A 115,343-nucleotide genomic window follows, 5' to 3' on the forward strand; every position below is an offset into this window, starting at 1 on the left:
ATCATCCCAAGCTTTTGTCACAGTGACACTTGTTTTACCTGGCGTATAGCTATTTGTAATTGTTGTACCGTTAATACTAGTTGAATAGTCTGGAATAGTATTTTCGGTGACTGTGTAAACTATTTCGTGTCCTTCTTTATACTTAGCCAGATTAGTAAACTGGTAGGTCCAGTTCTCTTTTTCAGTCACTACTTTTGAATCTATTTTACTTCCATCCGCTAAAAGATTCACAGTAATAGAATTCGGACGCTTTCCATCTTGGTTATTACTATCATTCCAAACTTTTTTACCATCAATTTTTGTTAACTCAGGTGTATGGGCATTCGTAATGATAATATTACCCTTATCATGGTCATTGACGCTAACATCATATCCATCCAATTTGTCTACTTCTTTAACTGTATATTCAATTGTTTTTCCTGCTTCTTTTTCAGGTAAGTCATCCCATGTAGTTGTCCAATTATTGGAATCATTCAGTAGTACAGGCGATTTTAACTTCTCCCCATCTGCATATAATTGCACTTTAATGCCCTCGGGGCGAAGACCATCTTGATTATTACGATCATCCCAAGCTTTTGTCACAGTGACACTTGTTTTACCTGGCGTATAGCTATTTGTAATTGTTGTACCGTTAATACTAGTTGAATAGTCTGGAATCGTATTTTCGGTGACTGTGTAAACTATTTCGTGTCCTTCTTTATACTTAGCCAGATTAGTAAACTGGTAGGTCCAGTTTTCTTTTTCAGTCACTACTTTTGAATCTATTTTACTTCCATCTGCTAAAAGATTTACAGTAATAGCATTTGGACGCTTTCCATCTTGGTTATTACTATCATTCCAAACTTTTTTACCATCAATTTTTGTTAACTCAGGTGTATGGGCATTCGTAATTGTGTTGCCATCTATACTTGTGGTATACCCAGGCACATCCTGTTCCTCAACAGTATAGACAATTTCTTTTCCATTTTTAAATTTCGGTAAATCAGTAAATTCATATGACCATCCTAAATTTTCATTAGTAGTCGTAGTTTGAATAGCTTCCCCGTCGGCCAACAAATTGATTGATATATTATTTGGGCGAATGCCATCTTGATTATTAGCATCGTCCCATTTTTTTATTCCGGCTAAATTAATTTGTTCAGGATCATTTGAATTGGTTAGAAGAATAGCATTGCCATTATCTGTATCTTTTATCGTGAGATCATAACCAGAATTTTCATTTAATTCTTCTCTAGCAGTATAATATAATTTTTCTCCTTGATCGTTCTCTGCTGGTAAATTTGCCCAAATATATTCCCATCCATTCTCTTGGTTTAATAATTGTGTATCACCAAATTTGTTTTCCTTACCAGACGTAGTGGCCTCTGTATTTGTATATTCATAGGGTGTATCACTCTGATACAATTGCACTTTTAAGCCTTCAGGCCTTTTTCCATCTTGATTATTATTATCATCCCAGTGTTTTAGGACTGAAAATGATTTGTTGGAGGTGTTTAAATCAATACTAGCTCTTGTGGTTAGTATTTTTTTAATAGGTTGATATCCTCCAATAGGTTGTACAAACCCTGTGGTCCCAAATACCAAATAATAAGGTTGTCTCGTCACAAGAGCAGAATCTATATTAAAATAAAGACTAGCATCTTCTGAAGGATTATCATCAATAAGTGTTTTTGGGATATTTATTAAAATAGTACGATCTTGATAATTATTTTCAATTGTCACATCTTTGGTAATATTTTCTATAGTAGAATTTTTGTATAATTGAACATTAATATTGGTCTCGTTACTATCAATTTTAAATAGTTTTTCCGTTTCCGAGTCTAAATTATCTTCAAATTGAAGTTTGTAAAGATAATTATCGCCATCTTCCCCATGAGGAGTTATCTCACTGGCATTTATTTCGACATTGTTCAATCTATCAATCATTTCTTGATAAGAGTGGTCATCAGTTGGTTTTGCTTTTGCTTCATTATATAGTTCATTAACTATCGGATTCGATGTGAGTAACTTGTCACTAAATTTTCCTCCAGTAAATTTCCATATAACAATTTGAGTAGCAGCATATCTGGTCAATTCATTTGCATCTTTGTAGGCAGGGATATTTTTAACTTCTTCATTTTTTCCTTGATTTTGATAAAAATTTTCCATTAACCATAAAACAGAACTAGGTAGTTTTTCATTTAAATCCGCCCGATAATCATTTCCAGTAGGATAATATTTACTTTCATCTAAACAAAAATATAAATTTTTTTCATTGTCCACTAAGGTATAAAGTCTAGAATTAAGCATATCTAAGTTATCCAACTTTACTTCTGCATTATTTTTTAAATTTGCATCAATTCGAACATTGGTTATAGGATTAGGAGGTAGTATAGTAGTTTCTGCATGTACTGTCTTTGTAACAGTTATAAAACTAAAGAGTAGCGCCAGTATAAAAATTAATTTCTTCATAGTTATCCTCTTTCTTTTTTGATTATTTTATTGTAGCTAAATTTAAATGTAACTAGTGTAGTTTATCAACAAAAATATGGAGCAGACATACTACAAGTGTTATTTAAATAAATTATAATATTCAATTTAAAATCAATGAGAGGCACTTATATAGCGAAAATAAAGAGGATGGAAACATGAAATTAACTACTCTTATAATGTACTGATGTCTTGATCTCTTAAATAATCATTATTTTATATTTAATATATTTAGTGAACTTCTAACATCCATAATTGACTGGGAGATAAGTTTAATGCCCACAAATCATAAAGGGAACGTAACATAAGTCATAGTTGTTATTTTGAAAAAGTTGGCTCCTGGAAACTGTAAATGATTTCTGGGAGCCAACTTATTTACGTACTCAAAATGTTGATATATTTTCTTGCAGCTAGAGTGCTCATATTTAATGCCCTAATAGGAGGATTGGTTCTTTCTTCACCTCTCCCATCCCTCCATACAACGCAGCCCTCATTCACGCAAAGACTGGTTCTAGATCAATTTTTCTTATTGCGCAGATTTTTCCATTTTTAAGTTCTGAAAGTAAAGCTCATTGTTTACATTAAAATAATCCGTCAAAGGACTAACCTTAATGATGTACGTATTGCCACCTTGGATTAACGCTTCTTGAATTGTTTCTTTTTTAGTATATTTTTCTGTTTGTACTCTTTGATATCTCGAGCATAGCTATAGATTTTTTGCGTATTTGTTCGGTACGGATTGAAATTGAGGGGAAAAGAACTAGCTTTAATCTTCCCGCACAGATCATAATTTCGAGGACGCCAAAAAAGATCAAGCTCATTGATTTCAAGGGATTCGACGCGTTCATTGATAAACTAAGTGGTATTATCTTCTTTTGGGTAATAGCAAGTTGAGATATCCAAAGTGAGCATATTTACTTTAATTCCTTTCGGAGATTGAATGATTGAGAGTACGATTACCACTGCTATTTTACAAAAAAACTCCAGAAATGGACGGTTTTCCGCCATTTCTGGAGTTTTTTCGGAGACTTATGTTATAGACTCAAGGAATTAAAGACTTTCTATTACAATACAATTCCCGCAGTATCTTTTATCTTCTTTCCCATTTCTTTAACTTTTTCTCGACTAGTTTTAACGTTTTTAATGATTTGATTAAGTGAGTCTAGCTCGCTATCAGATAAATCATCAACAATATCTAATAATTTTTCGTTACCATTAAATTTATCTTTAACAACTTTTTTAGTTTTGTAGCGAGTTACCTCACGTTCAAACTTACCTAGTATTTTTTCTGAACAGTTAATTGTAGCGTATGCACCAGCAATAGTTAGTACACCAATTCCAATTTTAGTACATGTTTTCATAGCATTCATTCCTTCTTTAAAAGATATATTTTTGTATCTTCATTTTACTCAATACTAGGCTTAAATACGTTTTATGTCTAATCATAACTAAGATTCAATTAACTTCCATGCTAAAGTAACACTTACAATTTACAGCATTTTAATTAAGATAGATGAATATTGAATATAATTACTCTATGATTTCTTTATTAGTATGGAAAAGAACTTCTTTAATAACTATGTTTCTCTTACACAAGAATAAAAGGTATGACAGACTAGAAAAACCATATAAAGACCACGTGAACCAAGCCTGTGATCCTTTCTGAAAATCTTGTAATCTATATATAGAAAATAAATCCTCAAGTAGTTCCCCATAAAGTGCTGAATTTAATTGAACCTTACTGGCTGTAAAAATTACTTGGATTACCACTTGAATCACAAAAATGGTAATCCAACCGATCAAATAATGTAGACCACCTTTCACGGCCACTTGATTTTTATATATATTCTTTTTTTCACCATTATCGTCAAAGTAAACATACATCGGGATTAAGTGCTGCCTGATCATTGCATATTTTGCTTGATAATAGCCTACTGAGGAACCAATAAAAATACATAAAAGTAAAATGATTAAATTATTTTGACTGTAATGAAATTGAAAGATCACTTGTAGCAAGGAAAAAGAGGGCAAAAAATAATAAGTTAATTTACTAACGGATTCATACGAGAATTGCTTTCTTATAAAATAAAGCAACATTAGGATTATTAAAAATGAAATCAAATTAGAACCTCTTTCCTATTAATAGGTTTTTTCTTCCATATTAAAAGCATTTGTCATGTCTTTATCAGCACTTAATACAGGTACTATTTGCTGTAACTCTCCTTGAACAATTACTCTGTTTATTCCACTCACATCTCCACATGTAACTAAAGTAACTAATGATTTATCAGGTACTTCATCTAGCCATTGGACTGCTGTGGGATCCACCTTTTCTTTTGAAGTGACTTTGTACTCATAAATATTTTCTAAGTCAGTTAAGTAGATAGTTGCGCCCAAATTAACTTTTCCTAAAGGTGAAAATAATAAATCATCCTCATAAGCATGGTGACTTGCTAATCCATAGTTACCCACTCCCATTTGCTGATTCTCTTTAGTCGTACCAGCACCCCACAACAATGCTTCGTTGGATAATCCCTTAAATATGGGTAAATTGATAGCTACGCTAGGTATCGCTACTCCGCCAATAACTGGTAAGCGTTTGTTAGATAATTTAGCTTTTAATACAGCTTCACTACTGATGGGTTGCACTCCATCAAAATCAAAAGTTTCTTTCTTTTTTTTATTTTCTTGTATTTCTTTTTTTGTTACATTGGAGACTTGATACTGTTCACTTGTTTTACTAATGATAAAATTTTTTATCTGATTGTTAAAAATTAAAGCTAATCCAATTAATAATAAAAGAATCAAAGGGATTGTTTTAACTATTTTTTTCATACATACCCCTCTTTATTTAATATTTCCAGTAACATAGTCCAACGTACAACCCTTTTCTAGATTGTAGATAATACGCTGTAAATAATCGTGCTGCCTTCGATACTTTGCGCCTCCGCTTGAACCCCAAGGCAAAGTAACTCATTATTTTTTCAAATAAGATATCATACATAATTTTTCATCTGTCTCAGATAGTCTGCTACTTAATTGGCATATTGTACCATTGTTCCTTAGTTCCCTATAACTAATGAAATCCAATCATTATTGTACCAACGAATATAGTTATCAATTCCAATTATTGCTCCACCTATTTGCATAAACGCTTGGAAGTTTATATGTCCACGCTTCTAATTCAAGTGAAAACACTCAATTCTAGCATTATCTTCTGAGCATCTATTACGAGAATGTGTATGCTTTATCTGATTATTTTTTCATAGATTTCTATATGGAATCAAAAATATACTAAGCCAGAAAAAATAATACTATTGATTAAACCATAAAAAAATCCTACATACAACAAAGACGCGGCTAGGCAAAAGAACACCTATCCGCGTGAATTACTCTATTGATTTTCTTTCAATAGTTGGCAATTAGCTCAAGTATGAAATGAATTTTTTATCTAATTTTTTTTTGTCTTGAAATAAATATACCTATTCCAATGACTAGAATTACTCCACCAAGTAATGTGAATAATATAGTCTTTGATTCACCAGTTTGAGGAAGAAATTTCATTATTGGTTTTGAATTAATAGGTATATTACTATCTGTGGGAATTACAGAAGAGACCTGATTATTCGTATAAACGTAGGTAACCGTTTGTGGATCAGTTGTAAATGTTCCTGACGCAGCTCCTTTAACTTCTTTAAACGTATAACCATCAATAGTTAGTTTCTCTGATGTATAAGGTTCCCCAACATTACCGGATTTAACCACATTAGGTGCAATAGTATTACCTTTAGTATCTTGATATTGAATAGTTACCTCAGCTTTTTTATCAGGATCCTTTGTATAAACGTAGGTAACCGTTTGTGGATTAGTTGTAAATGTTCCTGAAGCTTGTCCTTTAACTTCTTTATACGTATAACCATCGATAGTTAGTTTCTCTGATGTATAAGGTTCCCCAACATTACCGGATTTAACATCGTTAGGTGCAATAGTATTGCCTTCGGTGTCTTGGTATTGAATAGTTACTCCACCACCTTTATCAGGATCCTTTGTATAAACGTAGGTAACCGTTTGTGGATCAGTAGTAAATGTTCCTGAAGCATTACCTTTAACTTCTTTAAACGTATAACCATCAATAGTTAGTTCTTCTGATGTATAAGTATCACCAATATTTCCGGATTTAACATCGTTAGGTACCAGGGTATTACCTTCTGTATCTTGATATTGAATAGTTACCTCCGCTTTTTTAACAGGATCCTTTGTATAAACGTAGGTAACCGTTTGTGGATCAGTAGTAAATGTTCCTGAAGCATTACCTTTAACTTCTTTAAACGTATAACCATCAATAGTTAGTTCTTCTGATGTATAAGTATCACCAATATTTCCGGATTTAACATCGTTAGGTACCAGGGTATTACCTTCTGTATCTTGATATTGAATAGTTACCTCCGCTTTTTTAACAGGATCCTTTGTATAAACGTAGGTAACCGTTTGTGGATCAGTAGTAAATGTTCCTGAAGCATTACCTTTAACTTCTTTAAATGTATAACCATCAATAGTTAGTTCCTCTGATGTATAAGGATCCCCAACATTACCAGATTTAACCTCGTTAGGTGCAAGGGTATTACCTTCTGTATCTTGATATTGAATAGTTACATTCTCTCCTATTTCTATAGGTTTTTTCAAATATATATCTGTGTTTAATTGTGTACTAAAACGATAATTACCTAATAAGCTTCTAGTAGGTATTAACATATGATATAACGATAAACTAGTACTTAAAGGTTCATCTAAATCAATATCTGATAAATCGATATCACCTTTCTTTAATTTAAAAACCAAATTATCATTTTCTAGATATATAGCATAAACTAACTTTATGTTTTCTTGAGAAACATATACATAATCCAAAAAATTTAACGGGTTTTCTGCCTCTTCTGTTGTATCAAAATCATTGTCCCATACCGCTTCTAATGGATCTATGGACAAGATTGCACCACTATATGATTCCGAAAATGGTGTTCCTTTTTGATAAAAATTAGAAATAGGTAGGACTATATTTCTGTAGTCATCGATAGTTGTTTCTAAACGTAAATTAGTTGTTCGATTTATTGACTGACTGTCAGCTAAAGAAAAAGATGAATAAGTATTATCACCATTTAAATAATCCCAAAATAGAGAAAAATTTGTGAATTCCGAGTTATAATTTTCATTAAAAATCGTATGATTTCTTTTTGCATTATTTTTGATATCTAAAAAGTAGGATTGATCTATACTCATAAATGTATTAGTTGTATGATACAAGCTAATATCTACATTTAACATTCCTGAAATAAATTCTAAACCTTTCAAATTTTCTACATAGTAACGTCCGCTATCACTGGCTGTGTTAAGATCATCTGTTAGCATAAGGTCCACATAGGATTCTTGATTGTTTTCTAATATTTCTTTTGTTAAATGATCAACATCAACATTATACTTCTCAGCCACCGCTTTTTGTAAATTTTTATCGGGCATCCAGGTATCAATTGCTTCACTATAACTTGTAGTTGTTTCAGCAGCAGCAGAAATCGGCAAAATTAATTGACCTAACATTATTATGATTATACATAATAAACTATATGATTTTTTCATTTTGTTCTCCTATAAATTATTTATTTAAAATATTTTGGATATCGCGTGATTGTGAGATTATATCGGTTAATTTACAGTCTTTTTTTTATTTTAAATTTACTATATATTATAAAAACACCGATGATTAGAATTTCCCCGCTAAGTATTGCGAATAGTATAGTTTGTGGATCAGTAGTAAATGTTCCTGAAAACAGTATGACTGTTTAAACAAAATTAATACTTAGTTTTTCTGATGTATAGCACCCCCAACATTACCGGACTTAATCACATTAGATGAAATAGTGTCACCTTCGATATTCTGATATTGAATGGTGCAATTAATAGTAAACATAATTCAGAACTCACTATTAAAAATATTAATAAAATACCAGTCAATATTTTATATTTTAACCAAAACCAATAATTATTTCAACTTTTATTCCAATAAACGAAATAAATTCATTTTATTTAACAATAAAATGAATTTAATAATTTTTTAACTGTTAATTGATTTTTCCAAAAAATAGATATTTTATAAGAACTAAATTCATTTAGAGTACATTAAGAATTATTTATAAATAGAAAATCTATTTTTTTATGTTAATTGAATAATTTTTTTAGTTGACATAATAAAATCATAAAAAGTTAACCTGATGCAGGCGTAATTTAATTGGTAATTTTAAATAACTTTATATATCTATAAATTGAAACATACAATAATTAGAGATGACTGCTACTTAATAAGTTCATATGGTATAATTAATTTCCAAAATATTTCAAAATTTTATTACACAAGGAGGAGTTATATGAAAAAAGTATTTTTAGGTATAGGTTTATTGGCATCTATGGGGTTAGGTGGATTGTTTGATACAAGCGCAAATGCTGATGTATCGGAAGTTTATAATACGTCAATTCCAAGCGTAAATTTTTTATGGAGAGAATATAATCCAAATACGGGTGAGCACTTTTTAACTGAAAGTTTTGAAGAAACCGAATGGTTAGAAGAACAAGGATGGATAACAGAGGGACTTGCATGGATGACACCCACTAGCGGAGAAGAAGTATACCGTCTTTATAATCCTAATGCAGGAGATCATTTTTACACTAAAAGTATCGTCGAATATAACTGGTTAAAGCAACAAGGATGGCTACAAGAAGGAAGATCTTTCTTTAGTTCTGAGGGTAAAGACACAGCCGTATATCGTAGCTATAATAAAAATGCTGTAGCAGCTGGATCCCATATGTTCACCATTAATAAAGACGAACACGATGGTTTATTGCGTTCTGGATGGCTTAATGAAGATGTACAATTTTATGCAGTTTCAATGTATACTCATTTGGAAACTCTAACTTTAGTAGCTGAGAGTATCACTGAAACAGAAGTCGGAAGTGCAGATTTCGCAAAATTACAACAAGTTATAGCACAATCACATACAGTGTTAAACAAGGCAAATATTTCTGATAACGAATTAAGAAATCAGTATCAAACACTATACGATACTATTAATACTTTGAATTATCTATAAACATATTTTAAATATGAGTCAATATTATTAAGAATGAAAGTGTTCCCTTATAACTCTAGGGAACACTTTTATATTCTAATTTTTATCATAATCATGAACTCTAGTATCAAGGGTCTGTTTCCAAAATTCTTCTCTAAGGTAAATCACACTATCAAAGTCTACTCGTGTATCAAAGATTTCTAAAATTGAATATTGAATATAATTTTGACTTTATTATTCCCTTTTTCTTTTACAACAATTATCAAATCAACATCTCCTCCGGCATGATCCCCTTTTGCGTATTGCATCCATCTTTACCACAATCCGTTGCTATTTCCAGAAGATGAACCTACATAATGCTTCCTTGTTGCTAAATCAGTTTGTAAACAGATAGCATTCACATTTGATAGTGGAGCAAGCTGTTTAAGCTGTGAAAAGTTACCTAAAATATTAGCATCAGCTGGAAAATCACTCATATTGCTTTCTACTGGAAGTTCATAAACACTTAATAAAGTTACAACAGTTTCGTATTTAAAGAAAACTATTCCTAATTTCAGAATCAGCTTTAAAAATCAATCTTCCAATAAATTGTTTACCCATACTTAGTTTCTCAAAGTCATTTTCTGTTGATTTTGCATGCTTATAGTACGTATTTCTCTTTTTATAAACGCCGGTGAAAAGATAGTAATTATTCCCATATCCAGGTTCTGTATAATGATTTAAGAATAATAAGTTTTCACATGAAACATCCGAGGTATCATAGCCTCCTTTGTTTTTACGCGAATAATATAAATAGTAACTTCTATCTCCCAGATTCGTTCTAAGTAGTGAAGTCTTCTATAAAATAAAAAAATCCCAAAAGCCGATGATTCAGCTTCTAGGATTTTATTTTTAAAATTGACAGATTGATAAGAACATCAAGACTGCCCCCAACATCACAAACAAATGCCAGATGACGTGGGTGAATTTTTTATCTTTCATGGTGTAAAATAATGAACCAACCGAATATGCGACACCGCCGAAGAATAGTAAAATCAACGCCTTTAATCCGATGGAATGATACAGTGTCGGCAAAGCAAAAACGATCGCCCAGCCCATCACATTATATAAAATCGTCGAGACCTTTGAAACTTTGTTCTGCCGTTTTAAAGTGACACTTTTATAAACAATACCGCTAATCGCTGCCACCCAAATCACTGTCAAAATAATGATACCTTTTGCTCCGGGAATTCGTAATAAGCAATATGGTGTGTACGTGCCAGCAATCAATAGATAGATCGAACAATGGTCAAAGACTTGAAAAACTTTTTTTGCCTTAGTAAAAATCAACGAATGAAATAATGTCGAGGCTAAAAATAGTAGAAACAACGAAAGACCATAAATAATAAAGGAAACATAACTCAACGTGGTATTGGCTTTTTGCAGCAAGACCACCAGCCCGACAATACTCAAAATCGCCGCCAAACCATGGGTCACTGCATTCAATACTTCGTTAGTTATCAAATATTTCTTACTAAATTCAACCATAATTTCACCTCGTTCATTTCTACAGACAATATATCATGATTTCAAAAATAATTCAATCTAGTTTTCAAAACTATTTAGGATTTTATCCTAACATAATTCCTGTATCTACTATTTTATAGCCAAAAATAACCTGATCATCTGCATATAAATAGGCTTCTTTCTTCCGATTCAAAACCCGCACAAAAGCACTCAAAGTCAAAGGCTTAACCCGCGGATTGGCTTTTAAAACGATCCGATCAGCTAAAACAATCATTTCTAAACGATTAATCGGATTTTTCGCAGGCAAATAAACAAAGGAAATCACAGGTACTTGATTGGGCTCACTACTAGCCACTTGTAAACTTACTAATAAATCTTTGGCTTTCATCTGGTTTCCTCATTTCTCTAACAGCTATTAAATGGCAGTTTACCACAAACTTTTTAAGCAAAAATAAAAATCTCCAAAAGTTAGGAAAACTATCTAACCTGTGAAGATTCTTTTAAATTAATTTAATCCTTTTATTTCTTCGACAAGCATTTTATTTTTTCAGTTGTAAATTACGCATTTGCCGCCATTCCTGCTAAATAATCTGCTCGATCATTGTATTTATCGCCAGAATGTCCTTTAACTTTGACAAATGAGACACTGATATTGCGGCTTACTTGATCAAATTCCTTTTTATAAAACTGAGATATCGGTTTATTGGTTTTCCAATCACCGACGGCCCAAGATTCGATGCCTTGATAATCGTAATGAATGATGATTTTGTCTAGCTGATGATCCACCGCCCATTTGACCGCTTCCAGTGAGGCGATCACTTCGCCAGCAATCTGAAAACTATCGAGAAAAGTTGCATCATTTCCAGGAATCGATAGTTCATCTACCACTTCACCATTATTCAAAATAACGACACCAGAGCCGTATTGTTGTTTGCCTTTATTGAAGGAGCCATCCACAAAAGCCGAATACCCACTGAAATCATCCGTTACTTTAGGAGCTTCTAAATAGTTTTGCGCCTCTGCTTTTGTAGGAAAAGATTTATATTTTGCGCCGGGATAACCTTTGACTAAGCGGCTGGTTTCTTCCCAAGTTGTAAAGATGCCGGTTTTTTTGCCGACCTTAATTGCATAAAATTTTGCCAAATCCTTGTTCACCTCATTAATTATTGTGCTTTATTTTAACATGTTTGCATTCAAAAACAAAAAATCCTCAAAAGTTAGAAAGAACCAACTTTTGAGAAAGTAATTAGTATAATTCTGGTCGGCGATCGTTGAAAACAGGAATATCTTTACGGGCTTCTTTTAATCGTGAAAAATCAATTTCCGTCTGAAGAACTGTTTCGTTTTCGCCCAATTCCATCACGATTTCCCCAAAAGGATCAGCCAACATGGAATGACCATTAAATTGATTGTTGGGATCACTCCCCACTCGATTAACCCCTAAAACATAGCATTGATTTTCAATTGCTCGCGCCTGTAATAGTTTTCGCCAGACTTGAATCCGTTGCTTCGGCCATTGTGCTGGTACAACAAACAGTTCGGTTCCTGTCGTCCCTTGTTTGCGAAACCATTCTGGAAAGCGCAAGTCATAACAAATCACTGTGGAAACTTGATGTCCTGCCCAATCAAAAGAAGTTGCTTGATCACCGGCAGCCAAATATTGATCTTCTGCCATCAAGCCAAACAAATGGACTTTGTCATAGTCACCCACGATTTCCCCTTTTGGATTGAAAGTGTAAGCCGTATTAAAAAATTCTGCACCCACTTTACGAGCAATTGAACCTGCCACGATATAAATCTGATGGGTTTGGGCTAATTCAGCAAAAAATACTTGGGTCTCCATCCCCTCTTCATCAGCAATCTCTGACAAACGAGTCAAATCATAAGCAGTATTCCACATTTCTGGTAAGACGACTAATTGATTAGGCTGAAAAGTTTGCTGGGAAAAAATTTCCTTAATATGGGCAAAGTTTTTTTCTGGTTCACCAAAGGCTAAATCGATTTGCATGACTGTGATCTTCATATTATTTGCTCCGATCTAATTGATTTGCGATGAGATTACCCACCGTTTGTACCAATTGTACCAAAATAATCAAGATCACGATGGTGGCATACATCACACTCGGTTCATTTCTCAAATAACCATATTGATAAGCAATACTCCCAAGTCCACCTGCCCCAACTAAACCAGCCATCGCTGTCGCACCGATTAAACCAATCAAAGCAATCGTCAAACCACGAATAATTCCGCCTCGCGATTCTCTTAACAATACTGTTTTAACAATATTAAAATTGCTAATCCCCATTGATTGGTAAGCTTCAATCACGCCAGGATCAACTTCTAACAACGAGGTTTCCACTAGACGAGCCAAATACGGCGTCGTATATAAAATCAGTGGAGGCAGCACGCCAGGAACCCCAATGGTTGTCCCCACTAAGAAACGTGTCACTGGTAAAATTAAAAATAGTAAAATAATAAATGGTAATGAGCGAAAAATATTGATCAACGTGTTGGCAATTGAATAAATCACTGTATTAGGAGTTAACCCTTCTGCTCGCGTCATCACCAGCAAAACCCCCAATGGAATCCCAAAAATAATCGCAAACGCCAAGGCGATTCCCACCATGATTAAGGTTTGACCAATCCCTTCATAAATCACACTACCCCATTCTGAAATCAATTGACTCATCTACTTAACCTCCTCAATAAAAACGCCTTGCGATGCAATATATGCTTTAGCTGCTTGAAACTCAGCCTCACTGCCACCCTCTAGCTGCACTAACAGATGTCCATGAGGTTTTTCCTTCAAATAACTGATATTGCCGCTTAAAATATTCGCCGCAATCGGATAATCCTTGGATACTTGTGACAAGATTGGTGTCGTCGCCTTTTCACCAATAAATTGCAGATTCAACAAACGACCCGTTGCTTTCGCTTCTGCCAAGACATCTTCAGGTACATTGTAACTTTCATTGGCACCAATAAATCGTTTGGTGGTCGGACTCTTTGGTCGCGTAAAGACATCGATCACTGGACCTTCTTCAATCACGGCACCCTCTTCCATCACCGCAACGCGATCACAGATTCGTGTCACTACATCAATTTCATGGGTAATCAAGAAAATTGTGATCCCTAATTCTTGATTAATTTTCAGCAATAATTCTAAAATTGATTCAGTCGTCTCCGGATCTAACGCACTTGTCGCTTCATCTGACAACAAAATCTCCGGTTCATGTGCCAATGCCCGTGCAATTGCCACCCGTTGTCTTTGTCCGCCAGAAAGTTGCGCCGGATAATTATCCTTGCGATCAGTCAAGCCTACCAAGGTTAAATACTTATCTACCCGTTCTTTAATCACATCGGCGGAAAGACCTTCTAATTTTAAAGGCTTCGCAATGTTGTCATAAACTGTCGCAGTCGATAACAAATTATAACCTTGAAAAATCATGCCGATTTTACGACGCGCCAATAGCAATTCTTTTTTTGACAACTGGTTTAGGTTTTTACCATTAACTAAAACATCGCCAGTCGTTGGTGGCTCCAAAAAGTTCACCATCCGAATCAAGGTGGATTTCCCAGCACCTGAATAACCTACCACTCCGAAAATTTCGCCTTTATTAATCGTTAAACTAACTGGCTTAACGGCTTCAATCTGACGCTTTTTTTGTACATAAGTTTTTGATACATTTTTCAACTCAATCATAAAATTTCCTCCACTTTAAAAACTCTAAAAAAAAACGATAAGACGAAGCCGCAGCTTCGCCTCAGATGGTTATTCAAACGCCGGAACGATTGCTCCTTTAAAGGTATCTTCGATGTATTTCACATTTTCAGCCGATTGGTAATATTTTTTGATTGTTTTAACGACTTCATCATCTTTATGACCTTTTTGTACAGCAAAAACGTTGTAATACTCGTTTCCTTCTGTTGGTTCACCGAAAATTGCATCGTCTTCCACACTTAAACCAGCATTTACAGCAAAGTTTCCGTTGACCACTGCAGCACTTAAATCATCTAATTGATTTACGATTTGAGAAGCTTCTAATTCTTGAATGTCCAAGTTTTTTGGATTTTCAGCGATGTCATTTTTAGTCGCTGATTCATTTAAGCCAGATTTTAATTTAATCAAACCAGCTGTCTCCAATAATTTCAATGCCCGATATTCATTACTTGGGTCATTGGGTACGCCAATTTTTGCACCATCAGGAATATCTTCTACGCTATCAACATTATTTGAATAAATTCCCATTAAAGCATAGATGGTTTTGAAAGCCGGTACGATGTCATAGCCACGATCTTCCACTTGCTGATCTAAAAACTGAATCGTTTGATAACTGTTACTATTCAAGTCACCATCATTTAAAGCTGTATTCGGTGTATTATAATCATCAAAAGTAGTTAATTTAATCGTTAAACCATCTTCTTTTGCTAACTTGGCTACATTTTCCATAATTTGTTCGTGAGGTCCCGCTGTCACCCCAACTGAAATTTCTTTTGTGCTTAACGCTTCATCTGAACCTGATTTCGATGCGCCGCACCCTGATAATAAAACCGCTGCTGCTAATGCTATCCCACCAAAAATTGTCGCTTTCTTAAATACTCCTGCTTTCATGAAAATGTCCCCCTAATTTTTTATTACTAAAAGAAAAAACTCGCCCTCTCTACCCAAATTTATTGAGCAAAAAGGACGAGCAAGTCGCGTTACCACCTTTAATTCGTAGCCGCCTCACAGCAAAAGCTACCTTGACTAGTACCATTGATACTAGAGCATTGTTAACGGAAGCTACTCCGTCACTGCCTACTTATCGACAATGCCGTTCAGAGACCATTTTTCAACCTCAGCTTCTTATCTCCTTTCACCAGGCGGAGACTCTCTACAAAGAAACATGAAACTTACTTTTCTCTTCCACACGTTTTCTTTCAGTTGTCTTGTTGAAGTTATAATACTCATTAACATCTCATTTGTCAACACAAATATTTATTGAAATCACATTTGACTTTAATAATTCAGAAGATTACAATAAACAAAATTTAAGAACTGGAGATGAATACATGAATATTGCCAACGAAGTCCGTCCTGGCGCCAATCGTTACGTCAGTGGACAAAATATTTTAGAAGAATTACCAGAATACTTGGCTTCTTTTGAAAAAATTGCTGTAATTACTGGAAAAAAATCTTACGAAGTTTTCACTAGCTACTATAAAGAAGAACTACCCTACCCGATTTATCGCTATGACGAAACAGCCAGTCGCGAAGATGCGCAGCGTTTAGCAGATGAAATCGGTCAAGTAGACGTTATTTTAGCTATCGGTGGCGGTCGTCTATTAGACGCTGCCAAAATGACAGCCGAAGTTTTAAATGTAGAATACATTTTGATTCCAACATTGATTTCAAACTGTGCGCCATTTACACCAATCGTAGCAGTTTACCATCCCGATCGAACTTTCCGTTCAATTGGCTATATCACTCGCGCACCATTTCTTTCATTAGTAGACTGGGACTTTTTATTAGAAGTGACACCGGTAGACTACTTTATCGCTGGAATCGGTGATACTTTAGCAAAATGGTACGAAATTGACGGCATTACTCGTCGCTTAAGTGAGGATAAAAAATCAGCTTATGTACGCCTTGGAATTGCTGCTGCTAAAGCAATCTTAGACATTTTACTACAAGATTCCGTCGCAGCGATTGACGATTTAAAAAATAAACGCCTATCTCCAGCCTTTGGACGCATCACAGACTGCATCATCGCACTCGCTGGTGAAACTGGTGGCTTTGCTGCAACTTATGGACGTAGCGCAGGTGCTCATGCTGTTCATGACGGCCTTTCTTATATTGAAGCAACTCATAATCAATTACATGGTAAAAAGGTCGCATACGGCATTCTAGTCCAATTGGCACACACTCAAGAGCATGACGAAATCCAAAAACTGATTCCCTTCTACCAAGCTACCGGTTTACCATTAAAATTAGCTGCATTAAATGTAGCCGATACTAGCCAAGAAAGTCTTATAAAAGTGGTCAACCACGCGGCTTCTGCCAATGAAACCTTCAACATGGTTGATCCTGATGTAACGGCTGAAGATGTCTTCGCAGCCATTCAAGTTATCGAAAGTCTTTAAAAAGTTTACTTCAAAACCAATTGAGTATACCTCAATTGGTTTTTTTGTGGTTTACTTTTATTTTCAAAGTAAACTCAATCATACTATTTTAAGGTAAACTTTTATAATTGCAGTTTACTTTTTATTCTCCTTACAATCACTGCAGTAATTAAAAAATTGTTTACCTGATATTTTTGAGGTTTACTTTTTTATTGAAGTTTACTTTATTAAATTAAATAAGGTATACTCTTTTAATTTAGAGTATACCTTATTTTTTATATTTCGTTTACCTTAAATATTTGAAGTGTACTTTAAATATCATAATTAAGTTTACTTCTTTTATTTGAAGTTTACCTTTTATACTGAATTAAAGTTTACCCACATATATTAGGTTTACTTTATTTCAATTGAAGTATACTCTTGATGTTTTATGATTAACTTTTTTAATTTAAAGTGTACTTTAAATTAAATTTTGAAGTATACTTTAAATGACTATTTTAGTTTACTTCATTTCTTTAATAGTTTACCTCTTTTATATAGAAGTTTACTTTATGATGATATAAAGTTATCCTAAAAGAATTTCAGTAAACTTTTCTATTTGATTGGGTAAACTTTTTAATAATTAAGTTAACCTCAAATAAAGCTTTTATATCAGTGTTTTAATTTAAAGTTTACCTTTTAGATATATATAAAGTTTACCTTTTGTTTAAATTATAGAGTATACTCTAAATATATAAAGTGTACTTAAAACGATTTATATAGGTTCACTTTTATATTCTAATAGAGTTTACCTATTTTATTTGAAGTATACTTTTTTATTGTCATAAAAGTTTACTACAATTGTTTAAAAGTTTACTCTTTTTAATTAAAGTTTACCCATGTATCAAAGAGTATTCCTTAAATCTTTTCAGTATACTTTTTTAACTTTATTAAGGTTACTTTTAATATCTATTACAGTTTACCACAAAAAAAAAGTTGAAGTAAACTTTTACAAACGAACTATTATATGGTAAACTTTATTTGAATATAAAATAGATTGGAGTTTACCTTATGGCAAATAAGAAAGCTGAAACATATGTCGTTGGTAATTTTAAAGGTGGGGTAGGTAAATCTACCACTGTACAAATGCTCTCATTCGAGAGCGCCTATCAGACTGAACGAAAAACCTTAGTTATCGATTTGGATCCTCAGGGCAATACCAGTGACGTTTTAAAGTTAACTGCTGAGAATTTTGGTACCCACGATTTACCTGATGAATTCGACAATACGATTTGGGAAGCAGTTAGGGGCGGGGACATTAATGATTCCATTTACAATATCATCCCCAATTTGGATCTGATTCCTGCAAATATCTCTTTTTCTGATTTTCCAGATTACATGATCGAAAAGTATCCCTCTGATAAATTGGCTCAATTTCAGTATATGGAAAAGCTATTTGCGCCATTAAAAGATATTTATGATGTCATTTACATTGATGTACCACCGACAATTAGTACTTATTCAAATGCTGCTATGTATGTGGCTGAATACGTTATTGTCATCTTGCAAACCCAAGTAAAATCTCTAAAAGGGGCACAAAACTATATTGATTACATGAACTTTTTCATTGAACAATACGATACTAGCCTAGAAGTGGTGGGTATTGTGCCTTTCATGATGCAAAAAAGAGACTCAGTTGACCAAGAAATCTATCATGCAGCCAGAGATTTATACGGTAATCATTTATTAGACACCGTTGTCTTAAATCAAAGCCGTTTGAAACGATACGATGGCTCTGGTATTACTTATGAAATCAACAAAAACGGCAAAGTAGAGCAATGGGACCGTCGAGCTCATGAAGTTTTCTTGTCAATTTTAGATGAAATCGATCAACATCGTCGCTTACTAAGCGGTGAAGAGTAGGGGAGGGGAGAGCTAAATGGCAAAAAAAATGAAGCTAGACTCCCTTTTAACTGCCAACAAGAAGAATAAAGGGATCGAAAAAATGTCCCAGTATTCCAATGAGGAAAAGAAAGCACCTGCACCAAAGCCAACTTCAAAGGAATTATTGTCAGCAAAGAATATAGAAAACACCAGTAGCTTACGGGAAACGCACTTGCTGAATCAGCAAAAAGCACTTGCCCAGGAACAAAGAGCCAATCGAGAAAAGGGCACGCCTGCTAAAAGGGGACGCAAGCGCCAATATAATGATCCTCGAAAAAAAGCACTCGAAATGCAAAAAATCTCTGCTCAAACAAAAATCCGACTACAAGGCTTGATTGATTCTAAATTTGACGGCTATACACCAGACAAAGTGATTGAATTTTTATACGATTATTACTTAGAAAAAGAGTTGCTGCAAGACGACCGAATCTTCTTAAAACAAGTCGAAGATGCCGCGATGGAAGAGTATAAAGAGAAGCCTAAATATCAGAAATTATTTGCTGAATTAGAAAATGATGAGAATTAATTACAAAAAAAGTAAACCGCAAAACCTTCTTTTAAGAGGTTTGCGGTTTACTTTTTTTATCTTTGCACTTTATTTTAAGTTTACTTTTATTACTTTTGAAACTTGATTTAAAGTTTACTTTTTGAATAAGGGGATTCTGCCTTGTCCTGTGGATAATTCAATTATAGATAGCGACTCACCAATATTTTTCCACAAAAGACCTTTTTAAAAAACTTTTTTTTCTTTTATTTAAGTTTACTTTATTGAAAGATTTAAAAGATTTTAGGGTTAACTTAAATTATCTTTAAACAATTAATAAAGTTTACTTCATTCATCTTTGAAACTTTTATAAAAGTTTACCCTAAAAAAAGATGTTCATAAATTGCTTTACAATAGGCTTTATTTCGATTATTCTAAATGCGTAAAGAAAAAAAGAGTTCAAAGATTTGGCGATCTTCAAACTCTTCGGTGAATGATGTTAATTTGGCGATTAACATATTCAGTAGTCAAAATAGATTGTTTAAATCCTAAAGATTAGTGAAAATTTGGCGTTCTCCTAATCTCTATTTAGTATACCACAAATTTACTCAAATCTCAATCACCTCAGACTATTGAACCACGAAGTTTCACCAACTTTTTCTTAAGTTTTCCTAGAGAAAGGTGAGTATTATGAATAGTCTTACATCAACATTTATGACCGCAGATAATCTGCCCAACAGCAATTTTTTACCAATTGATTTTAATTTTTTAAATAATCCACAATATGCCGATCTATCGATTGAGGCAATCTTTTTGCATGCTCTTTATACCCAGCGTATGACTTGCAGTATCCACAATAGTTTGCAAGATGGCAGCTGGCTGGATGAAGAAAAAATTCCCTTTATTTACTATAGTAATGCAGAAGTATCCGAGGTTTTAAGAATTTCTGAGCGAAAAGTGACAACTTTACGAAACCAATTGGCTGAACTTGGCTTAATTAAAGTGGTTCGTCATGGTTTAAAAAATTATCGGATTTATGTGGCGAATCCAAAAGCTCCTGCAGAAGGGACCGTCATGAAATTTACTTTCAAAAATTATCGCGCCCCGCAAACTGTGGATAAATCACGAGACGCAAAATCTGCTAGCACCAGTTCGCAAAATTTGCCGATAAGTACAAGTAAACAACTAGTAAAAACAACAAATAAAACAAGTGAAACAGACGTAGCGCCTAAAAAATTACAGCAACCTGTGGATAAAGAAGCCGCTTTGCTGGCTGGTTTACAGGCTCGTTATGCTCATTTAATCCCTGAGACAGCCTTTATGCGCTTTTTGCCTTTTTGTGATAATCGCTATCTCAAAGCCAAAAAATTCGTTGATTTAATCTTTAAAGCTAAATATGTAGCTAATCAACAATTTATTAAAGCTGGATTACCGCCAGAAGCAGAGGCTTTAACTTTTGAAAACAATCCTTATTTTAAAAACGGCTTACCTGATGCTATAGCAAAAGCCTGTGAACAAATCTATCGTTATGGCAATGTTTCTCAACCAGAAGCGTTCTTCTTTAGCTTTTTGAAAGGTTTCTTTGTGGAAAAAATCCGTCAGTTTCTAGTGGACAGTTATGAGGTGAATGACCACCTGGCTGCTACTTTGGAACGGGTAGAAAATTTTCAGAAAAGGAAAGTTTTAGTAAAATCCGCTTGATTTTCTGAAAAAAACCCGTAATTTAGCTACTAATCATGGCAAGCTTTGATATAATGTAACAGAGTCTATGTTGAAAGGTATTTATTTATGGATAATTTTAAGTTACGTTACTTTGCCTATAGTGGGCTATTTGGGCTGGCTTGTGGGGCAGTGATTGGACTATTTTTAAGTATTGTCACCTTGTGTCACAATTTTATTTGGGATTATATTCCCGGTCTAATCAATGATCCGGCGTTGTATCCTTTACTAATCTGTTTGATTGGTGGGGGACTGGTGGGAATGTTTGCCCAACGTTTTAAAGCCTACCCTCGTTCGATCAATGAAACATTGTCGGAGTTTTATAGTCGGGATCGAGTGGATTATAAACAAGGTCAGATTTGGAAGAATGCCGCTGCTGGCTTTTTGATTTTATTATTTGGAGCAAGTGTCGGACCAGAAGCTGCTTTGATTGCGATTGTGGCAGGCTTATTGACTTTTGCGGCTGACCGGATTGGTTTTGTTTCGGAATACCGAGAAGAGTTGCTAGAGTTCGGTGTTGGAACGACTTTGGGAATCATTTTCATGGCGCCTTTGTTTGGGATTGGCCGGACATTGGAGGCTGATGATTGGCGAAATTTAACTGAAAGTCGCTTGAAGCGCTATGTGATTTATATTTTCACGACCTTTGCCGGGTTTTTAGGTTATCTTCTGATGAATCAATTGCTGCCAGGACAAGAACAAGTTTTTGCGATCCGCAGCATGGATAATGGGATTACATGGCAAGGATTATTACTGATTGCGCCGATGATCGTTTTAGGCGCTTTATTCGGACAGTTTTTTATATTTGCGCAAGAAAAAGCGGAAAAATTTAACCGCCGGATCAAGAATCCGTTGCCGTTAGCTATTTTAGCTGGATTTATTTTCGGCTTAGTGGGCGTCTTTGCACCGAATTTATTATTTTCTGGTGAGCATACTTTATTATCTTTTACTCGTCAGGCTGAAAATTTAAGCTTTGTGATGCTGTTGATAATGGCATTAGGGAAAGTTACTTTGACTATGATGTCTTTGGCATTTAATTGGCGGGGTGGAACTATTTTCCCAATGATTTTTGCCAGTGTCGCTTTTGGATTAGCACTTACCAATCTTTTGCCCTACTCTGAAGGTCTGTTAGTGGCGATTTTTACTGCTGCAAGTTGTGCAATAATCTTGCGTCAACCCTTTGCGGTTGCGTGTTTGTTCCTCCTATTGTTTCCCGTGGAACTTTTTTTATGGATCTGGTTAGCTGGTTATGCAGCCACCGTTTTCATGCGTCATTTACCCTTTGGAAAAAAAGCACCAGTTAGCCGTCGAATTGCGGATAGTCAAACAAATGGCAATCGCAGACGTAGCCGCAGATAATTTTTTGAAACGATTTTCGCTTTTAGCGGGAGTCGTTTTTTTTGTAGATTAAAAAATTTACTTAAAAACTGTGGTGATTTTCTCAGAAAAATTTGATACGCTTATTTGTGGAAGCGTTTTTGTTTTCAAAAATAAAAGCAAAGAAGGTATGAAAATGAACGAGGAAAAGATTCGCGCGTATTTAGCTCAAGAAAAAATTGATGGCTTCTTTTTGGCCAAACGGGTGAACATTCGCTTTGCCAGCGGTTGGACTGGTGATGATTCCTACATGTTGATTACACAAGATGGATTGTATTTTTTAACTGATCCCCGTTACACAGAACAAGCAGCAAAAGAAGTGCCTAACTATGAAATTATTAACTGGCGCTTGCCTGGACGTACGGTAGGAGATACGGTAGCTGATTTGGCAGAAAAACACAATATTAAATCAATTGCCTTTGAAGCCGATCATTTAACTTATGACATGTATGCTGATTTTTCTAGTAAAGTTAAAAGTGAACTGGTGCAAGCAGGCGGCGTGATTGATCGGATGCGGGTGGTTAAATCACCAGAAGAAATCCAATATATGCGCAATGCTTGTGAAATCTCATGTCGGGCATTTTATCGTATTTTAGAAGATATCCAAGTTGGGGTAACGGAAAAAGAATTGGCAGCTAAACTTTCTATGTACATGGTGCAAGAAGGGGCCGACACACAACCTTACGGTAACATTTTAATTTCTGGCGCAAATACGTCATTGCTTCATGGCATTCCTTCTGAAAAAGCGATTGAATACGGCGATTTTGTTTTGATGGATTATGGTTGTCAGTTTAATGGCTACATGTCAGATATGACGCGGACAGTCGTTGTCGGCAAAGCTACAGAAAAACAGCGAGATGTCTATGAATATGAAAAACGCAGCTTAGAAGCGTCGTTAGAGGTCTTAAAAGCGGGTGTACCGGTGCGGGATGTTTATCGTGCGTCGTTAGAACCTTTGAAAGACACTGACTACATTCCATATACTTATGGCAACATCGGTCACTCGATTGGTTTGTTTGTTCATGAATTGCCTTATTTGGCAGAACAATATGATGATGTCTTAGATGAAAATTCTGTAATGACAGTTGAACCAGGAATTTATATTCCTGATTGGGGCGGCGTCCGGATTGAAGACCAAGTGCTAATCACTAAAGATGGTTACGAAAATATGATTAGCGTACCGCATGATTTGATTGAATTATAGGAACTAAATAAGCTATACTACAAGGGGCTAACTCAACACGAGGGAGCCCCTATCTTTATGCCAGTTCTACTTGGCGTATTTTGCCTTAGTAGAATGGTATGCGTACTGAAAATCAATTAAATTTTTGTAAAAAAATTATTCCTACGTATGAAATAGCTGCCAGTTCTACTTAGCGTATTTCGCCTTAGTAGAATGGTATGCGTACTGAAAATCTAGTAAAATTCTGGTAAAAACGAACCAGATTAAAAATACATAGAAACAATAAAGGAGGTTTGGTCATGGAAATGAGCGAGCAGGAGCGTTTTGATTTTGTTTATGATATTGGAGAAACGCTTTTGGAAAATGGTGCTGAGATTAAACGGATTGAAACCACCATTCGCCATGTGGCGGAGGCTTTAGAGCTGAAGGAATTTGATAGTTTTGTATTAATAAATGGCATTTTCATGACGGCCCGTTTAAAAGATCAAACGGTGCAGGCTAAGGTGCGGGATGTGCCGATATCGCCGATTAATTTAGGGCGGATTGAACAGATTAATACTTTGTCGCGACGGATTAAAGAAAATAAATTGACACCTTTTGAGGCGCGGGCGCGTTTAGAGGAAATCAAAGCGGAAAATTTTGCCTCGACACCTTTAAAGATAGCTGCTTATGGCATGGGCAGTGCCAGCTTTTGCTATATCTTTGGTGGGACAGTTTGGGGTTCATTGGGCGCCTTTTTCTTAGGGCTGGTCTTGGCTTGCTTCATGCTGTATTTGGTGCCGAAATTTCAGATGTCTAGCATTATCTCAAATATTACTGGTGGTTTTTTAGTGACGGTTTTGGCAGGGATTTTGGTGGCTGTTTTTCCTACCTTACGTTTAACGCCTTTAGTTTCTGGCGGGATCATTTCTTTGTTGCCTGGGGTAGCGGTCGTCAACGGAATTCGCTATTTATTTGATGGTGATTACAGTTCTGGCTGGGGTCAAATGATTAATGCAGTGATTACCGCTTTGTGTGTGTCGATGGGCGTTGGTCTGGTTTTATCAGTGCTTAATATTTTTTAAAAATTTTACGGAGGAGATGCCAGCATGAATCCTTTTTTTCAAATTTTAACTGGTTTTTTAGGGACTGTTTCTTTTGCTATTTTGTTTGAAGTGCCGAAAAAATATTATATTTGGTGCGGGACGATTGGGGCGATTGGCTGGGGGATTTATTTGGCCTTTATGCATTTTGTTAATGCGCCGATTGCTGCGACTTTTGTGGCTTCTTTGGCTTTAATCTACTTGTCGCGAGAAGCGTCTTTTGCTTTGCGGGCACCAGTGACTATCTTTTTAATCTGCGGAATTTTCTGTTTAGTGCCAGGATTGGGGATTTATAATTTTACTTACAATTTCTTTATTGGTGATTCGATCGAGGCTGCACAAATTGGTGTTCAAGTCTTGAAAATCGCTATCGCCATTTCGTTAGGAATCTCTGTTGGCTATGAACTATCGCCAAATTGTTTTTACTCTTATCATCGAAGAAAAAAATTAGCAGAATAAATTTTTGTAGTAGATGTTCTATAACAGTTCTTTTTTTAGAATAAAAATAATGAGAAAATGCAACCTTCAGGAAAAAAAAGTTCTGAAGGTTTTTTGTTATATATAAAGTTCAAAAAATGACAAAAAACCCTAAACAAGCTTACTGCGCTTGATAATGTAGGCGCTTTCATATGATTTAAAACTGCCATGACAGTGTTTTTAATAAAGTAAAAGACGAATGTTTCTCTGAATTTTTGGTGAAAAAATCAAAGAAAACGTTTAAAAATGTGAAAATATATAGTAAAATCGTCATAGCGATGAAGATAGAAAAACATTTTTTCCGAAAATAACTTGCATTTTTCTGTGCTTTATGGTTATTTTTATGTCGGGTTAGGTGAATTATTACACAAGCATATTATTTGACTCGGTAAATTGCAAACTGTTATACATCAAGTTTTTTTGGTAATCGTCGCTATAAAAAATGTCATGTAAAACAATCTGCGTATTGTTTTTATGAGCCATGTGAAGATGGCAAAATATAGCTAAGGGAGTGTTGATTTTGTTAAAAGAAAGTCGCGTTCAAAGAATCGTTGAGAAGATGAAAGAGGAAGACTACGGTCAGTTACTTGTTTCTGATCCAGTAGCAATCTTTTATTTGACTGGACGTTGGATCCATCCTGGTGAACGGTTATTAGTATTGGTGATTACACCAGAAGGTAAAAATACTTTAATCGTTAACAAACTATTCCCGATCGAAGAAGATTTAGGTGTGGACAAAGTCTTTATCGATGATACGGATGATGGTGTGGCTAAAGTTTTAGAATATGTTGACTCAAGCAAAAAATTTGGGATCGACAAAAACTGGCCAGCTCATTTCTTATTACGCTTAATGGAATTAGTGCCAGATGCAAAATTAGGCAACGGCTCAACGATCACTGACAGTGTGCGTGCAATCAAAGATGATGAAGAACAAGAATTGATGAGAGAAGCTTCTCGTTCTAATGACATGGCGATTGATCGCTTGAAGAAACTTCTTTCTAATGGCTGGACTGAACGTAAAATGACTGAAGAATTAGCGAAAATTTATGCTGAATTAGGCAATTCTGGTTATTCATTTGATCCAATCGTTGCTTATGGCGCAAACGGAGCTGACCCGCATCACGAAACAGATGATTCATTACCTAAACCAGGTGATAGCATCGTTGTTGATATCGGTGGCGTGAAAAACAACTACTGCTCAGATATGACAAGAACTTATTTCTACAAAGAAGTTCCTGAAAAGAGCCGAGAAGTTTTCGAAATCGTTAAAGAAGCTTGTCAAAGAGGAATCGATGCAGTGAAACCTGGCGTAACATTGGCATCAATTGATGCAGCTGCTCGTGACTACATTACTGAAAAAGGCTATGGCGAATACTTCACTCACCGTCTAGGTCACTTCATCGGTATTGAAGATCATGAAACTGGAGATGTTTCAGGTTCTAACCAAAACTTGACTGAAGTCGGCAACGTCTTTTCAATCGAACCAGGCATTTATATTCCTGGCGAAGTTGGTGTGCGGATTGAAGATTTAGTAATCGTAACAGAAGATGGCTGCGAAAACTTAAACAGCTATCCAAAAGATCTAGAAATCGTTGGCTAGGAGGAATAAGATGAAAATCACCGAAGGCTATATGCCCTTTAAAGATTACAAAACTTATTATCGGGTAGTCGGTGAGCAAGGTCAGGGGAAAACACCTCTGATCTTACTTCACGGCGGCCCAGGCTCTACCCATAATTATTTCGAAGTACTAGATGAGATGGCAGTCGATGGCCGTCAGTTGATTATGTATGATCAGCTTGGCTGCGGAAAATCAGCAGTTCCATCAAATCCAAGTCTTTGGACAAAAGAAACCTGGACAGAAGAATTGATTGCTTTGAGAGAACATCTAGGGTTAGACGAAGTCCATATTCTAGGTCAATCTTGGGGCGGCATGTTAGCAATTATTTATGCTTGTGATTACCAACCCAAAGGAATCAAGAGTTTGATTCTATCAAGTACCTTGCCTTCAGCAAAATTATGGGCGCAAGAACAACACCGCATGATTAAATTCATGTCAGAAGAAGATCAAGCAGCAATTGCTAAGGCAGAAGCTACTGGGAACTACGATGACCCAGCTTATTTGGCTGCCAATGATCGTTTTATGGTGCGTCATGCTGCGGCAGTACCAACAGCAGATTCACCTGAACCACTGCGTCGGGAAAAAGTACCCGGAACAGAAAGCTACATCACAGGTTGGGGACCAAACGAATATTCACCAACTGGTACTTTGCATGACTATGAATATACAGATAAATTACCAAACTTAATGATTCCTAGTCTAGTAACTAGCGGCACCAATGATTTGTCCACACCACTAGTTGCAAAAACCATGTTTGATGCCATCCCAAATGCAAAATGGGAACTATTCGCCTACAGCCGTCACATGCCATTTGTTGAAGAAAAACCTAAATATATGGCAATTTTGGAACAATGGATGCGTGATAACGACTAAAAAAATATTTATTTAAGAAAGAAGGATGAAAATGGAAGCGACTCCTGTGAAAAAGAAAAAACCTTTTGGCTTTTATGTCTGTTCATTGAGTTTCTCTTTTGAGCGTTGTGCTTTTTATACTGTAAAGTATATGTTGGCAATTTGGATTGCAACAACTGTTGGTAAAGGCGGGTTAGGATTTGATGATGTGAAGGCAGCTTCAATGTCTGGGGCATTCTTAGCTGCGACTTATATCACACCAATCGTTGGGGGCTATTTAGCCGATTACTGGTTGAGCCCACGACTTTGTGTACCAGCAGGTGCAGTTTTAATGGGGATTGGTTATTTGCTTACTTGGCAAGCCAATTCATTAGGTATGGTTTGGGCAATGATTATTTTAGTTGCCATCGGGACTGGTTTATTCAAAGGGAACTTATCAGGGATTAACGGGTTGCTGTTCAGTGATGAAAAAGAACTGAATGAGGCCTTCTCAGTACAGTATTCATTTGTAAATATCGGTTCATTTACTGGGACAACATTCTTAGTATTATTAATTCCAGTAATTGGTTACAACGGCGTATTCTTAATTTGTGGATTGCTATTATTCTTAGATGCTATTTGGTTCTTAGTAAACGGTCGTGCTTTAGGTGACGCTGGTAAAAAACCATTCAAAATCGACCAACGTCAATTCGTTGACGAACAAAAGAAAGCAGCTGAAGAAAATCAACCTTTATCTGCTACTGATAAAAAACGTGTATTTGCGATTGTATTAGTAACAATCTTCTCAATTGTTTTCTGGACTGTTTGGTATTTGGCTTATATGCCTGCTTACTACTACTTCGGTTGGGGTGACGGCGCTGGATTCTTAGGCCGTGCCAACTGGTTTATCGGTAACTTCCATGTACCAACTTCTTACTTCGATTCAATGAACGCCTTGACTTGTATTATCTTAGGTCCACTTTTAGGTCGTTTATGGACGAAGATGGCGAACCGTCCGAAAGGCGATATGAGCATGTTCAAGAAAACTGCCTTAGGAATTATCCTAGTTGGTCTTTCTTATGTGGTTATGGTCTTCTCAGACATGATTGGTAACGGCGCAACTTCATTAGTATGGATTGCAGTTATTTCAATCTTGATGTCAGTTGGGGAAATGATCTTCTCGCCATTAGGGAACTCATTTATCGTGAACTTGGCACCATCAAAACTAATGGGCTTCTTGTTAGGTTTATGGCCAATCGCGGTATTCGCTTCAACTTTGATTTATCCAAGAATTTATTCATTGTTACAAACAACTGATCCTAGTCAATTCCAAATGGGTTACGGAATCTTAGCAGCTATCGTAATCGTGATTGGTTTGGTTCTATGGTTTGGTTCTAAAACATTGGATCAATTAGAAAAAGATTAATCAGACTTTAGACTTTGGAGAATTTTCTTCGAAGTCTTTTTTTTATCAGTTTGACCGCTATTTTTAAAAAAGATAAAATGGATAAAAGCGCTTCAAAAAAGGAGAAAAGCTAATAAGTAAACAAAGAAGGTGAAACCATGTACCAACGAGATATCGAGATCATTATGAGTTATAAAAAGCAGTTTGATTTTGATTATTGGACGACGGAGGATTTACGTTTGTTTAAGGGCAGTCCGTATAATGCAGTGACGGCACCGACTTATTTGGTGGAGCTGGGAATACCAATTGATGATCCGGTGATTCAGGCAAATGTCGATTTGCTGTTTTCAGTGTTAAGGGAAGATGGGCGTTTTAAAGTCTATCCAAAAGGTGGTATGGTCCCTTGTCAGACAGCGATTACTTTGACGAGCTTGTGTCGTTTAGGACAAGCGCAAGATCCGCGGCTGGCAAACTCTTACCGCTATTTTTTAGAGATGCAAGAAGCTGATGGTGGTTGGAAATGTAAAAAATATAGTTTTGGACGGGGACCAGAGACGGAATTTTCCACTCCCATGACAACGTTGTATGTGTTGCATGCTTTTATTTATCAACCGAATTTTAAAGAATTGCGGCAATTAGATGGGGCGGTAGAATTTTTATTAAAACATTGGGAGATGAAGGTGCCAATTGGTCCTTGTCATTATGGAATTGGCAGGTTGTTTATGCAAGTGGAGTATCCGTTAGGGGATTACAATATTTTTCATTATGTCTATGTCTTGTCCCATTATCCTAAAGCGCAAAAAGACCCGCGTTTTTTGGAAGCGTTTGAATGGCTGAAAAGTCGAACGGTTGCGGATCAAATCGTGGTGGAACGCCATTCTCCTCGTTTGAATAAATTGGCTTTTTGTAAAAAAGGGGAAGTCAGTCAGTTAGCAACAAAGTATTATCAAATGATTTTGGAAAATTTGACTATCAATAAAGGAGCTGATTAAAGGAGCTGATAAAATGCAAGAAATCACTTATTGTCAAAGTTGTGGAATGCCCTTGGAAAATCAGGAAATGTTGGGGACAGATGCTGGCGGTAGTAAAAATCAAGAGTATTGTTTTTATTGTTATCAAGATGGAAATTTCACAAGTGAAAGGACGATGGAGGAAATGATTGCGCTTAGTGTGCAGCATTTAAAGGAAGATAGGGTACTGAAGGCACAAAATAAAACAGAAACTGAAGCCCGAGAATTTATGTTGGGATTGTTCCCGCAGTTGAAACGGTGGCAGTAAAAGCTTGCTATAATAATGAACAGTTTTAGGTAAAGTCATCCTAAAACTGTTTTTTTATCGAGATAAGTATCTACTTTTTAAATGTATATACACATGATATAATAGATACAAAGGAGAGATTTCAATGGAAAAAAAATATAAAATCAGAAAATCTGGCAATAGTGATGTGACCACGATTCCTAAAGAAGTTAAAGAACATATCGGGGTCAATACTGGCGATTCAATAAGTTATTTGTTGAAGGAAGATGGTTCGATTGTGATCACTAAAGCCGTTGAAGAGGTTGATATTGATCAAATTGTGATTTCCGTGATGGCTGAATATGATGAAGCAATTAAAGATTTGGTAGACTTATGATTTACTTGAGTAGTGAAGCAATTGTAAGGATTAACGCGCGAGTCATAACAAATTATTCGCCTGGTGAAATGATTGGATTGAAAGATGCAAAAGCCTTAGCAATGATAGTAAATTTGCCACAGCAAGTCGTTTTTGGTCAAGAACTTTATCAAACGATTTTCGATAAAGCGGCTATTTTAGTGATAAATTTAATCAAACGTCATCCTTTTCACAATGGGAATAAGCGTACAGCGCTAGTCGCTATGGTGACTTTTTTGAAAATAAATGACTACCGAGTTGATTTGGACCAAGCAGAGGCGGTTGCTTTTATTTTAAAGATCACAACTAGCCAACTGGCATTTGACGAATTAAAAGCAGAAGTTGTTGAAAAACTAGCCGAAATAGCTGGCTCAATAGATTAAAACTTGTCTGGATGAAAGTATCTAAGACAAGTTTTTTTGTATACTATAAATCAACTTTTTCAAAGCGTTCTTTGGAAATTTTAAAGGCCAAGAGGTTGCCAGCGATGAAGAAAATCAATGCGAAAAGAAATATCGGTAGTTGCAATCGTAGATCGGTTTTATTTAGACTATTTAACCAAGCTAATTTGGGGATGTGGCTGATGGTTTCAGTTAAAACAGCTATTAAAAGGGCGGGTACCATTCCTTTGATAAAGGCCTTGCCAATTTTGTAGGCTGTTTTGTAAAATTCGGTGAAAAAGAAAAAGTTGAACAGTGTGAAAACCAGCAAACCAGCGGCATAATAAGTTAAATTTGGCGCAATACCAACGGTGTTTTTAATGGGGATTTGAGTGATTCGAATGATTGTAAAAGATAGAGTCAGAAATAATTGGGCGATTTGTGTAGTGATAAATAATGCAAATTTACCTTTTACGACCTGACTTTTTTTAACTGGCAAAGTTGCCGTTTAAAAAGCATCGTGATTTTCTCGTCCATTTTGCAAAGTAATCAGTGGCGCGAAACAGCCAAAAATAAAAACCGTCGTGTAAGGATAGCTAGGAATTAAAATCAGTGCCCCCATCCATAATAAAATATAGAGAGTGGGATGGGCTGCTAAACGAAACTCTTTATACAGCAAATGATTCATGTGAAACATTCCTTTCTGAGTAGAGCATGATGTCTTCTAAAGTCGTATTTGCTGGATTTTCCTTTTGAAAAGTCTGGATAAAGCGATCTTTCTCAGCACTTAATACCAGTTGACCTTTTCGAATATAAGTAATATGAGTGGCACATTTGTCTAAATCCGAAGTAATGTGCGTAGAAAAAAGAATACTTCTGGTGCCGTCAGCAACTAAGGATTGAAAAATCTCTAATAATTCCTCGCGAGTGACAGGATCTAGGCCGCTAGTCGGTTCATCAAAAATAAACAATTTTGCTTGGTGGGATAAAGCTAAGGCAATTGCATATTTGACTTTCATACCTTCAGATAATTGGTTAACTTTTTTATTTTCAGCCAATTCAAAAAGCGTCATGTATTTTTGGTAAGCAGCTTCATCCCAATGACGATAAAATTTTTTAGTGACTTGTGAAATATCCCGTAATTTTTTGTAAGGATAAAAATCTGTCCCTCCTAGGACAATCCCTAATTGTTGCTTACAAGCTGCTTCAGCTTGAAAAAAATTTTGTCCAAACATCTTAATTTCCCCACTATCTGGGTGCACCATATTTAGCAAAGATTTGAGAGCCGTGCTTTTACCAGCCCCATTTTTGCCAATCAGCCCCATGATTGCGCCGGCGGGCAAATTAAAGCATAGTCTGTCTAAAGTAAATTGCGGGTATTTTTTAGTCAAATTTCTGACAGTCAATAAATCCATGAAAATCACTCCTTTGTTTTCGGATAAAAATTGTCCATCATTTCCTCAGCTGCCCGCAAGAAATGATCCGCGGGAATCAAGGCCAAACCTTGTGTTTCAGTTGCACTATCACCTAAGACCATCAAGCGATCCCCAGCTTTTAGCTGCAACAAATCTCTAGCAGCTTTTGGCAATACTACTTGTCCTCTTTCAGCGAGAACGACAGTGCCAAAAATATGTTTATTTTTCGGTGGCAGGGGAATATTTTCGGTTGGCGAATAATAAATTAAATCTTCTAAGGAAACATCATAAAGTTGCGCCAATAAATCGCAGTTTATCAAGTCTGGAATCGTCTCCCCAGCTTCCCATTTAGAGACAGCTTGGCGGGAAACACCGATTTTTTCAGCCACAGTCTCAATGGAATAATGATTGCCTTTGCGCAAATAAATCAAATTCTGACTGAGATTCATTTTTTTATTTTTCATACTTTTCATACCTCCCACTTTCATTTTAACAAGTCATTCCAGAGATTCAACCAACTCTTGAATACATTTTTTGTTCGTTTTAGTTGCACAAGTAAAATCAATAGTTGCTGTAGCAATTGTAGATTTTCATCATCATACATGCGATAAGCATAGTCAGATATTTTTTTGACTTTGAATCGAACCCTAGCTAGCGTAAGGTACGCGTAGAAATATCATAAGATCTAGAAACAGCAGTATTCGCACATTATGACATGCTTTTTATCTCCATTTTTCAGTATGAACTGCGGAAGGACCTTGACGTCAAAATAAGTCTGATAAATATTGTGCTAGAGGGAATTTCTTTCAAGACTGATTTTATTCGAAAAAATGCTAATACTGATTAATTTATCAGTATTAGCATTCCAATTGTAATTTAGCGATCTGGAAGTCTATTTGCTATTTTTACCTTACGATTTCGATAGATAAAATGATTGAGTGAAATAGTATGAACCATTATATCGGTGGATATAGTGTGGGTCGCTAAAAAATGTAAATAAAAATGATTGTCATTCTTTTTAAGGTATCACAGTAGTTTTATTGGTAAACTCATTCAGTCAACAGTTTTTGATAGGACAAGTCTATCAAGTAGGCTCCAATAGGTGCGGTTATCAAGATGGATAAAACAGCAACGGTTAACATCATTTCACCATTAGAAATGCCAAGAGCAAAAGGAATACCGACAATTGCAGCTTGAACGGTTGCTTTTGGTGTATAGGCAATCATACAAAATAACTTTTCTTTAGAGTTTAAGTTCGTTTTAAGAAGCGCGAGCAGTACACCAACCATTCGGATGAGTGTAACCAATAAAATAAATAAAATAGGCAATATACCAGCCTTTAAAGCAAATGTTATATTAACGCTGGCACCGACAAGTACAAAAAGAAAAATTTCAGCAGCTAACCATAATTTATTAAATTTGATGGCTAATTTTTGTGCAATAGGAGGTTGAAACTGAAAAATTGTCAAACTTAAGCTGATGACACTGAGCATACCAGAAAATGATAAGATTCCTTCCAACTGATCCTCAACACCCATTAAAAGAAATGAGACACTCATAATAATTAAGACTTTGAGAGAATCTCTTATTGCCATTTTTTTGAATAACTGAACTATAATAATACCAGTTAAAACGCCTCCTAGAAAGCCTAAAATAATGGCGACAGGAATTTGTCCTAACAGACTAACTGTAAATTTATCACCTTGATTTATACCTAAAAAAGAAGCAAATAGAACTAATACAAATACATCGTCAACAGATGAACCAGCTAACAGTATTTGTGGGATTTTTTTATTTTTTCCTAAGCCTTCTTCCATTAATTTTAACATTCTAGGCACGATAACTGCTGGAGAAACTGCGGCAATGATACTACCTAATAGCAATGATTCTGCTATCGAAAAATTTAAAAACAAAGGTGCTAATATAACTGTGCCGATAATTTCTATCAAAGCAGGAAGAAAACACATTAAAATGGCTGGTCGTCCGACTTTTATTAAATCTTTTAAATCAAGGGAAAGTCCAGCTCGAGTCAAAATAATAATTAAAGCAATTTCTCTTAAATCAGTAGAGATGGATAAAAGATCCGAGCTAAGCAAGTCTAAAGCAAAAGGACCTAAAAGGATTCCTGTACAAAGAAAACCAACTAATGGTGGTAAATGCACTTTTTTGGCAAAACTACCAAGTATTAACCCTAATAAAATTACTATAGCAATACTAATTAACATCCTCTTCTCCTTTCTTTGAATGATTATTTATCTTTTTAAAACTAATTTTTGAAGGTTTAAAAAAAAGTTCATTGGTTAAGAAAAGTCGGTCCAATCGATTGTGTTGCTGATGAATGTGAAAATTTAAAACGTATTCTTTTCCTTCTTCTAAAATGTAATATTTTTTTTTATCTGCTGGATGCCCTAACCAAGCCCCATTTTGTATATCAAATATGTGGTGCCCTAGTCGAACACTCCCTTCATCAACTTTTATGATAATCGTTTTTTTACCAGTCGTTTCAAAGGGAATTTCATAATGTTTTGAACGCCAACCTTTTGCTAGATGTATATGATTGTTCATTATTTATTTTCCTTTCTGCTAGTTAAATCACTTATTCGATAGCCTTCGTGATGTTTTAAATAAAATGATTTCGCTTGTACAATAGTTTGAGCAGGATATATTCCTTGGTGACCAGAAACAAGATAACTGATAAATGAGGCCATTGCATAATAAGGCAGAGCTTCAACACCAAACAAATCAATACCTAACATGATAGTCGTAATTGGTACATTTGCTGCACAACCAAAGACAGAAATTAAACCCAATGCTGCTAGAAAAGATGGCGAGATATTTGTTAAATTACCTATGACACTGCCAAGAGAAGCACCTATGTCAAAAAGAGGAGTTACTTCGCCACCTTGAAATCCTGCTCCCAAAGTTAAACCAGTATAAAAAAGTTTTAATATTGGATCTAGCCATGAGGAATTACCTCTAAAAGCATGATTGATTAAATTTAGGCTTAAGCCCTCATATTGCTGACCAGAAAAAAGTAAGATTAAAATAACGAATATGGAAGCACTAATTAACGCCCTAAGTAAGTAATTAGCAATTTTTTCTTTATAAATTCGTTTTAATGTATGGGTCCATAAAGCAAATAAACGCCCAAAAATGCCAAATAAAATTGATGCGATGAAAACGATAAATAAAAGTTTCCAACTCATTTGTGGCAGGTCAACAATTCTATGCAGCTCATGACTAGTTCCGAATTTCAATGAAGTATAGTTAGCTATATAAGAAGCTAAAAAGCAAGAAATCAAGGAGGAACGTTCTATTTTTCCAATGTAAACCATTTCCATACCAAAGAAAGCTCCTGCCAGAGGGGTTCCAAAAATGGATGAAAACCCCGCGCTTACTCCTGCATGAATCAATTGTTTATGTTGATTTTTTTCAAGCCGAAATAGTTGACTTGCTTTGTTAGAAAGAACACCACCAATTTGGACGGCTGAACCCTCTCGACCTGCGGAACCACCAAAAAGATGGGTAAGTAAAGTAAATAAAAAAGTAAAGATACCCATTCTAAAAGGGACATCAATTTCATTTTGAGTACTTTCGATAATCAAATTATTACCTTTTTGGGATCCTTTTCCATAGTTTTCATAAACGAAAGCAGTCAGCACGCCAATTACTGGCAGAAATAGCAAGAGGACATCATGGTGACTTCTATAATTTGAAACAAAATTTAAACCGAATAATAGATAGTGAGATACGACACCCATTGTTAAAGCAACTACAATGACTAAAAAATAAAAAATTAACCTTTTTTTGAAATGCGGATTTTTTAATCTATTAATTTTCATTTAACCTTCCTTTCTGAACAAAAAAACTGATGACTTCCACAAATAAACATTTGCAGAAGTCATCAGCTATTAGGCAGTTTTGGATTAACCAAGGGAGACATTCATTCCCTTATTTAATTGTTCATTTATTTTTAGCATAGAGATATTTTGTTGTCAATTAAATTTATGAGAAAAACTGAACATTCTGTTGTTTAGTTCTTACCGGATGCTGATTAACGAATATTCGAGAGACAAGTAAAAGCTACTGTTTCTTGTTATCTATCATTTATAAAAAAATTCCCCTTAAATTTTTTAGATATAAAAGCTGAAAATTGCTAAATTGACTATTTTTTTATGGATTCACCATCCTTAAAAATCACGGAACCAAAATCAAGCGAGTCTGGTGTCGAATATTATTAGCAATTTCAGGTGATAAGCCTTGATTTGAGATAACGACATCAACCTCTGACCAAGAAGCGACTTGCACAAGAGAAGTGGTTTGGAATTTTGAATCGTCGATTAGGACGATTTTTTTTGATGATTTTTTCAGCATTAATCTTTTGGCTTCAGCGTCTGCTAGGGAAGAAGTACAAAAACCATTTCGATTTTTAACCCCACTGGAACCAAAGAAGCAAACGTCAAATTGGATATCGGGGTACATTTCTTTTCCCGTATCGTTTCGAAAAGTCATATCTTCGGCATTGTATTGTCCGCCAAAAGAATAAAGTAGGTGATGGGCAATGGCCAGCTCTAAAATGGCAGCTAACGAACCAGTAAAAATTTGTCGTGACGATAGCTGAGCGATTTTGCTGGCAAGAAGTGCTACGGTACTGCCCTGATCAAGACCAATAATTAAATCTTCTGATTGCAAGAGCTCCAACGCTTTTGTGACGATGGTTTCTTTTTTGGCTAAATTTTTTGGTCGACGATGGAAGACAGGCTCCAAAGGTTTTTCTTTGATTAAGAGGGCGCGTCCGTGTTTTTTTTCTAAAATTCCTTCACTAGCTAAATAGGCTAGATCTTTACGAATCGTTTCGTCTGATACATCAAACAAGCTAACCAAAGTAGCGACTTTCAAGTTATTTTCTTTATAGAGCAAAGCGGTGATATCTTTTCTTCGCTGTGCAATTTCTGATGCCTTCATTTGACTCACCTCATTAATAAATTAACAAGTATTTCCAATAAATTCAACAAAAAAGTTGGGATAATCGGTAAAAATTGGAATATTTTTACTTAATTCCAAGAAAAACGTGGAAATCGTTTATGTGAAAAATTATACTAAAGAAAATATAACGAGGAGATGAAATAGTTATGTCACAGATAGTAAGTGAGGCTAACACTGCGAATATCGTAGTTGATGGCAATCAGCGGATCCAAACAATGAAAGATCATTTATTTAAGGAAAAACGCCAAATTTCATTAGAACGTGCATTACTTTATACGGAAAGCTATCAGAAAACAGAAGGTGAACCGACGATTATTCGACGGGCGAAAGCGGTGGTTCATATTTTAGAAAATGTCGCGATTAGCATTCGTGAAGGAGAATTGTTGGTGGGCAATCGAACGATTCGTCCTCGTTCAGGGATTCTTTCACCGGAGATGGACCCTTATTGGATCATGAAAGAAATTGATACGATTGATGGACGACCCCAGGATCAATTTGAATTTACTGAAGCAGATAAGAAAATTTACCGGGAAAAATTATATCCTTATTGGCAAGGTCGCTCCATGAAGGACTTTATTAATCAGCAACTGACTGATGAAGTGAAAGATGCTTTAAAAGATGAAGTCTTTAAATTAAATCAAACAGACAAGGGCCAAGGACATATCATCATGGATTTTCCCGGCATTTTGAATCATGGGATTGCGTATTATATTGATCAGTTAGCGGAAAAAATCCATGATCAGCCGGAAAATGATTTTTTTAAAGCAGGATATTTAATTTTTGTTGGATTGCGGAATCATTTTATTCGTTATCAAAGACTGGCTTTAACCTTAGCAAAATCTGCCGATTCGGTGAGAAAAAATGAACTGTTGGTTATTGCTGGGATGTGTCAGAAATTAAGTCAGGAAAAACCAAGTTCTTTTTACGAAGCACTTCAGCTATTATGGATGACCAGTATTGTAGGTCAATATGAATCCAACGCCTCTTCCTTGTCATTAGGGCGAATGGATCAATATTTATATCCTTTTTACGAGGCTTCACTTAGGGCAGGTGAATCAGAAGCGTTTTTATACGAAGTTTTAGGTGATTTTTATATTAAAACCAATGATGTTGTTTTACTGAGAAGTGAAACCAGTGCTAAATGTTTTGCTGGTTTTCCGACGGGCTACACAGTCGTTTTAGGTGGTCTCGATGAATTAGGTCACGCTTCAGTTAATCCTTTGTCTTATTTGATGTTGGATCTATATCATGAAATTTTGCTACCGCAACCTAATCTGTCTGTTCGGATGAATGAAGTTATTCCTCGAAAATTTTTGTTAAAAACTTGTGAAACGATTCGTCTAGGAACAGGGATTCCGCAATTATTTAATGATGAGGTTTGCGTGCCAGCCTTTTTAAGTAAAGGCGTTTCATTAGATGATGCTCGAGATTATGCAACAGTCGGTTGTGTTGAAACGTCAATTCCTGGGAAAACATATGGTTTACATGATATTGCGTTGTTTAATCTTTTAAGGATTATGGAACTCAGTATCTATGATCTGAAGGATAAAAAAAACGTCAGCTACGAAATGTTGTCAGCCGATATCAAAGCTAAAATTGATTATTATGTTGAGTTGGTTGTTAAAGGATCAAATATTGTTGATTTGGGTCATCGGGCTTATGCACCTACACCATTTTTATCAGTTTTAATTGAAGATTGTTTAGCTAATGGTCAAGATGTAACAGAAGGTGGTGCCCGTTATAATTTTTCTGGTGTTCAGGGAATTGGCGAGGCAAACTTGAGTGATGCCATGTACGTCATTAAGAAAATGGTCTTTGAAAATCAAGAGTTAACCTTTGCTGAATTAGTGGAAGCATTGGCTGCAAATTTCGAAGGGAAATATCAATCCCTGCAACAACATGTGATTCAAGATTTTGATAAGTATGGTAATGACAATGATGAAATCGATCAAATAGCGGCAAGTTTTTTCCGGCATTATGCAAAAGAGCTCGAAAAATATGAAAATGTACGTGGCGGAAAATTTATTCCAGGAGCATATACAGTATCGGCTCATATTCCTCTTGGGGAAGCCGTGGGGGCAACACCAGATGGTCGTAAAGCGCAGGAACAGTTGGCAGATGGCGGCTTATCACCTATGGTGGGGCGTGATCGTTTAGGACCGACTGCAGTATTGAAATCGGTTAGTAAATTGGATAACTATTTGACTGTAAACGGCAGCTTGTTAAATATTAAATTTCAGCCCAACACTTTAAAGGGTCAGCAGGGTCTTAATAAATTTGCGAACTTTTTAATGGCTTTTACTAAATTAAAAATTCAACATGTCCAGTTTAATGTGCAATCAAAAGAAACCTTGTTGGATGCTCAAAAAAATCCCGCGAAATATTCTGGTCTGTTAGTGCGAGTAGCTGGCTACAGTGCCTTTTTTGTCGATCTGAATAAGCAAATTCAAGATGATATTATTGCCCGCGTAGGACATGAATTATAGGAGAAGAAAAATGACTGAAGGCCTAGTTTTTAATATTCAACGCTATTCGGTCCACGATGGCGACGGTATTCGGACGATTATTTTTTTAAAAGGCTGTCCCTTGAAATGTCCTTGGTGCTCAAATCCAGAATCACGCTTAGCAGTTAAGCCAACGGTCTGGAATAAAAATGGTCAAGCAGAGACAGTAGGCGAGTGGTGGACGGTCGATCAATTAGTCGAAGAAGTAATGAAGGATGAAATATTTTTTAGAACTTCCGGCGGTGGTGTGACTTTATCTGGTGGAGAAGTTCTGATGCAAGCAGAATTTGCCCAAGCATTGTTAAAAGAGCTACATCAACTAGGTGTAGATACCGCCATCGAGACGACTGGCTGTTTTCCCCTTCAAGAAATAGCTAGTTTGACGCCTTATCTAAATCAAGTATTATTCGATTTAAAAATAATGGATCAAACAGACGCTCGTCAGGTTATTGGTATCAATCAGGAGCTAGTTAAGGAGAATTTTGCGTTTTTACGCACACAAAATTTGGAATTAACGCCAAGAATTCCTTTGATTCCAGGATATACCACGAGTCAATCAAATATCCAGGCATTGATTGACTATTTGATACAACAAGAAGTGTCTGCGGTTCATCTTTTGCCCTTTCATCAGTATGGAAGTAATAAGTATCAATATCTTGGTTGGGAATATCAGTTAAAGGATGCTTCGACTCTGACTGATGCAGAGGTTAGAACCATTCAATCAATTTTCGAAGCGGAAGGTATTTCAGCAAATGTGGATGGTCTGAAATAAAAAAACGAGGCGGAATAAATAGGAAATTTATTTTTTCTATTGAATACCGCCTGTTTTTTTCTTTTTTATTATAAATGAAACGATTCATTACATAAAAAATGCTTATTTCAACATTAATGCGGAAATCAGATGTATTATCTTGCTGAAAAATCATGTGATATATTGAGCTTACAGTTGATAAGCGCTTACAATTTGGAGGAGAAAAAATGGGAGGAATAAAAGCCAGACAAAAATATTTGATTCAGTTGCTAGTTCAAAATGAAGATTATTTACCAGTTGCTTATTTTGCAGAAAAAATAGCAAAAACCAATCGCACAATTTATTCCGACCTTGAAGCGATTCAAAATGAGATAAATCTAGAAGCCTATAATATTACCCTTGAAAGAAAACCACGCAGAGGCATTCGTTTATTGGGAAATGCCGAGGACAAGATGAAGTTACTCCAGCAGATGGATCTAGACCTAGTTGAATGTCCCGGGCAAAGTCCTGCACAGAGACAATTTCTGATTGCCAAAATGTTATTAATTGATGAAGCAACCGTCACTCATAAAGGTTTATCGGAAGAATTTCATGTTAGCCCCAGTTCAATCATGCAAGACTTAGAAAAAATCCATCAGCAATATCATGTCAATGTTTTGTCTTCAAACAAAGGGACCTGCGTCGTTTGTAGCGAAGAGGATTTGCAAAGAAGTATTTTTCGTTTTTGTGAAAACTATTTAAAAGAGCACCATATATCAGATGATGGATTATTTGAACAAAAAGGTTACCAAGCATTAACCGCATTATTCGGGGACCAGATTGTTACAGCTATTATTGAACAAATCACCAATATTGAACGACACTCAGAATTTGATCTTTCCTATCAGTATAAAAAATCGATTTTACTTAGTTTTATCATTTATTTTTTCCGATTAAAGAAAGGCCAGCTATTAAGTCCCCAAAAAGAATTTTTATTTGAGCAAATTCAATCTATCGATACTTATTATCTTGCCACTGAGCTAGTCGCGGATCTTGCCAAAAGACTTAATTTTGATAATTCTGAAGAAATTGTGGCTTACATTAATCGTCAATTGATTGGCTATGGCGTAAAAATGAAAATGAGCGATCAAAAAGACTACCAAAAGTTTGAACCAATCATTGATCAAATTTTCCAACAAATGGGGGAAATGATGCAAGTTGATTTCAGCCAAGATCGAGAGTTAAAAGAGCGATTTATCAAACATTTTATTCCAATGATTTATCGCTTGAAATTAGGCCTAGAAACCACCAATCCATTATTGGCAGAAATAAAAAATCAATATTCGGTTATTTTTAGAGCGACCTGGTATGCCATGGCTGTCGTTGAAAAACAATTAGCTGTTAGTTTCAACGAAGAGGAAGTCGCCTTTTTAGCAATGTACTTCCAAGTATCATTAGAAAAATCTAGAAATGGCAAAAAGATTTTAATTGTCTGTCCGACAGGGGTGGGAACTAGCGAATTGATTTTAAATCGAATTGCACGGGTCTTACCAGCACAAGATATTGCTGAAGTAACGACCTTACAATCGTTATATAGTAGTCAATTAGCTAGCGTGGATTTGATTATCTCTTCTGTTGAACTAACGGATATTCAAGTGCCCGTGATTAAAGTTTCTCCGTTGATTACGGAAGAAGACATCAAAAATATTTCTTCCTTGTATGCCGATTTCTTTTTTAGAAATGAAGAAACAGAACAATTAATTACCACTGATTTCCCTCATCTGAGAGAAATCTTAGATCTTTCGTTGATTGAAACCCGTTGCAGGTTTAAAGACAAACAACAATGTTTAGACTATATGATTGAAAAACTAGAAAAACGAAAAATTGTCACCAAAGATTTTCGCAGAGAAGTTTTCGAAAGAGAAAAGCTTGGCGAAACAGCTTTGAGCACAGGAGTAGCCATTCCTCATGCGGCACCACAAAATGTGCAGGTAACAAAGATATTTTTATTGGCACTAGAAGAACCGATTTTATGGAGTAACAAAAAAGTTAAATTCGTTTTATTGATTTGTATTGCTGATCAAGAGCGCCGTTTGTTAAAAGGGGCGATGACTGATATTCACAAATTAGTAAAAACAGATCAAACAGTCAACTATTTCTTCCATAACAAGAGTGCTGAAGAAATCTACCAACTAATTAAAGGAGTGTCGTAAGATGGAAATTATTAACGCAGAATTAATTGATTTAGATATTGATGCCACCACCAAAGAGGAAGCCATTCAAGCCTTAGCAAAAAAAATTCATGGGGCAGACCGACTGAATGATTATGATGGCTATTACGAAAGTGTAATTGCCCGCGAAGAATTGACCACTACTGGCATTGGATTTGGGATTGCGATTCCCCATGGGAAAACACCCCATGTAAAAGAAACCACCGTCGCTTTTGGTCGTTTAAATCAAGCGTTGGACTGGAAAAGTTTAGATGAGACGGATGTGAATGTAGTCTTTTTACTAGCTGTTCCAGAAGCGTGTCAAGGCAATCAACATTTAAAAATTATCGCCAGTCTTTCCCGTAAGTTGATTCACGAAGATTTTAGAAAAACTTTACAAGATGCTAAAAATCCTTCAGAAATTTTAGCTGTCTTAAATGAAAGTTTACAAGCAGCCGTAGCCTAAAAAAACATTTAAAAGGGGAAATATAATATGAAAATTGTAGCTGTAACAGCATGTCCTTCAGGAGTAGCCCACACTTATTTAGCAGCTGAAAGTTTAGAATTAGCTGGAAAAAACAACAGTGTCGAGTGTCACGTAGAAACACAAGGGTCGATCGGTATCGAAAATGAATTAACCACAGAACAAATTGCTGCCGCAGATGCCGTAATTTTAACCAACAATATCGGTATCAAAAATGAAGATCGTTTTAAAGGGAAGCCAGTTGTCCGTATGAGTGCCGCAGATTGCATTAATAAAGCTGATGCAATTATAAAAAAATTGCAAGAAAAATTAGGTAAAGCATAGGGGGAGTAAACGAATGATAGAATTACTAAAAAATACCCGTAAAAATTTAATGACTGGCGTTTCTTATATGATTCCTTTTGTAGTTGCTGGTGGGATTTTACTGGCATTGAGTGTCTTATTTTCAGGTACAGCCGCGGTCCCGACTGAAGGGATCTTAGGAGATATTGCCAATATTGGTGTCGTTGGCTTAGGTTTAGTCGTACCTATGTTATCAGGTTATATTGCCTTTTCGATGGCTGATCGTCCAGCTCTGGCACCCGGAATTATTGGTGGGATGATTGCCAGTAATATTGGTGCTGGATTTATTGGCGGGATTTTATCAGGTTTAATCGCAGGGATTGTGATTTATTACTTGAAAAAAATCAAATTGCCTTCTAGCTTACGTTCATTAGGCCCAATCTTTGTTTTTCCATTGTTGGGAACAATCATTGTCGGCGGTTTAATGTATTGGGTAATTGGTCGACCAACTGCAATGTTAATGGCCAGTTTAACTTCATGGTTAGAAGCAATGGGCACAGGAAATTTAGTTGTTTTAGGTCTGATTTTAGGAGCGATGATTGCTTCTGATATGGGTGGACCGATTAATAAGGTAGCCTTTAGTTTTGGCTCTGCAATGGTTGGAACGGTCGATCCGTCAACCGGATTACCTAGCGCAACAGCGGTCGCAATTATGGCGGGGATTGGTGCAGCTATCTGTATCCCACCATTAGCGATGGGTTTAGCAACAATTGTGGCACCCAAAAAATTCTCAGTTGAAGAACGCAATTCAGGAAAAGCTGCTATTGTCATGGGCTTGGTTGGTATCTCAGAAGGCGCGATTCCTTTTGCAGCAGCCGATCCGTTACGTTGTATTCCAGCCAATATCATTGGAAGTGCGATTGGTTCAGCAGTTGCCATTGGTTTAGGCGCTGGTAATCCTGCACCATGGGGTGGCTGGATTGTCGCACCAGTCACGAGTAATCCACTTATGTATATTCTTGGAACTTTGATTGGAACGGTGATTACAGCTGGAATTGTCATTGCTTTGAAGAAAAATGTAGAAGAAAAAGTTGAAGAGATCCATCCACTGAACAATGATATCGAGTTTGATATTGAAATTATGTAATTTGTTGTAAAATCTCAATATAGTATTGGTCGCAAAAATAATTTTTAAGGAGCCCTCATCATGGAATTTTTACTGGATACAGCCAATTTAACAGAAATTACTCGTTACAATGATAGCTTGCTGCTAGCCGGAGTTACCTCTAATCCTTCCATCATTAAAAAAGAAGGTAAAATCGATTTTTTCAATCATATGAAGCAAATTCGCGAAATCATTGGTTTTGATAAAAGCTTACACGTTCAAGTTGTTGCCAAAGATTACGAAGGCATGCTAAAAGATGCTGAAACAATTTTGGCAAAAATTGACGATCAAGTCTACATTAAGGTCCCGACTTCAGAAGTTGGTTTGAAAGTTATGAAGGAACTAAAAAAACGGGACATCAATGTCACCGCAACGGCGATCTACACAAAAATGCAGGGATACTTAGCGATTGCGGCAGGAGCTGATTATTTAGCCCCTTATTTTAATCGAATGGAGAACTTATCGATTGATTCTAGTGAAGTAATCTATCAACTAGCAGAAGAAATCACTCGAACAAAGAGCGCGACCAAAATTCTGGCTGCCAGTTTTAAAAATGTTGGTCAAGTAACCACAGCACTAGAAAGTGGATCCCAAGCGGCAACTATGGGGGCCGATATTTTAGCCGCAGCTTTTGCGATGCCTTCGATTGAACAAGCTGTGACTGATTTCTCCAACGATTGGGAAGAAACTTTTGGTGAAGATGTAACTATTTATAACTTAGGTTAAAAATATCATAAAAAAAGCCCACTCTTTAAATCTAAAGTGTGGGTTTTCTTTGGTTTGTCTTAAAGTATGAATCAAGCTATTGATAAACGTAGTTGTCATGACAATCTTAATCAGTTTTCAGCAAACCGTCATACCTAACTGTTAAACTAATCGAAAAGGAGGCTAAAAATATGTATCAAGTCAAAACTCTTGAAAATTTTCCTTTAGAGAAATTGTATCAGACATTTATGAAAGCCTTTTCGGATTACGCGGTACCCTTCAATCAAGATTTTAGCCAGTATGAGAACATGTTAAAGCGCCGCAGCTATCAACCGGAAATTTCGGTGGGGGCTTTTCAAGAAGATCAATTAGTTGGTTTTGTTTTAAGTGGGTTTCGAAAAATTGATGGCCAGTGGACGGCGTATGATTTGATGACAGGTATTGAACCGGAAAGTCGTGGCAAAGGACTGTCTAATCAAATGATGACTGCCATCATGGAAGCTTATGTTGAAGCCGGTGTGGAAAAATATCAGTTGGAAGTTTTACAGGAGAATACGACAGCTTATCATCTGTATGAAAAACAAGGAATGACCATTCGGCGCAGTTTTTCAGTGATGCAAGCACAAAAAGAATTGGTGCCACCAGATAAATCTATCAGCCAATTATATTTTGTCGAAAAATTATCGCCAGCTGAATGGGACTTAATGGAAACTTTTGCCGATGTGGCTGATTCATGGCAAAATGCCCGTCAATCAGTCGAAAATGTTGCAGAATTATTTGATGTAGTTTTAGCCAAAATCGATAATAGAATTGTTGGCTACGGTATTGTTGAAAGAGCCACTGGTGACGTACCGCAATTGGCTGTGGCGAAAAATGCGCGCCGTCAAGGCATTGGTTAAGATCTACTGGCGGCGCTACAGACCCATAGTCAAAAACCATTGCGTTTAGTGAATATTGATACTAGTTTGGTGGAGATGCTGCAATTTCTTACAAATCTGGGCTTCACCGAAACTACTAGCCAATATGAAATGGTCATGACGATAACAACTGAATAAATGCGGAGGGTACGTGGGATGATGATTGAAACACAACGACTGATTTTACGAGAAATGTCGCAAGCCGATCTGCCAGATTTAAAGGCGATGCTGCAAAACCCTAAGGTGATGTATGCTTATGAGCACGATTTTACTGATAAAGATGCGCAAAAATGGCTGGATCGTCAGCGAAGAAGATATCATACAGATGGTTTTGGCTTGTGGGCCATGGTTTTAAAAGAAACAGGCGAGATGATTGGACAAGCTGGTTTATCTTTACAAGCCTATCAAGAAGATCAAGTTTTGGAAATTGGTTATTTATTAAAGGAAAATGCTTGGCATCATGGCTATGCCCGTGAAGCTGCCGAAGCTTGTAAAGAGTATGCATTTGAAGTATTACAACAAGATCAAGTTTGCTCGATTATTCATCCTGATAATCATGCATCTATTAAAGTTGCTGAAAGTATTGGTATGACTAAACTGGCTGAATTTATTAGTAGTTATTATAATGGTGATCAGCTGCAGTATTTATATGGAATTAACCGACCACTTTAATGGTGGCCGGTTTTTTTTGGCTGGACATCCTGGATTTTAAGAATCATTATTCGGTCGGTAATAATCGGTCGCCCAAATAAAGCATCAACTTCGCGATATTTTTTTGCGCCACTTTCAAATATAGCGGATAAATGGTCGGAATAAACCGATATTTGCTCAATCGATGGCGGCATAGTGATAGTGTGATCCCCGACAGTTTCTTTGTCTAGTCTGAAACCAGTGCCGGATTTTTGATTGGGTTGTTTCACTTGAATCATTGAGTTTTCTATTCCTTCCGAAGAAGAAATCAAAGTCAAACCGGATTTACCAGTGACAGCAACACCTTGTGTATTAGGATCATCGATGGAAATTTTACTTAAAATATTTTCGGCTAACAGTCGCTTTACTAGTTGTTTGCGAGAGGTTAAATCAACTCCATCGACTACGGTTGAAATCCGAGCATCAGGTAGACCAGTTGTTTGGTCGGTGGGCATCACCATTAACGGGCCGGGTTTTCCAGGTCGATAAATGCCGACAATTAATTGATTTTTATAATATTGGATGGTTGAAGTCCGGGTATACCAGGGAATCGAAATACGGGTAAAAGCAATCGCGCCTTTGACTTTACGGGCATCATAACTATCAATCGTGGCTTGACTAGTATAGGCAATTCCGGCAGCATCTTTTTTGTGATCATCCGCCCACCAAAGTCGTTGCCGTTCCTGATCATAAGTAATTCCACCAACATGGGATTTGGAGCCTAAAATCAAAGTTTTTTCGTAAGTTCGACTTTTTTTATGAATGATCACAATGATTGAATCACGTTTATGATCACCATCATACAAACTGATAAAATATTGGTTACCAGATTCAGTCACCCCTTGAGGTACCCAATTAGTCCCAAAAGAGGCTTGTTTGGTTTGATGATTGACAGACCAAGCACCTCTCAAGCCAGGAATGACAATCGAAGAAACATTGGCAGGATCGATTTTCTGCCCATCGGCTTTGACGCGGGAAATACTATTTTGTTCAAAATTTTTCTTAGTTACCAGTGCTTTAGTGTCAGCAGTCCATTTTGGTACTTCACTGGATCTGGCGATCATATCGTTTAAATTTTGCCGGTTTTGATACCAATTGATGGCCAAAAATAATAAGACTACTGTTACAATAGCTCCTAGAACCCAAAAAAACTTTTTCATGTTGTCCCTCTCCTGTCAATAAACGTTTGCTGTATTATACAAACAAATGCGAATCGAAGGAATTAATCTGTCTTTTTGTAGTACCAACTATCAGTAATAAAATAATTTTTAAAAAAAGAAAGGCCATTATTTAAAAGTGAAAAATCATGGTACAATAGACTTGTAAAGTAAGCGTTTTATTATAGATCAAATTCGCAATCATTTTTTCTTCATTCCTGAAACATTACCCTCCTTTGTGAACACTTTAAAAAATTTTGCCCCTTTTTGCACGCGTAAATCATTTCATTAAGTTTTTGAACATAAAAAAGCTGCCAAAGAATGACAGCTTAATCCTCTTCCCTCAATCTAAATCAGATCACCGGGTTTTCTTGAAAGTATTTTTTTGTATAGTCGACAAATTTGGTAACCGCTGGAGTGACAATGTCTTTTGGTAATAAAATCCCAAGCTCAATAAATGCTGGTGGATTCAATGGTTTTTTAGCTAAATTAACGTTGCGGCCTTTAGTAATCAGTTCGTTCATGACACTCATACCTAAACCTTCCTCAATCATTGCCAAAGCAGAATAGTTTTCAAAAGTTTGGTAACCAATTTTCGGAGTTAGTGAATATTTTCTCAATAAATTAGAAACATCTTCGTCATTCCCGCCAGCAGTGACAATGAAGTCATCAATTTCGACATCTTTTAAGTCGTAGTATTTGTCATTGGCTTTTGGATGATCCAAAGGTAAAACGGCAATCATCGGGTCAGTTCCTAAGGGAATCCAGGTGTAGTTTTGTGTATTTTGGCTACTGGCAAAACCTACGTCAACGCGCTTTTCATCTAAAAGGCGCATGATTTCTTGATTGACGCCTTCGGTAATTTTGATTTTTATTTTAGGGTATTGTTGATTAAATTGTTTGATAATTTTTGGGAGCCAATGGTTTGCGACACTGGGATAACTACCAATATGGATGGTTCCTTGATTCAAGTCGTGAATCTCACTTAAAGTCTGCTCATATTTTTCTTCTAATTTGATAATTGAACGTAAAATCGGTAGAAGTTCGGCGCCATCGTGCGAAAGGGTAACTCCTTTTTTGGAGCGAAATAAAATTTTAAATCCGATTTCTTCTTCTAAGGAATTCATCATATGAGAAATGCCTGAGACCGTATAGCCTAGCTCTTCAGAAGCTTTAGTGAAGCTGCCTAAGTCAACGACTGACAACAATACTTTGTATTTTCTAGTATCCATTTTTTTACTCCTTTTTTATAGAAAAAGCGAAATCACTTCCATTGTTGAGACATCTTCAAGGATAAGTTGAAAAAGTAGCGATTTACTTAATAATACTATTAAATTATATTATTCACAAGAGGGTCACTCTGAGCTTATTATTATAAGTGAAAAATCTTACAATGGTTGGTTAAATAACTGTATTTTAAGTGATATTAACTTTCCATCAGCAACAAAAAGTACCACCATTAACTAAGAGGAGGTGAATCAAATTGACAGAAATTCTAATACCATTAAAGCAACATGTCGGCGCACCTTGTAGAGGTATCGTAGAAAGTGGACAACATATTTCTCGCGGAGAATTAATAGCGGTTCCAAATGGTTTAGGTGCCAACGTTCATGCGAGTTTTTCGGGAACAATTGTGGAAGTAGATGATCAAAATGTTGTGATGACGATTGATCAAGAACAAGATTTTTCGACTTACGTAAAAATTCCTGAGACTGAATCTGACATTCAAGCAGTCGAAGTCGCAGGTGTCGTAGGTGCTGGCGGAGCGGGTTTTCCAACTTTTCTTAAGTTAGCTTGTGAGATCACAGAAGGTACCTTTATTGCAAACGGAGCTGAATGTGAAGCGTTATTAGCTCACAATGTTAAACAAATGAAAGAACATTTGGCGCAGTTAGTTCGTGGTGTGAAATATTGCATGACGATGACGCAAGCACCAAAAGGCGTGATTGCCATCAAAGGTAAGCATCGTCAATTGGTTTTACAAATGGAAAAAGCGGTAGCTAACGAACCGAATATTTCTGTTTATCAATTGCCAGATATTTATCCGGCAGGCGATGAACGGATGATTGTGCGGGAAGTTTTAGACATCGTTTTAGAGCCTGGTCAGCTGCCATCAGAAGTTGGTGCTGTAGTTGACAATGTGGAAACCATCAAACGAATCGTTGAAGCTATTGAAGACCGTAAACCTTTTATTGATAAAGATGTGACTGTATCTGGTCGCGTGAAACAAAAAGAAACAGTTTTTGTTGATGTACCGATTGGGACATTTGCAAAGACGTTGATTAACAATGTCGGCGGCTATGTGGAACCTCATGGCGAAATCGTTTTAGGGGGACCTATGACTGGTCGAAGTGGCACAGAAATGAGTCCGATTACTAAAACTTGTGGCGGCGTGCTAGTCGCAATGCCATTCCCACAAGAAAGCCGTAAGATTGGTTTATTAATCTGTGAGTGTGGCGGTTCTGCTGAACGCATGACCGAAATTGCCAACAACATGGGTGCTGAAGTTGTGGCAGCCGAGCGTTGCAAACGAATGGTAGAAGTGAATGGACGATATAGATGTGCCTTACCAGGTATCTGTCCGGGACAAGCGCAAACCGTAATGGCCTTGAAGAAACAAGGTGCTGAAGTTGTGATGACTGGATCGTGTTCCGATTGAACGAACACCGTTATGGGTGTAGCTCCTAGGTTAGGAGTTCCGGTTTATCATCATACAGATCATGTGCTGCGTGCAGATGGACATAAGCTATATCGTCGATTACCAACTAGCAATTAAAAATTAGGAGGAATTAACGAAATGTCTATTACTGCAGATACTGCTAAAGAGCATGCACTAGATCCAGCGGTTTTATGTTGCCGCGCTGAAGCAGGGAAAGTGATTGCACCAGATGATTTAGAAGATCCAGCGATTTTCGCGGATTTAGAAGATTCTGGTTTGCTTGAACTACCTGACAATGCATTAACGATTGAACAAGTCCTTGGGGCAACTTTGAAAGAAACCACGGATGCGTTAGTACCATTAACAGAATCTATTTTAGAAGGCGTCAAAGCTTCCAGTGCACCAGTTGAAGAAGCGGCACCAGAAGTTGTTGAAACAACTGAAGAGATCGTTGCACCAATTGCTCCAGTGGCGCCAGTCGCACCTGTTGCACCAAGTGTAGCCGGTCAAACAATCAAGATTCACATTGCTGAAGGTCGTGGAATTGATTTAGAAGTACCAATGGCAATTGCGGGTCAAATGGGTGTTGCACCTAGCGCACCAGTAATTACTGAAACACCAATGCAATTTGAAGCAACTGAAGGGATTCCAGCAGTTGAACCTGAACCAAAAGTTGAAGAAAAAGTTATTCGTTCCGTTCGTCATGATCATATGAAAATTTCGGAAGTTGTTTTCGGTGATGAAACGAAAATCGAAGGCACTACGTTGACTATTCGCAATATGAAAGACATTTGTGCGGAAGCAGTCGAATTAGAAGAATTAGTTGAAGCAATGACGATTGAAATCATCACACCAGACAGATATAACGAATATAGTGAAACAATCATGGATGTTCAACCAATAGCTGCTAAAACAGAAGGCGATCTAGGTCATGGCGTTACACGTGTTTTAGATGGTGTCGTTTTAGTTGTTACTGGGACAGATGCTAATGGCGTACAAATTGGTGAATTTGGTTCATCTGAAGGTGAATTAGATCGTAACATCATGTGGGGTCGTCCAGGAGCACCAGATAAAGGCGAAATCTTTATTAAAACTCAAGTGACCATTAAAGAAAATGCCAACATGGAACGCCCTGGTCCATTAGCTGCCCATAAAGCATCTGATTATATTACTCAAGAAATTCGCGAAGCCTTGAAAAAAGCTGATGAAAGTTTAGTTGTGGATTCAGAAGAAATCATTCAAAAACGTCGTTTTGGTAATAAACGTGTGGTAATTGTGAAAGAAATCATGGGTCAAGGTGCAATGCATGACAACTTAATCATGCCGGTTGAACCAGTGGGAACATTAGGTGCCAAACCAAACGTTGACCTTGGAAACTTACCAATCATGTTAGCACCAACCGAAGTTTTAGACGGCGGAATTCATGCATTAACTTGTATTGGACCAGCTTCCAAAGAAACTTCTCGTCACTACTGGAGAGAACCATTAGTGCAAGCTGCGATGGCAGACGAAGAAATCGATTTAGTCGGTATCATGTTCGTCGGTTCACCACAAGCTAACACTGAAAAATATTATGTCTCTAAACGTTTAGGGATGACAATTGAAGCGATGGATGTCGATGGTGCCATCGTAACGACTGAAGGATTTGGGAACAACCATATCGACTTTGCTTCTCACATTGAAGAAATCGGCAAACGTGGCGTTAAAGTTGTCGGCGACTCATATAGTGCAATGCAAGGCGCGCTAGTTGTCGGTAACCACGAAATGGGTGCCATGGTTGATAACAACAAATCAAAACAAGGGATCGAAAACGAAATCTTGTCTAACAATACTCTTTGTCCTGAAGATGCGATTCGTGACTTAGCAATGTTGAAAACCTTAATGGGCGGCGGCACAATTAAAACTGCTGAACGTAAATGGAATCCAAACGTTAAACAAAACAACATTGAAATCATTGAAAAAACTACGGGTCAAAAAATTGAACAAGTCGACAATGAACAAGTCTTACCGAAAAGCAAAAAGCGTTTAGAAATTTACGAACAAGAAGACTAAGATTTTAGGTGAACTTATGGATGGAATAGATAAACTCAAATACACCTCAACTGAGCAAATGTTTGAGGGTATCATTGTAGAAGTCCACGACGCCAGTGTCACGATTGACATTAAAGGTCGTCTAGGACAATTAAAGATTCCTAGGAGAATGATTATTTCTGAGTACGATTTAGAAATCGGCCAAGAAGTCGGCTTTTTAATGAGTTATCCAGAAGTGTTGGAAGAAGCGCCGAATGAGCATTATAAAACGGCAATCTATGAACACGAAAAACGTCGCCTAGAAAATCAAAAACGACGAGAAGCAAGAGAGGAGAATTAAACGATGGGCTTAACAGTCTTTGAAGGGTTACAGTCAGAAATTTTCGTGCCAATTACGCCGAAATCTGTCTTCACCCCAGTTAAAAAAGAGCTTAAAGATATGCGTATCGCTTTGGCAACAGCTGCCGGCGTACATTTAAAATCTGATAAAAGATTCAACCTTGCAGGGGATACTAGTTATCGGGAAATTCCTGATACAACTCCAACAAGTGATTTAATGGTTTCACACGGTGGGTACGATAATGCCGATGTAAACCGCGATATCAATGCGATGTTTCCAATTGATCGGTTACACGATTTAGTTAAAGAAGGTTTCATCAAAGAAGCTGCACCAATCCATTATGGGTTTATGGGCGGCGGGGGCGACCAAGAAGCCTTTCACGATGTAACTGGACCAGAGATCGCTCAAAAATTAGTGGAAGAAGACGTAGATGCAGTTGTCTTAACCGCTGGCTGAGGAACCTGTCATAGAACTGCCGTGATCGTGCAGAGAGCTATTGAGGAAGCCGGGATTCCTACAATTTTAATTGCCGCATTACCACCAGTAGTACGGCAAAATGGTTCACCAAGAGCCGTTGCCCCACGCGTGCCGATGGGTGCTAACGCAGGTGAACCGAACAACATCGAAATGCAATTAGGTATTTTACATGATACCTTAAGAAACTTAGTATCAATCGAAACACCAGGCAAGATCGTTCCATTACCTTACGAGTATATCGCTCACGTCTAAGGAGTAGGCTTATGGCAGACGATACATTAAAAATCAAAGTCTTTCACATTCAGCAAATGACAACGGGGAAAAAGCTAAAATTAACCCCTGACAGCTTGCAGCTAAAAGAAGACTTTGAGACCGACTGCCCCGATCTTGAATCATTAACGGTAAAACTTCTCGCCCCTGGCCAGACACACATTGTCACCAATACCATCATGGATGTCATTCCGATCTCCACGAAGGTATTGGGACGGCTAGGTGCCGGAATTACCCACACTTTAACCGGTGTGACCGTTGTGATGACTGGTGCTATTTGTGCTGGGGAACAGATGCATGAATTCGGTTCTTCAGAAGGAATATTGGCGGAAAACATGATGTTTGATCGTGTTGGTACACCAAAATCCAGTGATCATATAATATTGATTGACTGTCTGGCAAAAGCTGGGACGGCTTTTAATCGTGCCTTGGCTTTAAAAATGTTCGAAATTGTTGATCAATATATTCAAGAAATTCGGGAAGAATTAAAACTGTTGTCAGGCAATCAAGCGATTGAAAGTTACGAATACAAAGAAGAACAGCACCCAGGAAAACCCAAAGTCAGCCTAGTCAAACAAGTAGCTGGACAAGGCGCCATGTATGATATGTTACTTTTTCCTGATGAGCCTAGTGGTTTTAAGGGTGGTCAATCAATTATTGATATGAACAACATGCCAGTCTTTTTAAGTGCCAACGAATATCGAGACGGGGCATTGCGTTCAATGGTTTAGTTTTTGAAAAGAGGTACAGCTTATGGGGATTGGACCATCGACAAAAGAGACATCTTTACACCATTTTCAAGATCCGCTAGTTGATTTATTAGCCGGTGACCCTGATATTGATTTTCAAGGAGTCATTGTGGTGGGAACACCGCAAGACAATGCCATGAAATATTTGGTGGGACAACGGACCGCCGCATGGTTAGCTGGTATGAGGACCAATGGCGTAGTTGCCTCTACTGATGGTTGGGGAAATTCGGATGTGGACTTTGCCAACACGCTGGCAGAAATTGGTCAGCGAGAGATTAGCGTGATTGGACTCAAGTTCATTGGATCACAAGCGAAATTTGTAGTGGAAAATGAGTATACACCTTATGTTTTAGATTTTAATAAGTCAGAAAAAGGAATTGAAACCGAAATTGTTGGTGAAAATACCATCGATCGTCGCGATGCAGCCAAAGCACTAGCTGCAATCAAATTAAAGATGCGTAAAGACGATCAGAAAATTAGATAATCTGGAGGAATATCATGAAAGTATCAAAAATGATTTCAGCAATCGACACTCATACAGCAGGCGAAGCCGCACGTTTAATCATCGGTGGCATTCCTAAATTTCCTGGAAAAACGATGGCTGACAAACGAGCTTATTTAGAAAATGAACAAGATCATTTACGAACGATGTTAATGCATGAACCACGTGGACATAACGAGATGTTTGGTGCTTTTATTTGCGAACCTGTTCATGAGGAAGCCGACTATGGCATTATTTTCATGGATGCTGGCGGTTATTTAAACATGTGCGGTCACAATACCATTGCAGCTATGACGACTGCGGTTGAAACTGGCTGGGTGGATGTAAAACCAGGGGACCGAGAAGTCAAAGTGGTTCAAGATACACCTGCTGGGATCGTGACAGGCATGGTCCATTTAGATGAAGATTATTCAGCAGAATCAGTCTCATTTGAGAATGTAGAATCTTTCTTATATAAAGAAAATGTTTCAGTAAATGTTCCTGATGTAGGAGAAATAAAAGTCGATATTTCCTTTGGTGGCAGCTTCTTTGTCTTATTACCAGCGGAACAATTCGGCTTAACAATCGAACCGAAAAACGCGTCAAAATTTAGCGAATTAGGCATGAAGATTCGCGATGCTGTTAATGAACAAATTGAAATGCAACATCCGACCTTAGCACATATTAAAACCGCTGATTTAGTGGAATTTTATGGTCCTGGAGTTAGTCCAGAGGCGAAATATCGGAATGTTGTGGTCTTTGGTGAAGGGCAAGTCGATCGCTCACCATGTGGCACAGGAACCAGTGCAAAATTAGCAACTTTGTACGGTAAAGGAGAAATGGGTGTTGGTGACACCTTTGTATATGAAAGCATCTTGGGAACGAAATTTAAAGGAGAAATCGTAGCCGAAGCAGAAGTTGAAGGCTTTAAAGGAATTATTCCGCGAGTGACTGGCTCAGCTTATATCACTGGCTTTAATAATTTCTTGATTGATCCAAAAGATAGTTTGAAGGACGGGTTTACTTTGGGCTAAATTTATTTGGAGGAGTGGGAACATGGTAGCAGCTTTACTTACCCTTTTAGGGGCATTACTTGTATATTATTTGTTTTATTTTATTCGGGATTTGGTAAAAAACAAAGGCAACTGGGGAAATGGTAGTTGGTTAATCTCTGGAGCAATCGGTTTTGTGACTGACTTTTTAGATACTTTAGGAGTAGGGAGTTTTGCACCTACTACAATGTTGTTAGAAATTACGAAACAATTGGACGATGACCGTCATTTACCAGGCGTTTTGAATATCAGTCATGCAATTCCAGTGATGATGGAAGCTTTTATCTTTATTACAGTAGTAAAAGTAGCTCCATTAACGTTATTTTCACTGGTTGTTGCAGCAATTGCTGGTTCATTTATCGGCTCAAAATTTGTTACTAAATTACCTGAACGTAAAGTCCAATTTTTCATGGGCTGTGCCTTAATTGTAACAGCGATCCTAATGGCCTTACGTCAATTAGGAATGTTAGATTTATTAGGTGCTGGAAATGAAGCAACAGCATTAACTGGTGGCGCTTTAGTCATCGGAATTGTCGGAAACTTTATTTTAGGTTCATTAATGACGATTGGTGTGGGACTTTACGCGCCATGTATGGCAATGGTTTATATGTTAGGGATGAGTCCTTTAGTTGCCATGCCAATCATGATGGGCTCTTGTGCAGGCTTAATGCCAGTCGCTTCAGCTAACTTTATTAAAACGGGGGATTACAACCGTAAAGTTTCGTTAGGTATCACGATCGGTGGTATTATCGGCGTAATCATTGCCGCGAAATTTGTGACTGGCTTAGATATTGAAGTATTAACTTGGATTATCATTGTCGTAGTTATCTATTCTGGTATAACTTATATCCGTAAAGGTTTACAACCAGCGAGAGTAGCGGAATAAAAAAACATTAACCGAAGATTTAATTCTTCGGTTTTTTTGTTTATAAAAAAGGTTAAGAAGACGATCATAACAGTCTTATTAACCTTTTTGAAGGACTTTTATAGAGAAGAAAAGTGAAGAAAATGTTGTAGCTAGATTCTCCTTTTTAAGGCTGAATAACTTCTTTGATAGTTCGGCTATTCAGCTGATAGGTTACGCTGGAAAACAAAAGTCCTAAAATCAGTAAGAGTATAAAATAGGCAGCAGCACTTGACCAGAGTGTTTGAATCAAAATAGTCGAAAAATTACCAGCTGTAATACTCAATAGTAATAGACCACAAATTAATGCGAATGAAACAACTGGTAAAAAAAAACGAGTTAGTAGATCTGTTAGAGCAAAGTTCTTTAAGGCTGTCTGATCTTTGCCCAGATAATGCAAAATGCGAAAATCGTTTCTAGTCTGATAACTGTCTACCAGTTGTAGTAGTGAGAGCAGACAAAAATATAGGAAAGTAAAAATGAAGCTTAGGACATTTTGTAAAAAAATCATATAGTCAGAAACTGCAAAAGATGGAAACAGCCCCGTTTTTAGTGCATTAGCGAAGCTCAAAGAAACAAAGGCAAACAGCAGACACAAGGAAAGAATAGTGTACAATAACGCGTTGGAACGGTGGTGGCTCAATAGCTTGCTGATCCGCAGTAGGCGGTTATTTTCATAAAGCTCGGTATTTTCTGGTCGACGATATTCTCGTAAAGCGAGAAAAACGGTTTTGTAAAAAGCATAAATAGCAAAAATCAGTGGCATACTCAGCATAGAAATCAGGGAATAGCCAAAGGTTTCAAAATCCCATAGAATCATACCGCTAATAATTACTGTAATCAGTGTACTGATTAGACAAGCTTTTTTCCAAAAATGAAAGGAGCAGCGTTCTTTTCTTTCTTGTTGCGCTTTCATATTTATCAATTGGCCTAGTGGAAGCTTTTTAATTTTTTGACGCAGCAGAAAGGCTGTGAATAGTTCAATCAGTAACAAGCAACCCAGATTTTGAGAGAAAATCTTAATCAAAGAAAAAGTTAAAGAAAGAGTTGAATCAGCGAGAAATGTAAAGATGCCAAAAAGCATAACACCTAAGAAAGTTCCCATTAATAGGCAAATAAGTCCCAACAAAAATAATTCGGCACAAATTAAGCGAGCGATTCGCTCTCTACTCATGCCTAATAAAGAATAGGTTGCTAATTCTCTGGAGCGCTGTTTCAGGAAGAATTGATTCATGTAATGAAGCATTGCTACGGCAATCAAAACAATCAGTACCGGTAGGGAGGAGCCTTCAATTCCAGTTTCGGCAGATACAGTTGAAACGATATTGGACAGACAAATGATAGCAGTGAGTATGGTTAGCGTGACTAAATAAATCAGATAATCTTTTAATGAACGTCGCGCATTGCGCAGGGTTAAATTAAGATACATGGGCATCATCTCCTAAAGCTCCCATCAACTTCAGAATTTGGTGAAAGGTTTCTTTTTGACTTTGTCCTGTAGTGTGGAGTTCATTACTGAATTGACCGTCCTGTATAAATAAAACGCGCTGGCAATAACTGGCAGCAATGGCATCATGGGTGACTAGTAAAATGGTCGTTCCTTGTGTTTCATTCATAGATTTTAAAGTCGTCAGCAAATGTTTGGATGATTGGGTATCCAAAGCTCCAGTGGGCCCGTCGGCTAAAATCAGATCTGGTGAAGTTGCTAAAGCCCGAGCACAGGCACAACGCTGTCGTTGACCACCGGAAACCTGGTGAGGGTATTTAGCCAGTAGTTCTTCAATCCCTAATTTGGCAGCAGTCTCAAGAACTAATTGCTGAATTTCTTGTTTGGGATATCCTTTGACGGTTAGTGCTAAAGCAATATTTTCCTGCAAAGTTAAATTGTCTAGCAAATTATAGTTTTGGAAGATGAAGCTTAAGTGTCGACTACGAAAATCAGCTTGTTGTTTTTCCGATAGCTGGGATAGTTCTTCATTTCCTAATAGTACGAGTCCAGAGCTAGCTAGATCTAGGGTTGCGAGAATATTTAGTAGTGTAGATTTTCCTGATCCAGAAGCGCCCATAATGGCGACGAAATCACCTTTTTCAACGGAAAAAGTGAGATTGTCCAAAGCTTTATAATGATGGTCTTCTATTTCGTAGGTTTTGGTAAGATTTTTCACTTCTAATATAGACATAACTCAGCTCCTTAAAAATTATTACTCTAATCATAGCACAAATTACTTTTAATAAATTTCTAATTTTTATTCAATAAAAATTAAGTTTAGAGGCCATGTTTAGATGATAGCACAAGAGACTATAAGTAAAAAATGATGATCAATATGCTAATAAAATACTGTTTTAAAAATGTTATTTGGATATTTTTTTGCTACTTAGTTTTATTAAGACAGTTACATTGATTCTGTAAACGTTTCTGAATGGAATTATGTTAGTTTGTTTTCTCTTATTAAAGCTAGTATTTTATTTACGGAACGTTAGTTTTGTAACGAATGATGCATGATGCATATGTTGAAAAGTTAAATGGGTTTCCAAATTGGTGGGAAGGTACAAGATTGTTATTTAATCAACTATAAGCTAAAATTCAAATTGTTTAAAAATTGGTAATCGATTACAATATTTTTTAAAAAAGAAAGTTGGGATGAAATGAGTTGGTTAAAAAGATGTAATTGAAACAGAAAAAGCCGTGATTGCCCGGATAAAGGAATACTAAATGCGGTAAAAAATGCTGTCCCTGAAACTTTGGGTTTTACCAATATTCGGTGTCAGGGTGGATACGTTAAAACTAGCTGACGGCATAGTCCCCGCCAATTCTTTCAAATATGGCAATTTTGAAAATCATATGGATCTGGAACAGGTCAAAACCATTCGTTAAAGATCAGTTGATTACCGTAAACAATCTTAATTGAATAGTCGCTTGTTATCTTGGAAAGAGCATTTATAGATGCAGAATTGAAGCATTTATAGAGGCTCTTTCTTTATTTTCAACAAAAATATAGGGTAAGTGGCTTTTTGAAAAAGTAATAATCAGGGGATTTTTATTAGAAATAAGTGCAAAAAAATCAATAGTTCTACATTAATCTGGAACTATAAAACAATATCCGTCAGTAATCTTTGACGGTAGTATAAAAATATGGAAACGCTTAAGAGGTGATTAGTTTGAATCTTAGAGAGAGGGAAAAAGAATTTTTGAAAATGTTGATTCGCCAAAAAAGTTACCAGTCTGCTCAGTATTTTACTGAAAAATTACAAGTTTCCACAAAAACTATTTACAAAGACTTGGTGAATATTCAAGAATTTTTAGCACCGTACCAAATGTCGATTGAAAAAATTCCGAGAAAAGGAATTCGTTTAGTCGGTAATGATGAGAGTCGTGGGAAATTAAAGCTGATGTTGGGTGAAATAGTCACCAGTCATGATGCTTATGATGGTCAGTATCGGCGGTTATTTATTTTTGCAGAGATGCTATTTTCAAACGATTATTGCAGTTATCAAGCATATGCTGATTATTTTTTTATTAGCACCCAAACGATAAAAAAAGACATTGATTTGATTGAGGATTATTTAACAGAACGACAGCTGGTCTTGCAAAGAGTGTCTCCTGGCTTGTCGGTGAATGGGGATGAAGCGGGGATTCAATTGGCTTTTAAAGATTATTTGGAAAAGTATCAAGCCACTAATTCTCTCAGTAATGAACAAGAAATAGAGTTGTTTAATGAAGGAATTATCACTATTGTTGAACAATTTATTACTAGTTTGCAGGAAGGGAATTTCCCTAACGCTTATATCATTCACTCCCTTCGAAATGAGTTACTGATTTTAATCAATCGGGTCAAAATCGGTCACCATCATCGGGAAAATACCAATTTGTTATTTAGTGATATGGAAAATATGCAGATGTATATGACCGCCATCGCCTTGTCGGAGCAATGCAGCCGAGAAATGAATATTATTTTTTCTAAGTCGGATATTTATTATTTGTGTTCATTTTTAGTCGCCCATGGGATTGAACCAAATTTTCAGGAATCAAACGAGACGATTACTGATGGGGTGAAAAAGTTAATTGCCCGCATGTCGTTGTTGATTGATGCTGATTTGAGTCATGATGAACGCTTGTTTAATTCTCTTAGTGCCCATATTTCGCCGATGATTTTTCGTTTACAAATTGGGGTTGAAATAAAGAATCCTTTAAAAGAACAAATTATTGCCCAATATTCAACCATGTTCACTTTAGTTAAATATGGTGTTGCTGTAATTGAAGATATTTTCGAGATTAAATTAACCGACGACGAAATTAGTTTTTTAACGATTCATTTTCAACTGGCCTTTGAAAAAATTCGTTCGGCCAAACATATCTTAATTGTCTGTCCAACAGGTTTAGGGACTTCTCAATTAATTTACCAACGGATTCGGCAAAATCTGCCGACAGTCAACATTATTGAAGTGGTGGATTATCAAGAGTATCAAGAAAAAACTTTAAAAGATGTTGATTTAATTATCACTGCTATTAAGTTGTCCGATACCCAAGGCATTCCAGTTGCTTATGTTTCTGCTTTGCCAACTTATGAAGAAATCAATGCCATTATTAAACAATTATCCCAAATCGTCGCCAAAGAAAAAAGTTTCAAGACAAAAGCAATTTATTCAACTTCTTATTCGATTTCGACGGTCTTAGATCCGCAGTTGATTTTTTTAAATTTAACATTGGCAAGCCAAGCAGAAGTACTGTTGTTTTTAAATCAGCAATTTCACTTAAAAGGCTACGTGACAGAAGCTTTTAAAGAAGCGATTTTTGAACGAGAAAAATTAGGCTCAACGGGATTGAGTACTGGCGTGGCGATTCCTCATGCCAGCCCCGAGACAGTTTTAGCCACCAAAGCCGCCATTATCACTTTAAAAAAACCAATTAAATGGGGCGAGACAGAGATTCGTTTAGTTGTTTTATTAGCGATTTCTGAAGAGGACATGCCAGTTGCAAAAAATATGCTGGCCTCTATTTACAACATTTTAAGTTCCCAAGCAAAAATCCAGCAACTGATTGCTTGTGAATCGGCTACGGAAATTATTCAAATTCTACGTTCAGAGAGGAATGACAATTATGACTGAGTTTTTTAATGAAGAGATTACTTTGTTTCAGCAAGAAGCAGACTCAGCTGCGGAGGCGTTAAAAAGTCTGGCGGAAGTCTTTCAAGAAAAAAAACTTGTGACGACTGATTTTTATCAGAATATTTTAAAAAGAGAGGAGGCTTTTCCAACAGGGTTAGATGTGAATGGTATTGGTGTGGCATTACCTCATACCGATAGCGAATTTGTTCATCGTTCACAAGTTGGTTTCTTATCTTTAAAACAACCAGTCAGCTTTTTTCAAATGGGTACCACCGATCAACCGGTGAAAGTCCAAATTATCTTCATGCTAGCTTTAAAAGAACCACATCAACAACTAACAATGCTTCAAAATTTGATTGCGATGTTTCAAAAAGAAGGAGTTTTACAGCAATTATTAGCGGTTGATCAAACAGCCGATTATTTATCAATCATTCATGAAAGTGGGCTTTATTAATCAAGGAGGGGAAAATTATGTTAGATGCATTACAGTGGTTTGTCGATTTAGGTGCAACAGTTGTGTTACCGATTTTGATATTTATTTTTGGTTTGGCTTTAGGAACAAAACCGGGGAAAGCTTTCTCGGCCGCATTAACGGTGGGTGTCGGATTTGTCGGCTTGAACTTGGTGATCGATTTATTAACCAATAGTTTAGGACCCGCCGCACAAGCGATGGTAGAACGCTTTGGGCTGAACTTAACAACGATCGATGTAGGTTGGCCGGCAGCTGCCGCGATTTCTTATGGTACGATTTTAGGTTCTTTAGCGATTCCGATTGCGGTTGCTTTAAATGTAATTTTGATTGTTGTTGGTTTAACGAAGACTTTAAATGTCGATGTTTGGAATCTTTGGCATGCAGCTTTTATCGCTTCATTGGTCTATGCTTTAACCAATAATTTTGCGATGGGGATTGCAGCGACTGTTATTTACACGATGATGATTTTAGTATTTGGTGATATTCTTGGTCCTGTTATTAATAAATTTTATAGTTTTCCAAATATTACTTTCCCTCACGGAACAGCGATTCCCGGTTTTATTATTGCTTTACCGTTTAATTGGTTGTTTGATCGAATTCCGGGGATTAAAAATTGGAAGGCCGATCCAGAAACGATTCAAGAAAAATTTGGTGTCTTTGGTGATTCCACTGTAATGGGTTTTATTATCGGGTTAGCAATGGGTATTTTAGCTGGGTATGATGTTGCCGGCATTGGACAATTAGCGATCCAAACCAGTGCAGTGATGGTGATTATGCCGCGGATGGTTTCATTATTGATGGAAGGTTTGACACCTATTTCAGAAGCAGCCAATACATTTGTCCAAAAACGTTTTCCAGGGCGAGAATTATATATCGGGATGGATGCGGCGTTATCAGTTGGACATCCGGCAGTTTTGTCATCTTCTTTAATTTTAGTGCCGATTACAATTTTCTTAGCAGTTATTTTACCAGGCAATACCACTTTACCATTTGGTGACTTGGCGACGATTCCATTTCTAGTTTGTTTAATGGCAGCCGTTTTTAATGGCAATATTATTCGGACAATTATTGCGGGAACCATGTATATGGCTTCAATTTTATACATTACTTCATGGGTAGCACCATTAGTAACTAGTGCAGCAAAAGCAGCCAGCTTTGATTTACAAGGACAAGCGTCAATTACAGCTCTAGCAGAAGGTGGTCTATGGACAACTTGGATGTATGTGGGCTTGACGAAATTATTTAGCTGGGGTGGATTAATTGCCATTGGAATTGTTATTTTAGCCTTAATGATTTACGTGAATAAAGTTTTACCAAAAAAACAAAGTCAAAATGCATAAGACAAATTTGAGAGGACTGTTTTAAATGAAAAAATTACTGATTATGTGTGGCACCGGTGTAGCAACTTCGACTGTTGTAACGGGCAAAATGAAAGAATGGCTGAAGGAAAAAGGCTTAGAAAATGAAGTCAAATTATACCAATCAAAAGTTGCAGATGAAGTCAACAAAATTGATGACTATGATGTGGTTGTAACGACCACTGTTGTGCCAGATAAAATCAAAGACAAAGTCATCATGGGCATTCCTTTATTGACGGGTATTGGTGCTGATGCGATGTATCAAGAAATCGAAGCAAAATTAAAAGAATAAAGAGGAGATTGAAGTAAGAATGTAAAAATTTTTACTTCAATCTATTTCATTAGACTGGAGGCGTTTAAATGTCAAAACGAACCTTGCGAACACCCTTTTTTTCGGTGAATCCTAAATCTTACTTATTTGGTGAAGAAGCTGTTCAATTTGCGATTGCTTTAGATCAATTAGCTGAAAAGTATGATGTGGATGTCTTGTTTACTTGCCAACATGCCGATTTGTATCGCGTAAGCCAAGCTGTTCAGCACTTATTTGTCACTGCTCAGCATATGGATGGACATCAAATCGGTCGCGGTATGGGAAAAATATTGCCGGAAAGTATTTTAGCTGCTGGCGCGGAAGCAACCTTTTTAAACCACGCCGAACATCCCATGATGGTAGAAGATTTGGTCAATGCCATCAAACGAGCACAAGCTCTGGGAATTTTAACGATTGCCTGCGCCAACTCGATCGCGGAAGCTCAAACAATCGCTACATTAGCACCAGATATGATGGTGTGTGAACCAACTGAATTAATCGGAACTGGAAAATCTAGTGATGTTGACTATATGAAACAAACCAACGAAGCCGTTCGTCAAGTGAATCCTGATATTTTAATTCTACAAGGTGCCGGCATTTCAACAGTCGCAGATGTAGAAAAAGCTTTAAAATCAGGAGCTGATGCCACCGGTGGCACAAGTGGCATTGTAGCAGCTGAAAATCCTTTAAAAATAGCCGAAGAAATGATTGTAACAGTCGCAAAATATAAAAAGGAGGCCAATTAATGATTTTCAAAAAAGAAGCTTTAACACTGCGTTCCAATGGTCGAAGAGTGAGTTATCATAACATTACCAAAGAAATCAAAGAACTGGTGGCTAATAGTGGTATCACCAACGGAATGTGTGTGGTCCAATCACCACATACTACTTGTTCAGTTATTTTTGAAGAATTTATGCATGATTTAGATTGGAACGGTGACGAATATTTACAAGTCGATTTAAACCGAATTTTAGATAAAATCGTTCCTCGTGAGCTATCAGAGGATACGGGATATCGTTATCCTGGACCGAAACATTTAGATTTTTTATTGGCAATCCAAAATCCTGATTACCAAGGCGATCCTTCGACCATATTAAATGGTGATGCTCACATTCGTGCATCATTTTTTGGCGCCAGTGAAACCTTTGTAGTATCCGAGGGAAAGATTATGACCGGCGAGGTTGGTTCGGTTTATTTCATTGATTTTGATCAAAACAGAGAACGAAATCGAACTTGTTACGTGATGGTGATGGGTGAGTAATCAGCTTTAGCAAAATACTTTTTAGTAATCATAAATGAGGACAAACAGTTAGGGATTTTTTTCTAGCTGTTTGGTTTTTTTATTTGATTAATAATTTCTAAAATAACAAATGATAGCACAATTATACTTAATCAAATTTTTCTATCAAATATGAAAATATCCACAAGAGTATAAAAAAATTTGTTGAATAGGGATTTTTCCATATGAATCATAAAGAGACTTATTTTCTATTGGTTTTCTGTTCAGTCTATAGTATTATTCTAAAAAACAAAATATGAGGTGTAAGAATGAAAAGTAGACAGGAAGCGATTATTAGAATATTGAACCAAAAGAAGTATGTCTCAGTAGCAGGTTTGGTTACTCAGTTGCATTATAGTGAAAGTACGATTCGACGAGATTTAACAGCTTTAGAAAAATTAAAATTAGTAAAAAGAACAGCCGGCGGGGCAGTTTTAATCAAAGATAATTTGATTGAAAATCCCTATTTAATAAAATACAAAATCAATACCGAAGAAAAAAGCTTGATCGCTGAATTAGCGATTGATTTTATCGAGGATTATTCGACAGTCTTTTTAGATGCTAGCTCAACCAGTCGTTTTTTAGCTGAAAAAATTGGTAAAAATAGAGAAAACGTCAAAGTTATTACTCCTAATTTGATGACAGCGTTAGAAATAGACAGTCAGCCGAAAAATAATGTGTATTGTATAGGTGGTTTAGTAACTGATGGTAAGGTAGGTGGTTCATTAAGTGAGAAGCTTTTGCGGGAGTTACAGGTAGATTTTGCCTTTGTTTCTTGTCGTGGTTATGACAATCTGTTTGGCGCATCAGATATTTTAGAATCAGAGGCAGGGATCAAAAAAACAGTGATTGCTAACAGTCAAAAGGTGGCTTTATTGTTAGATTATTCTAAATTTGATAAGCATTATACTTTCCAAAGTGTGCCAGCACAAAAAATTGATTACATGATTACGGATAAAAAACCAGCAGCTAAATTTATGCCGGAGGAGAATGGTTTAGACTATGAATTAATTTATTGGAATGATTAAAACCTGCCAAATTTCAAATTTGAAGGGTGAAAAATAGCGGATAAATAGAAATTTTATAATGTAATGCCTCAATGTGACTAAGTTCAGTCATGTTAGGGCATTTTTTTTGACTGAAATCCTTCTTGCTTTTCATTTGAATGTAAGCGTATTTTTCTATGGTATTCTGACCTTGTAAAAAAGAACACAAACTTTTTGAAGGGAAGTTGAAGTAATGTTAGTAAATTTAAAAACGGTATTAGAAAAGGCTAAAACTGAAAAATATGCTGTAGGAGCTTTTAATGCGACTGATTTAAATACAGCGCGAGGAATTATTGCAGCTGCAGAAGCTGAAAACGCACCAGTGATTTTGCAATTTGCGGAGGTTCATGGACAATACATTTCTTTGGAGCAGGCGGCATCGATGTATTTGCAACTGGCACAGACAGCCAAGGTACCGGTAGTTGTCCATTTAGATCATGGTGAAAATTTTGACACAATTGTTAAGGCCATGCACTTAGGTTTTACCTCTGTCATGGTAGACGCATCGACCCAACCTTTTAAAGAAAATATCACGCGGACCAATCAAGTCTTGGAAATTGCTCGAGCATTAAATGTCTCGGTGGAAGCTGAATTGGGAATCATGAACGCAGAAGACGGCAGTGGTGCTTTAGATTATGACCAGATGGATGATACTTACACTAATGTTGCAGAAGCAGCGGAATTTGTTAAAGCTACTGACGTGGATGCACTAGCGATTGCTTTTGGTACAGTTCATGGATTATATAAAGCTGAACCTCATTTGAATTATCAACGAATTAAAGAAATTCATGATAAAACCAACAAACCATTGGTCATGCACGGTGGTTCTGGTTTGAAAGATGAAGAATATCGTGAATCGATAAAAAATGGGATTACTAAAATCAATTATTATTCCACCATGTCATACGAAGTCACGAATGGTTTACGAGATTATTTAAACAAAAATAGTGATGCTTTTCTATTTGATGTAGACATGAAGACAATCGAACTAGTTAAAGAAAATATTGCTGCAAAAATTCGTGTGTTTGGATCATCTAATAAGGCATAAGGAGGAAATCTGATGACAAAATCTAGTAAAATTGCTGTTTTGACTGGTGAAAAAACAATCGAACTTAAAGAAGTTGAGATTCCAGAAATTAATGAGGATGAGCTTTTAGTAAAAGTTGAAGCATGTGGTATTTGTGGGACTGATGTCCATGAATACAAAGGAGATCCATTTAATTATATTCCGATCCATCTAGGGCATGAAGGAACCGGAGAAATCATTAAAATTGGAAAAAATGTAACCGAAGATTATTATGGCAAACCATTAAAAGTGGGCGACAAAATTGTGACTGGTTTAAAACCTTGTGGTGAATGCGACACTTGTTTAAATGATCCTGAAAACCTGCATTTGTGTGAGAATGGTGCGATTTATGGGTTGCTGCCAGGGGAAGAGCATTTCTTAAATGGTTGGTTTGGTGAATATATTAAAATCAATCCTAACAGTGTTATTTTCAACGTTAGCGATATGGATTTAGACTTGCGAATGCTGATCGAACCTGCTGCTGTCGTAGTTCATGCTGTAGAAAAAGCCAAAGAGATTACAAATTTTAAGCATCATTCAAATGTAGTTATTCAAGGTTGCGGACCAATTGGGTTGTTACTATTAACTTTAGTCAGAACTATGGGTGTCAGAAATATCATTGCTGTTGATGGCGACAAAAATCGTTTAGCTTTGGCTAAAAAATTAGGAGCCCATTGGACGGTTAATATAGCTGAAAGTGATGATCCTGTCGCTGAAGTAAAAGCTTTAACAAATGGAAAAGGTGCTGACTTTGCCTTTCAATGTACGGGTTCACCTAAAGCTGCAGCAGCCATTTGGAAATATGTTCGTCGTGCTGGAGGAATGTGTGAATTGGGTTTCTTTGTTGATAACGGTGAGGCAACTTATAATCCCCATTTAGATATTTGCAATAAAGAAATTAAAGTAGTGGGCTCGTGGACGTACCAATCAATTGACTGGATTCAAGCGTGTGAATTTTTAAAAGAAGCGAAGCAACAAAATTTACCAATAAACGAAATCATTACTCATCGTTTTGATTTGGCAGATATTAATGAAGCAATGGAAACAAATATTCAGATGGACGGCGTAAAGTTAGGAATTTTTCTATAACCAATGAAATGAAACAGGAGGTAAAAAATGCGTAATATTCTAATTGCAACTCATAGCACTTTCGCGTCAGGTATTCAGGGAAGTTTAAACTTGTTAATTGGCGAACGGTCGGAAATTACTGTGATCGATGCCTATGTGGATGATACCGATTATACAGAAAAAATAGATGATTTTTTTGAAAAATATAACGATCAAGATGAGTACATTGTTTTTACTGATTTATATGGCGGTAGTGTGAATCAAAAAATGGTGAATTATAAAAACAAGTATGATTTTCAACTGATTACAGGCTTTAATTTACCTATTTTGCTAGAAATTATTCTGGCTGGTGAGACATTAAATAGTTCAATGGTAGAAGAGTTAGTTGAAAAGTGTCGTCAAGAACTATCACTGGTTCACATAGATATGACTGAAGATGATGAAGATGATTTTATTTAAAAAGGAGTGGTACTAATGATTAAAGATTTAAGAGTAGATGATCGGTTAATTCATGGACAAATTGCTTTAACGTGGCCTAAAGCATTAGGTGTGAATCGTATTATTGTGGCCAATGATGGGGCAAGTCAAGATAAGACGCAACAAATGTCATTAAAAATGGCATTGCCATCAGATGTAAAAGCGTTGATTCGTTCAGTTGAAGATACAGTTACCTTTTTTGACAATCCAAAAGCGAAAGAAGCAGATTTAATGGTGATTGTAGGTAATGTGACCGATGCAGAAAAATTAGCCCAAGCTTTAGGAACATTAGTTGAAAGAGTCAACTTAGCCAATGTTGGCCGTTTCGATGGTGTTCCAAAAGAAGAAAAATTGGCAATCGGTTCTTCAATTTTATTAAGTAAAGCAGAAAGCGAAGCCCTCGATCGTTTATTGAAGATTCCAAATCTAAAAGTAGTTCACCAAATTATTCCAGATAATAGTGCAAAAAAACTTGAAGATATGATGTAAGAAGGAGGAAAAGCGACATGACTACTTTAACAGCAGCTTTACTGTGTGCCATTGCTTATTTCATTTGTTTTGGTGGGAATTGGTTATTGGCACAAAATATGGCCGATCAACCCATTGTTGTTGGTGCTTTAGTCGGTTTATTATTAGGTGATTTACAGACAGGTTTAATTTTAGGTGCCGCCTTACAAGCACTATTTATCGGTGCTGTAAATGTCGGTGGGGCGGTTTCTTTGAATCCTTCATTTGGAACGACCTTGGCTATTGCTTTTGCGATCTTAAGTGGCGGCGATCAAAAATTCGCTTTGGCAATTGCTGTACCATTAGGACTTTTAGGTGGCCTTTTAGAAATTGGTGTCAATATTTTATGCTCAGGTTTTGGAGGCGCGTTTGATAAAGCAGCTGCAGCTGGCGATGAAAAAAGAATTGTATTCTTGCATTACGGTGTCTGGTTTTTGAAATATATTATTTTTTCAGTAGTAATTTTTGTATCCGTTTTAGCAGGAGCAACACCGGTTTCAAATTTTGTTAATAGTTTGCCAGAATTTATTACAAATGGTTTAGGTGTCGTAGCTGGATTATTGCCGGCAGTTGGTTTCGCGATGCTATTGAAAATGGTTTGGTCAAACAAATTAGCGGTTTATTATTTGCTAGGTTTTGTTTGTGTAGCCTATCTGAAATTACCATTGATTGCGGTAGCTACTTTAGGAATCATCGCAGCAGTGATCCAAGTAAGCATTGATCAAGACTTTTTAAAAATGAAAAACTCAGGGGTGGCAACAGCAGCTACTGGTGATTCAGCAGAAATGGAAGAGGAGGACTTTTTAGCATGAGCAATCAAACAGCAACAATTTCAGCAGATGAACAAAAAATGTTACGATCCATCTTTTTTAGATCTTTTACCGTGTTTGCCCCTTTTAATTATGCGAAACAAGGTGGGAGTGGCTTCTGTTATGCCATGATGCCCTTTATCAATAAGTACTATGATAAAAAAGAGGATCGCATTGCTGCTTTAGAGCGACATATTACTTGGTACAATGCGACTTCAAATGTCGGTACTTTCATTATGGGACTTGCAGCTTCAATGGAAAAAGAAAATAGCGAAAAAGAAGATTTTGATGCTTCCTCGATTAATACTGTAAAAGCTAGCTTGATGGGACCATTTTCAGGAATAGGTGACACATTATTTTGGGGCGTTTTACGAGTAGTCGCAGCTGGGATAGCTATGACATTTGGAGAACAAGGAAATCCTTTGGCACCGATTATTTTTCTATTGGTTTACAATATTCCATCATTAATTACCCGTTGGTCGCTGACTAAATTTGGTTTTTCTGTCGGTGCTAAATATATTGAGGAATTATATGCGTCCGGCATGATCAGCGTGTTAACAAAAGCGGCGAGTATCTTAGGTTTGATTATGATTGGCGGAATGACTGCAAGTAACGTCTCATTTCAATCGAGCTTAAAATTTAATTTAGGCGGCGGACAGGAATTAGTTATTCAAGAAGTACTAGACCAAATATTTGTTGGTATTATTCCATTACTGTTCACTCTATTGTGTTTCTGGTTGCTATCTAAGAAAAAAATGAATTTTGCTTTATTGATTGCGCTAGTAGTAGCATTGGGAATTGTGTTGTCTTTAGTGGGTATTGCATAGTATTAAATTAGAAAGACTTTGAAATTTTTCAAGGTCTTTTTTTGTTCTCCAAAATAGCCAGTGGAAAAAAACGTCGATAACTAGATCACACTTTTTTATCAGTAGAAAGTTTTTTTTGTGATGAAAGCGGATACTTTTTGTAAAATAGCCATGCTAAACTTGGTTCAAGTTGAAGGGAGGTAAGTCAAATGTTTATCACTAATAGTCTCTTTCATCCCAAATTAGTCGATATTTATCAAGGGAATGAGAATTTTGAATCATTGGTTCAATTTGTTGAACAAAAATTATTGGCGGAAAATTTTATTAATGAAAGCTACAGCGATGCCATTATTCAAAGAGAAGCGGAATATCCGACGGGTTTGCAAACCCCAACTTGTGCTGTAGCGATCCCGCATACAGATCCGAATCATATTAAAGAACCTTTTATTTATATTTTAAAATTAGCACATCCCGTAAAATTTGGACAAATGGGGACTACGGATCAATTCATCAATGCAGATTATGCTTTTTTTCTAGGCTTTAACAAGGGGGAAGATCAACTCACCTTGTTGCAAAATTTAATGGCAATGTTTATGGATCAGGCAGCCATGCTGGATTTAGCTAGTAAGGAAAATGAAACTGAGATCTTTAACTTAATCACAAATTTTTTTAAAAAAGAAAGTGAGGAAAAAGAATGATTATCCATGATATTTATCAAGCACCTTTTATTAAAGAAATGCAGGAAGTGACCGAAAATTTATGGAAAAACGGTTGGGACGAAAGAAATGGTGGAAATATTAGTTACCTTTTAGATGAAGAGGAAGTTCGTTTATATTTAGATATTGATGCGGCGATTAATCAAAAACAATTAGATTTTGAAGTGCCGGAATTGGCGAACCGAATCTTTTTAGTTTCCGCTTCGGGTAGCTACTTTAAAAATATTTGCCAAAATCCGACAAAGAATTTAGCGATTGTTAAATTAGATGGAACTGGCAGTAGCTACAAAGTATTGTGGGGCCTAGAAGGGGGCGGCTTACCAACCAGTGAATTTGCTTCACATCTAAAATGCCACGCGGTTCGTTTAGCAGAAGATAAAAATCATCGAGTGATTCTACACTGTCATTCAATTGCGGTGTCGGCGATGACTTTTGTGCATGATTTAGATGAAAATAAATTTACCCGTTCTTTATGGGAAATGATTACTGAATGTTTAGTGGTGTTCCCTGATGGTGTTTCTGTTTTACCTTGGATGGTAGCTGGCACAGTGAAACTTGGTTTGGCTTCGGCGGAAAAAATGCACGATTCACGTGTTGTTATTTGGCCACATCATGGGATTATGGGCGCTGGACAATCGATGGATGATGCGTTTGGTTTAGTGGAAACGGTGGAAAAAGCGGCGGACATTTATATGAAAGTTGTCGGTGTTCCAGGTGGCTTCAAACAGAAAATTACTAGTGATCAATTGTGGGATTTAGCCGATCAATTTGGTGTGACTCCAAAAGCAGGAATTTTAGAAGCCCGGAGTAAAAAATAAATTTCAAAAAATTAGGAGGAAATAAAAATGGCAAAAAAATTTAATATCATTTCAGTCTGTGGTTCTGGCACTGTTACTAGTTCGATGGTAGCTGGAAAAGTAAAAGATTTTTTAGAAGAGCATGGTTATAAAGCCAGCACGGTGGAAGTCAATCCTGGTGGCGTCGATGAACAACTAGCCAGCGGCAAATGGGACATTATTGTTCACACGAGTCCATTAAAGCGCAAATATGAGTTACCAACTATTAATGCGGTGGCTTTACTTTCAGGTATGGGGGAAGAAGAATTTTTTGAAGCTTTATTAAATGAAGTAAATAGCTTAGATGTATAGAAAATTAAGAAAGAAGGATCGATGACATGCTAAATATTTTATCATCTATAATGGATGCCTTTGGTGCGGCAATCGTTGTACCAGTGATTATCTTTTTTATTGCTTTAATCATGAAAGTGAAGCCAAAAAAAGCGTTTAATGCAGCGTTGAATGCCGGAATCGGATTGACTGGTTTTAATATGATTATCGGTGCGTACACGCCGATTGTGACACCCGCGATTAATCGGATGGTGGAAACAACTGGTGTAAATTTAAGGATTTTGGATACTGGTTGGCAGGCGACAAGTGTGGTGGCTTACTCGACACAGGTCGGTATGATTTTCTTGGCGCTAGGTTTAGTATTACAGGCAGTTTTATTTATTATTAAATTTACCGATATTTTTATGCCGTCTGATTTGTGGAATAATTATTCTTTCATGCTTTGGGGTTCGATGTTGTATATTTCTACCGGCAATTTGTGGTTGTCAATTGGTTTGATGGTCTTATCTAATCTTTACTGTTTAACTTTTACCGAAATTGTGGCGAAAAGATGGTCAATTTACTATGGTTATCCTCGTTGTACCATGAGTGCGCCACATCATATTTGTTCGGTACCTTTAGCTTTATTGATGGATTTTCTGTTGACAAAATTAGGTGCTAATAAAGTTCGTTGGAATCCAGAAACTTTGCAAGATAAATTAGGCTTTTTAGGAGAACCAACTTCTTTAGGCTTTGTTTTAGGCTTATGTTTAGGGATGGCCGGCAACTTCATGCGGCTAGATAGTTTGACTGGTTGGGGCGAAATTATGATTATCGGGATTTCGACTTCAGCAATTATGGCGATCTTCCCGAAAATTGCTGGGATTTTTGCTTCGGCATTTACAGCGATTACCGATGCATCAAAAGGCACCGCAAAATCTTCTGGCGGCAAAGACCGTGTATGGTATTTAGCGATCAATGATGCGGCGGGTTATGGTGAAACAGCAACTCTTTTAACGGGGATGTTATTGATTCCAATCGTGTTGCTTTTGGCGATTTTCTTACCTGGTAACCAAACTTTGCCAATGGTCGATTTGATTGCAATTCCTTATATGATTGAATTAATTATTTGTATTTCAAATGGGAATATTTTTAAATCATTGATTAGTGGCACGATTTGGTGTGTTGGTGGTTTGTATATTATTACTGCAGTGGCACCAATTTTTACCCAAGTTGCGGTTGATGTTGGTGTGAATTTACCAGAAGGTGCGTTGATGATTTGTAGTTTTGCTGTGATGACCAATCATATTATGGGGATTTTATTCTTGATCTTTATGACGCAAAATCCACTCTGGATCGGACTTACCGTGGTAGTTTACATTATTTTGTATCTATTTGTCAGAATCAAAAAAGAATCAATCCACGCCTACTTGGAAAGCATGGCAAAAATGGAAGAAGAAGCCGGAATTTTGGCTGAGAAAGGAGCCGCAGTTTAGATGAGCAAAATTGTCGTAGTTGGAGATGGTTTAGTCAGTGGGGAAACTTTAGTCGATGCCGCGCAACAACTAAATGTCCCACAACCAATTGAAATAGAAAAATTTAACTGGTATGCCGATTTAAATAAGGAACAGTTTCAAGAAAAAATTAAATTGATTGAGCAAAAAGGACCAGAAGCGGTGGAAATTCCTGAAGGTATTTTGGAAGCATTAGCCACAGCGGATTATTTATTGGTGCATATCGCGCCGATTTCAAAAGCAATGCTGGCAGCTGCACCGCAGTTAAAATTAATCGGCACTTGTCGCGGTGGTTTGGAACATATCGCCACTGATGAAGTCAAGAAGCGAGAAATTCCTTTGATTCACGTGATTCGTAATGCCGAGCCAGTCGCGGATTTCACGATTGGTTTGATGTATGCGATTACACGAAATATTGCTTTTGCTCATCAGCAAGTGATGCAGGGCGCTTGGCCGAAACAGTTCCCCAATGATCCTTACAAAACAACTTTGGCGAATTTAAAAGTCGGTTTAGTCGGTTTAGGATACATTGGCAAACTAGTTGTGAAGCGTTTGAATGCTTTAGGCGTAGAAGTTTTGGCGTATGATCCATTTGTCGACCAAGAAAAAATCGCCGCAGAAGGATTGCAGATTACGTTTGTCGACTTGCCAGATTTATTCCGCACAGCAGATATTGTTTCGCTGCATGTGCGAGTGACGCCTGAGACGAAAAATATGATTAACCGAGATTTATTTGATCTGATGCCACCGTCATCCTATTTGATAAATACAGCACGGCCAGATATCGTCAATAAAGCCGATTTGGTGGAAACTTTGAAGAATTATAAAATTTCTGGTGCTGCGCTGGACGTTGTTTGGGAAGAGCCAATTAAAAAAGACGACCCATTGTTGGCTTTAGATAATATTGTGATCACTTCTCATATTGCAGGAGACACGATTGATGCGATTCCTCGCTCGCCGTATTTGCTAAAAGAAGTTTTGAACGATTATTTTGAAACCAACGTGAGCGATATGTTGATTAGATTATAATAAAGCTTTAACAGTAACAAGGAGGGAAGACCAATGGATGTTTTGGCGGTGCAACTTTTAGAAATGATTTTGTCAAATCGCAACAACAGTCTGACTTCACTGGAAAGAAAATTCAGTTTGACGAAAGGGAAACTTGATTATCGGATTAGAAAAATTAATCAGGAACTCCAATTAAATCAACTAGGTAGCATTAAAAAAGTCGGAATTTTCTTAACTTTTGATGGTGAAGAAAAAAAGATCAGAACGTATTTAAAAAGTGTTGTCGCCGAGCTCCATTTTAGTGATGAACAGCGGCTAATTGTCTTATATTTAGCCGTCTTGTTTCATCATCACGAGACGTTGCAATCTTTGGCCGAGCGGCTAAAGATAAGTAAAAACACGGTGATTAAAGATAAGAAGAAACTCCAAACTGACTATTTAGATGAGTTGCAGATTGAGCTTTCTTTTTCCCGAAAGACCGGGTTTTTCTTGAAAGGGAAAGAAAGTGACATTCGCCGTTTGGGGATTAAATTTATCCGCAAGTTTGAAGATAGTGCCACGAAATTAAAAGTAATTTTGCAAGTGATTAAGATGGATCCGCAAATTTTTGAAACTTTGAAGCAAAAAATCGAGGTTTTGGAAGAGGATTTGGATTTAGAATTTACTGAGTTTAAACGAACTGATTTATATTTGACGATTGCCATGTGTATCTATCGCTTTAAACAGGGCAATACGTTAGAGAATGGTTTGTTAGATGGTTATATTCGTATGGTGGAGCCGGATTTTTATCAAAAAATCGGCACGGCGTTGTCGCCCTTTTTAATGGGGCAAGACAGCATCAACGAGATTCATTTTATTTCAATTCAGCTGTTGAGCACCAATTTGATTAAGATTCGCTCGAATTATCAAGATCCGCAGCTGGAGCAAGAAATTATTCGCTTTATTAATAGTTTTGAAGTGTTAGGGATCACCAATATTAAAGATAAATGCCAGTTAGAACAAGCTTTGTATCAACATTTGATTCCGGCGTATTATCGAATTAGATTTGGTTTGCCAGACAATGAAGTTTTAAGTGTGAAAGCCGTCGATGATTATGAATATATTCATCCGCTAGTGAAACGTTCGATTTCTGGAATTGAAAAATACTTAAAGATCACTTTTCCAGAAGGTGAATTGATTTATCTGTCGATTATTTTACTGAGTTTTGTCAGTGAAGAATTGGAAAAACAAACCAAGCGCACGATTGATGCGATCGTGGTTTGTCAGCATGGAATTTCGGTCTCAAAATTGCTGTTTGGCGAATTAAAACTGTTGTTCAATAACATTCGTTTCGCCAAAAATGTCTCATTAAGAGAGTTTTATAAAGAAGATTTGAGCCAAGTCGACGTGGTTTTTTCAACGGTGCCGCTAAAAACTAACAAAGAAGTTTTTCTTATCAATCATTTTCTTAGCAATGAAGAAAAAATTAATCTGAAAAATGAAGTCACTAATCGAATTAATTTCCAACCAAATACCAGCAATCATAATCATCAGATGGTGACGCAACTGGTAAATATTATCCAACAAAACAGTGAAGTCACGGATCTTCAGCGTTTAGTTGATGATTTGCAAAATTATATTTTAACCAACAATGTCACTTTGGAAGTGAATAAAAGCCAAAACGATCCAGAGCTGGCGGAATTATTGCCAGTTTCCCATATTCAAATTTATCCGAAGGCTGATTCGCTAGCCGAAGCTATCAGAATTGCCGGCAAACCGCTAGTCAATCAAGGATATATCCACAAAGATTATTTGGAGACGATTATTGAAAACTATGATCCAGAATTTCCTTATTTTGTCATCGCACCTGGCGTCGCAATTCCTCATGCTGGCCCAGAAGATGGCGTCTATAAAGTCGGGATGTCGTTATTAAAGCTCCATCAGCCGATTCATTTTTCGGAAAATTTAACGGTCGATGTGATTGTCATCGTCGCACCGAAAGATAAAAAAAGTCATATGAAAGCAGTCACGAAATTATACGAAATCGCCAAAGAAGCTGATTTTTTAGCTAACATTCAGCAGCTGACTTATGAAAAAGAAATTCAACAATATATTGCGAAAAAAGGTTAGGAGGAACCACGATGGGTGGACAAGGCATTTTACTTAGAAAAGTTACTTTAGATAAAACCTTATACCAACTGAACTATTTTTTAAAAGGCGCGTTGGTAATCTTGATTTTATACATGGTTAACGGACTCGTGATTGAAAAAAATCTGCAAGCACGAGATTTACAAATACTGGCAGGATTGTATCTGATTTTATTTTTAGGTTTTTATTTCCTGAAAAAGAAAAAAGAAAAACTACAAGAAAATGAAGTAATGCAAGATTTACGTAGTTATTTTGGGATAGAAAAAATTTCTGAAGTGGCTAAATTAGACAAACGTTTAATCGATGAAATCAAGAACAATCGCCAGTTTATTACTTATAACGGGCAGATTGTCGGCACCGATCATTACTTACTATTAGATTTTAGCGATGGGCAGTTTATGTTATTTCCGATCCAACAAATTCAAAGTCTGCACTTAGATAAAGTTGGTATGAATTTCTGTGTCAAATTAAAAACGGCAATAAAAACCGAAGAAATCTTTTTTAAAAAGAAAAAAGATGCTTTAGAGTTTATCGACTTTTATCACAATAAATATTAATGGAGGCAAGAAAATGGTTGTAAATCGCATGATTTTAAATGAAACAGGTTATTTTGGGAAAGGCGCAATCACCGAAGTGGCCAACGAAGCCAAAAAACGCGGCTTCAAAAAAGCTTTAGTAGTGACGGATAAGGATCTGCTGAAATTTGAAGTGGCGACAAAAGTGATAACTATTTTACAGGAAGCAGATTTGGCTTATGAAATTTTTGATGGGATTGTACCAAATCCGACGATTGAAGATGTGCAAGCGGGCGTTGCAGCTTGTAAAGCGGCGAAGGCAGATTATATTGTGGCGATTGGCGGCGGCTCACCGATTGATACCGCAAAAGCAATTGGAATTATCATTGAAAATCCTGAATTTTTCGACGTGATTAGTTTAGAAGGCACCGCAGCGACAAAAAAACCAAGTCTGCCGATTTTAGCAGTGCCGACAACTTCTGGTACAGCAGCAGAAGTGACGATTAATTATGTGATTACTGATGCAAAAAATCATCGCAAATTTGTCTGCGTCGATCCTCACGATATTCCGGTGGTGGCTTTTGTCGACAGCGATATGATGATGGGCATGCCGAAAAGTTTATGCGCAGCAACGGGAATGGATGCTTTGACCCACGCGATTGAAGGTTTCGTAACTAAGGGCGCTTGGGAAATGAGCGACATGTTGCATATTAAAGCGATTGAAATAATTGCGAATTCATTACGTCAATCTTTTGCAGGAGATCAATCTGCTAGAGAAGCGATGGCATTGGGACAATATATTGCTGGCATGGGCTTTTCGAATGTTGGTTTAGGTTTGGTTCACGGCATGGCCCATCCATTAAGTGCCTGGTACAATATTCCCCACGGTGTGGCATGCGCAACTTTATTGCCGCTAATTATGGATTACAATAAAGATTTTACTGGCGAGAAATACCGCGAAATCGCTGAGAAATTTAATATCCCAGGGGCTGATCAATTACCGTTGTCAGAAGTACGGGAAAAAGCTGTCTCTGCCGTGAAGCAACTAGGCATTGATGTAGGCATTCCGCAAAACTTGACGGAATTAGGAGTGAAGAAAGAAGATATTCCACAAATTGCTAAAGATGCGTTAAAAGATGTCACCACACCAGGGAATCCACGAGAAACAACGGTGGAAGAGATTATCACGTTGTATAATGACATGTTGTAGCAGTTGTTAAAAAAAGCCGGAAACTTAATTGTTTTCGGCTTTTTTGGTGTTTAAGATGTAAAGTCCAATATACCAGTCACTTAAAATCGTAAAAAGGTTATATCCATTTGACGAGTAATTTTTCAAATTGAATCATCGATAGCTGTAAATACAAATATTGTTTATCGTTAAAATATAGTAAGCTGTTTGTAATTATTCATAGTTGATCCTTCTTAATAGTGTTCTTACCAAACTTCTTTTATATAAATTTCAGCGATGAGCCATTTTTGTGTGTAAATTCAAGGTATTGCATTTTCTTATTAAAAGCACCATCATAACTCTATGAGTCTTATCTTAATAACGAGATCTTTTGTGGAGAATTTCACATTAAACTGTTATAATATGACAGTGGAAAGGGGTGCACAGAGATGGAATCAGTGCAACAATTAATTGTATGTGGCGGATGTAATGCCAAAATTGGACCGGGGAATTTAGGTGATCTTTTAGCTGATTTACCTAAGTCAAAAAATGAGAACTTATTAGTGGGCTTTGATTCGACTGATGATGCCGCTGTTATTAAACTAACAGATGATTTGGCGATTATCCAGACGGTTGATTTTTTCCCAACGATGGTGACTGACCCTTACTTATTTGGAAAAATTGCGGCAGCCAATGCCTTAAGTGACGTCTATGCGATGGGCGGAACAGTGTTATCGGCTTTAAATATCGTGGCATTTCCAGAAGAAAAAGATTTACATATATTAAAAGAAATTTTACGGGGCGGGGCTGAAAAAGTCGAGGAAGCTGGTGCAATTTTAGCCGGTGGTCATTCGATTCATGATCATTCAGTCAAATATGGCTTGTCTGTGACAGGCACTGTTGATCCCGAAAAAATTTATCAAAATAACACTTGTCAAGTTGGGGACCATTTAATTTTAACTAAACCATTAGGCGTTAGCATTTTAACTGTCGGCTATTCAGCAGGTGAAGTATCAGAAGAAGCTTTTAATCAAGCGACTAAATCAATGGAAACTTTGAATAAATATGCGATGAATATTATTCGCAATTATCCAATCACGAGCTGTACCGATGTGACAGGTTTTGGTTTAGCTGGACATCTACATGAGATGGTGGGAGAAAAATTCTCCGCTGAAATTTATTCGAAAAAGCTACCGTATTTTGAGGAAGCTTATACTGCCGCCAAAGAATTTATTTTAACAGCTGGCGGTCAACGCAATCGTAATTATATGGAGAGCAAGATGGATTTCACGATTGAAGATTTTGGAATTGAAGAATTGTTATATGATCCACAGACTTCAGGTGGTTTATTGGTTTCAGTACCTGAAGCTGATGCAGAAAAATTAGTTTCAGAGCTACAATCAGCTGGTATTCCAGCAGAAGATTTCGGCGTGGTGATTCCAAGAGAAGAAAAAGATATTATCGTTTATTAAGGAGAGAATAGGTTATGTTTAAAGTTAATGCATTAGGAATGGCTTGCCCATTACCGGTTATTGAAACAAAAAAAGCTTTACGTGAACATGAAGCCGTAGAAACGTTAGTCGATAATGAAATTGCTACACAGAACTTGCATAAGATGGCGGATCAATTAGGTTATGTCTATCAAATGAACCAAGATAGTCCCCAACATTATACAGTCGTAATTTCAAAAGCGAACGGCGAAGAAACCGATATTCCTGATCCAGAAGTGACTGAAGAAGTTGTGGTTGCACCAAAGTCTGACGATTATATTGTGGTGATTGACACTAACACGATCGGTCAAGGCTCAGAAGAATTAGGTAAAAACTTATTAAAAATGTTTATTTATTCATTAACCGAGCAGGATGTTTTACCTAGTAAAATTATTTTCTACAATGGTGGTGTGCAGTCTGTGATTGAAGGCTCTGACTCAGTAGAAGATTTGATAAAATTACAAGATAATGGTGTAGAAATTTATGCTTGCGGTGCTTGTTTGAACTTCTTTGAAATTACCGATCAAGTGGCTGTCGGTGAAGTTACTAATATGTTCCGCATTATCGAAATGATGCGGGTATCTGACCGGATTGTGAAACCATAAAAATTATTTTAAGGAGTATTTGGCGATGGAGAAATTTGGCGTCGCCCTCTTTTACTCAACCCATGAAGCGATGAAAGCTGAAAAAATTGCCAAAGAAGCCCGACTACAGGCGCGAATCATTCCCACTCCGGAAAAGATTTACGCCAGTTGCGGCTTTTCTTTAAAGTATCCCTTGGAAAATCATCAGCTGTTAGACGCGTTATTAAAACAGGCTGAAGTAAAATCAGAAGGCTATTATATTGGGGAGCAAGAGGGCTTGAAAGCAACATATCAAAAAAGAGAGGAAGATTAGCTTGGCAAATATTGTTATTGGAACGGCCGGACACATCGACCACGGGAAAACCACGCTGATTAAGGCCTTGACGGGGATTGAAACCGATACCACGAAGGAAGAGAAAAAGCGCGGCATGTCGATTAATTTGGGCTTTGCATATTTAGATTTAAAAAACGGGATGCGGGTAGGAATTGTCGACGTTCCTGGTCATGAAAAGTTCATCAAAAACATGGTAGCTGGGCTTCCGGGAATTAATCTAGTGTTATTGGTGATTGATGCCCAAGAAGGTATCATGCCTCAGACTAAGGAACATATTGATATTTTAACCTTGTTAGGAATTCGAGATTTTCTGATTGTGTTGACTAAAGTTGATACCGTTGATCCTGACTTAAAAGAACTAGTAGTTGACGACATTCGGGACCAATTAAAAGAAACACCATTAGCTGATGCAGAAATTATCGAAACTGACGCTGTGACCGGCACAGGTATTCCTGAATTACTGGAAAGAATTCAGACACATGCGGAAAATATCAGTGAAACTACCCAAAATGGACAAGCTCGTATCAATGTCGATCGGGTATTTAGTGTCAAAGGATTTGGGACGGTTATTACTGGCACGTTATTGGATGGTCCAATTAAGGTTGGTACCGAATTGCATCTATATCCAGAAGGAAAAAAAGTTCGGGTACGAAATATCCAAGTCCACGAAACTGATGTAGAAGAAGCTTTTCCTGGTCAACGAACGGCTTTGAATTTAGCTAATTTGAGTAAGGATGAGATTCAACGGGGGGATGTTTTGTCAATTTCTGACAAATTACATGATACTTGGATGTTGGATGTTAAAATAAAATGTTTGCCAGAAGTAGAAAATGGGATTGGCTTATGGGATCGAGTGCGGTTATTAATCGGCACGCGAGAAGTCATGGCTCGAACGGTTCCTTTAGGTGCAGAATGGATTGCTCCTGGGACAGAAGGTTTTTTACAGTTGCGCTTAGAAGAACAAGTGGCTGTCAAAGAACGAGATCATTTTATTTTGCGGGCCTATTCACCAATGGAGACGATTGCTGGTGGTGAAGTGTTAGATGTTGCACCAAGCAAGCATCGCCGCTTTAAAGTAGAAGTCTTAGAAAGTTTGAAGGCTAAAGAAGAAGGCAGTACTGAAGAAATTATTGCTGACTTTATGACCAATAAAAAACAACCATTTACAACTGCAAAAGAATTGGCCGATTATCTAGGCACTGCTCAAAACGAGTTGACCGAAATTTTGGCAGAGATGGTCACGGAAAATCAGTTGATTCAAACCAAAGTCGGTTATTTAACGTCAGTAAGCTATGCCAAATTAGAGGAACAAGCATCAGCCATTATTGATGAGTACCATAAGAAATTCCGTTTACGCCAAGGGATTCCAACTGAAGAGTTCCGCTCACGTTTACGAAAAAATTTATCGGATAAAGAGATTACTGCTTTGCTGCAATTATTAACCGAAAACCAATTAATCAAGTCAGCCAATGATAAGCTTGCTTTAGCTGAGTTCACTGTCACATTTAATAAATATCAAGAAGCTGCCCAAGCCAAGATTGAAAAAATGTTAGCTGATAGTGGTTATACGCCAGTTAAAAAAGAAGACTTAGAAGTGTTGGATAAAAATGCACCGGAAGTTTTAGAGGCAATGAATGGCGATAGGGTTATCTTTTTAACTCATGAATTTGTTATTCTGAAAAAAGTTTATCAAGAGGCCATAGACTTAATTAAAAAATATATTGCTGAACACCAGCAAATGACGCTGGGAGATTTCCGTGACATGACCCAATCTAGCCGTAAAGCTTCCATGTTAATTTTAGAATATTTGGATAAAGAAAATGTGACGAAACGTGTTGAAAACTACCGTGTTTTAGGAGAAAAGGGGAAATAAAATGGGCTATTATTTCGATAATGCTGCGACGACCTTGCAAAAACCACCAGTTGTGGCAAAAAAAGTAGCGGAAATTTTGTCAGCTGATGCTTATGGCAATCCATCTCGTGGCGCCCACGGTTATTCTTTGAACGCTTATCAAGTAGTGGATGAAGCACGGGAAAATCTAAAAAAACTTTTTCACGCTAATCAAAATTACGAAGTAGCTTTTACCAACAACGCCACTGTGGCTTTAAATGAAGTGTTAAAAGGCTTACTGCAAGCTGGTGATCACGTAATTACAACTAGCTGGGAACACAATTCTGTTTTGCGCCCGCTATATCAACTGGAAACAAGTGGGATAACGCTAGATTTTGTCAGCAGCTCATCTGTAACTGGCGAATTAAATTTAGCGGAGTTCGTTGAAAAAATAACTGCAAATACCAAAGCAATTGTCATCAACCATGCGTCAAATGTAACGGGGAATTTAGTTGATTTGTCTGCAATTAAGAAAATTTGTCGTGAGCATCACTTATTCTTAGTGGTGGATGCTTCGCAAACAGCAGGTGTAGTGTCTATTGATTTATCAGATGAGGGCATTGATGCGCTATGTTTCACTGGTCATAAAAGTTTATATGGTCCACAGGGAACTGGTGGTGTTTGTTTGAAAAAAGATTTACCATTAGAGCCGGTTTTAACTGGTGGCGATGGGATGCAAAGTTTTTCTAAGACACAGCCCAAGCGCTTGCCGACGTTATTAGAAGCCGGCACTGTAAATGTACCTGGGATTGCTGGTTTAGGTGCTAGTGTCGCATGGTTATTGGAAAATCCCTATCAATCCAATGATTTGGGAGAATTATTTGTCACTGAACTACAAAAAATGCCAGAGGTTAATTTATATGGTGATTTTACCAAACCACGGGTAGATGTTTTTTCATTAAATATCAAAGATGCGGAATCGGCAATCGTGAGTGATTTATTGTGGTCGGAATTTGAAATTGCTACACGACCAGGTTATCATTGTGCACCCTTGATGCATGAAGCGTTAGGCACAGCAGATCGCGGGACAGTTCGTTTTTCATTTTCACGTTTTACCACTAAGGCTGAAGTCGTTTTAGCGATTGAAGCTTTGAAAGATTTAGCGCAACGTTAGAAAGGACAGGCAAGTATGGCAAACCAAATACAGAAAATTTTAGCGCAATTACCGAGTGTTGATTTGTTATTAAAACAAATTCCAACCGAAGAATTAACTCATTCGAAAGTTAAAGAAAAATTACAAAAAATTTTAGCTGAAATTCGGCAGGCAGTTTTAGCTGGTGACATGACTGAAGCGCCTAGTGAACAAGAAATTATCGCTTTGACTTTAGATGAATTAGATAAACATCAATATTCCTTCAAGCGGGTAATCAACGCTACCGGTACAATATTACACACCAATCTAGGGCGTTCCAATCTATCTGAGCGAGTGCGACAACAATTAAATGAAGTCAGTTTCAATTATTCAAATTTGGAATTTGATTTATCAAACGGGCAACGAGGTTCCCGTTATAGTCACTTAGTTTCGGTGATTCAAAAATTAACAGGTGCTGAAGATGTGATTGTCGTGAATAATAATGCGGCGGCGGTTTTACTAGCGCTAAATACACTGGCTGATCAAAAAGAAGTCTTAGTTTCTCGTGGAGAATTAGTCGAAATCGGTGGTGCTTTTCGGATTCCTGAGGTAGTGACGGCGGCAGGCGGTGAAATTGTTGAAGTCGGTACCACCAATCGCACCCACATTAAAGATTTTCGTGAAGGTGTCAATGAAAATACAGGTGCCTTATTAAAAGTTCACACTAGTAACTATCGGATTATCGGTTTTACAGCGAAGGCGGATTTGGCAGAGTTAGCTGAATTAGCTAAAGAACATGGGCTCCCTTTGATTGATGATTTGGGCTCAGGTTTATTGATTGATATGCGTCAATTTGGGTTGCCATATGAACCATCCATTCGTGAAGTCCTAAAATTGGGTGCCGACATCGTAACTTTCAGTGGTGATAAATTATTGGGTGGACCACAAGCTGGTATTATTGTTGGTAAGAAAAAATATATTGAACAAATGAAGAAAAATCAATTGTTGCGGGCAATTCGAATTGACAAGATGACCTTGGCAGCTTTGGAAGCGACTTTAAGTCTTTACTTGGATGAAAAGGAAGCTATACGGGAAATTCCAACACTCAGAATGATTGCCCAAAAACCAGAGGAAATCGCTGAAAAAGCACAGACTTTAAAAGAGAGATTAGACGATATTTCTGACCAACTACAAGTGGAAGTCTTACCAGACGATAGTAAAATCGGCGGGGGTTCTTACCCTGAGCACCTTCTACCAACATTTGCGGTAACACTAAAAAGTCAGACGGATACTGCCGATGAATTGCAAACTAAACTACGGGAACAAAAAGTGCCGATTATTTCACGCGTGAAAAATGAACGGAATTATTTGGATTTAAGAACGATTGAAGTAGCTGATTTTGATGTAATAGCGGCAGAAATTGCAAAAATGTTTGCATAAAAATAAGAAGTGAGTTTAATTTGAAGTAAGTCAGGAATGAGATCTGATTATTTGCTTCATTTTAAAGCTCACTTTTTTGTTATTTTAGCCACAAATAAAGGATAAAAATAATTTTTTTGTCAAAAAAATATTTATACAACCTGAATTATTTGTGATAAGATGAACGTGTAATTTTAAACAGGAGGCGAGAAAAAAATGTCGAAGCTTTTAATCAAGAATGCCAAGACGATGGTGACTTGTGATGATCAAGACCGCGTGTTGGAAAATGTCAATCTCTTAATTGAAAACGGTGTCATTACGTATATCGGACCGGATCATCAAACCGCCGATGAAGAAATTGATGCCAGCCATCACTTGGTTTATCCCGGTCTAGTCAATACTCACCATCATTTGTATCAAACATTTACCCGGAATTTACCTGATGTGCAAAATATGGAATTGTTTGATTGGTTGGTTTATTTGTATGAGTTGTGGAAAAATTTAGATGACGAAGTGATTTATTATTCTACTATGACTGGCTTAGGAGAATTATTGAAGACTGGCTGCACCACGGCTTTCGATCACCATTATGTTTTTCCGCAAGGTAGTGAAAGTGGCATCATGGAAGCCCAGTTTGCTAGTGCTGATCAGCTGGGTATGCGATTACACGCGGCACGAGGCAGTATGGATTTGAGCAAAAAAGATGGCGGCTTGCCACCAGATTCTGTCGTGCAGGATATTGATACGATTTTGAAAGATTCAGAACGTTTGGTGAAAAAATTCCACGATCCTGCTGAGTTCTCTATGCATCAAGTGGTTTTGGCTCCGTGCTCACCTTTTAGTGTTACCACTGATTTAATGAAAGAAACGGCAAAATTAGCGCGTCATTTAGAGGTGCGCTTGCACACTCATTTGGCGGAAACAATGGATGAAGAAGTCTATGTAAAAGAGCATTATAATATGCGTCCGTTAGAATTTATGGAGACTTTAGGTTGGACCGGTAGCGATGTCTGGTATGCCCACGGAATTTTCTTTAATGATGATGAATTGAAATTTTTGGCAAAAACTCAGACAGGGGTAGCTCACTGTCCATGTTCTAATATGAAATTGTCTTCAGGTATTTGTAAAGTGCCGCGGATGTTAGAATTAGGCGTGCCGGTGGGACTAGGTGTTGATGGTTCTGCCAGCAATGATGGCTCAAATTTATTGGAAGATTTGCGGGTGAGTTATCTACTGCATCGCTTAAATTCTTCTACTAAAGCGCCGACTGGTTATGATATTTTGAAGATGGCTACACGAGGTAGTGCAACTTTATTGGGTCGAAAAGATATTGGCTCATTAGAAGTAGGTAAAGCCGGTGACTTATTTATGATTGACACTAGAAACTTGGCTTTAGTCGGTACCTTGCAAGATCCGAAATCTTTACTAGGAACAGTTGGTTGGAAAAATTCAGTAGCCAATACCGTTGTTGCTGGTAAAGTGGTGGTGCGTGATGGGCAGTTAGTTAATGTTGATGAAAGAGAAATGGCTGAAAAAGCTAATGCAGTTGATTTTCAGTTTTTAGCTCGTAAATAAATGTGGTAAACTGCTGTCAAAGCTATTTTTGATAGCAGTTTTTTTGAGGAGTTGAAAAAAATGAATCAATTATATTTAAAGCTTTATGAACACCGACAGATCGAGACGGAACGACTTATTCTACGCCCTTTGGTAATAACTGATGCCGATGACATGTTGGAATATGCCGGCGATGAAGAAAATACCCGTTTTGTATTTCCCACCCATCAAAATTTAAATCATACCAAACATGATTTAGCCCGTTTTTTCCTTGCCGAGCCACTTGGGAAATATGCAATGGTTTTAAAGAAAAATCGTAAAATGATCGGTACCTTGGATTATCATGATCTAAATGAGGATACGATGACTGGTGAGTTAGGTTATATTCTCAATAAAAAATATTGGGGGCAAGGACTAGCGACTGAAGCCTGTCGTCAGTTGCTTGTGACGGGCTTTGAAGAAATCGGTTTTAATCGCTTAATTGCCAAACATCAGCTGGAAAATACAGCATCTGGCAGAGTGTTAACCAAAAGTGGACTAGAAAAAATCGCCACCATGCCTTATAGCGATAAAGACCCCAAAGAAACCGGCAAAATGATTACGTGGGTGATTTATCAATTAACCAAAGAACAATATAGAGGGAATAAAAGTCCATGAAAATGGGCTTTTTTTGTCGCTCTTCTTTAATTTCTATCTTTAGAGACTTAGTAACTTTACTAGGAAGTTGTGAGGCTTTTTCTAGAGGAAATTATATTAAACCAAAACAATACTGAAAATTTACAAAACTTTTTCATTAAATTTACGTAGGTTCTTTATACTGATTTTGGCTAGAGAAATAGTCAAGAAGGTAAATTAGGAGGGAATCAATGTTTAAAAAAAGAATGATTTTGGGTGCTGTTTCAGCCTTAAGTATTTTGGGACTGGCAGCTTGTGGTAGTGGCAATGCTGATACGACCAAAAAATCCAATGAGCCCGTAACAATTGAGTATTGGCATGTCAATGCAGATACCCAAGGGGGAAAAACGGTTAATGAATTAGTGGAAGATTACAATCAGTCACAGGACAAAGTAAAGGTTGTTGCCAAATATAATCCTGATATGTACAAAGGATTAATGCAAAATTTACAAGCCTCAGTTGCGTCTAATGAAGTACCTGATGTGGTGCAGGTTGGCTGGGCATTTAAAGATTATTTTGCCGAGAATTTTGAATACACTGATCCACAATCGTTAGTTGAAGAGGTTGAACCTGATAATGCTGATTTTTTTAAAGATCACTTCTTAGATAATATTATGGCGCTGTCGGAAAAGGATGGCAAACAAGTTGGGATTCCTTATTCGATTAGTAATCCGGTATTGTATTTAAATCAAGATATGTTAAAAGCAGCTGGTTTAGATGAAAATGGTCCCAAAACTTGGGAAGAAGTTCAGAGTTTTTCACAAGCAATTAAAGAACAAACCGGCAATTACGGTGTATATATCCAAGAACCCGCTGATAATTGGGCTCAGCAAGCTATTTTAGAAAGTAATGGCGCTAGCGTTATCAAAAATGGAAAAGCAGCGTTTGCTTCTAATGACGGTATTGCGGCTTATGAATTGTATCAAGGTATGGTGGAAGATGAAACTGCTCTTCATACGACTTGGGAACAAGGTGTCCAAAGTTTTATAGATGGCAGTGTGGGGATGGTTTACACGACAATTGCTCAAAGAAACAATATTCAAAGCAACAGTCCTTTTGCAGCAACCGCGGTTGAGTCCCCTAGTTGGCAAGGAAAAGAAGTGAAGTTGCCTGCCGGTGGCGCAATGTTGGCAGTGACTTCTCAAACAGATGAGAAAAAAGCAGCCACTTGGGACTTTTTACAGTATCTTTACAGTGTTGAATCAATGGCGAAATGGACAGAAGGTACAGGCTACTTACCGCCAAGAAAAGATGTGGCTGATGCGGAAGATGGTTTAAAAACTTTTTTGGCAGAAAATCAAATGATGACACCGGCGATTGATCAAATGGATAAGATGGTCAGCTGGAGTTCTTTCCCTGGAGATGCTGGCTTAGAAGCCGAACAAAAGTTACTAGATATGCGAGATAAGATTTTAGCTGGTGACGATGTGAGCGACACTATGAAAGCAACTCAAAAAGAAATCAATCAGTTACTCAAATAAGAATAATAAGCAGTCATGTTAGTAGGAAAAACAGGAAATTTTCATCTACTAACTGACTGCTTTACATAAGGAGTTTGCCTTTGATGAAGCGTTACATCGGTTATATTTACTTGGCACCAGCGGTTATTCTGCTGGGAATTTTTGTTTTTTATCCTTTGATCTATACGATTTATTTAAGTTTTTTTGATTGGAATATGGTTTCACCTACCAAAGATTTTGTTGGCTTTGCTAATTATAGTAAGGTCTTGACCGATCCCGTCTTTCATAAAGTGTTGAAAAATACTTTGGTTTATACGATTCTTTTTGTTTTATTAAGTTGTGTTGTTCCATACATTGTTTCCTTTCTTTTAGGGGTAGTAGTGGAGAAATGGCAAAATTTTTATAAGCCACTATTTTTTATTCCCGCAGTGATTTCGCTAGTGGTGGCAGGGATGGTTTTTACTTGGATCTTGAACCCAGTGTCTGGACCAATCGCCATCTTATTAGGTCATTTTGGTTTGAAGTTGCCAATGTGGATGAATCTTCAAGGATGGGTAATTGCAGTGATTGCTGGTATCACTGCTTGGAAAGTTTTTGGCTATAATTTTATTGTCATTTTTGCGGCAGTCGTCGGGATCGATCGTGAAATGATTGAAGCCGCAAAGCTGGATCGGGTACCTATGTGGCGAATATTTTTTAAGATTGTTTTGCCTATGAGTAGTTCAACGGGCTTATATTTATTAGTTATGACGATTGTGCAAGGACTACAGTATGTTTTTACACCAATCAAGATTATCACCCGCGGCGGCCCCAATAACGGGAGTGCCAACGTGATTTATTATGCTTATCAAAAGGCTTTTGAAATGTACAAAGTCGGGGAATCTTCGGCAATTTCAGTATTGACCTTGATAATCTTTGCTGTTTTCTTAGGTTTGATTTTCAAATTTGTTGAAAAAGGAGTTTATTATGAAAATTAAACGATTATTGCCCCATCTATTATTTATTGTCATTTTAATAATCATTATTTATCCTTTGCTATTTATCATCGCCAATTCTTTTAAGCCTTTGAAAGAAGCATATCAGACGATTACTAGTTTGATCCCGCAACCTTTTACGTTAGAGAACTTTCGATATTTGTTTGACAATCTGCCAATCTTAAAAATTACGGGCAATACTTTTTTTATTGCTAGTATCATCACAGTGGTTAAGCTGATAGTCGCTTTTTTTGCGGCCTACAGTTTTACCTATTGTCGAATAAAAGGCAAAAAAATCTGGTATTTAGTAATTATTGGGACGATGTTTATTCCTTTTACAGTTTCAATGATTCCTAATTACTTATTGATTGCAAAGTTAAACTTAATTAATACTACTTGGGGTGTGATTTTACCGCAATTTGCAGATGCCATGGGGATTTTTTTACTGACGCAAACCATGCGGGAAATTCCTGCTAGTTTATTAGATGTTGCAGCCTTAGATAATATCAAACAGCCTGCGATTATGGGGAAAATTGTTTTTCCGCTAACGCGACACGCGATTACTTCTACCGGAATCTGGTTTTTTATTACTTCATGGAATGAGTATGTTTGGCCGGTTTTAATTTTGCGGACAGTAGAAAATTATACGCTACCGCTGGCGATGCAGACTTATATCAGTTCAGAAGGAGGAACAAATTTTACGGTAGCCATGTCCATCAGCTTAATTACGATGTTCGTACCGCTGGTGCTGTATACCATTTTTCAAAAATATATTATCGGGACATTTGTTTCTGCGGGTATTAAATAAATTGGAGGAATTTTCATGGGGAAAACGATTGAGTTACGAAAAATAGGGAAAAAATATGGGGATCAAACAATCTTGCAAGAAATTGATTTAGCTGTTGCAGCAGGAGAACGGATTGTTTTATTAGGTCCTTCTGGCTCTGGGAAATCCACCTTGCTACGGATGATTGCTGGTTTGGAAAAAATAACTAGCGGGGAATTATTTTTAGGAACCCAAGCAGCGAATCAAATGCCCTGCGGCGAGCGAGAAATCGCTATGGTTTTTCAAAATTATGCCTTATATCCCCATATGACAGTTAGCGAAAATATTACTTTTGCTTTAAAGGCAAATAAACTCAAGGCTGCAGATATTCAGCTTCGTTTGGAAGAAGCGCTAGATATGCTGGGATTAACGCCTTATAAAGATCGTTTACCAAAAGATTTATCTGGTGGTCAAAGACAAAGGGTGGCGTTAGCTCGTGCAGTTGTTAAACGCAGTGACTATTTTCTGTTAGATGAACCGTTATCGAATTTAGATGTGCGCTTACGTTTAGATGCGCGTAAAGAATTGGTGAAGATTCATCAACGTTATCAGCAGACTTTTGTTTATGTCACTCATGATCAAATCGAAGCAATGACTTTGGCAGATCGAATCGTTTTATTAAATGAAGGAAAAATTCAAATGGTGGATACACCACAAAATGTCTATGCCAAGCCAAGTAATACTTTTACTGCAAATTTTATCGGCTCACCAGGAATGAATGTGTTGGAAGTTACTTATGATCAAGGGACTATTAAGTTTGCTAATCAGTTTTTACCATTAAATCCTGCATGGCAAAAGAAATTAGCTAATGTTAACGGTGCAGTTTATTTAGGAATTCGTCCTGAACATTTAAGTTTTACCAAAGAAACTAGTCAGTTAAAAGGCCAAATTAAATATCGCGAGCTTTTGGGGCAAAGTTATGCCTACACTGTTCAGGTAGGCGTTTTGGAAATGATTGTTTTGGATGAACGTCCCGACTGGCAAATTGGCGACAACGTTAATCTGGCTTTGAAGGAAGAAAAAATCCACTTTTTTGATTATCGCACAACAGAGAATCTCGGTTATCCAAATTATTTAACAGAAGAAGGAGGCAACATCCATGCGCTTTTTGCATCTATCTGATTCCCATTTCAGAGAAAATTATCAAACCAATGATTTTACTGCAACGATGTTTTCCAAGACTCAAAATCCTCGCTTAGCATTAGAACAGTTATTACAAAATTTACCTTTGATGGATTATGACTTTGTGTTATTGACTGGAGATTTGGTACATGAGGGTCAAGTATCTGATTATCAAGCGTTACGAAAAATGTTAGATCATTATTTACCAACAACACCTTACTTTTTTTGTCGCGGCAATCACGATCGACGAGCTGTTTTCTTCGAAGGTATGGGGGTTGAGGCAAATGATTCCCAAGAGTATTTAAATTGTACCGAAATACGTGGTCTAAGAATTATTAGCTTGGACTCTGCTCAAGATGATCATCATGAAGGAAAAATTTCAGATGGTCAGCTGGCTCAATTGGAAAAATGGTTGGCAAAGCCGGCAGAAAAAGGAACTATTTTGTTAGTTCATCATCCACTAGCCTGGGAAGATCCTGCGATTGCTACCAAACTTCCTGCTGGATTTGAAGAAGTGATTGCGAAAAGTGATATTATAGGGATTTTTGTCGGGCATATCCATCAAGCTAGCAGTGGAGAATTTGCTGGTAAAAAACAAATAATGGCAGAAGCCTTGTCATTTGGCGTTGATGAGTTTCCTGATTATTCGCTATTTACCGACCGAACAGGTTATACAAGCTGTAGTTTAACAGAAGGGAAACTATATACTTATCAGCATTTACTTTCTCCACAGCAGACCGAGCTTGGAAGAATGGACAAACCGATTATCGGTAATCACTAGGGATCTTGGTCTAAAAATATCAATAAACCAGTTGCCAATCACTCTGATTTTGGCAACTGGTTTATTTAGCTTGCATAAAGTAGCGGGTTTAGAGGATCTATACCACATAAATAAAACTACCTTTAAAATCCTGACAAATATCCTAGCTGATTTAAAATAAAGACGATGAAGATTGATAAATTACCTAGTAAAGAAATCATAATCAAGGCAAAACGAACGGTGGCAACTTTGTACCAACCGCCATCATAGCTACGACGGGAACGCTGACCACGAAAGCCAATCCCGGCAATAATTGCTAGTAATAATAAAAGGATTTGCAAAAAGATTGCTAAAAATAACGAATAGATTCCAGCAGTGACCGCATAATAATTAAAAATTGCACCGATCCCAGCAAGAATGGCAAGAAAAGTCATAGTCATCTTCCTTTCAGCTCTTAGTTAAATTATATCAATTAGCGATACTATTGCACAAAAAAACTGCCTAATGAAAGACAGCCGGAGGTTATTTTTTTGGTTTAAAAGCTAGCACATAAAAACACAGAGGGAGGAGTAACTTCCCAATAATAATTAATTGTTTAAAAAAGAAATTCATTCCCAATGGGCTAAAATTTCCAATTAATAAATCAACTACAGCTAAAATAGTTAAAACTACTGCCACAACCAAAGCCCATTTTCGAACGACGAATCGATTATTAATCATGTCTATACCTCCTAAAATTGCTGCAAATCTTATAACTAAATTTTACAACAATCATAAAAAGAAGCTATCCAACTTTAGTCTTGGTTATGAGATTTTACGCTAAGTAAACCTATGCTTATTTTCTTCCTACAATAACTGCAGAATACATATAACCGACACCTTTTTGAGCAGCTGCCATAGTAGGATTAATTTCCACGGTTAAATCTTTCGATTGTAGTTCTTTGATAGCTTCTGATACAGCCTTTTCGTAGTCAGCAGGTTTGCCGGCCTCAATAAACTTAATTTCTTCAATTTTCCCCATTGTGATACCACCTCTCTATTTTTATTCATTATAACATAAAAAAATGTGTCAAATAGATGTTTTTTAGAGGAGGGTTTAAGAGAAAATCACTTTATAAAAAAATAACTAAAAAAGGAGCGGATTTCTCCACTCCATAAAATCTATTTGAATTCGTTTCGATATGGATTGTTTTTTCTTGGTAAATTGGTCTTTAAACAAGATCAGAAACAACAACCATAGATTTAATTGTTTTTCTTTCTTGCATATCAGTATAAGCTTGATTGATATCTGCTAAATCATAAGTTTGAGTAAACACCCGACCTGGATTGATGTCACCATCAAGTACAGCTTTTAGTAAAATTTGTTTGTCGTAAGTTGTTACCGAAGCAGAACCACCGGCAATTGAAATATTTTGGGCAAAAGTTGAACCGATTGGGCGGTCATTGTAATGAGGAACACCCACGTAGCCAATTCGTCCACCATTGTGTAAAACACCCAACGCTTGCTCAATTGCTGGGCCTGTTCCAACACATTCAAGGGCAGCATCAGCACCGCCTCCCAGAATTTCACGAACTTTAGCGATTCCTTCTTCGCCACGTTCAGCTACAACCGCTGTCGCGCCAGATGCCAAGGCCATCTCTTGCCGATCTTGATGACGGCTCATCAACACAATTTGTGAAGCACCCCGCATTTTTGCGGCAATAACAGCACATTGTCCAACTGCACCATCGCCAATAACGACAACCTTATCACCTTTTCCAACATGAGCGCAACGCGCCGCATGATAACCTGTGGGCATTACATCTGCTAAAGTCAAAAGTGATTTAATCATGCCTTCTGTATAATCTGCGGGCTGTCCAGGAACTTTTACTAACGCCCAGTTTCCATAATGGAAACGCACGTATTCAGATTGGAAACCATTTGACCAATTGGTTGCGCCCTTGTGGCGGTCACAAGTACCATCAAAACCAGCTCGACAAGCATCACATTCACCACAGCCATGGGTAAATGGTACGATGACAAAGTCGCCAGGTTTTACTGTGGTAATTTCTGAACCAATTTCCTCAACTATTCCTAAAGCTTCATGACCATCATTGACAGAATGAGGTTCTTTATTGTCACCGTGGGCATAAGACCATAAATCAGAGCCACAAACACAGGCACGAACGATTTTGATAATGACATCATCATTTGCTTGAATGGTTGGTTTTTCAACTTCTTCCACCGATACTAGTCCGGCTTTTTCAAAAATTGCAGATTTCATAAAATTCCTACTTTCTTGTATAAGATAAATTTAGTGTACTCGTTAAAGTGGACTTTAAGTCAAGGGGAAAATGGAAATAAAGCATGTCAAAAATAAAGAGGGCGTTCAAGATTCTACTGTTAGAAAAAAGGTTTGCTATTATTACCTTAAAAAAAACAACTGCGAATCTTCGCAGCTGTTTATTTTTCGAGCATTGTTTGCACCATTGCACGAATTTCTGGTAAGCGATACTGATAAAAATCTGGATGGTCTTTGAACCATTTGATATTTAAAGGAGAGGGATGCGGCAAAACAATCGTTGGTTTGCCATGAATTTCTTGGGTTTGGAAAATCAATTCAGCAAAATCTTGTCCTTTAAAAAAATGCTGTGCGGCTTTATTGCCAACCAAAATAAATAACTTGTTTTGTAGATAATCAAGAGCAGGATCTAACCATAATTTTGAACAAATAGCTGGTGGTTGTTTGTCACCGCCACTTTTGTTTTTTCCGGGATAACACAAGCCTACTGCTAAAAAGCAGAATTTTGCTGGGTCGTAAAAAGTTTCTTCATTCACCTGATACCATTCATCTCGTAGCTTTTTTCCAGAAGCATCGGTGAAAGGCTTTTTGGTCTGAGAAACTTTATTGGAAGGCGCTTGGCTAATGTGGACGATTTTGGCGTCTTGATTACCCAAAAAGACTGGTGCTGGATTTAAAATATTGGCGCAACGAGTACAATTTTTTAAATCAGTTACAAATTGATCAAAATTTTTCTCAAGCAAAGGGATCACTCCTGATATTGTTTTTTATTTATAGTTGAAACGAAGACAAATAAGAGTCCGAAGGGAAGGCTGAGCCCAAAATAAATGATATAGCTTGTCCAGTTTACAGTCCCGCCACTATACCAACCTAATAGTGAGAAATAAAGAAAAAATGGCAGAATTAAAATAAAATAATGAAGGAATAAATTAGTGGGATAGCGAAATGTTAGGAGATAGATGAGTATCAAATCAATCATTGCCGGCAGCCACATAAAATAAAATTCCCAATTAAAGCGCTGATTGATTAAATCAAAAATCAAAGTCGTAGCTATCATAATGGAAAAGTAGAACACATTCCGATAAAGAATATTGATGCGTTTTGATGAATCAAAAATTCCTCGTTTAAACATAGGTTGCGCCCTCCTTTTAGGTATACTTATTTTAGCATCTGTGCTTATTAGATACAAAAAGCTTAGAGAAAAATGTCTTGCATAAAATGATAGGTAACGAATTTTTTATTATCTATTTGACCTATTAGGTAAATTTTGCTAAACTCAATTTGTCCTAACAGGTCAATACGGTTGGAGGAATATGATGGAACAGTTATTAAATATGCCAAAGGAACGAAAAGAAGCATTATTAAATGCCGCCTTAAAAGAATTTACTCAACGGGGATTTGATCAAGCTTCAACTAATGAAATTGCTAAAAATTCTGGTATTTCTAAAAGCTTGATGTTTCATTATGTAAAAAATAAACAGGAATTATTTATGCTAGTATACGATTATTTTCATCAATTGATTCATCAGGAATATTATTTAAAGCTGGATCTCGAGCAAAAAGATGTATTCGTACGTCTGAGACAATCGTATCTTTTACAAATTCAAATATTACAAACCTATCCTGATGTGTTATTGATTGAAAATTTAAAAGGGGATACCAAATCAGAAGTGATTAATAGCTTTTTAGCAAGTAAAGAAGATCAGGCCTCTTTTAATTGCCAAGTAGATTTATTTAAGCATATCGATACTAGTAAATTCCGCGAAAATGTAAATATCGAAAAGGCTAAAAAGGTCATTCTTTGGAGTAACCAAGGCTTGATTAACGAGCTATTGGCGGATGAGGAAATTTTAGATCTAACAAAAACTACACAGCTTTTAGATGAGTATCTTGCTGAATTGAGAAAGCTATTTTATGTTGACGAAGAATAAAATTATTGCGGTATTGTTGACCCTAACAATTTTATTTTTTGTTATGAAGCCAACTGAAAGGAAAATAAATATGGAAAATCCGGTTATTTTATCAGCACCGTTAAAAGGTCAATGGCATACACCCAATACGCCTGGCAGTCAAATTCCTAGTCATGGTTCGGATAAATTCGGTACGACTTACGCTTATGATTTTGTTCAGTTAGATTGGAAAAAACTAGGAAAACCAGCTTACCAAGGTGGCTTGTTGAAGTATTTACAAAAAGGCATACCGGTAGAAGATTATTATTGCTGGGGAGAAACAATCTATGCCCCTTGTGACGGTGAAATTGTGGTTGCAAAAGATGGTTTTCCTGAAGCCAAACGAACCAATTTACGAAAAGATTTATCTAATGCCAGAGACAATGGTCAAAATTTTCACCCTAGTCGTAATAATGTCCAAGAAGTGGCTGGAAATTACGTGATAATCAAAATGGCGGAAAATATTTTTGTAGCATTATGCCATTTTCAACAAGCTTCGATTGAGGTCGTTGTCGGTGAACAGATAAAAACTGGTGAAATCATTGGTAAAGTCGGTCATTCAGGAAATTCTTTTGCCCCACATCTACATTTACAGGTCATGGATCGTTTAGATATTGGCAATGCCAAAGGACTCCCTTGTGCTTTTGATGATTATCAAGTTTTTCAAAATGGAAGATGGGTAACGAAAACTAATGGAATCCCTACAAAAAAAGAACGGATATTATTTGAGTAAAAGTACTTGAGGGGATATATTTATCAAAAATGCTCAAGTGCTTATTTATTCTATAGTAGCATCGTTTGAATAATCGCTTTTTTTAGGATATGCCAAGGCGATTAGTAATAAAAGTGCCAGTACCGGTAGCCAAATTTGATAAATAGATAAGTAGGCATGATTGATTTTTGAAAAGGTAAATGTTTTTAGCGCTGTCAAGTTACCAGTCATGTTGGATACAAAAAAGGATACACCTAATATAGAACCGATTTGGCGAACCACACTAATAATACTTTGAGAGCTGGTCAACAGGGTTCCTTGTAAATTAGTTGCAGCCAGCACATTGATTGGACCAGAAATAATACCAAAGCCGATACCCAGAATGAATAAAACCAACGATAATAAATTTTTTGTTTGTCCATTGAAATTAGCCAAGAAAAGATAGGCAATCAGAATACACATGATTCCGATAAAGACTAACAGGCGCGGTCCCAGTTTGTGAATTGCCAAGCTGCCTAAACCACCAAAAATGAAGACCGTGATTGACATTGGTAGAAGAATTAATGCGGCCTGCAATTCCGATTGGTGAAAGACATTTGTTAAATAGGTAGGTAAAATGACGACCACTCCGATGTAGAAAAATTGGGCTAATAATGCCACCAAAGCTGACAGTGAGAAATTTTTATTTTTAAAAAGCTGCAAATCAATCATAGGAAAGGCGACCTTCTTTTCGATTAATACAAATAGAGCAAATAGCACCACACCTATAAAGACACAAATCATGAAGCGCACATCAACCACACCCCACTCCCTAACTTTTATTAATCCCAGTGTAATAAAAAATAAGCTGAGCATTGAAAGCAAACTACCACTAAAATCAACTTTCTCTTTTCTTTTTTCTTCATGTTTAAAATTTAAAGTGGTTAAACACAAAATTAGTCCCAGAACCACAAGAGGCAGATTTATTAAAAAAATCCAATGCCAATTGAATGAATCAGTCAAAATACCTCCTAAGGTTGGTCCAATTGCCGCGGCGCCCCCTTGAGTTAATCCTAAAATAGCCACGATTTTAAAGCGATCTTCAATTTTCCAAGCAGAAAGCCCGATCGTATTTCCTAACGGTAACAATAATGCCGCTCCCAAACTGGAAATGACCCTGCCGACAATTAAAATCAAAAAAGATGTGGCAATTCCAGCCATAAAACTACCTAATCCAAATAAAAACAAACCTAAAAGAAATAATCTATTTTTGCCAAAAATGTCTCCTAATTTACTTAAAGGAATGGTCAAACTAGCAAAAATTATCGTATAGACATTTAATGCCCAAGATAATTTAGTTAAATCAATTTGCAAACCTTTTTGAATTGCGGGTAAAGCAATATTCATAATGGTTGTATCTAGCATCACCAAAAAGATGCCAATCGACATTGCAACAGTAAGTAAGATTTTTTTATTCATGATAAGCCTCCACTTTTCGAAATATGAGTTATTACTCAGTTTTTTTATCGTGTTGCAAATATAATCCTAAAAAAAGGTGATGTCAAATTTTTATTTCATGAGTTTTAACTCGATTTATTGAATATTTTCTAGCTGAGAGGTAAAATAATAGAAATATTGGAGGGGCAATCATGACTGAAAACAAAGTAATTCGAAAACCATTACAAAAAAGAGCTCTCGAAAAAAAAGCGAAAATTTTAGCAACTGCTCGAAAATTGTTCTCTGAAAGAAATTTTTTTAATGTGTCTACCAATGAAATTGCGAAAGAAGCCGGTCTATCTATTGGCACATTGTATGCTTATTACAATAGCAAAGAAGATATTTTAATCGAATTAGTCGAGGAGTACCATAAAACTTTTTTGACAATTTTTGCTGAAATCAATCAATCTCAATCCTTTGAGCTATTCAAAACCGATACTCAAAAATGGTTAGTAAACTTAATTAATCGACTTATTTCAGTGGAGGATGAGGCCTTTCATCAAGAAATTGAGATGTTGGCGATGACAGTGCCAGAAGTAAAAAAAGTTGTCCGCGAACAACAAAACAAGATGAAACATCTCACGTACGAACATTTTTTATATTATGCTAATCAAAGCAATCCACAGCAAATAAAAATATTGTCCACGATTATTTTTGATTTTATTACCTCTTTGGTGGATGAAGTGCTGTATAGTGAGCATACTGAAAAGGAAGCTGAGGAAATAATTTCAGCGGGAGTTGCAGCCATTGATCTATTAATTAAGGCGTATTTAACTTAAAAAAATATTTGATTCTTTTTACATTTTTCCAATAGGATAACCAAACCAATTTACAATTAAATCTAGGTTGTTATAAAGAGGGGGAGAAAATGAATAAAGAATCAGGGATAGCATTTTTAATTGCCCTAATATTAACTGGGGGACTTTTTTATGTGACTAAGAACTTGTCGGCGAGTGGGCTTTTATTTTTCTTAGTTGTTAGCGGTGAATTAGCATTTATCAATAAGTTTGTTAAAAAAGTGAAAATCTTGCTCTTGCAAAAATGTGAGAGCTCTTTTTGTCATCAAAAAAGAGGTAGTCCCCTAATGACTACCTCCTCTAGATAGAAGTTCTTTGCCTGTTTTAGCAGACATTTATAGTGTAACAAAGATGGATAATCATCACAAATAGAAAAATAATTTTTTTTATTTGCATTAATTGGTTTGTGGAGCTGTTTTTTCTAATTAATTGGGAACAATTCATCTAAGGTAACTAGTACGCCGTCGTTATCATTAGAAGGACAAACTTGATCGGCAACTTTTTTTACATTGGCAGGGGCATTATCCATTGCGTAACCGATCCCGCAATAAGCCAACATTTCAAGGTCATTTCCGCCATCTCCAAAAGCGACACATTGCTCCGGAGTAATGCCCCATCGTTGAACTAATTTTTCTAAACCGGCAGCTTTGTGACAACCTGGAATGATTAAATCAACTGAACCATGACCGCTGCTGGTAGGAGTTAACGAGCCTTTTAGTTCATCACGAAATAAATTACAGTAATAATCTGTTTTTTCCGCGGGAACAGTTGGCGCAAATTTTAAAATTTGGTCATTTACCTCGGCAAAATCGGTGACCCATTTTAATTTATGATAATAAATATTGGTTAACTGAAAAAATTCTTGACTAACGGTTCCACGTTCACAATAGGCGCTATTTAAACCACACATGACATTTTTGATTTCGGTATATTTTTTAACTAATTCAAGGACTGTCAAAATGGTTTCTTTCGGTATATTTCCAGAAAAAATGACTTCTTTCTTGTCTTTGACCAAAGCACCGTTTTCTGCCACAAAACTCAATTCATCATAATAATCAGGAAAAAGTGAGCGCAGTTGATAATATTGATTGCCACTGGCTACGACAAATTGACAGTCAACAGCTTTCATTCGAGCCAAAATAGCCTTGAAGCGTGGAATATCATAAGTATAATCACTGCGAGCAAAAGTGCCGTCCATATCTACGGCAACTAATTTAATATCATGGGGATTAGGATTCATATTGTTTTCTCCATTCAGAATAAATTGTTGATGCTAAATATTACTGCACTAATTATAGCATGTTTAAGCTGTGGCATTCTTTCAAGAAAAATTTATTGCTCAGTAGTAGTAAGCAAGTTTGAGATATTTTGATAGCCTAGTTGATGGGCATAATCTATAGCGGATTTCCCGTAATTATCTACTATCGTTGGATCGGCGCCATTTTTTAGTAATTCAGCAACAATATCTTGATAGACTTGCGATCCATCTCGCAGAGCGATTGCTTCTATTAAGGCAGTATAACCATAATTATTTTGATGATTGATATTTACACGTTTATCCGCTGAAAGTAGTTTTACATTTTCAAGATGGCCTTTTTCTGCAGCGGGAATAAGTGCATTCCCACCAAAACGATTGACGATGGATTGATCTGGTGTTGCATGGGCGAGAATATAGGCAAGAATTTCAGTCCGACCCTCAGCACCTGCGTAAAGATACGGACTATCTTGAAGATTATCTTGGCTGTTTATATCGGCCCCAGCGTCAATTAATTGTTTAGCAATATCGATTTGATTATTATGAACGGCAATCATTAAAGCTGTTTCGGCTTTTTCATTGACTTCATTAATATTATAGTGATCGGAATTAAGAATTTTTGTTGTCTCATTTAAATCTCCTGTTGTTACAGCTTGAAGTAAGCTACCACTGGGATAAAGGGGAGCTTCTTGTTTATCCGATGATTCAGACGCATCTACTTGAGGTGCTTTTTCACTCGATTGTAGCGTACTTGAACTAATGGAAGTGCTATTTTGTGAATTCTTTTGACAACCAGACAAAGTTAGAAAAAGAATGGTCATTGCGAGAATGTAGGTTAATTTTTTTATTTTTTTTGCTGTCATTTTGTCTCCTCCTTGGTATTTATCGAAAACTATAGCATGATTGAAAAAAATCAGCTATGTTAAAGAATTTTCAAGAAAGTTACAGTAAAAAATATTAAAATCCTCTATTTTTCTGGTAGGTTGCGAGAAAGATGACTTCGATAGCTGAATACAGCATCGTTTTGGCTGATTAGAAAACGCATTTTAAAAATATTGGTTACCCATAAATTATCAAGGGTGAAGTGAAATTAGATTAAGAAAAAAATTTATTCAATAGTTAGAAAAGTCTAAACAGATGTCCAATGAAAAAAAACGAAATACCTAGGTATCTCGTCTTTTTAACTTGTATTCTATTATTGAATAGCCCGCTCCGCATTCCAAGCAGTGCCTTCATCTTTCCAGCCGAGACTAACTAAGTTGTTTTTCTCACCAGAATTAGTTGTGTAGACATGGCTATCTTGGCTTCCGATGGCGTTCGGATTGTAGACCCGATAAACTGGAACGTTGCCGCCTGAATTCCACGATACGCCTTCACTTTCCCAGCCAATTGTTGTTAACCAAGTATTTTCTTGGGAGCTTAAAGTGTAGAAATGACGACCATTATTAGGATTGTATAAACGATAAGTTGTGTCACCAGCGGTTGGTGCAGCCCACGCGACACCTTCATACGTCCAGCCAATATTTTGTAAGTTGGTGGCTTCAGCTAAATCTTGGGTGTAATGGTGATTGCCTTCGTTTGCGTTGTACAGTCTAAACACATATTTTTCGTTGGCTTGTTGACCATCTAAACCTGGTACTTTTTGAACACCGTCACTTAAAATTCTTTTGGCAAAATCAGGTTTATACCAAGCAATTTGACCAACTTTGACATTTTGATCTGGTCCTGGGGAATAAATGTATTGTCCGTTGCCAATAAAAATAGCGACATTGTTAGAATTCCCTTTTGTTCCCCAAAATAATAAGTCACCTGGTTGTAAAGCATTCATGCTAACGTCTTTGCCTAGTCGCTCTTGAGAAGTACTTGGGGCAGGGACGGTCATATTCACTGCATTTTTAAATACATATTGTACCAACCCTGAAGCGTCAAAAGCACTTGGTCCAGCAGCGCCCCAACCAAATGGTTTGCCGACTTGGGCTTGTGCTAAGTTGACTACTTTTTGTTGCTCAGTCAAAGCAGCAGTGTCAGCAAAAGTTTGAACTGTTTGTGCAGATGTGATATTTGGCGTAGCCATCACTGCTTCAAATTGAGCCAATGTATAGCCAGCTTCCAACGCTGCTTGTTTTTCTTTTTGATACACACTTTGATCTTCTGTAAGTTGGATCTGTGAATCATCTTCATTGATTTCTGCGGCAAACACTTTTGTCCCAGTAACTTGTAATCCCACCAAACACAAACCAAGCGCTAAACCTGTTTTAAATCCTAATTTCATAAATACTCCTTCTCTCCTGATTAATAACTTACATTGTACACTAGACCACCGAATATTTTAATAACTAGCTTTAAATTAAGAAGTAAAAGTAAGTATAGACATCTAAAATAATATCAGCTAGCCTGTTTCAGGATAATAATAGAATAACTTATATTAAATCCCATCGAAGCGCCAGATGGACTTCTAGGTTCATCCGTTCTTCTAATTTTCCTCGATTTGTAGCTTCTATAAAATTCTCAGCAAATAAATCTTTTTACAGACTATTTTCAAAAATTTGATTTTTTAAATACTTTTATGATGATATGATTGAGTTGTATTTCATAGGATCTATATTCATTATAAAGAGTTTTACGTCATTCACAAAAAAGGAGGAGAAAGAATGAACATTTTAAATAAAAATGACATTCAAAAATTTTTTTCAATAGCTGATTGTATTCCAATAGTAGAAGAGGCTTTTCAGTACTATTATGAAGGGAAAGTAGACGTTCCTTTAAGAACACAAATAACAACCGGAACAGGGAAGGGAACTTTTTTATGCATGCCTGCATATAGCGAAGAATATGATGCGTCCTGTGTCAAAGTTTTGAATATGTTTCCCGAAAATATTAATCAAGGTCTGCCTTCAATTAACGCCCAAATTTTAGTAATGAATACAAAAACGGGTGGTTTTGAAGCTTTGCTTGATGGTAATTATGTCACACAATTACGTACTGGAGCCGCAACCGGTGTAGCCATCAAACATTTGGCACGTAAAGATGCAAAAATCGGTGCCTTAATCGGTACGGGTGGTCAGGCGCAGACACAACTTGAAGCTATGCTTGTTGCTGCAAATTTATCAGAAATCAGAGTGAGCGATTTAAATTTTGAAAGAGCCCAACAATTTGTTGAAAAAATGACAGCAGAATTGCAAACCACTGTAATGATTAAAGCAGTCGAAAATTCAGATCTTGCGATTGAACATGCTGACATTATCGTCACAGTAACGCCTTCGACAGTTCCGGTGTTTGATGGGGAGAAAGTAAAAAAAGGGGCACTAGTTTCTGGGGTGGGTTCTTATCAACCGCATCTGCAAGAAATACCGGCAAGTCTAGTAAAAAAAGCCGACAAAATCTTTTTTGATTCTGAAGAGGCGGTTCTTTCGGAGTCAGGAGATCTATTAATTCCTCTTAAAGAAGGAACAATAACCGAAGAAGCTTTTACTGGCGATATTGGGGCTGTTATAAAAGGAGAATTAATCGGGCGCGAAAACGACGAGGAGATTATTTTCTTTAAAACGGTGGGAATAGCGGCACAAGATTTGTTTACGGCTCAGGCAATATCTCAAAGAATGAAAAAATCTTAGAAAAAAGAAAGTACGTCTTAGAGAATTTTGATGATATTCGCAAAATGATTATCTTAAAATTGCAGGGACACATTATATTTCGGCTGAACCAGTGACAACTAATTTAATGGGATTTAATCATTTAACGTTAGACCCAAAAATTCGTAATTAAAAGAAATTAGAATTACGGGTAATTAAAATTAATACTCGAAAAAAGATCACATCTGAGAAGGCAATCTTTAAAATTGTCATTGGATGGATCTTTTTTTAGATTAATTATGCTGAAAAATCGTTTTTACGCTTGAAAAAAACATTCTATTGTATAATTACTAAATAAAAAAGGGGAGAGAAAGATGAATTTTTACGGAATTGACTATTTAAAATCACAGTCAAACATTAATGATTACTTCAAGTATATTTTGATTTTTGGTTCACTGTTTTTCTTAGTGATTGTTTTTTCTTTGTATTTAAGACATCGGATTCAGACGAAATACCGTGACTTAAGTATTATTTTTCTGTTGTTGTTAATTTTTGCTTCAGGGGTGCAGTTTTCTGATTATCAGTCAAATCAAGCAAAACATTCCCAGTCCTCACAGATGGTGAATTTAGTTCAAGATATTTCAAAAGAGAATGACATTTCGAGTAAAGAGATCTTTGTCAATGCGACCCAATTAACTGACGGAATCATTGTCAAAATAAAGAAAAATTATTATCAAGTCAATCTAAGTGCCGATCAAAGTTCTTATACCTTGACGAAAGCACATTTGATGAATCCTAGTATCGTGATCAATAAATAGGAGGTAAAAGAATGCAATTATATAATCCAATTATTTTAAAATTTGCTTTAGGAATTATTTGTCTGATCATTCAAATTAACGTAATGGGAAAAGGCAATTTGGCACCTTCATCAGCGATGGATCAAGTCCAAAATTATGTGTTGGGGGGGATTATCGGTGGTGTGATTTACAACGATTCCATCACTGTTTTACAATTCGTGCTAGTTTTGATTATTTGGACACTGCTAGTTTTAATTTTGAAATTTGCCAAGGATCATAATCGCTATGTGAAACTAATTATTGATGGTCGTCCGATTACCTTGATTCAAGATGGTAAAATCGATGTCAATGAATGTCTAAAAAGTGGGATTTCTGCTAATGAATTGATGTTCAAATTAAGGGCAAATGGTATTTACGAAGTGCAAAATGTCAAACGGGCGATTTTAGAACAAAATGGTCAGCTGACCTTAATTGAATTTGGTGATGAAAATATCAAATATCCGATTATTGTCGATGGTCAATCAAATAAAGATGTTTTGGAACTTATTAGCCAAGACGAAAGTTGGTTGGAAGAACAGGTCCATGCCCAAGGATTTGAAAAAATTAGTGAAGTTTATTTAGGGGAATATTTATCAGGGAAATTAAATTTATATGGTTACCAGCAATAATTAAAACCTTGATGTTAAAGGAAATTGACAAATTGTAAACCAAGGTTGCTTGTGGCATTTCGCTATTTGAGCTACATTTTTCTTATAGAAAATAGGGGGAGTAAAAAATGAAATTCCACGAAAAATTATTGGCTCTGAGAAAACAAAAAGGCTTGTCACAAGAAGAACTTGGCATGGAACTGCAAGTATCCAGACAAACCATTTCCAAATGGGAAGCCGGACAATCCTATCCTGATTTCACTAAACTGGTCTTACTGAGCGATTTTTTTAATTTGTCCCTTGATGAACTGGTAAAAGATATTGATGTACAAGAAGTGCGAGAAAAAAATTTTACTGATGAAAAAGTCGCAGAAATGTATTTAGATTATGAAAAAGGTAAAAGCGGCTTAAAAAAAATTTGGCGAGTGGCGATTATCATAAGTTTTGTGATTTTAGCCATTGCTATTTTTGCATTGATTATGCCTTTTATTTTTCCTGATTTGAGTTTCTTTTGGCAGCGGAAATAAAGGTTACAATTATTAGTTTTATTAGTTTTATCAGTCAAAAATTAAAAATCCGTCCTTGCATGTGTTTTAACATCCTGTATCATGGAAAGCAACAAACAAAAAAGGAGCAATTCACATGACAGAACAAGACTATTTCAATTTATCGAAATCAGGAAAAATGTATGATGACACGAACAAAGTATTTCTAGAAGCCCGCGGCAAAGCAGTTAAAATTACCAAAGAATACAATGCTTTGTATGGTGAAGATGAAGAAAAGAGAAGTCGATTGCTCAAAGATTTGTTAGGATCTGTGGACGAAGACGCTTTTTTTGAACCAGACTTTCGTTGTGAATTTGGTAGTAATATCCATTTAGGCAAGAAATTTTATGCTAACTTTGATTGTATTTTGCTTGATGGTGCAGATATTTATATTGGCGATCATGTGCTTTTCGGACCGCGAGTAGGTATTTTCACTACCAATCACGCAATTGATCCACAAGAAAGAGCGTTGGGAGGATGTTATTCTAAATCGGTTTCTATTGGAGATAATGTTTGGTTAGGTGCAAATGTAGTAGTGAATCAAGGTGTAGATATTGGCGAAAATACAATTATCGGCTCTGGTAGCGTAGTCACTAAAAGTATTCCAGCCAACGTAATTGCAGTAGGAAATCCTTGTAAAGTTTTACGAGCGATCACTGAAGCTGATAAGACAAATTATCTTCAAGAGTTAAATTATTAATTTAGCTAGCGAAGCTTTTATATGTTATTTTATCATAGCTTTTTTTTATATTTTTAAAAATAAACCGTTTAATAGACTAATTACCTAGAACAATCTCAAACTATAGTCTCGTGTGGAGACTTTGTTTCCTCTTTAAAATTAAGTTATCGAAACAACTTTGAAAAGAGGAAAACAGGATGAAAAAGAAAGATGGGTATCAGCTTCTTTACTTGGCACAATTTATTTTTCCATTTTTTGTGGTAGTCGCCCACGTTGGCAGTTTGACCAGTAATCCCGAACTGCATTTTTTATTGAAAAACATTTTATGTCGGGTGGTTGTGCCTTTTTATTGTGTAAGTAATGCCTTCTTTTATGCCCAAAAGGATTCTGCTGGCAAGAAAATGTGGTTGCGGAAGAATATTCAAGTGTATTTATTGTGGTCGTTGATTTATTTGCCATTTGGAATTCAGTTTATTCAAGACTATGTCAATTTGCCTTTAGCATTATATCCTGTGGGGGTGCTTGTTGGTCTGGTATATACAGGAACTTTTTATCATCTTTGGTATTTCCCAGCGATATTTTTTGGAGTAGTAATTGTAGATAAACTGATTCATAAGTGGGGATATGGTAAGGTGTTTAGTGGACTACTAGTCTTATACGCAATTGGTGCAAGTGAAACTTATTCTGCTTATTTAGCTGGAACGGGCTTTGGTCAGCTTATGGAAAGTTATTTTAATATATTTTTGACTACTAGAAATGGTTTGTTTTTTACAACGATCTTTGTCTTAATCGGCTTTTATTTGGCTGAAAATCATCAACGTTTGCTAGTTGATTCAGAGAAAAATTATCGTGGACTGATATTAAGTAGCCTTCTTTTATTAATTGAAGGGACGATAATTTTTCTCCATCAAGGGAGAGACGTAAATGTTTACTTTGCACTGATTCCTTTTAGTTTCTATTTTTTCTTAGTTTTATTAAGTTATCACGGCAAAGCAGATTTCAAATCTTTAAGAAAGTATGGACAAGGTATTTATTTCTTTCATATGATACCAATTCAATTATTCAATATTTTTGTCTCTACAAGTGGATTGACTTCAGCTGAAACCGGCTGGATTCGTTGGATATTAGGTGTAGGGATCTCGCTGATGGTTATTTTGCTTGTTGATGGGTTCAAAAAAGTGCGAATCAGTGATAAATCAGTACCGCAACTTTATGAACGCAGCCTTTAATTTCTATATAAATCAGCTAACTGGTTGATTCTTTTTTTGATTTCGTTGCGTACTTGCAGAGGTTCAATACATTCACAATGACTGCCAAAACTAAACAGGATATTATAGTAGAAATCATTTTCGATAAAAGGAAAATTTACTAGATAATGATCTTCACCGTCTGAGGAAAAATTTTCAAATGGACAATACTCTAACACTTGGTCCATCACTGATCGGTGGATCCGCAGCTTGATATTTGTTTGAATGGTAGACAAAATATCAGTAAAATCTAATACAGGATTTTGATAATTCTTTGGTGTAAAAGATTGTTCAGATAATTTTAAGTTAGACATTCGTACGATTTTAAACAATCGGTAATCATTTCTTTTTAAACAATAGCCTTGCCAATACCAATGATTTCCTTTTAAAACTAATTGATAAGGTTCAGCTGTGCGATTAGATTTATTTCCGTGGCGGTCAATATAATCAAAGGAAAGTTCTCTATTTTCTGTCAAAGCTTGTTGGATTATTTTTAGATCAGCTTGAATATTTGGATTGACCATCCAAGGGCTTAAATCAATCTGAATTTGATTTGTGCGTAATTCAATTTCTTGGGCGTGATCAGCTGGAATGAAGCTTTTGATTTTTGCTAATGTATGCGCTAATGAGTCTTGGTGCAGCATATTAGAAAAACTCGAAAGGCCTGTCAAGATTGCTGAAATATCTGAAGAGGACAATACTTTATTATCTAGCTTATAATTTTTCATTATTTCAAAGCCGCCACCGACACCAGGAGTTGAACGAATCGGGATACCAGCCAAATTTATCGCGTCAATATCGCGGTAAATAGTGCGGGGAGACACTTCAAACGTTTCCGCTAATTCCTGCGCACTGATTCGTTTCTTATCTAATAAAAGTATAATAATACTTACTAAGCGATTTACCTTCATTTTTTCACATCTTTTCAAAATTCTATTCCATTTATTTTAGATTGTTGCCATACTGCTGTCAACAATTCCTTAGTATACTAAAAGGGTAATTGAGATGGACGACAAAAAAATGGAGGAAACAAATGCGAACAATTTATGTTTATTTATTAGATACATTAGCTGATTGGGAATTAGGTCATATCACAGCAGAGTTAAATTCGAAAAGATTTTTTAAAAAGGACGCTGCAGAAATCACTATTAAAACAGTCAGTTATAACAAAGAGTCGATTAGAACGATGGGAGGAATGAGAATTACCCCTGATTGTTCCATTGAAGATGTAGTAGTAGAAGAAAAAAATCTATTATTATTGCCGGGCGCTGATACTTGGGGTGATGGAAAGCATCAAGCAATAATCGAAAAAGCCAATCGCTTTCTTTCTGAAGGTGCTGGTGTAGCGGCGATTTGTGGGGCAACCGTCCCGCTAGCCAACTTTGGAATGTTGGACCATCGTCTTCATACTAGTAATGGCTCAGGATTTTTAGAAATGTTTTGCCTGAATTATCAAGGCTCAAAAAATTATGTTGATCAGCCTGCTGTGTCAGCAGACAACCTAATCACCGCAAGTGCAACAGGTAATTTATTATGGACTAAAGAAATTATTGCTTATCTGGAGGTTTTTGAATTGGATACGTTGACGGCTTGGTATAATTATTTTGAGACTGGTGAAGCTGGATTCTTTTATCAATTGATGGAAAGTTTACCAGAAAAAGAAATTAATTAAGTTGAAGGAAAAAATGAGAAGTCTCAGCTGTCATGAATTAGACAGTTGTGGCTTTTTTTTGATTCCAAATAGTAACAGTGGCTCATATGTTTAAAAAAAATTAAACAATCAGCATTTTTTGACGAAAAAACTTGCCTTGAAGTAGACTCCATAGTCTAGTCTTGAGACATCAAATATGGAAAGCAGGTCCTTTATGAAAAAAATGTTGAGTGTACTATTTATTGGCGTTGGATTGCTAACTTTGGCAGCTTGCGGTAATAACGATGAAAATGCAGCATCAGATAATAATCAAAATTCAGTCGCAGCCAATGATAATTTAACTGAAAAATTTGGCAAATCATTAGTTGTTTATTTTTCCCAACCAGAGACAACCGACCCTAATAATCTAACAACCGAAGAAGAAAATAGCGCTATAGTAGTGGATGACGAAGTACTTGGTAATGTCCAATATGTTGGTATGCAAATCCAAGATCAAACCGAAGCTGATATTTTCAGAATTGAACCAGAAACTCCTTACACAACCGATCATGATGCGTTAACTGAATTTGCTTCAGAAGAACAATCAAATAATGCGCGACCAACTTTAAAAGAGTCAGTGGAAAATCTTGACGAATATGATACCATCTTTTTTGGTTATCCAAACTGGTGGGGTGATATGCCGATGATTATGTATAGTTTTTTAGAGGAACATGATTTGGCTGGCAAAACGGTGATCCCATTTAATGTTCATGGTGGTAGCGGTCTTTCTGATACGGTTAACAGTATTACTGAAGAAGCTCCAGATGCAACGATTGTCACCGATGCTTTGACCATCAGTCGTGATGATGTGGATGGTAGTGAAGGCGATGTGACGGATTGGTTAAATAATTTACCTGAAACAAATAATTAAATATTTTTTCGAGCACTGATTTTTCAGTGTTTTTTTGTTATGGGAAAACTTTCTTCTTGCTCTGGAGTTCACTCCATGGATTATAGTCAGTTTTGTAATTAAGGAAAGAAGGACAGAGAATGCAAGAAACAAGTATAAACAAAAGAAGTGTTATGGTACTACCGATTATTTTATTAAGCTATTTCTTGATCTTACTGGATAATTCGATTATTTTTACCGGGACGGTTAAAATTGCTCAGGATTTAGCATTAAATCAAGCCCAATTATCGTGGGTCAGTAATGCTTACTCATTAACTTTCGGTGGTTTATTATTATTAGGTGGCCGTTCGGGAGATTTATTTGGTCGCAGAAAAATGTATAATATCGGATTAGTCATTTTTGCGATTAGCTCATTGTTTGTCGGTTTGGCAGGTAGCCCAGTAGCAATTATTATGGCTCGGGCGTTTCAAGGGATCGGCTCGGCAATTTTAGCACCGACAACATTAGCAATTTTAATGGATAATTTCGAAGGAGAAGAACGGACGAAAGCTGTTGCGGCTTACGGTGCTACAGCAGGAATTGGTTCTTCAGTAGGATTGATTATTGGTGGCGTACTCGCCAGTCAGTTTTCTTGGCGAGATGGTTTTTTTATTAATGTACCGATTAGTATCATTATGTTTATTTTGGCGATGCTATTTATTGAAGAAAAAGATACGATTGAAGGGAAAATTGATATCTTTGGTTCAATCACTTCTGTTATCGGTATGATTGCTTTAGTGTACAGTATTGTTGGCGAAAGTAATAATATAATCGCGTTAGTGATTGCGATTGTTTTTATTGGTTTATTTATTCGCCAAGAAGCTAAAACAAGTTCACCGATCATGCCGTTAAGTCTTTTTGCCAATAAAGAACGTTTGGGCGCTTACATTGCCCGCTTTACTTTTTTAGGAGCAATGTTGGCTTTGTGGTTTTTGACACCACAAATGATGCAAAACTATTTGGGCTATTCACCATTAACTTCTGGACTGGCTTTCTTTCCTTTAAGTATCACGATTTTCCTATCTTCATTACAAGTTTCTCGGTTAACTAAAAAGTTTGGTAATGGAAAACTAATGGTAATTGGTTTGACAATTGTGGCACTTGGTATGTTTGGTTTGAGTTTATTTAATGAAAATAGCAATTATTGGATTGGTATCGCCATACCTATGATGATCATTGGGATTGGACAAGGCTTTTCTTTGAGTCCTTTAACCGCATCAGGAATTGCCCATACGACAGCAGATGAAGCTGGTGCTGCTTCAGGCGTGGTGAACATGGTCCATCAAATTGGCGGATCGATTGGTTTATCAGTGGTGATTGCTTTTTCATCAGCAGTTACTAACCCGGTTAGTAGTTTTAGATTACAAATGTTAATCGCAACAATTTTTATAGTTATTTCTTTACTTGCGGCAATTTTCTTTGTTTTACCGCAAAGTAAGAAAAAATAAAGCGATGAATGAAAAAATTTGATTGGCTGAACTCTTTAACGTAAATAAAAAAAAGATGACTTCAATTTTCTAATAGTAAAATTGAAGTCATCTTGTTAATTATTAAATAGTTAAATGGTTTTAAACGTCCATCGTCCGTCCAGCCATCCATTTGATCATTTCTGGATCAGCATGCGAGAAGAACTGACTAGCACCAACGTTTAATGTTGCGATTTGCGCTTTGTCTTCGTCGGTTAATGAAAAATCAAATACAGCTAAGTTTTGTGCCATCCGGTCAGGATTGACTGATTTCGTCAAAACAATCACATCTTGTTCTACTAACCAACGGACAATTACTTGCGCCACAGATTTACCATATTTTTCACCAATTTTTGTTAAGATTTCGTTTTTGAAAATCCCATTTTTACCTTCTGCAAAAGGTGCCCAAGCTTCAACCGCAATGCCTTCTGCCTTTAAAGCAGCAATGTTTTCAGTTTGTTGTTGGAAAGGATTAATTTCAATTTGGTTGACTTGCGGGGTCGCTTGATTGAATTCTGCTAAATCAACGGCACGGTCGACGCCAAAGTTTGATACGCCAATGGCTTTTGCTTTGCCTTCTGATTGTAATTCTTCCATTGCACGCCATGCACCATAAACATCGTTAAATGGTTGGTGAATCAATAGCAAATCAACATAGTCTAAACCTAAACGTTTTAATGAACGCTCAACTGAAGCGCGGGCCTTTTCGTAAGAAACATTTTCCACCCATACTTTAGTAGTAATGAATAGTTCTTCACGAGTCACGCCAATTTCGGCAATACCCTTTGCAATACCTTTACCGACTGCTTCTTCATTTAAATAAGATTGAGCAGTATCGATGTGACGGTAACCGGCTTTGATTGCTTCATAGACTGCATCTTCAGCTTCTTTTGGATCGGTAATTTGGAAGGTACCAAAACCTAAAATTGGGACTTCGACACCATTATTTAATTTAACTGTTTGCATTTATAATTCCTCCAGTGGTTTCTTTATTCTTGTTAAAATGTTTCATTTTCCACAATTCCTCGATTTGATCTTCAGTCATCTTTCCAGAATTAAACAAAGCGATGTGTTCATCATAAGTTTCGATTTTATAAGCTAATAAATCTCTTGTTTGATGGAGTTCTGCTATTTTTTCGTCTAATTCGTTTAATTGATTTTTTAAGATGTCTTTTTGTGCAAGCCGCTC

General features: G+C 36.7%; 118 protein-coding genes, 1 pseudogene, 1 riboswitch and 1 other annotated feature (1 of these 121 running past the window's edge). Of the genes and pseudogenes, 81 read left to right on the forward strand and 38 right to left on the reverse strand.

All coding sequences use genetic code 11. The features are described from left to right. The 6 genes and pseudogenes from KUA55_RS06865 to KUA55_RS06885 form a co-directional block, all read right to left on the reverse strand. Nucleotides 1-2,451: Cna B-type domain-containing protein (locus tag KUA55_RS06865; protein ID WP_218325462.1), on the reverse strand; the 2,451-nt coding region annotated here is incomplete at its 3' end. Between the two features lie 1,082 nt (nucleotides 2,452-3,533). Next, entirely contained in the window at nucleotides 3,534-3,830 is a 297-nt protein-coding gene (locus tag KUA55_RS06870) for a hypothetical protein (protein ID WP_218325463.1), read from the reverse strand. A 169-nt stretch (nucleotides 3,831-3,999) separates the two neighbouring features. Next, a complete protein-coding gene (locus tag KUA55_RS06875) occupies nucleotides 4,000-4,590 on the reverse strand; it encodes a hypothetical protein (protein ID WP_218325464.1) in 591 nt (196 codons plus the stop codon). 18 nt (nucleotides 4,591-4,608) lie between these two features. Next, entirely contained in the window at nucleotides 4,609-5,304 is a 696-nt protein-coding gene (locus tag KUA55_RS06880) for a class A sortase (protein WP_218325465.1), read from the reverse strand. Nucleotides 5,305-5,531: 227 nt separating this feature from the next. After that, a pseudogene (locus KUA55_RS18300) lies at nucleotides 5,532-5,720 on the reverse strand (IS3-like element IS1520 family transposase); the annotation flags it as partial. 196 nt (nucleotides 5,721-5,916) lie between these two features. Continuing rightward, nucleotides 5,917-8,100: a MucBP domain-containing protein gene (locus tag KUA55_RS06885; protein ID WP_218325466.1), complete on the reverse strand. Its 2,184-nt coding sequence runs from the start codon at nucleotides 8,098-8,100 to the stop codon at nucleotides 5,917-5,919. A 785-nt stretch (nucleotides 8,101-8,885) separates the two neighbouring features. Between KUA55_RS06885 and KUA55_RS06890 the strand changes: the two genes are divergently transcribed. Further along, complete coding sequence (locus KUA55_RS06890; RefSeq protein ID WP_218325467.1) at nucleotides 8,886-9,605, forward strand: hypothetical protein; 720 nt, start codon at nucleotides 8,886-8,888, stop codon at nucleotides 9,603-9,605. Between the two features lie 870 nt (nucleotides 9,606-10,475). Here the strand turns inward: KUA55_RS06890 and trhA are convergent. The 7 genes from trhA to KUA55_RS06925 form a co-directional block, all read right to left on the reverse strand. Then, entirely contained in the window at nucleotides 10,476-11,111 is a 636-nt protein-coding gene (trhA, locus tag KUA55_RS06895) for a PAQR family membrane homeostasis protein TrhA (RefSeq protein ID WP_246601431.1), read from the reverse strand. 82 nt (nucleotides 11,112-11,193) lie between these two features. After that, complete coding sequence (locus KUA55_RS06900; protein ID WP_218325468.1) at nucleotides 11,194-11,478, reverse strand: hypothetical protein; 285 nt, start codon at nucleotides 11,476-11,478, stop codon at nucleotides 11,194-11,196. 170 nt (nucleotides 11,479-11,648) lie between these two features. Next, on the reverse strand, nucleotides 11,649-12,233 hold the full coding sequence (locus KUA55_RS06905; RefSeq protein WP_218325469.1) for a ribonuclease H1 domain-containing protein: 585 nt from the start codon (nucleotides 12,231-12,233) through the stop codon (nucleotides 11,649-11,651). 103 nt (nucleotides 12,234-12,336) lie between these two features. After that, the gene (locus tag KUA55_RS06910; protein WP_218325470.1) at nucleotides 12,337-13,113 is read right to left on the reverse strand and encodes a carbon-nitrogen family hydrolase; all 777 of its coding nucleotides are present in this window, start codon (nucleotides 13,111-13,113) and stop codon (nucleotides 12,337-12,339) included. 1 nt (nucleotide 13,114) lies between these two features. Then, a complete protein-coding gene (locus KUA55_RS06915) occupies nucleotides 13,115-13,780 on the reverse strand; it encodes a methionine ABC transporter permease (protein ID WP_218325471.1) in 666 nt (221 codons plus the stop codon). Then, nucleotides 13,781-14,794, reverse strand: coding sequence for a methionine ABC transporter ATP-binding protein (locus KUA55_RS06920; protein ID WP_218325472.1), 1,014 nt, complete (start codon nucleotides 14,792-14,794; stop codon nucleotides 13,781-13,783). 69 nt (nucleotides 14,795-14,863) lie between these two features. Further along, entirely contained in the window at nucleotides 14,864-15,703 is an 840-nt protein-coding gene (locus KUA55_RS06925) for a MetQ/NlpA family ABC transporter substrate-binding protein (protein ID WP_218325473.1), read from the reverse strand. Nucleotides 15,704-15,771: 68 nt separating this feature from the next. Then, nucleotides 15,772-16,009, reverse strand: a binding site (T-box leader). 134 nt (nucleotides 16,010-16,143) lie between these two features. On the opposite strand from KUA55_RS06925, the gene KUA55_RS06930 reads away from it, so the two are divergent. The 15 genes from KUA55_RS06930 to KUA55_RS07000 all read left to right on the forward strand — a co-directional run bounded on the left by KUA55_RS06930 (nucleotide 16,144) and on the right by KUA55_RS07000 (nucleotide 31,327). Further along, nucleotides 16,144-17,214 (forward strand): iron-containing alcohol dehydrogenase family protein, encoded by a 1,071-nt coding sequence (locus tag KUA55_RS06930; protein WP_218325474.1) that lies wholly within the window; start codon nucleotides 16,144-16,146, stop codon nucleotides 17,212-17,214. 1,029 nt (nucleotides 17,215-18,243) lie between these two features. Continuing rightward, nucleotides 18,244-19,095 (forward strand): ParA family protein, encoded by an 852-nt coding sequence (locus tag KUA55_RS06935; protein ID WP_218325475.1) that lies wholly within the window; start codon nucleotides 18,244-18,246, stop codon nucleotides 19,093-19,095. A gap of 16 nt (nucleotides 19,096-19,111) precedes the next feature. Further along, nucleotides 19,112-19,642, forward strand: a complete 531-nt coding sequence (locus KUA55_RS06940; protein WP_218325476.1) for a hypothetical protein — start codon at nucleotides 19,112-19,114, stop codon at nucleotides 19,640-19,642. Nucleotides 19,643-20,290: 648 nt separating this feature from the next. Further along, on the forward strand, nucleotides 20,291-21,301 hold the full coding sequence (locus KUA55_RS06945) for a replication initiator protein A (RefSeq protein ID WP_218325477.1): 1,011 nt from the start codon (nucleotides 20,291-20,293) through the stop codon (nucleotides 21,299-21,301). An 87-nt stretch (nucleotides 21,302-21,388) separates the two neighbouring features. Beyond that, nucleotides 21,389-22,678, forward strand: coding sequence for a chloride channel protein (locus tag KUA55_RS06950; protein ID WP_218325478.1), 1,290 nt, complete (start codon nucleotides 21,389-21,391; stop codon nucleotides 22,676-22,678). A gap of 154 nt (nucleotides 22,679-22,832) precedes the next feature. Further along, the gene (locus KUA55_RS06955) at nucleotides 22,833-23,900 is read left to right on the forward strand and encodes a M24 family metallopeptidase (protein ID WP_218325479.1); all 1,068 of its coding nucleotides are present in this window, start codon (nucleotides 22,833-22,835) and stop codon (nucleotides 23,898-23,900) included. Nucleotides 23,901-24,178: 278 nt separating this feature from the next. Beyond that, on the forward strand, nucleotides 24,179-24,943 hold the full coding sequence (locus KUA55_RS06960) for a threonine/serine exporter family protein (RefSeq protein WP_246601432.1): 765 nt from the start codon (nucleotides 24,179-24,181) through the stop codon (nucleotides 24,941-24,943). A gap of 24 nt (nucleotides 24,944-24,967) precedes the next feature. Beyond that, the gene (locus tag KUA55_RS06965) at nucleotides 24,968-25,420 is read left to right on the forward strand and encodes a threonine/serine exporter family protein (protein ID WP_218325480.1); all 453 of its coding nucleotides are present in this window, start codon (nucleotides 24,968-24,970) and stop codon (nucleotides 25,418-25,420) included. Between the two features lie 538 nt (nucleotides 25,421-25,958). Beyond that, the gene (locus KUA55_RS06970) at nucleotides 25,959-27,038 is read left to right on the forward strand and encodes a M24 family metallopeptidase (RefSeq protein WP_246601433.1); all 1,080 of its coding nucleotides are present in this window, start codon (nucleotides 25,959-25,961) and stop codon (nucleotides 27,036-27,038) included. Nucleotides 27,039-27,048: 10 nt separating this feature from the next. Continuing rightward, the gene (gene pepI, locus KUA55_RS06975; RefSeq protein WP_218325481.1) at nucleotides 27,049-27,930 is read left to right on the forward strand and encodes a proline iminopeptidase; all 882 of its coding nucleotides are present in this window, start codon (nucleotides 27,049-27,051) and stop codon (nucleotides 27,928-27,930) included. A 31-nt stretch (nucleotides 27,931-27,961) separates the two neighbouring features. After that, complete coding sequence (locus KUA55_RS06980; protein ID WP_218325482.1) at nucleotides 27,962-29,314, forward strand: peptide MFS transporter; 1,353 nt, start codon at nucleotides 27,962-27,964, stop codon at nucleotides 29,312-29,314. A gap of 137 nt (nucleotides 29,315-29,451) precedes the next feature. Continuing rightward, the gene (locus KUA55_RS06985) at nucleotides 29,452-30,285 is read left to right on the forward strand and encodes a prenyltransferase (protein WP_218325483.1); all 834 of its coding nucleotides are present in this window, start codon (nucleotides 29,452-29,454) and stop codon (nucleotides 30,283-30,285) included. Between the two features lie 13 nt (nucleotides 30,286-30,298). Further along, complete coding sequence (locus KUA55_RS06990) at nucleotides 30,299-30,571, forward strand: zinc ribbon domain-containing protein (RefSeq protein WP_218325484.1); 273 nt, start codon at nucleotides 30,299-30,301, stop codon at nucleotides 30,569-30,571. Nucleotides 30,572-30,689: 118 nt separating this feature from the next. Next, a complete protein-coding gene (locus tag KUA55_RS06995; protein ID WP_218326142.1) occupies nucleotides 30,690-30,926 on the forward strand; it encodes an AbrB/MazE/SpoVT family DNA-binding domain-containing protein in 237 nt (78 codons plus the stop codon). Further along, on the forward strand, nucleotides 30,923-31,327 hold the full coding sequence (locus tag KUA55_RS07000) for a type II toxin-antitoxin system death-on-curing family toxin (protein WP_218325485.1): 405 nt from the start codon (nucleotides 30,923-30,925) through the stop codon (nucleotides 31,325-31,327). The genes KUA55_RS06995 and KUA55_RS07000 overlap by 4 nt, the downstream gene beginning before the upstream one ends. Before the next feature lie 43 nt (nucleotides 31,328-31,370). On the opposite strand, the gene KUA55_RS07005 is transcribed toward KUA55_RS07000, so the two are convergent. The 8 genes from KUA55_RS07005 to KUA55_RS07040 all read right to left on the reverse strand — a co-directional run bounded on the left by KUA55_RS07005 (nucleotide 31,371) and on the right by KUA55_RS07040 (nucleotide 37,704). Further along, nucleotides 31,371-31,823 carry an ABC-2 transporter permease gene (locus tag KUA55_RS07005; protein WP_218325486.1) on the reverse strand — a complete coding sequence of 151 codons (453 nt, stop codon included), beginning with the start codon at nucleotides 31,821-31,823 and terminating at the stop codon, nucleotides 31,371-31,373. A gap of 9 nt (nucleotides 31,824-31,832) precedes the next feature. Further along, nucleotides 31,833-32,012: a hypothetical protein gene (locus KUA55_RS07010; protein ID WP_218325487.1), complete on the reverse strand. Its 180-nt coding sequence runs from the start codon at nucleotides 32,010-32,012 to the stop codon at nucleotides 31,833-31,835. Beyond that, entirely contained in the window at nucleotides 31,993-32,739 is a 747-nt protein-coding gene (locus KUA55_RS07015; RefSeq protein ID WP_218325488.1) for an ABC transporter ATP-binding protein, read from the reverse strand. Before KUA55_RS07015 ends, KUA55_RS07010 begins: the two co-directional genes overlap by 20 nt. 5 nt (nucleotides 32,740-32,744) lie before the next feature. Further along, complete coding sequence (locus KUA55_RS07020; RefSeq protein WP_218325489.1) at nucleotides 32,745-33,203, reverse strand: helix-turn-helix domain-containing protein; 459 nt, start codon at nucleotides 33,201-33,203, stop codon at nucleotides 32,745-32,747. Between the two features lie 585 nt (nucleotides 33,204-33,788). Then, complete coding sequence (locus KUA55_RS07025; protein WP_218325490.1) at nucleotides 33,789-34,964, reverse strand: cation:proton antiporter; 1,176 nt, start codon at nucleotides 34,962-34,964, stop codon at nucleotides 33,789-33,791. After that, nucleotides 34,954-35,304, reverse strand: coding sequence for a hypothetical protein (locus tag KUA55_RS07030; protein ID WP_218325491.1), 351 nt, complete (start codon nucleotides 35,302-35,304; stop codon nucleotides 34,954-34,956). Before KUA55_RS07030 ends, KUA55_RS07025 begins: the two co-directional genes overlap by 11 nt. After that, the gene (locus KUA55_RS07035; protein WP_218325492.1) at nucleotides 35,304-36,581 is read right to left on the reverse strand and encodes a chloride channel protein; all 1,278 of its coding nucleotides are present in this window, start codon (nucleotides 36,579-36,581) and stop codon (nucleotides 35,304-35,306) included. Before KUA55_RS07035 ends, KUA55_RS07030 begins: the two co-directional genes overlap by 1 nt. Nucleotides 36,582-36,627: 46 nt before the next feature. Next, a riboswitch (Fluoride riboswitch) is annotated at nucleotides 36,628-36,699 on the reverse strand. A gap of 237 nt (nucleotides 36,700-36,936) precedes the next feature. After that, on the reverse strand, nucleotides 36,937-37,704 hold the full coding sequence (locus KUA55_RS07040) for a DeoR/GlpR family DNA-binding transcription regulator (protein ID WP_218325493.1): 768 nt from the start codon (nucleotides 37,702-37,704) through the stop codon (nucleotides 36,937-36,939). A gap of 167 nt (nucleotides 37,705-37,871) precedes the next feature. Between KUA55_RS07040 and KUA55_RS07045 the strand changes: the two genes are divergently transcribed. The 9 genes from KUA55_RS07045 to KUA55_RS07085 all read left to right on the forward strand — a co-directional run bounded on the left by KUA55_RS07045 (nucleotide 37,872) and on the right by KUA55_RS07085 (nucleotide 47,394). After that, nucleotides 37,872-40,211, forward strand: coding sequence for a formate C-acetyltransferase (locus tag KUA55_RS07045; protein ID WP_218325494.1), 2,340 nt, complete (start codon nucleotides 37,872-37,874; stop codon nucleotides 40,209-40,211). Nucleotides 40,212-40,221: 10 nt separating this feature from the next. After that, entirely contained in the window at nucleotides 40,222-41,001 is a 780-nt protein-coding gene (locus tag KUA55_RS07050) for a glycyl-radical enzyme activating protein (protein WP_218325495.1), read from the forward strand. Between the two features lie 206 nt (nucleotides 41,002-41,207). Next, a complete protein-coding gene (locus tag KUA55_RS07055) occupies nucleotides 41,208-43,172 on the forward strand; it encodes a BglG family transcription antiterminator (protein ID WP_218325496.1) in 1,965 nt (654 codons plus the stop codon). Nucleotide 43,173: 1 nt separating this feature from the next. Continuing rightward, entirely contained in the window at nucleotides 43,174-43,635 is a 462-nt protein-coding gene (locus KUA55_RS07060) for a PTS sugar transporter subunit IIA (RefSeq protein WP_218325497.1), read from the forward strand. Between the two features lie 27 nt (nucleotides 43,636-43,662). Beyond that, complete coding sequence (locus KUA55_RS07065; protein ID WP_218325498.1) at nucleotides 43,663-43,977, forward strand: PTS fructose-like transporter subunit IIB; 315 nt, start codon at nucleotides 43,663-43,665, stop codon at nucleotides 43,975-43,977. Between the two features lie 13 nt (nucleotides 43,978-43,990). Beyond that, nucleotides 43,991-45,082 carry a PTS fructose transporter subunit EIIC gene (locus tag KUA55_RS07070; protein WP_218325499.1) on the forward strand — a complete coding sequence of 364 codons (1,092 nt, stop codon included), beginning with the start codon at nucleotides 43,991-43,993 and terminating at the stop codon, nucleotides 45,080-45,082. Nucleotides 45,083-45,142: 60 nt separating this feature from the next. Next, a complete protein-coding gene (locus KUA55_RS07075; protein WP_218325500.1) occupies nucleotides 45,143-45,826 on the forward strand; it encodes a fructose-6-phosphate aldolase in 684 nt (227 codons plus the stop codon). A 170-nt stretch (nucleotides 45,827-45,996) separates the two neighbouring features. Further along, a complete protein-coding gene (locus KUA55_RS07080; RefSeq protein WP_218325501.1) occupies nucleotides 45,997-46,704 on the forward strand; it encodes a GNAT family N-acetyltransferase in 708 nt (235 codons plus the stop codon). 174 nt (nucleotides 46,705-46,878) lie between these two features. Then, nucleotides 46,879-47,394: a GNAT family N-acetyltransferase gene (locus tag KUA55_RS07085; RefSeq protein ID WP_218325502.1), complete on the forward strand. Its 516-nt coding sequence runs from the start codon at nucleotides 46,879-46,881 to the stop codon at nucleotides 47,392-47,394. Here KUA55_RS07085 and KUA55_RS07090 read toward each other — a convergent pair. Both KUA55_RS07090 and KUA55_RS07095 read right to left on the reverse strand, forming a co-directional pair. Then, on the reverse strand, nucleotides 47,391-48,572 hold the full coding sequence (locus tag KUA55_RS07090) for a hypothetical protein (RefSeq protein WP_218325503.1): 1,182 nt from the start codon (nucleotides 48,570-48,572) through the stop codon (nucleotides 47,391-47,393). The two genes, KUA55_RS07085 and KUA55_RS07090, sit on opposite strands and share 4 nt — an antisense overlap. A 350-nt stretch (nucleotides 48,573-48,922) precedes the next feature. After that, the gene (locus KUA55_RS07095; protein WP_218325504.1) at nucleotides 48,923-49,801 is read right to left on the reverse strand and encodes a LysR family transcriptional regulator; all 879 of its coding nucleotides are present in this window, start codon (nucleotides 49,799-49,801) and stop codon (nucleotides 48,923-48,925) included. 251 nt (nucleotides 49,802-50,052) lie between these two features. On the opposite strand from KUA55_RS07095, the gene prdC reads away from it, so the two are divergent. From prdC to KUA55_RS07140, 9 genes are read left to right on the forward strand one after another with little or no spacing between them, the layout of a single operon-like run. After that, nucleotides 50,053-51,345, forward strand: coding sequence for a proline reductase-associated electron transfer protein PrdC (prdC, locus tag KUA55_RS07100; RefSeq protein ID WP_281419013.1), 1,293 nt, complete (start codon nucleotides 50,053-50,055; stop codon nucleotides 51,343-51,345). Between the two features lie 21 nt (nucleotides 51,346-51,366). Next, nucleotides 51,367-53,280: a D-proline reductase (dithiol) proprotein PrdA gene (gene prdA, locus KUA55_RS07105; RefSeq protein WP_218325506.1), complete on the forward strand. Its 1,914-nt coding sequence runs from the start codon at nucleotides 51,367-51,369 to the stop codon at nucleotides 53,278-53,280. A gap of 16 nt (nucleotides 53,281-53,296) precedes the next feature. Then, nucleotides 53,297-53,599, forward strand: a complete 303-nt coding sequence (locus KUA55_RS07110; protein WP_218325507.1) for a CBO2463/CBO2479 domain-containing protein — start codon at nucleotides 53,297-53,299, stop codon at nucleotides 53,597-53,599. A 3-nt stretch (nucleotides 53,600-53,602) separates the two neighbouring features. After that, nucleotides 53,603-54,055, forward strand: a complete 453-nt coding sequence (locus tag KUA55_RS18855; protein ID WP_218325508.1) for a glycine/sarcosine/betaine reductase selenoprotein B family protein — start codon at nucleotides 53,603-53,605, stop codon at nucleotides 54,053-54,055. Between the two features lie 27 nt (nucleotides 54,056-54,082). Further along, complete coding sequence (locus KUA55_RS18860) at nucleotides 54,083-54,328, forward strand: hypothetical protein (protein WP_218325509.1); 246 nt, start codon at nucleotides 54,083-54,085, stop codon at nucleotides 54,326-54,328. 11 nt (nucleotides 54,329-54,339) lie between these two features. Next, nucleotides 54,340-55,077 carry a proline reductase cluster protein PrdD gene (gene prdD / locus KUA55_RS07125; protein ID WP_218325510.1) on the forward strand — a complete coding sequence of 246 codons (738 nt, stop codon included), beginning with the start codon at nucleotides 54,340-54,342 and terminating at the stop codon, nucleotides 55,075-55,077. 22 nt (nucleotides 55,078-55,099) lie between these two features. Continuing rightward, the gene (locus KUA55_RS07130) at nucleotides 55,100-55,579 is read left to right on the forward strand and encodes a glycine/sarcosine/betaine reductase component B subunit (protein ID WP_218325511.1); all 480 of its coding nucleotides are present in this window, start codon (nucleotides 55,100-55,102) and stop codon (nucleotides 55,577-55,579) included. 14 nt (nucleotides 55,580-55,593) lie between these two features. Beyond that, on the forward strand, nucleotides 55,594-56,610 hold the full coding sequence (locus KUA55_RS07135; protein ID WP_218325512.1) for a proline racemase family protein: 1,017 nt from the start codon (nucleotides 55,594-55,596) through the stop codon (nucleotides 56,608-56,610). A gap of 22 nt (nucleotides 56,611-56,632) precedes the next feature. Next, on the forward strand, nucleotides 56,633-57,514 hold the full coding sequence (locus tag KUA55_RS07140) for a sulfite exporter TauE/SafE family protein (RefSeq protein WP_218325513.1): 882 nt from the start codon (nucleotides 56,633-56,635) through the stop codon (nucleotides 57,512-57,514). A gap of 145 nt (nucleotides 57,515-57,659) precedes the next feature. Here the strand turns inward: KUA55_RS07140 and KUA55_RS07145 are convergent, their stop codons facing one another. Both KUA55_RS07145 and KUA55_RS07150 read right to left on the reverse strand, forming a co-directional pair. Further along, nucleotides 57,660-58,961 carry an FtsX-like permease family protein gene (locus KUA55_RS07145; protein ID WP_218325514.1) on the reverse strand — a complete coding sequence of 434 codons (1,302 nt, stop codon included), beginning with the start codon at nucleotides 58,959-58,961 and terminating at the stop codon, nucleotides 57,660-57,662. Beyond that, nucleotides 58,951-59,712, reverse strand: coding sequence for an ABC transporter ATP-binding protein (locus tag KUA55_RS07150; protein WP_218325515.1), 762 nt, complete (start codon nucleotides 59,710-59,712; stop codon nucleotides 58,951-58,953). The genes KUA55_RS07145 and KUA55_RS07150 overlap by 11 nt, the downstream gene beginning before the upstream one ends. Nucleotides 59,713-60,691: 979 nt before the next feature. Here KUA55_RS07150 and KUA55_RS07155 point away from each other — a divergent pair. The 34 genes from KUA55_RS07155 (at nucleotide 60,692) to KUA55_RS07320 (ending at nucleotide 94,172) form a co-directional block, all read left to right on the forward strand. Beyond that, nucleotides 60,692-62,638: a BglG family transcription antiterminator gene (locus tag KUA55_RS07155; protein ID WP_218325516.1), complete on the forward strand. Its 1,947-nt coding sequence runs from the start codon at nucleotides 60,692-60,694 to the stop codon at nucleotides 62,636-62,638. Then, nucleotides 62,631-63,092, forward strand: coding sequence for a PTS sugar transporter subunit IIA (locus KUA55_RS07160; RefSeq protein ID WP_218325517.1), 462 nt, complete (start codon nucleotides 62,631-62,633; stop codon nucleotides 63,090-63,092). The genes KUA55_RS07155 and KUA55_RS07160 overlap by 8 nt, the downstream gene beginning before the upstream one ends. A gap of 17 nt (nucleotides 63,093-63,109) precedes the next feature. Beyond that, the gene (locus KUA55_RS07165; RefSeq protein ID WP_218325518.1) at nucleotides 63,110-64,450 is read left to right on the forward strand and encodes a PTS galactitol transporter subunit IIC; all 1,341 of its coding nucleotides are present in this window, start codon (nucleotides 63,110-63,112) and stop codon (nucleotides 64,448-64,450) included. Between the two features lie 25 nt (nucleotides 64,451-64,475). Next, the gene (locus KUA55_RS07170) at nucleotides 64,476-64,760 is read left to right on the forward strand and encodes a PTS sugar transporter subunit IIB (RefSeq protein WP_218325519.1); all 285 of its coding nucleotides are present in this window, start codon (nucleotides 64,476-64,478) and stop codon (nucleotides 64,758-64,760) included. Nucleotides 64,761-64,828: 68 nt separating this feature from the next. Next, nucleotides 64,829-65,524 (forward strand): triose-phosphate isomerase, encoded by a 696-nt coding sequence (locus tag KUA55_RS07175; protein WP_218325520.1) that lies wholly within the window; start codon nucleotides 64,829-64,831, stop codon nucleotides 65,522-65,524. Then, nucleotides 65,524-66,039, forward strand: coding sequence for a YjbQ family protein (locus tag KUA55_RS07180; RefSeq protein WP_218325521.1), 516 nt, complete (start codon nucleotides 65,524-65,526; stop codon nucleotides 66,037-66,039). Before KUA55_RS07175 ends, KUA55_RS07180 begins: the two co-directional genes overlap by 1 nt. A 287-nt stretch (nucleotides 66,040-66,326) precedes the next feature. Beyond that, nucleotides 66,327-67,085: a DeoR/GlpR family DNA-binding transcription regulator gene (locus KUA55_RS07185; RefSeq protein WP_218325522.1), complete on the forward strand. Its 759-nt coding sequence runs from the start codon at nucleotides 66,327-66,329 to the stop codon at nucleotides 67,083-67,085. 211 nt (nucleotides 67,086-67,296) lie between these two features. After that, on the forward strand, nucleotides 67,297-68,151 hold the full coding sequence (locus tag KUA55_RS07190) for a class II fructose-bisphosphate aldolase (RefSeq protein ID WP_218325523.1): 855 nt from the start codon (nucleotides 67,297-67,299) through the stop codon (nucleotides 68,149-68,151). Nucleotides 68,152-68,163: 12 nt separating this feature from the next. Continuing rightward, nucleotides 68,164-69,258, forward strand: coding sequence for a zinc-dependent alcohol dehydrogenase (locus KUA55_RS07195; protein WP_218325524.1), 1,095 nt, complete (start codon nucleotides 68,164-68,166; stop codon nucleotides 69,256-69,258). A gap of 27 nt (nucleotides 69,259-69,285) precedes the next feature. Beyond that, the gene (locus tag KUA55_RS07200) at nucleotides 69,286-69,696 is read left to right on the forward strand and encodes a PTS sugar transporter subunit IIA (protein WP_218325525.1); all 411 of its coding nucleotides are present in this window, start codon (nucleotides 69,286-69,288) and stop codon (nucleotides 69,694-69,696) included. A 15-nt stretch (nucleotides 69,697-69,711) separates the two neighbouring features. Further along, nucleotides 69,712-70,203, forward strand: coding sequence for a PTS sugar transporter subunit IIB (locus tag KUA55_RS07205; protein ID WP_218325526.1), 492 nt, complete (start codon nucleotides 69,712-69,714; stop codon nucleotides 70,201-70,203). Nucleotides 70,204-70,220: 17 nt separating this feature from the next. After that, complete coding sequence (locus tag KUA55_RS07210; protein WP_218325527.1) at nucleotides 70,221-71,033, forward strand: PTS mannose/fructose/sorbose/N-acetylgalactosamine transporter subunit IIC; 813 nt, start codon at nucleotides 70,221-70,223, stop codon at nucleotides 71,031-71,033. Beyond that, complete coding sequence (locus KUA55_RS07215) at nucleotides 71,030-71,857, forward strand: PTS system mannose/fructose/sorbose family transporter subunit IID (protein WP_218325528.1); 828 nt, start codon at nucleotides 71,030-71,032, stop codon at nucleotides 71,855-71,857. The genes KUA55_RS07210 and KUA55_RS07215 overlap by 4 nt, the downstream gene beginning before the upstream one ends. A 188-nt stretch (nucleotides 71,858-72,045) precedes the next feature. After that, complete coding sequence (locus KUA55_RS07220; RefSeq protein ID WP_218325529.1) at nucleotides 72,046-72,534, forward strand: PTS sugar transporter subunit IIA; 489 nt, start codon at nucleotides 72,046-72,048, stop codon at nucleotides 72,532-72,534. After that, nucleotides 72,531-73,370, forward strand: coding sequence for a rhamnulose-1-phosphate aldolase (gene rhaD, locus KUA55_RS07225; RefSeq protein WP_218325530.1), 840 nt, complete (start codon nucleotides 72,531-72,533; stop codon nucleotides 73,368-73,370). The genes KUA55_RS07220 and rhaD overlap by 4 nt, the downstream gene beginning before the upstream one ends. Nucleotides 73,371-73,397: 27 nt before the next feature. After that, the gene (locus tag KUA55_RS07230; RefSeq protein ID WP_218325531.1) at nucleotides 73,398-73,700 is read left to right on the forward strand and encodes a PTS sugar transporter subunit IIB; all 303 of its coding nucleotides are present in this window, start codon (nucleotides 73,398-73,400) and stop codon (nucleotides 73,698-73,700) included. A 26-nt stretch (nucleotides 73,701-73,726) separates the two neighbouring features. After that, nucleotides 73,727-75,154 (forward strand): PTS galactitol transporter subunit IIC, encoded by a 1,428-nt coding sequence (locus KUA55_RS07235; protein WP_218325532.1) that lies wholly within the window; start codon nucleotides 73,727-73,729, stop codon nucleotides 75,152-75,154. After that, entirely contained in the window at nucleotides 75,155-76,201 is a 1,047-nt protein-coding gene (locus KUA55_RS07240) for a 2-hydroxyacid dehydrogenase (protein WP_218325533.1), read from the forward strand. A gap of 33 nt (nucleotides 76,202-76,234) precedes the next feature. Then, nucleotides 76,235-78,289: a BglG family transcription antiterminator gene (locus tag KUA55_RS07245; RefSeq protein ID WP_218325534.1), complete on the forward strand. Its 2,055-nt coding sequence runs from the start codon at nucleotides 76,235-76,237 to the stop codon at nucleotides 78,287-78,289. Between the two features lie 11 nt (nucleotides 78,290-78,300). Beyond that, nucleotides 78,301-78,864, forward strand: a complete 564-nt coding sequence (locus KUA55_RS07250; RefSeq protein WP_218325535.1) for a hypothetical protein — start codon at nucleotides 78,301-78,303, stop codon at nucleotides 78,862-78,864. A gap of 13 nt (nucleotides 78,865-78,877) precedes the next feature. Then, nucleotides 78,878-80,032: a lactaldehyde reductase gene (fucO, locus tag KUA55_RS07255; protein WP_218325536.1), complete on the forward strand. Its 1,155-nt coding sequence runs from the start codon at nucleotides 78,878-78,880 to the stop codon at nucleotides 80,030-80,032. A 407-nt stretch (nucleotides 80,033-80,439) separates the two neighbouring features. Further along, entirely contained in the window at nucleotides 80,440-81,462 is a 1,023-nt protein-coding gene (gene selD / locus KUA55_RS07260; protein ID WP_218325537.1) for a selenide, water dikinase SelD, read from the forward strand. A gap of 14 nt (nucleotides 81,463-81,476) precedes the next feature. Next, on the forward strand, nucleotides 81,477-82,085 hold the full coding sequence (gene yedF, locus KUA55_RS07265; RefSeq protein ID WP_218325538.1) for a sulfurtransferase-like selenium metabolism protein YedF: 609 nt from the start codon (nucleotides 81,477-81,479) through the stop codon (nucleotides 82,083-82,085). A gap of 25 nt (nucleotides 82,086-82,110) precedes the next feature. Next, the gene (locus KUA55_RS07270; protein ID WP_218325539.1) at nucleotides 82,111-82,377 is read left to right on the forward strand and encodes a putative Se/S carrier protein; all 267 of its coding nucleotides are present in this window, start codon (nucleotides 82,111-82,113) and stop codon (nucleotides 82,375-82,377) included. Nucleotide 82,378: 1 nt separating this feature from the next. Beyond that, on the forward strand, nucleotides 82,379-84,271 hold the full coding sequence (gene selB / locus KUA55_RS07275; protein ID WP_218325540.1) for a selenocysteine-specific translation elongation factor: 1,893 nt from the start codon (nucleotides 82,379-82,381) through the stop codon (nucleotides 84,269-84,271). A 1-nt stretch (nucleotide 84,272) separates the two neighbouring features. After that, nucleotides 84,273-85,403, forward strand: a complete 1,131-nt coding sequence (locus KUA55_RS07280) for an aminotransferase class V-fold PLP-dependent enzyme (RefSeq protein ID WP_218325541.1) — start codon at nucleotides 84,273-84,275, stop codon at nucleotides 85,401-85,403. 15 nt (nucleotides 85,404-85,418) lie between these two features. Beyond that, the gene (gene selA / locus KUA55_RS07285) at nucleotides 85,419-86,801 is read left to right on the forward strand and encodes an L-seryl-tRNA(Sec) selenium transferase (protein ID WP_218325542.1); all 1,383 of its coding nucleotides are present in this window, start codon (nucleotides 85,419-85,421) and stop codon (nucleotides 86,799-86,801) included. Nucleotides 86,802-86,996: 195 nt separating this feature from the next. Next, nucleotides 86,997-88,355 (forward strand): 8-oxoguanine deaminase, encoded by a 1,359-nt coding sequence (locus tag KUA55_RS07290; RefSeq protein WP_218325543.1) that lies wholly within the window; start codon nucleotides 86,997-86,999, stop codon nucleotides 88,353-88,355. 60 nt (nucleotides 88,356-88,415) lie between these two features. After that, nucleotides 88,416-88,991: a GNAT family N-acetyltransferase gene (locus tag KUA55_RS07295; RefSeq protein WP_218325544.1), complete on the forward strand. Its 576-nt coding sequence runs from the start codon at nucleotides 88,416-88,418 to the stop codon at nucleotides 88,989-88,991. Nucleotides 88,992-89,200: 209 nt separating this feature from the next. Beyond that, nucleotides 89,201-90,490, forward strand: a complete 1,290-nt coding sequence (locus tag KUA55_RS07300) for an ABC transporter substrate-binding protein (RefSeq protein WP_218325545.1) — start codon at nucleotides 89,201-89,203, stop codon at nucleotides 90,488-90,490. 83 nt (nucleotides 90,491-90,573) lie between these two features. Continuing rightward, nucleotides 90,574-91,446: a carbohydrate ABC transporter permease gene (locus KUA55_RS07305; RefSeq protein ID WP_218325546.1), complete on the forward strand. Its 873-nt coding sequence runs from the start codon at nucleotides 90,574-90,576 to the stop codon at nucleotides 91,444-91,446. Next, on the forward strand, nucleotides 91,436-92,251 hold the full coding sequence (locus tag KUA55_RS07310; protein ID WP_218325547.1) for a carbohydrate ABC transporter permease: 816 nt from the start codon (nucleotides 91,436-91,438) through the stop codon (nucleotides 92,249-92,251). Before KUA55_RS07305 ends, KUA55_RS07310 begins: the two co-directional genes overlap by 11 nt. Nucleotides 92,252-92,266: 15 nt before the next feature. Beyond that, on the forward strand, nucleotides 92,267-93,391 hold the full coding sequence (locus KUA55_RS07315; RefSeq protein WP_218325548.1) for an ABC transporter ATP-binding protein: 1,125 nt from the start codon (nucleotides 92,267-92,269) through the stop codon (nucleotides 93,389-93,391). Then, nucleotides 93,369-94,172, forward strand: coding sequence for a metallophosphoesterase family protein (locus KUA55_RS07320; RefSeq protein ID WP_218325549.1), 804 nt, complete (start codon nucleotides 93,369-93,371; stop codon nucleotides 94,170-94,172). The genes KUA55_RS07315 and KUA55_RS07320 overlap by 23 nt, the downstream gene beginning before the upstream one ends. A 122-nt stretch (nucleotides 94,173-94,294) precedes the next feature. Here KUA55_RS07320 and KUA55_RS07325 read toward each other — a convergent pair whose 3' ends face one another. The 6 genes from KUA55_RS07325 to KUA55_RS07350 all read right to left on the reverse strand — a co-directional run bounded on the left by KUA55_RS07325 (nucleotide 94,295) and on the right by KUA55_RS07350 (nucleotide 97,565). Next, nucleotides 94,295-94,585 (reverse strand): hypothetical protein, encoded by a 291-nt coding sequence (locus KUA55_RS07325; RefSeq protein WP_218325550.1) that lies wholly within the window; start codon nucleotides 94,583-94,585, stop codon nucleotides 94,295-94,297. 88 nt (nucleotides 94,586-94,673) lie between these two features. Continuing rightward, nucleotides 94,674-94,871 (reverse strand): hypothetical protein, encoded by a 198-nt coding sequence (locus KUA55_RS07330; RefSeq protein ID WP_218325551.1) that lies wholly within the window; start codon nucleotides 94,869-94,871, stop codon nucleotides 94,674-94,676. 115 nt (nucleotides 94,872-94,986) lie between these two features. Next, on the reverse strand, nucleotides 94,987-95,172 hold the full coding sequence (locus tag KUA55_RS07335) for a hypothetical protein (RefSeq protein WP_218325552.1): 186 nt from the start codon (nucleotides 95,170-95,172) through the stop codon (nucleotides 94,987-94,989). A gap of 190 nt (nucleotides 95,173-95,362) precedes the next feature. Beyond that, on the reverse strand, nucleotides 95,363-96,415 hold the full coding sequence (locus KUA55_RS07340) for a zinc-binding dehydrogenase (RefSeq protein ID WP_218325553.1): 1,053 nt from the start codon (nucleotides 96,413-96,415) through the stop codon (nucleotides 95,363-95,365). A gap of 179 nt (nucleotides 96,416-96,594) precedes the next feature. Continuing rightward, the gene (locus KUA55_RS07345; RefSeq protein ID WP_218325554.1) at nucleotides 96,595-97,176 is read right to left on the reverse strand and encodes a uracil-DNA glycosylase family protein; all 582 of its coding nucleotides are present in this window, start codon (nucleotides 97,174-97,176) and stop codon (nucleotides 96,595-96,597) included. A gap of 5 nt (nucleotides 97,177-97,181) precedes the next feature. Then, entirely contained in the window at nucleotides 97,182-97,565 is a 384-nt protein-coding gene (locus tag KUA55_RS07350; RefSeq protein WP_218325555.1) for a hypothetical protein, read from the reverse strand. Nucleotides 97,566-97,749: 184 nt separating this feature from the next. On the opposite strand from KUA55_RS07350, the gene KUA55_RS07355 reads away from it, so the two are divergent. Beyond that, on the forward strand, nucleotides 97,750-98,364 hold the full coding sequence (locus KUA55_RS07355; protein WP_218325556.1) for a TetR/AcrR family transcriptional regulator: 615 nt from the start codon (nucleotides 97,750-97,752) through the stop codon (nucleotides 98,362-98,364). Then, nucleotides 98,348-99,115: a M23 family metallopeptidase gene (locus KUA55_RS07360; RefSeq protein ID WP_246601435.1), complete on the forward strand. Its 768-nt coding sequence runs from the start codon at nucleotides 98,348-98,350 to the stop codon at nucleotides 99,113-99,115. Before KUA55_RS07355 ends, KUA55_RS07360 begins: the two co-directional genes overlap by 17 nt. A gap of 45 nt (nucleotides 99,116-99,160) precedes the next feature. Here KUA55_RS07360 and KUA55_RS07365 read toward each other — a convergent pair whose 3' ends face one another. Continuing rightward, nucleotides 99,161-100,552: a DHA2 family efflux MFS transporter permease subunit gene (locus tag KUA55_RS07365; protein ID WP_218325557.1), complete on the reverse strand. Its 1,392-nt coding sequence runs from the start codon at nucleotides 100,550-100,552 to the stop codon at nucleotides 99,161-99,163. A gap of 170 nt (nucleotides 100,553-100,722) precedes the next feature. On the opposite strand from KUA55_RS07365, the gene KUA55_RS07370 reads away from it, so the two are divergent. Further along, nucleotides 100,723-101,349, forward strand: a complete 627-nt coding sequence (locus KUA55_RS07370; RefSeq protein ID WP_218325558.1) for a TetR/AcrR family transcriptional regulator — start codon at nucleotides 100,723-100,725, stop codon at nucleotides 101,347-101,349. 89 nt (nucleotides 101,350-101,438) lie between these two features. Beyond that, nucleotides 101,439-101,675: a hypothetical protein gene (locus KUA55_RS07375; protein WP_218325559.1), complete on the forward strand. Its 237-nt coding sequence runs from the start codon at nucleotides 101,439-101,441 to the stop codon at nucleotides 101,673-101,675. A 113-nt stretch (nucleotides 101,676-101,788) separates the two neighbouring features. Here KUA55_RS07375 and KUA55_RS07380 read toward each other — a convergent pair whose 3' ends face one another. The 3 genes from KUA55_RS07380 to KUA55_RS07390 all read right to left on the reverse strand — a co-directional run bounded on the left by KUA55_RS07380 (nucleotide 101,789) and on the right by KUA55_RS07390 (nucleotide 104,894). Continuing rightward, on the reverse strand, nucleotides 101,789-102,607 hold the full coding sequence (locus KUA55_RS07380; protein WP_218325560.1) for a Cof-type HAD-IIB family hydrolase: 819 nt from the start codon (nucleotides 102,605-102,607) through the stop codon (nucleotides 101,789-101,791). A 92-nt stretch (nucleotides 102,608-102,699) separates the two neighbouring features. Then, on the reverse strand, nucleotides 102,700-103,485 hold the full coding sequence (locus KUA55_RS07385) for an ankyrin repeat domain-containing protein (RefSeq protein ID WP_246601436.1): 786 nt from the start codon (nucleotides 103,483-103,485) through the stop codon (nucleotides 102,700-102,702). 332 nt (nucleotides 103,486-103,817) lie between these two features. Beyond that, on the reverse strand, nucleotides 103,818-104,894 hold the full coding sequence (locus tag KUA55_RS07390; protein WP_218325561.1) for an NlpC/P60 family protein: 1,077 nt from the start codon (nucleotides 104,892-104,894) through the stop codon (nucleotides 103,818-103,820). A gap of 379 nt (nucleotides 104,895-105,273) precedes the next feature. On the opposite strand from KUA55_RS07390, the gene KUA55_RS07395 reads away from it, so the two are divergent. The 6 genes from KUA55_RS07395 (at nucleotide 105,274) to KUA55_RS07420 (ending at nucleotide 110,091) form a co-directional block, all read left to right on the forward strand. Beyond that, on the forward strand, nucleotides 105,274-106,236 hold the full coding sequence (locus KUA55_RS07395; RefSeq protein WP_218325562.1) for an ornithine cyclodeaminase family protein: 963 nt from the start codon (nucleotides 105,274-105,276) through the stop codon (nucleotides 106,234-106,236). A gap of 332 nt (nucleotides 106,237-106,568) precedes the next feature. Further along, a complete protein-coding gene (locus KUA55_RS07400; protein ID WP_218325563.1) occupies nucleotides 106,569-107,012 on the forward strand; it encodes a DUF3290 domain-containing protein in 444 nt (147 codons plus the stop codon). Between the two features lie 11 nt (nucleotides 107,013-107,023). Beyond that, a complete protein-coding gene (locus KUA55_RS07405) occupies nucleotides 107,024-107,659 on the forward strand; it encodes a DUF421 domain-containing protein (RefSeq protein ID WP_218325564.1) in 636 nt (211 codons plus the stop codon). A 107-nt stretch (nucleotides 107,660-107,766) separates the two neighbouring features. After that, nucleotides 107,767-108,165, forward strand: coding sequence for a helix-turn-helix domain-containing protein (locus KUA55_RS07410; RefSeq protein WP_218325565.1), 399 nt, complete (start codon nucleotides 107,767-107,769; stop codon nucleotides 108,163-108,165). A gap of 115 nt (nucleotides 108,166-108,280) precedes the next feature. Next, complete coding sequence (locus tag KUA55_RS07415) at nucleotides 108,281-108,883, forward strand: sugar O-acetyltransferase (protein ID WP_246601437.1); 603 nt, start codon at nucleotides 108,281-108,283, stop codon at nucleotides 108,881-108,883. 176 nt (nucleotides 108,884-109,059) lie between these two features. Beyond that, nucleotides 109,060-110,091: an acyltransferase family protein gene (locus tag KUA55_RS07420; protein WP_218325566.1), complete on the forward strand. Its 1,032-nt coding sequence runs from the start codon at nucleotides 109,060-109,062 to the stop codon at nucleotides 110,089-110,091. Here KUA55_RS07420 and KUA55_RS07425 read toward each other — a convergent pair. Next, nucleotides 110,088-111,020 (reverse strand): helix-turn-helix transcriptional regulator, encoded by a 933-nt coding sequence (locus tag KUA55_RS07425; protein ID WP_218325567.1) that lies wholly within the window; start codon nucleotides 111,018-111,020, stop codon nucleotides 110,088-110,090. The two genes, KUA55_RS07420 and KUA55_RS07425, sit on opposite strands and share 4 nt — an antisense overlap. 122 nt (nucleotides 111,021-111,142) lie before the next feature. Here KUA55_RS07425 and KUA55_RS07430 point away from each other — a divergent pair, with 122 nt between their 5' ends. The 3 genes from KUA55_RS07430 (at nucleotide 111,143) to KUA55_RS07440 (ending at nucleotide 114,136) form a co-directional block, all read left to right on the forward strand. Next, a complete protein-coding gene (locus KUA55_RS07430) occupies nucleotides 111,143-111,781 on the forward strand; it encodes a type 1 glutamine amidotransferase family protein (protein WP_218325568.1) in 639 nt (212 codons plus the stop codon). Between the two features lie 193 nt (nucleotides 111,782-111,974). Next, complete coding sequence (locus KUA55_RS07435) at nucleotides 111,975-112,670, forward strand: flavodoxin (protein WP_218325569.1); 696 nt, start codon at nucleotides 111,975-111,977, stop codon at nucleotides 112,668-112,670. Between the two features lie 119 nt (nucleotides 112,671-112,789). Further along, nucleotides 112,790-114,136, forward strand: coding sequence for an MFS transporter (locus KUA55_RS07440; protein ID WP_218325570.1), 1,347 nt, complete (start codon nucleotides 112,790-112,792; stop codon nucleotides 114,134-114,136). A 120-nt stretch (nucleotides 114,137-114,256) separates the two neighbouring features. Here KUA55_RS07440 and KUA55_RS07445 read toward each other — a convergent pair whose 3' ends face one another. Then, nucleotides 114,257-115,120, reverse strand: coding sequence for an aldo/keto reductase (locus KUA55_RS07445; RefSeq protein WP_218325571.1), 864 nt, complete (start codon nucleotides 115,118-115,120; stop codon nucleotides 114,257-114,259). Beyond that, nucleotides 115,107-115,343, reverse strand: the 3' portion of a protein-coding gene (locus KUA55_RS07450) for a MerR family transcriptional regulator (RefSeq protein WP_218325572.1). 225 nt of this gene lie beyond the right edge of the window; the window shows 237 of its 462 coding nt (coding positions 226-462); the start codon falls outside the window, past its right edge; its stop codon occupies nucleotides 115,107-115,109. The genes KUA55_RS07445 and KUA55_RS07450 overlap by 14 nt, the downstream gene beginning before the upstream one ends.

The organism is Enterococcus alishanensis (genome assembly GCF_019218635.1).
Lineage (GTDB): Bacteria > Bacillota > Bacilli > Lactobacillales > Enterococcaceae > Enterococcus_A > Enterococcus_A alishanensis.

Bases quoted from the DNA above. Each gene is read 5' to 3' on its own strand.
- KUA55_RS06870 (WP_218325463.1), bottom strand. From the start codon at position 3,830: ATGAAAACATGTACTAAAATTGGAATTGGTGTACTAACTATTGCTGGT.
- KUA55_RS06880 (WP_218325465.1), bottom strand. From the start codon at position 5,304: ATGAAAAAAATAGTTAAAACAATCCCTTTGATTCTTTTATTATTAATT.
- KUA55_RS06885 (WP_218325466.1), bottom strand. From the start codon at position 8,100: ATGAAAAAATCATATAGTTTATTATGTATAATCATAATAATGTTAGGT.
- KUA55_RS06890 (WP_218325467.1), top strand. From the start codon at position 8,886: ATGAAAAAAGTATTTTTAGGTATAGGTTTATTGGCATCTATGGGGTTA.
- trhA (WP_246601431.1), bottom strand. From the start codon at position 11,111: ATGGTTGAATTTAGTAAGAAATATTTGATAACTAACGAAGTATTGAAT.
- KUA55_RS06900 (WP_218325468.1), bottom strand. From the start codon at position 11,478: ATGAAAGCCAAAGATTTATTAGTAAGTTTACAAGTGGCTAGTAGTGAG.
- KUA55_RS06910 (WP_218325470.1), bottom strand. From the start codon at position 13,113: ATGAAGATCACAGTCATGCAAATCGATTTAGCCTTTGGTGAACCAGAA.
- KUA55_RS06915 (WP_218325471.1), bottom strand. From the start codon at position 13,780: ATGAGTCAATTGATTTCAGAATGGGGTAGTGTGATTTATGAAGGGATT.
- KUA55_RS06920 (WP_218325472.1), bottom strand. From the start codon at position 14,794: ATGATTGAGTTGAAAAATGTATCAAAAACTTATGTACAAAAAAAGCGT.
- KUA55_RS06925 (WP_218325473.1), bottom strand. From the start codon at position 15,703: ATGAAAGCAGGAGTATTTAAGAAAGCGACAATTTTTGGTGGGATAGCA.
- KUA55_RS06930 (WP_218325474.1), top strand. From the start codon at position 16,144: ATGAATATTGCCAACGAAGTCCGTCCTGGCGCCAATCGTTACGTCAGT.
- KUA55_RS06935 (WP_218325475.1), top strand. From the start codon at position 18,244: ATGGCAAATAAGAAAGCTGAAACATATGTCGTTGGTAATTTTAAAGGT.
- KUA55_RS06940 (WP_218325476.1), top strand. From the start codon at position 19,112: ATGGCAAAAAAAATGAAGCTAGACTCCCTTTTAACTGCCAACAAGAAG.
- KUA55_RS06945 (WP_218325477.1), top strand. From the start codon at position 20,291: ATGAATAGTCTTACATCAACATTTATGACCGCAGATAATCTGCCCAAC.
- KUA55_RS06950 (WP_218325478.1), top strand. From the start codon at position 21,389: ATGGATAATTTTAAGTTACGTTACTTTGCCTATAGTGGGCTATTTGGG.
- KUA55_RS06955 (WP_218325479.1), top strand. From the start codon at position 22,833: ATGAACGAGGAAAAGATTCGCGCGTATTTAGCTCAAGAAAAAATTGAT.
- KUA55_RS06960 (WP_246601432.1), top strand. From the start codon at position 24,179: ATGGAAATGAGCGAGCAGGAGCGTTTTGATTTTGTTTATGATATTGGA.
- KUA55_RS06965 (WP_218325480.1), top strand. From the start codon at position 24,968: ATGAATCCTTTTTTTCAAATTTTAACTGGTTTTTTAGGGACTGTTTCT.
- pepI (WP_218325481.1), top strand. From the start codon at position 27,049: ATGAAAATCACCGAAGGCTATATGCCCTTTAAAGATTACAAAACTTAT.
- KUA55_RS06980 (WP_218325482.1), top strand. From the start codon at position 27,962: ATGGAAGCGACTCCTGTGAAAAAGAAAAAACCTTTTGGCTTTTATGTC.
- KUA55_RS06985 (WP_218325483.1), top strand. From the start codon at position 29,452: ATGTACCAACGAGATATCGAGATCATTATGAGTTATAAAAAGCAGTTT.
- KUA55_RS06990 (WP_218325484.1), top strand. From the start codon at position 30,299: ATGCAAGAAATCACTTATTGTCAAAGTTGTGGAATGCCCTTGGAAAAT.
- KUA55_RS07000 (WP_218325485.1), top strand. From the start codon at position 30,923: ATGATTTACTTGAGTAGTGAAGCAATTGTAAGGATTAACGCGCGAGTC.
- KUA55_RS07010 (WP_218325487.1), bottom strand. From the start codon at position 32,012: ATGAATCATTTGCTGTATAAAGAGTTTCGTTTAGCAGCCCATCCCACT.
- KUA55_RS07015 (WP_218325488.1), bottom strand. From the start codon at position 32,739: ATGGATTTATTGACTGTCAGAAATTTGACTAAAAAATACCCGCAATTT.
- KUA55_RS07020 (WP_218325489.1), bottom strand. From the start codon at position 33,203: ATGAAAAATAAAAAAATGAATCTCAGTCAGAATTTGATTTATTTGCGC.
- KUA55_RS07025 (WP_218325490.1), bottom strand. From the start codon at position 34,964: ATGTTAATTAGTATTGCTATAGTAATTTTATTAGGGTTAATACTTGGT.
- KUA55_RS07030 (WP_218325491.1), bottom strand. From the start codon at position 35,304: ATGAACAATCATATACATCTAGCAAAAGGTTGGCGTTCAAAACATTAT.
- KUA55_RS07035 (WP_218325492.1), bottom strand. From the start codon at position 36,581: ATGAAAATTAATAGATTAAAAAATCCGCATTTCAAAAAAAGGTTAATT.
- KUA55_RS07040 (WP_218325493.1), bottom strand. From the start codon at position 37,704: ATGAAGGCATCAGAAATTGCACAGCGAAGAAAAGATATCACCGCTTTG.
- KUA55_RS07045 (WP_218325494.1), top strand. From the start codon at position 37,872: ATGTCACAGATAGTAAGTGAGGCTAACACTGCGAATATCGTAGTTGAT.
- KUA55_RS07050 (WP_218325495.1), top strand. From the start codon at position 40,222: ATGACTGAAGGCCTAGTTTTTAATATTCAACGCTATTCGGTCCACGAT.
- KUA55_RS07055 (WP_218325496.1), top strand. From the start codon at position 41,208: ATGGGAGGAATAAAAGCCAGACAAAAATATTTGATTCAGTTGCTAGTT.
- KUA55_RS07060 (WP_218325497.1), top strand. From the start codon at position 43,174: ATGGAAATTATTAACGCAGAATTAATTGATTTAGATATTGATGCCACC.
- KUA55_RS07065 (WP_218325498.1), top strand. From the start codon at position 43,663: ATGAAAATTGTAGCTGTAACAGCATGTCCTTCAGGAGTAGCCCACACT.
- KUA55_RS07070 (WP_218325499.1), top strand. From the start codon at position 43,991: ATGATAGAATTACTAAAAAATACCCGTAAAAATTTAATGACTGGCGTT.
- KUA55_RS07075 (WP_218325500.1), top strand. From the start codon at position 45,143: ATGGAATTTTTACTGGATACAGCCAATTTAACAGAAATTACTCGTTAC.
- KUA55_RS07080 (WP_218325501.1), top strand. From the start codon at position 45,997: ATGTATCAAGTCAAAACTCTTGAAAATTTTCCTTTAGAGAAATTGTAT.
- KUA55_RS07085 (WP_218325502.1), top strand. From the start codon at position 46,879: ATGATGATTGAAACACAACGACTGATTTTACGAGAAATGTCGCAAGCC.
- KUA55_RS07090 (WP_218325503.1), bottom strand. From the start codon at position 48,572: ATGAAAAAGTTTTTTTGGGTTCTAGGAGCTATTGTAACAGTAGTCTTA.
- KUA55_RS07095 (WP_218325504.1), bottom strand. From the start codon at position 49,801: ATGGATACTAGAAAATACAAAGTATTGTTGTCAGTCGTTGACTTAGGC.
- prdA (WP_218325506.1), top strand. From the start codon at position 51,367: ATGTCTATTACTGCAGATACTGCTAAAGAGCATGCACTAGATCCAGCG.
- KUA55_RS07110 (WP_218325507.1), top strand. From the start codon at position 53,297: ATGGATGGAATAGATAAACTCAAATACACCTCAACTGAGCAAATGTTT.
- KUA55_RS18855 (WP_218325508.1), top strand. From the start codon at position 53,603: ATGGGCTTAACAGTCTTTGAAGGGTTACAGTCAGAAATTTTCGTGCCA.
- prdD (WP_218325510.1), top strand. From the start codon at position 54,340: ATGGCAGACGATACATTAAAAATCAAAGTCTTTCACATTCAGCAAATG.
- KUA55_RS07130 (WP_218325511.1), top strand. From the start codon at position 55,100: ATGGGGATTGGACCATCGACAAAAGAGACATCTTTACACCATTTTCAA.
- KUA55_RS07135 (WP_218325512.1), top strand. From the start codon at position 55,594: ATGAAAGTATCAAAAATGATTTCAGCAATCGACACTCATACAGCAGGC.
- KUA55_RS07140 (WP_218325513.1), top strand. From the start codon at position 56,633: ATGGTAGCAGCTTTACTTACCCTTTTAGGGGCATTACTTGTATATTAT.
- KUA55_RS07145 (WP_218325514.1), bottom strand. From the start codon at position 58,961: ATGTATCTTAATTTAACCCTGCGCAATGCGCGACGTTCATTAAAAGAT.
- KUA55_RS07150 (WP_218325515.1), bottom strand. From the start codon at position 59,712: ATGTCTATATTAGAAGTGAAAAATCTTACCAAAACCTACGAAATAGAA.
- KUA55_RS07160 (WP_218325517.1), top strand. From the start codon at position 62,631: ATGACTGAGTTTTTTAATGAAGAGATTACTTTGTTTCAGCAAGAAGCA.
- KUA55_RS07165 (WP_218325518.1), top strand. From the start codon at position 63,110: ATGTTAGATGCATTACAGTGGTTTGTCGATTTAGGTGCAACAGTTGTG.
- KUA55_RS07170 (WP_218325519.1), top strand. From the start codon at position 64,476: ATGAAAAAATTACTGATTATGTGTGGCACCGGTGTAGCAACTTCGACT.
- KUA55_RS07175 (WP_218325520.1), top strand. From the start codon at position 64,829: ATGTCAAAACGAACCTTGCGAACACCCTTTTTTTCGGTGAATCCTAAA.
- KUA55_RS07180 (WP_218325521.1), top strand. From the start codon at position 65,524: ATGATTTTCAAAAAAGAAGCTTTAACACTGCGTTCCAATGGTCGAAGA.
- KUA55_RS07185 (WP_218325522.1), top strand. From the start codon at position 66,327: ATGAAAAGTAGACAGGAAGCGATTATTAGAATATTGAACCAAAAGAAG.
- KUA55_RS07190 (WP_218325523.1), top strand. From the start codon at position 67,297: ATGTTAGTAAATTTAAAAACGGTATTAGAAAAGGCTAAAACTGAAAAA.
- KUA55_RS07195 (WP_218325524.1), top strand. From the start codon at position 68,164: ATGACAAAATCTAGTAAAATTGCTGTTTTGACTGGTGAAAAAACAATC.
- KUA55_RS07200 (WP_218325525.1), top strand. From the start codon at position 69,286: ATGCGTAATATTCTAATTGCAACTCATAGCACTTTCGCGTCAGGTATT.
- KUA55_RS07205 (WP_218325526.1), top strand. From the start codon at position 69,712: ATGATTAAAGATTTAAGAGTAGATGATCGGTTAATTCATGGACAAATT.
- KUA55_RS07210 (WP_218325527.1), top strand. From the start codon at position 70,221: ATGACTACTTTAACAGCAGCTTTACTGTGTGCCATTGCTTATTTCATT.
- KUA55_RS07215 (WP_218325528.1), top strand. From the start codon at position 71,030: ATGAGCAATCAAACAGCAACAATTTCAGCAGATGAACAAAAAATGTTA.
- KUA55_RS07220 (WP_218325529.1), top strand. From the start codon at position 72,046: ATGTTTATCACTAATAGTCTCTTTCATCCCAAATTAGTCGATATTTAT.
- rhaD (WP_218325530.1), top strand. From the start codon at position 72,531: ATGATTATCCATGATATTTATCAAGCACCTTTTATTAAAGAAATGCAG.
- KUA55_RS07230 (WP_218325531.1), top strand. From the start codon at position 73,398: ATGGCAAAAAAATTTAATATCATTTCAGTCTGTGGTTCTGGCACTGTT.
- KUA55_RS07235 (WP_218325532.1), top strand. From the start codon at position 73,727: ATGCTAAATATTTTATCATCTATAATGGATGCCTTTGGTGCGGCAATC.
- KUA55_RS07240 (WP_218325533.1), top strand. From the start codon at position 75,155: ATGAGCAAAATTGTCGTAGTTGGAGATGGTTTAGTCAGTGGGGAAACT.
- KUA55_RS07245 (WP_218325534.1), top strand. From the start codon at position 76,235: ATGGATGTTTTGGCGGTGCAACTTTTAGAAATGATTTTGTCAAATCGC.
- KUA55_RS07250 (WP_218325535.1), top strand. From the start codon at position 78,301: ATGGGTGGACAAGGCATTTTACTTAGAAAAGTTACTTTAGATAAAACC.
- fucO (WP_218325536.1), top strand. From the start codon at position 78,878: ATGGTTGTAAATCGCATGATTTTAAATGAAACAGGTTATTTTGGGAAA.
- selD (WP_218325537.1), top strand. From the start codon at position 80,440: ATGGAATCAGTGCAACAATTAATTGTATGTGGCGGATGTAATGCCAAA.
- yedF (WP_218325538.1), top strand. From the start codon at position 81,477: ATGTTTAAAGTTAATGCATTAGGAATGGCTTGCCCATTACCGGTTATT.
- KUA55_RS07270 (WP_218325539.1), top strand. From the start codon at position 82,111: ATGGAGAAATTTGGCGTCGCCCTCTTTTACTCAACCCATGAAGCGATG.
- KUA55_RS07280 (WP_218325541.1), top strand. From the start codon at position 84,273: ATGGGCTATTATTTCGATAATGCTGCGACGACCTTGCAAAAACCACCA.
- selA (WP_218325542.1), top strand. From the start codon at position 85,419: ATGGCAAACCAAATACAGAAAATTTTAGCGCAATTACCGAGTGTTGAT.
- KUA55_RS07290 (WP_218325543.1), top strand. From the start codon at position 86,997: ATGTCGAAGCTTTTAATCAAGAATGCCAAGACGATGGTGACTTGTGAT.
- KUA55_RS07295 (WP_218325544.1), top strand. From the start codon at position 88,416: ATGAATCAATTATATTTAAAGCTTTATGAACACCGACAGATCGAGACG.
- KUA55_RS07300 (WP_218325545.1), top strand. From the start codon at position 89,201: ATGTTTAAAAAAAGAATGATTTTGGGTGCTGTTTCAGCCTTAAGTATT.
- KUA55_RS07305 (WP_218325546.1), top strand. From the start codon at position 90,574: ATGAAGCGTTACATCGGTTATATTTACTTGGCACCAGCGGTTATTCTG.
- KUA55_RS07310 (WP_218325547.1), top strand. From the start codon at position 91,436: ATGAAAATTAAACGATTATTGCCCCATCTATTATTTATTGTCATTTTA.
- KUA55_RS07315 (WP_218325548.1), top strand. From the start codon at position 92,267: ATGGGGAAAACGATTGAGTTACGAAAAATAGGGAAAAAATATGGGGAT.
- KUA55_RS07320 (WP_218325549.1), top strand. From the start codon at position 93,369: ATGCGCTTTTTGCATCTATCTGATTCCCATTTCAGAGAAAATTATCAA.
- KUA55_RS07325 (WP_218325550.1), bottom strand. From the start codon at position 94,585: ATGACTTTTCTTGCCATTCTTGCTGGGATCGGTGCAATTTTTAATTAT.
- KUA55_RS07330 (WP_218325551.1), bottom strand. From the start codon at position 94,871: ATGATTAATAATCGATTCGTCGTTCGAAAATGGGCTTTGGTTGTGGCA.
- KUA55_RS07335 (WP_218325552.1), bottom strand. From the start codon at position 95,172: ATGGGGAAAATTGAAGAAATTAAGTTTATTGAGGCCGGCAAACCTGCT.
- KUA55_RS07340 (WP_218325553.1), bottom strand. From the start codon at position 96,415: ATGAAATCTGCAATTTTTGAAAAAGCCGGACTAGTATCGGTGGAAGAA.
- KUA55_RS07350 (WP_218325555.1), bottom strand. From the start codon at position 97,565: ATGTTTAAACGAGGAATTTTTGATTCATCAAAACGCATCAATATTCTT.
- KUA55_RS07355 (WP_218325556.1), top strand. From the start codon at position 97,750: ATGGAACAGTTATTAAATATGCCAAAGGAACGAAAAGAAGCATTATTA.
- KUA55_RS07360 (WP_246601435.1), top strand. From the start codon at position 98,348: ATGTTGACGAAGAATAAAATTATTGCGGTATTGTTGACCCTAACAATT.
- KUA55_RS07365 (WP_218325557.1), bottom strand. From the start codon at position 100,552: ATGAATAAAAAAATCTTACTTACTGTTGCAATGTCGATTGGCATCTTT.
- KUA55_RS07370 (WP_218325558.1), top strand. From the start codon at position 100,723: ATGACTGAAAACAAAGTAATTCGAAAACCATTACAAAAAAGAGCTCTC.
- KUA55_RS07375 (WP_218325559.1), top strand. From the start codon at position 101,439: ATGAATAAAGAATCAGGGATAGCATTTTTAATTGCCCTAATATTAACT.
- KUA55_RS07380 (WP_218325560.1), bottom strand. From the start codon at position 102,607: ATGAATCCTAATCCCCATGATATTAAATTAGTTGCCGTAGATATGGAC.
- KUA55_RS07385 (WP_246601436.1), bottom strand. From the start codon at position 103,485: ATGACAGCAAAAAAAATAAAAAAATTAACCTACATTCTCGCAATGACC.
- KUA55_RS07390 (WP_218325561.1), bottom strand. From the start codon at position 104,894: ATGAAATTAGGATTTAAAACAGGTTTAGCGCTTGGTTTGTGTTTGGTG.
- KUA55_RS07395 (WP_218325562.1), top strand. From the start codon at position 105,274: ATGAACATTTTAAATAAAAATGACATTCAAAAATTTTTTTCAATAGCT.
- KUA55_RS07400 (WP_218325563.1), top strand. From the start codon at position 106,569: ATGAATTTTTACGGAATTGACTATTTAAAATCACAGTCAAACATTAAT.
- KUA55_RS07405 (WP_218325564.1), top strand. From the start codon at position 107,024: ATGCAATTATATAATCCAATTATTTTAAAATTTGCTTTAGGAATTATT.
- KUA55_RS07410 (WP_218325565.1), top strand. From the start codon at position 107,767: ATGAAATTCCACGAAAAATTATTGGCTCTGAGAAAACAAAAAGGCTTG.
- KUA55_RS07415 (WP_246601437.1), top strand. From the start codon at position 108,281: ATGACAGAACAAGACTATTTCAATTTATCGAAATCAGGAAAAATGTAT.
- KUA55_RS07420 (WP_218325566.1), top strand. From the start codon at position 109,060: ATGAAAAAGAAAGATGGGTATCAGCTTCTTTACTTGGCACAATTTATT.
- KUA55_RS07425 (WP_218325567.1), bottom strand. From the start codon at position 111,020: ATGAAGGTAAATCGCTTAGTAAGTATTATTATACTTTTATTAGATAAG.
- KUA55_RS07430 (WP_218325568.1), top strand. From the start codon at position 111,143: ATGCGAACAATTTATGTTTATTTATTAGATACATTAGCTGATTGGGAA.
- KUA55_RS07435 (WP_218325569.1), top strand. From the start codon at position 111,975: ATGAAAAAAATGTTGAGTGTACTATTTATTGGCGTTGGATTGCTAACT.
- KUA55_RS07440 (WP_218325570.1), top strand. From the start codon at position 112,790: ATGCAAGAAACAAGTATAAACAAAAGAAGTGTTATGGTACTACCGATT.
- KUA55_RS07445 (WP_218325571.1), bottom strand. From the start codon at position 115,120: ATGCAAACAGTTAAATTAAATAATGGTGTCGAAGTCCCAATTTTAGGT.